This is a genomic window from Mesorhizobium sp. M4B.F.Ca.ET.058.02.1.1, assembly GCF_003952505.1.
Lineage (GTDB): Bacteria > Pseudomonadota > Alphaproteobacteria > Rhizobiales > Rhizobiaceae > Mesorhizobium.
Map to the genome: position 1 here is coordinate 5,807,950 of NZ_CP034450.1, position 111,539 is coordinate 5,919,488.

The 111,539-nt window shown below is 63.6% G+C and carries 113 protein-coding genes, 1 tRNA gene and 2 pseudogenes (2 of these 116 only partly in view); 79 read left to right on the plus strand and 37 right to left on the minus strand.

Going from position 1 to position 111,539, the window contains the following annotated elements; translation table 11 throughout:
• The 8 genes and pseudogenes from EJ073_RS28275 to EJ073_RS28310 all read left to right on the plus strand — a co-directional run.
• On the plus strand, nt 1-1,171 hold the 3' portion of the coding sequence (locus EJ073_RS28275; protein WP_126058507.1) for an amidohydrolase. Its footprint begins 509 nt before the window's first position; 1,171 of the gene's 1,680 nt are visible here — the last part of the coding sequence; the start codon falls outside the window, past its left edge; the stop codon is at nt 1,169-1,171.
• Nucleotides 1,172-1,289: 118 nt separating this feature from the next.
• Entirely contained in the window at nt 1,290-2,384 is a 1,095-nt protein-coding gene (locus tag EJ073_RS28280) for an ABC transporter ATP-binding protein (protein WP_126058508.1), read from the plus strand.
• Nucleotides 2,384-3,304 carry an ABC transporter permease gene (locus EJ073_RS28285; RefSeq protein ID WP_126058509.1) on the plus strand — a complete coding sequence of 307 codons (921 nt, stop codon included), beginning with the start codon at nt 2,384-2,386 and terminating at the stop codon, nt 3,302-3,304. The genes EJ073_RS28280 and EJ073_RS28285 overlap by 1 nt, the downstream gene beginning before the upstream one ends.
• Nucleotides 3,297-4,094, plus strand: a complete 798-nt coding sequence (locus EJ073_RS28290) for an ABC transporter permease (RefSeq protein WP_126058510.1) — start codon at nt 3,297-3,299, stop codon at nt 4,092-4,094. Before EJ073_RS28285 ends, EJ073_RS28290 begins: the two co-directional genes overlap by 8 nt.
• A gap of 23 nt (nt 4,095-4,117) precedes the next feature.
• Complete coding sequence (locus EJ073_RS28295; RefSeq protein WP_126058511.1) at nt 4,118-5,152, plus strand: extracellular solute-binding protein; 1,035 nt, start codon at nt 4,118-4,120, stop codon at nt 5,150-5,152.
• 66 nt (nt 5,153-5,218) lie between these two features.
• The gene (locus EJ073_RS28300; protein WP_126058512.1) at nt 5,219-6,415 is read left to right on the plus strand and encodes a serine hydrolase; all 1,197 of its coding nucleotides are present in this window, start codon (nt 5,219-5,221) and stop codon (nt 6,413-6,415) included.
• Nucleotides 6,416-6,448: 33 nt separating this feature from the next.
• Nucleotides 6,449-7,627, plus strand: coding sequence for a serine hydrolase (locus EJ073_RS28305; RefSeq protein ID WP_126058513.1), 1,179 nt, complete (start codon nt 6,449-6,451; stop codon nt 7,625-7,627).
• 124 nt (nt 7,628-7,751) lie between these two features.
• Nucleotides 7,752-10,072: pseudogene (locus EJ073_RS28310) on the plus strand (Tex family protein).
• Here EJ073_RS28310 and EJ073_RS28315 read toward each other — a convergent pair.
• On the minus strand, nt 10,073-10,984 hold the full coding sequence (locus EJ073_RS28315; RefSeq protein ID WP_126058514.1) for a LysR family transcriptional regulator: 912 nt from the start codon (nt 10,982-10,984) through the stop codon (nt 10,073-10,075). It abuts the pseudogene before it with no gap.
• A gap of 107 nt (nt 10,985-11,091) precedes the next feature.
• Here EJ073_RS28315 and EJ073_RS28320 point away from each other — a divergent pair, with 107 nt between their 5' ends.
• The 10 genes from EJ073_RS28320 (at nt 11,092) to EJ073_RS28365 (ending at nt 25,091) form a co-directional block, all read left to right on the plus strand.
• Nucleotides 11,092-12,282 (plus strand): acyl-CoA dehydrogenase, encoded by a 1,191-nt coding sequence (locus tag EJ073_RS28320; protein WP_126058515.1) that lies wholly within the window; start codon nt 11,092-11,094, stop codon nt 12,280-12,282.
• Between the two features lie 106 nt (nt 12,283-12,388).
• A complete protein-coding gene (locus tag EJ073_RS28325; protein ID WP_126058516.1) occupies nt 12,389-15,748 on the plus strand; it encodes a transglutaminase family protein in 3,360 nt (1,119 codons plus the stop codon).
• A 6-nt stretch (nt 15,749-15,754) separates the two neighbouring features.
• Nucleotides 15,755-18,166 (plus strand): circularly permuted type 2 ATP-grasp protein, encoded by a 2,412-nt coding sequence (locus EJ073_RS28330; protein ID WP_126058517.1) that lies wholly within the window; start codon nt 15,755-15,757, stop codon nt 18,164-18,166.
• A 3-nt stretch (nt 18,167-18,169) separates the two neighbouring features.
• Nucleotides 18,170-19,054, plus strand: coding sequence for a transglutaminase family protein (locus EJ073_RS28335; RefSeq protein ID WP_126058518.1), 885 nt, complete (start codon nt 18,170-18,172; stop codon nt 19,052-19,054).
• A gap of 136 nt (nt 19,055-19,190) precedes the next feature.
• Nucleotides 19,191-20,126: a glycosyltransferase family 2 protein gene (locus EJ073_RS28340; RefSeq protein ID WP_126058519.1), complete on the plus strand. Its 936-nt coding sequence runs from the start codon at nt 19,191-19,193 to the stop codon at nt 20,124-20,126.
• Entirely contained in the window at nt 20,126-20,476 is a 351-nt protein-coding gene (locus EJ073_RS28345; protein WP_126058520.1) for a glycosyltransferase, read from the plus strand. The genes EJ073_RS28340 and EJ073_RS28345 overlap by 1 nt, the downstream gene beginning before the upstream one ends.
• A gap of 72 nt (nt 20,477-20,548) precedes the next feature.
• Nucleotides 20,549-21,640 carry a DNA topoisomerase IB gene (locus EJ073_RS28350; RefSeq protein ID WP_126058521.1) on the plus strand — a complete coding sequence of 364 codons (1,092 nt, stop codon included), beginning with the start codon at nt 20,549-20,551 and terminating at the stop codon, nt 21,638-21,640.
• Nucleotides 21,641-21,751: 111 nt separating this feature from the next.
• Complete coding sequence (locus EJ073_RS28355; RefSeq protein ID WP_126058522.1) at nt 21,752-22,126, plus strand: YciI family protein; 375 nt, start codon at nt 21,752-21,754, stop codon at nt 22,124-22,126.
• Nucleotides 22,123-23,394, plus strand: a complete 1,272-nt coding sequence (locus EJ073_RS28360) for an RNA polymerase sigma factor (RefSeq protein WP_126058523.1) — start codon at nt 22,123-22,125, stop codon at nt 23,392-23,394. Before EJ073_RS28355 ends, EJ073_RS28360 begins: the two co-directional genes overlap by 4 nt.
• A gap of 182 nt (nt 23,395-23,576) precedes the next feature.
• The gene (locus EJ073_RS28365) at nt 23,577-25,091 is read left to right on the plus strand and encodes an aldehyde dehydrogenase family protein (RefSeq protein ID WP_126058524.1); all 1,515 of its coding nucleotides are present in this window, start codon (nt 23,577-23,579) and stop codon (nt 25,089-25,091) included.
• Nucleotides 25,092-25,230: 139 nt separating this feature from the next.
• On the opposite strand, the gene EJ073_RS28370 is transcribed toward EJ073_RS28365, so the two are convergent.
• Both EJ073_RS28370 and EJ073_RS28375 read right to left on the minus strand, forming a co-directional pair.
• Nucleotides 25,231-26,097 (minus strand): hypothetical protein, encoded by an 867-nt coding sequence (locus EJ073_RS28370; RefSeq protein WP_189362982.1) that lies wholly within the window; start codon nt 26,095-26,097, stop codon nt 25,231-25,233.
• Between the two features lie 312 nt (nt 26,098-26,409).
• Nucleotides 26,410-27,123, minus strand: a complete 714-nt coding sequence (locus EJ073_RS28375) for a GntR family transcriptional regulator (RefSeq protein ID WP_126058526.1) — start codon at nt 27,121-27,123, stop codon at nt 26,410-26,412.
• A gap of 261 nt (nt 27,124-27,384) precedes the next feature.
• Here EJ073_RS28375 and EJ073_RS28380 point away from each other — a divergent pair, with 261 nt between their 5' ends.
• The 7 genes and pseudogenes from EJ073_RS28380 (at nt 27,385) to EJ073_RS32610 (ending at nt 33,194) form a co-directional block, all read left to right on the plus strand.
• Nucleotides 27,385-28,473 carry an ABC transporter ATP-binding protein gene (locus tag EJ073_RS28380; protein WP_126058527.1) on the plus strand — a complete coding sequence of 363 codons (1,089 nt, stop codon included), beginning with the start codon at nt 27,385-27,387 and terminating at the stop codon, nt 28,471-28,473.
• A 33-nt stretch (nt 28,474-28,506) separates the two neighbouring features.
• A complete protein-coding gene (locus tag EJ073_RS28385; RefSeq protein WP_126058528.1) occupies nt 28,507-29,796 on the plus strand; it encodes a PotD/PotF family extracellular solute-binding protein in 1,290 nt (429 codons plus the stop codon).
• A gap of 146 nt (nt 29,797-29,942) precedes the next feature.
• Nucleotides 29,943-30,779: pseudogene (locus tag EJ073_RS28390) on the plus strand (ABC transporter permease); the annotation flags it as partial.
• A gap of 4 nt (nt 30,780-30,783) precedes the next feature.
• Nucleotides 30,784-31,602, plus strand: coding sequence for an ABC transporter permease (locus tag EJ073_RS28395; RefSeq protein ID WP_126058530.1), 819 nt, complete (start codon nt 30,784-30,786; stop codon nt 31,600-31,602).
• 11 nt (nt 31,603-31,613) lie between these two features.
• On the plus strand, nt 31,614-32,360 hold the full coding sequence (locus tag EJ073_RS28400; protein ID WP_126058531.1) for an aspartate/glutamate racemase family protein: 747 nt from the start codon (nt 31,614-31,616) through the stop codon (nt 32,358-32,360).
• Nucleotides 32,361-32,406: 46 nt separating this feature from the next.
• Entirely contained in the window at nt 32,407-32,901 is a 495-nt protein-coding gene (locus tag EJ073_RS32605) for a GNAT family N-acetyltransferase (protein WP_245455394.1), read from the plus strand.
• Nucleotides 32,868-33,194, plus strand: coding sequence for a hypothetical protein (locus EJ073_RS32610; protein WP_245455786.1), 327 nt, complete (start codon nt 32,868-32,870; stop codon nt 33,192-33,194). Before EJ073_RS32605 ends, EJ073_RS32610 begins: the two co-directional genes overlap by 34 nt.
• Before the next feature lie 13 nt (nt 33,195-33,207).
• On the opposite strand, the gene EJ073_RS28410 is transcribed toward EJ073_RS32610, so the two are convergent.
• A complete protein-coding gene (locus tag EJ073_RS28410; protein WP_126058532.1) occupies nt 33,208-34,140 on the minus strand; it encodes a GlxA family transcriptional regulator in 933 nt (310 codons plus the stop codon).
• A gap of 90 nt (nt 34,141-34,230) precedes the next feature.
• On the opposite strand from EJ073_RS28410, the gene EJ073_RS28415 reads away from it, so the two are divergent.
• Both EJ073_RS28415 and EJ073_RS28420 read left to right on the plus strand, forming a co-directional pair.
• Nucleotides 34,231-35,334 carry a DJ-1/PfpI family protein gene (locus tag EJ073_RS28415; RefSeq protein WP_126058533.1) on the plus strand — a complete coding sequence of 368 codons (1,104 nt, stop codon included), beginning with the start codon at nt 34,231-34,233 and terminating at the stop codon, nt 35,332-35,334.
• Between the two features lie 267 nt (nt 35,335-35,601).
• Complete coding sequence (locus EJ073_RS28420; RefSeq protein WP_245455396.1) at nt 35,602-36,480, plus strand: hypothetical protein; 879 nt, start codon at nt 35,602-35,604, stop codon at nt 36,478-36,480.
• Between the two features lie 66 nt (nt 36,481-36,546).
• Here EJ073_RS28420 and EJ073_RS28425 read toward each other — a convergent pair whose 3' ends face one another.
• From EJ073_RS28425 to EJ073_RS28435, 3 genes are read right to left on the minus strand one after another with little or no spacing between them, the layout of a single operon-like run.
• Nucleotides 36,547-38,076, minus strand: a complete 1,530-nt coding sequence (locus EJ073_RS28425; protein WP_126058534.1) for a hypothetical protein — start codon at nt 38,074-38,076, stop codon at nt 36,547-36,549.
• A gap of 60 nt (nt 38,077-38,136) precedes the next feature.
• Nucleotides 38,137-39,273 (minus strand): cellulase family glycosylhydrolase, encoded by a 1,137-nt coding sequence (locus EJ073_RS28430; RefSeq protein ID WP_126058535.1) that lies wholly within the window; start codon nt 39,271-39,273, stop codon nt 38,137-38,139.
• 3 nt (nt 39,274-39,276) lie between these two features.
• Nucleotides 39,277-41,580 (minus strand): GumC family protein, encoded by a 2,304-nt coding sequence (locus EJ073_RS28435; protein ID WP_245455398.1) that lies wholly within the window; start codon nt 41,578-41,580, stop codon nt 39,277-39,279.
• Nucleotides 41,581-41,670: 90 nt separating this feature from the next.
• On the opposite strand from EJ073_RS28435, the gene EJ073_RS28440 reads away from it, so the two are divergent.
• Nucleotides 41,671-43,080 (plus strand): lipopolysaccharide biosynthesis protein, encoded by a 1,410-nt coding sequence (locus EJ073_RS28440; protein WP_126058536.1) that lies wholly within the window; start codon nt 41,671-41,673, stop codon nt 43,078-43,080.
• Nucleotides 43,077-44,171, plus strand: a complete 1,095-nt coding sequence (locus tag EJ073_RS28445) for a glycosyltransferase family 4 protein (protein WP_126058537.1) — start codon at nt 43,077-43,079, stop codon at nt 44,169-44,171. Before EJ073_RS28440 ends, EJ073_RS28445 begins: the two co-directional genes overlap by 4 nt.
• Here the strand turns inward: EJ073_RS28445 and EJ073_RS28450 are convergent.
• Entirely contained in the window at nt 44,157-45,641 is a 1,485-nt protein-coding gene (locus EJ073_RS28450) for a hypothetical protein (RefSeq protein WP_126058538.1), read from the minus strand. The two genes, EJ073_RS28445 and EJ073_RS28450, sit on opposite strands and share 15 nt — an antisense overlap.
• Nucleotides 45,642-45,935: 294 nt before the next feature.
• On the opposite strand from EJ073_RS28450, the gene EJ073_RS28455 reads away from it, so the two are divergent.
• Entirely contained in the window at nt 45,936-47,069 is a 1,134-nt protein-coding gene (locus EJ073_RS28455; RefSeq protein WP_126058539.1) for a GNAT family N-acetyltransferase, read from the plus strand.
• Between the two features lie 103 nt (nt 47,070-47,172).
• Here the strand turns inward: EJ073_RS28455 and EJ073_RS28460 are convergent, their stop codons facing one another.
• The 3 genes from EJ073_RS28460 to EJ073_RS28470 form a co-directional block, all read right to left on the minus strand.
• Nucleotides 47,173-48,399 carry an NAD(P)/FAD-dependent oxidoreductase gene (locus EJ073_RS28460; protein ID WP_126058540.1) on the minus strand — a complete coding sequence of 409 codons (1,227 nt, stop codon included), beginning with the start codon at nt 48,397-48,399 and terminating at the stop codon, nt 47,173-47,175.
• Entirely contained in the window at nt 48,396-49,106 is a 711-nt protein-coding gene (locus EJ073_RS28465; protein WP_245455400.1) for a WecB/TagA/CpsF family glycosyltransferase, read from the minus strand. Before EJ073_RS28465 ends, EJ073_RS28460 begins: the two co-directional genes overlap by 4 nt.
• Nucleotides 49,107-49,538: 432 nt before the next feature.
• Nucleotides 49,539-50,345, minus strand: coding sequence for a MerR family transcriptional regulator (locus tag EJ073_RS28470; RefSeq protein WP_126058541.1), 807 nt, complete (start codon nt 50,343-50,345; stop codon nt 49,539-49,541).
• Between the two features lie 181 nt (nt 50,346-50,526).
• On the opposite strand from EJ073_RS28470, the gene EJ073_RS28475 reads away from it, so the two are divergent.
• Nucleotides 50,527-51,807 (plus strand): 4-aminobutyrate--2-oxoglutarate transaminase, encoded by a 1,281-nt coding sequence (locus EJ073_RS28475; protein ID WP_126058542.1) that lies wholly within the window; start codon nt 50,527-50,529, stop codon nt 51,805-51,807.
• A gap of 33 nt (nt 51,808-51,840) precedes the next feature.
• Complete coding sequence (locus EJ073_RS28480) at nt 51,841-53,322, plus strand: NAD-dependent succinate-semialdehyde dehydrogenase (RefSeq protein WP_126058543.1); 1,482 nt, start codon at nt 51,841-51,843, stop codon at nt 53,320-53,322.
• A gap of 48 nt (nt 53,323-53,370) precedes the next feature.
• Here the strand turns inward: EJ073_RS28480 and EJ073_RS32615 are convergent, their stop codons facing one another.
• From EJ073_RS32615 to EJ073_RS28485, 3 genes are all read right to left on the minus strand, one after another.
• Nucleotides 53,371-53,988, minus strand: coding sequence for a WD40 repeat domain-containing protein (locus tag EJ073_RS32615; RefSeq protein WP_245455787.1), 618 nt, complete (start codon nt 53,986-53,988; stop codon nt 53,371-53,373).
• A 68-nt stretch (nt 53,989-54,056) separates the two neighbouring features.
• A complete protein-coding gene (locus tag EJ073_RS32620) occupies nt 54,057-54,788 on the minus strand; it encodes a hypothetical protein (protein ID WP_245455401.1) in 732 nt (243 codons plus the stop codon).
• Nucleotides 54,743-58,189, minus strand: a complete 3,447-nt coding sequence (locus EJ073_RS28485; RefSeq protein WP_245455402.1) for a winged helix-turn-helix domain-containing protein — start codon at nt 58,187-58,189, stop codon at nt 54,743-54,745. The genes EJ073_RS32620 and EJ073_RS28485 overlap by 46 nt, the downstream gene beginning before the upstream one ends.
• Nucleotides 58,190-58,345: 156 nt before the next feature.
• Here EJ073_RS28485 and EJ073_RS28495 point away from each other — a divergent pair, with 156 nt between their 5' ends.
• Nucleotides 58,346-59,200 carry a DUF1194 domain-containing protein gene (locus tag EJ073_RS28495; RefSeq protein WP_126058544.1) on the plus strand — a complete coding sequence of 285 codons (855 nt, stop codon included), beginning with the start codon at nt 58,346-58,348 and terminating at the stop codon, nt 59,198-59,200.
• Between the two features lie 62 nt (nt 59,201-59,262).
• Here the strand turns inward: EJ073_RS28495 and EJ073_RS28500 are convergent, their stop codons facing one another.
• From EJ073_RS28500 to EJ073_RS28515, 4 genes are all read right to left on the minus strand, one after another.
• Nucleotides 59,263-60,108, minus strand: a complete 846-nt coding sequence (locus tag EJ073_RS28500; RefSeq protein ID WP_348627275.1) for a patatin-like phospholipase family protein — start codon at nt 60,106-60,108, stop codon at nt 59,263-59,265.
• Nucleotides 60,015-61,091, minus strand: coding sequence for a cyclic nucleotide-binding domain-containing protein (locus EJ073_RS28505; protein WP_190233813.1), 1,077 nt, complete (start codon nt 61,089-61,091; stop codon nt 60,015-60,017). The genes EJ073_RS28500 and EJ073_RS28505 overlap by 94 nt, the downstream gene beginning before the upstream one ends.
• A 414-nt stretch (nt 61,092-61,505) precedes the next feature.
• Complete coding sequence (locus EJ073_RS28510; RefSeq protein ID WP_126058547.1) at nt 61,506-62,738, minus strand: tyrosine-type recombinase/integrase; 1,233 nt, start codon at nt 62,736-62,738, stop codon at nt 61,506-61,508.
• Entirely contained in the window at nt 62,735-63,373 is a 639-nt protein-coding gene (locus EJ073_RS28515) for an Arc family DNA-binding protein (protein ID WP_189347442.1), read from the minus strand. Before EJ073_RS28515 ends, EJ073_RS28510 begins: the two co-directional genes overlap by 4 nt.
• Nucleotides 63,374-63,398: 25 nt before the next feature.
• Here EJ073_RS28515 and EJ073_RS28520 point away from each other — a divergent pair, with 25 nt between their 5' ends.
• The 10 genes from EJ073_RS28520 to EJ073_RS28570 all read left to right on the plus strand — a co-directional run bounded on the left by EJ073_RS28520 (nt 63,399) and on the right by EJ073_RS28570 (nt 68,247).
• Nucleotides 63,399-63,599 (plus strand): DNA-binding protein, encoded by a 201-nt coding sequence (locus EJ073_RS28520; RefSeq protein ID WP_348627222.1) that lies wholly within the window; start codon nt 63,399-63,401, stop codon nt 63,597-63,599.
• Nucleotides 63,596-63,883, plus strand: coding sequence for a transcriptional coactivator p15/PC4 family protein (locus EJ073_RS28525; RefSeq protein WP_126058548.1), 288 nt, complete (start codon nt 63,596-63,598; stop codon nt 63,881-63,883). Before EJ073_RS28520 ends, EJ073_RS28525 begins: the two co-directional genes overlap by 4 nt.
• Nucleotides 63,880-64,128: a hypothetical protein gene (locus EJ073_RS28530; RefSeq protein ID WP_126058549.1), complete on the plus strand. Its 249-nt coding sequence runs from the start codon at nt 63,880-63,882 to the stop codon at nt 64,126-64,128. Before EJ073_RS28525 ends, EJ073_RS28530 begins: the two co-directional genes overlap by 4 nt.
• Nucleotides 64,129-64,318: 190 nt before the next feature.
• Nucleotides 64,319-64,849, plus strand: a complete 531-nt coding sequence (locus EJ073_RS28540; RefSeq protein WP_126058551.1) for a hypothetical protein — start codon at nt 64,319-64,321, stop codon at nt 64,847-64,849.
• Nucleotides 64,846-65,157: a DUF6074 family protein gene (locus EJ073_RS28545; protein ID WP_126058552.1), complete on the plus strand. Its 312-nt coding sequence runs from the start codon at nt 64,846-64,848 to the stop codon at nt 65,155-65,157. Before EJ073_RS28540 ends, EJ073_RS28545 begins: the two co-directional genes overlap by 4 nt.
• Nucleotides 65,158-65,386: 229 nt before the next feature.
• A complete protein-coding gene (locus EJ073_RS28550; RefSeq protein ID WP_126058553.1) occupies nt 65,387-65,755 on the plus strand; it encodes a helix-turn-helix domain-containing protein in 369 nt (122 codons plus the stop codon).
• Between the two features lie 27 nt (nt 65,756-65,782).
• The gene (locus tag EJ073_RS28555) at nt 65,783-66,007 is read left to right on the plus strand and encodes a hypothetical protein (protein WP_126058554.1); all 225 of its coding nucleotides are present in this window, start codon (nt 65,783-65,785) and stop codon (nt 66,005-66,007) included.
• Nucleotides 66,004-66,393, plus strand: a complete 390-nt coding sequence (locus EJ073_RS28560) for a hypothetical protein (protein ID WP_126058555.1) — start codon at nt 66,004-66,006, stop codon at nt 66,391-66,393. The genes EJ073_RS28555 and EJ073_RS28560 overlap by 4 nt, the downstream gene beginning before the upstream one ends.
• Nucleotides 66,393-66,872: a DNA-packaging protein gene (locus tag EJ073_RS28565; RefSeq protein WP_126058556.1), complete on the plus strand. Its 480-nt coding sequence runs from the start codon at nt 66,393-66,395 to the stop codon at nt 66,870-66,872. The genes EJ073_RS28560 and EJ073_RS28565 overlap by 1 nt, the downstream gene beginning before the upstream one ends.
• Nucleotides 66,847-68,247, plus strand: a complete 1,401-nt coding sequence (locus EJ073_RS28570) for a hypothetical protein (RefSeq protein ID WP_245455404.1) — start codon at nt 66,847-66,849, stop codon at nt 68,245-68,247. The genes EJ073_RS28565 and EJ073_RS28570 overlap by 26 nt, the downstream gene beginning before the upstream one ends.
• Before the next feature lie 19 nt (nt 68,248-68,266).
• On the opposite strand, the gene EJ073_RS28575 is transcribed toward EJ073_RS28570, so the two are convergent.
• Nucleotides 68,267-68,605, minus strand: coding sequence for a hypothetical protein (locus EJ073_RS28575; RefSeq protein ID WP_126058557.1), 339 nt, complete (start codon nt 68,603-68,605; stop codon nt 68,267-68,269).
• A 121-nt stretch (nt 68,606-68,726) separates the two neighbouring features.
• On the opposite strand from EJ073_RS28575, the gene EJ073_RS28580 reads away from it, so the two are divergent.
• Nucleotides 68,727-69,722: a hypothetical protein gene (locus EJ073_RS28580; RefSeq protein WP_126058558.1), complete on the plus strand. Its 996-nt coding sequence runs from the start codon at nt 68,727-68,729 to the stop codon at nt 69,720-69,722.
• Here the strand turns inward: EJ073_RS28580 and EJ073_RS32835 are convergent.
• Nucleotides 69,715-70,290, minus strand: coding sequence for a CatB-related O-acetyltransferase (locus tag EJ073_RS32835; protein WP_126058559.1), 576 nt, complete (start codon nt 70,288-70,290; stop codon nt 69,715-69,717). The genes EJ073_RS28580 and EJ073_RS32835 overlap by 8 nt on opposite strands.
• A 115-nt stretch (nt 70,291-70,405) precedes the next feature.
• Between EJ073_RS32835 and EJ073_RS28590 the strand changes: the two genes are divergently transcribed.
• From EJ073_RS28590 to EJ073_RS28700, 23 genes are all read left to right on the plus strand, one after another.
• Nucleotides 70,406-71,068, plus strand: a complete 663-nt coding sequence (locus EJ073_RS28590; RefSeq protein WP_126058560.1) for a glycosyl hydrolase 108 family protein — start codon at nt 70,406-70,408, stop codon at nt 71,066-71,068.
• The gene (locus tag EJ073_RS28595; protein ID WP_126058561.1) at nt 71,065-71,268 is read left to right on the plus strand and encodes a hypothetical protein; all 204 of its coding nucleotides are present in this window, start codon (nt 71,065-71,067) and stop codon (nt 71,266-71,268) included. Before EJ073_RS28590 ends, EJ073_RS28595 begins: the two co-directional genes overlap by 4 nt.
• A 2-nt stretch (nt 71,269-71,270) precedes the next feature.
• Nucleotides 71,271-71,528 (plus strand): ABC transporter permease, encoded by a 258-nt coding sequence (locus EJ073_RS28600; RefSeq protein ID WP_126058562.1) that lies wholly within the window; start codon nt 71,271-71,273, stop codon nt 71,526-71,528.
• Nucleotides 71,507-71,695 carry a hypothetical protein gene (locus tag EJ073_RS28605; RefSeq protein WP_126058563.1) on the plus strand — a complete coding sequence of 63 codons (189 nt, stop codon included), beginning with the start codon at nt 71,507-71,509 and terminating at the stop codon, nt 71,693-71,695. The genes EJ073_RS28600 and EJ073_RS28605 overlap by 22 nt, the downstream gene beginning before the upstream one ends.
• Nucleotides 71,695-72,018: a hypothetical protein gene (locus tag EJ073_RS28610; protein WP_126059377.1), complete on the plus strand. Its 324-nt coding sequence runs from the start codon at nt 71,695-71,697 to the stop codon at nt 72,016-72,018. Before EJ073_RS28605 ends, EJ073_RS28610 begins: the two co-directional genes overlap by 1 nt.
• Nucleotides 72,019-72,046: 28 nt before the next feature.
• Complete coding sequence (locus EJ073_RS28615; protein ID WP_126058564.1) at nt 72,047-72,637, plus strand: hypothetical protein; 591 nt, start codon at nt 72,047-72,049, stop codon at nt 72,635-72,637.
• Between the two features lie 342 nt (nt 72,638-72,979).
• On the plus strand, nt 72,980-75,349 hold the full coding sequence (locus tag EJ073_RS28620) for a hypothetical protein (RefSeq protein WP_126058565.1): 2,370 nt from the start codon (nt 72,980-72,982) through the stop codon (nt 75,347-75,349).
• Nucleotides 75,346-76,116: a hypothetical protein gene (locus EJ073_RS28625; protein WP_126058566.1), complete on the plus strand. Its 771-nt coding sequence runs from the start codon at nt 75,346-75,348 to the stop codon at nt 76,114-76,116. The genes EJ073_RS28620 and EJ073_RS28625 overlap by 4 nt, the downstream gene beginning before the upstream one ends.
• Nucleotides 76,117-76,169: 53 nt before the next feature.
• Entirely contained in the window at nt 76,170-77,813 is a 1,644-nt protein-coding gene (locus EJ073_RS31900) for a hypothetical protein (RefSeq protein WP_210211264.1), read from the plus strand.
• A gap of 13 nt (nt 77,814-77,826) precedes the next feature.
• Nucleotides 77,827-78,183 (plus strand): hypothetical protein, encoded by a 357-nt coding sequence (locus EJ073_RS28635; protein WP_126058567.1) that lies wholly within the window; start codon nt 77,827-77,829, stop codon nt 78,181-78,183.
• 70 nt (nt 78,184-78,253) lie between these two features.
• A complete protein-coding gene (locus EJ073_RS28640; RefSeq protein WP_126058568.1) occupies nt 78,254-78,544 on the plus strand; it encodes a hypothetical protein in 291 nt (96 codons plus the stop codon).
• Nucleotides 78,531-79,037 (plus strand): HNH endonuclease, encoded by a 507-nt coding sequence (locus tag EJ073_RS28645; protein ID WP_126058569.1) that lies wholly within the window; start codon nt 78,531-78,533, stop codon nt 79,035-79,037. Before EJ073_RS28640 ends, EJ073_RS28645 begins: the two co-directional genes overlap by 14 nt.
• Nucleotides 79,034-80,176, plus strand: coding sequence for a hypothetical protein (locus tag EJ073_RS28650; protein WP_126058570.1), 1,143 nt, complete (start codon nt 79,034-79,036; stop codon nt 80,174-80,176). Before EJ073_RS28645 ends, EJ073_RS28650 begins: the two co-directional genes overlap by 4 nt.
• A gap of 2 nt (nt 80,177-80,178) precedes the next feature.
• Nucleotides 80,179-81,162 carry a phage major capsid protein gene (locus EJ073_RS28655; protein ID WP_126058571.1) on the plus strand — a complete coding sequence of 328 codons (984 nt, stop codon included), beginning with the start codon at nt 80,179-80,181 and terminating at the stop codon, nt 81,160-81,162.
• A gap of 12 nt (nt 81,163-81,174) precedes the next feature.
• A complete protein-coding gene (locus tag EJ073_RS28660; RefSeq protein ID WP_126058572.1) occupies nt 81,175-81,666 on the plus strand; it encodes a hypothetical protein in 492 nt (163 codons plus the stop codon).
• A 64-nt stretch (nt 81,667-81,730) separates the two neighbouring features.
• Complete coding sequence (locus EJ073_RS28665) at nt 81,731-81,937, plus strand: hypothetical protein (RefSeq protein WP_126058573.1); 207 nt, start codon at nt 81,731-81,733, stop codon at nt 81,935-81,937.
• Between the two features lie 40 nt (nt 81,938-81,977).
• Complete coding sequence (locus tag EJ073_RS28670) at nt 81,978-82,637, plus strand: hypothetical protein (protein ID WP_126058574.1); 660 nt, start codon at nt 81,978-81,980, stop codon at nt 82,635-82,637.
• Nucleotides 82,637-83,341 (plus strand): hypothetical protein, encoded by a 705-nt coding sequence (locus tag EJ073_RS28675; RefSeq protein WP_126058575.1) that lies wholly within the window; start codon nt 82,637-82,639, stop codon nt 83,339-83,341. Before EJ073_RS28670 ends, EJ073_RS28675 begins: the two co-directional genes overlap by 1 nt.
• 53 nt (nt 83,342-83,394) lie before the next feature.
• Entirely contained in the window at nt 83,395-84,834 is a 1,440-nt protein-coding gene (locus EJ073_RS28680) for a hypothetical protein (protein ID WP_190233814.1), read from the plus strand.
• Between the two features lie 348 nt (nt 84,835-85,182).
• Entirely contained in the window at nt 85,183-85,644 is a 462-nt protein-coding gene (locus EJ073_RS28685) for a GNAT family N-acetyltransferase (protein WP_126058576.1), read from the plus strand.
• 4 nt (nt 85,645-85,648) lie between these two features.
• Nucleotides 85,649-86,440 (plus strand): hypothetical protein, encoded by a 792-nt coding sequence (locus tag EJ073_RS28690; protein WP_189347660.1) that lies wholly within the window; start codon nt 85,649-85,651, stop codon nt 86,438-86,440.
• Between the two features lie 9 nt (nt 86,441-86,449).
• Complete coding sequence (locus tag EJ073_RS28695; protein WP_126058577.1) at nt 86,450-88,603, plus strand: phage tail tip lysozyme; 2,154 nt, start codon at nt 86,450-86,452, stop codon at nt 88,601-88,603.
• Nucleotides 88,603-90,723, plus strand: a complete 2,121-nt coding sequence (locus EJ073_RS28700; RefSeq protein WP_126058578.1) for a hypothetical protein — start codon at nt 88,603-88,605, stop codon at nt 90,721-90,723. Before EJ073_RS28695 ends, EJ073_RS28700 begins: the two co-directional genes overlap by 1 nt.
• Here EJ073_RS28700 and EJ073_RS28705 read toward each other — a convergent pair.
• The 3 genes from EJ073_RS28705 to EJ073_RS28715 all read right to left on the minus strand — a co-directional run bounded on the left by EJ073_RS28705 (nt 90,658) and on the right by EJ073_RS28715 (nt 92,399).
• The gene (locus EJ073_RS28705; RefSeq protein WP_126058579.1) at nt 90,658-90,903 is read right to left on the minus strand and encodes a hypothetical protein; all 246 of its coding nucleotides are present in this window, start codon (nt 90,901-90,903) and stop codon (nt 90,658-90,660) included. The two genes, EJ073_RS28700 and EJ073_RS28705, sit on opposite strands and share 66 nt — an antisense overlap.
• Before the next feature lie 358 nt (nt 90,904-91,261).
• Nucleotides 91,262-91,528, minus strand: coding sequence for a hypothetical protein (locus EJ073_RS31780; protein ID WP_127400508.1), 267 nt, complete (start codon nt 91,526-91,528; stop codon nt 91,262-91,264).
• A 676-nt stretch (nt 91,529-92,204) separates the two neighbouring features.
• The gene (locus tag EJ073_RS28715) at nt 92,205-92,399 is read right to left on the minus strand and encodes a DUF3606 domain-containing protein (protein ID WP_126058581.1); all 195 of its coding nucleotides are present in this window, start codon (nt 92,397-92,399) and stop codon (nt 92,205-92,207) included.
• A gap of 129 nt (nt 92,400-92,528) precedes the next feature.
• Between EJ073_RS28715 and EJ073_RS28720 the strand changes: the two genes are divergently transcribed.
• The 4 genes from EJ073_RS28720 (at nt 92,529) to EJ073_RS28740 (ending at nt 94,784) form a co-directional block, all read left to right on the plus strand.
• The gene (locus EJ073_RS28720; RefSeq protein ID WP_126058582.1) at nt 92,529-93,401 is read left to right on the plus strand and encodes an RNA ligase family protein; all 873 of its coding nucleotides are present in this window, start codon (nt 92,529-92,531) and stop codon (nt 93,399-93,401) included.
• Between the two features lie 40 nt (nt 93,402-93,441).
• Complete coding sequence (locus tag EJ073_RS28725; RefSeq protein ID WP_126058583.1) at nt 93,442-93,684, plus strand: hypothetical protein; 243 nt, start codon at nt 93,442-93,444, stop codon at nt 93,682-93,684.
• Nucleotides 93,685-94,025: 341 nt separating this feature from the next.
• Nucleotides 94,026-94,247 carry a DUF768 domain-containing protein gene (locus EJ073_RS28730; RefSeq protein WP_126059379.1) on the plus strand — a complete coding sequence of 74 codons (222 nt, stop codon included), beginning with the start codon at nt 94,026-94,028 and terminating at the stop codon, nt 94,245-94,247.
• 255 nt (nt 94,248-94,502) lie between these two features.
• Nucleotides 94,503-94,784 carry a hypothetical protein gene (locus EJ073_RS28740; protein ID WP_245455406.1) on the plus strand — a complete coding sequence of 94 codons (282 nt, stop codon included), beginning with the start codon at nt 94,503-94,505 and terminating at the stop codon, nt 94,782-94,784.
• A 29-nt stretch (nt 94,785-94,813) separates the two neighbouring features.
• Here EJ073_RS28740 and EJ073_RS28745 read toward each other — a convergent pair whose 3' ends face one another.
• The 3 genes from EJ073_RS28745 to EJ073_RS33010 form a co-directional block, all read right to left on the minus strand.
• Nucleotides 94,814-94,999, minus strand: coding sequence for a hypothetical protein (locus EJ073_RS28745; RefSeq protein ID WP_126058585.1), 186 nt, complete (start codon nt 94,997-94,999; stop codon nt 94,814-94,816).
• Nucleotides 95,000-95,337: 338 nt separating this feature from the next.
• Nucleotides 95,338-95,490 carry a hypothetical protein gene (locus tag EJ073_RS31785; RefSeq protein ID WP_190233816.1) on the minus strand — a complete coding sequence of 51 codons (153 nt, stop codon included), beginning with the start codon at nt 95,488-95,490 and terminating at the stop codon, nt 95,338-95,340.
• A 1,038-nt stretch (nt 95,491-96,528) separates the two neighbouring features.
• A complete protein-coding gene (locus EJ073_RS33010; protein WP_348627223.1) occupies nt 96,529-96,804 on the minus strand; it encodes a helix-turn-helix domain-containing protein in 276 nt (91 codons plus the stop codon).
• A gap of 101 nt (nt 96,805-96,905) precedes the next feature.
• Here EJ073_RS33010 and EJ073_RS28760 point away from each other — a divergent pair, with 101 nt between their 5' ends.
• Complete coding sequence (locus EJ073_RS28760) at nt 96,906-97,538, plus strand: hypothetical protein (protein ID WP_126058587.1); 633 nt, start codon at nt 96,906-96,908, stop codon at nt 97,536-97,538.
• A 260-nt stretch (nt 97,539-97,798) separates the two neighbouring features.
• Here EJ073_RS28760 and EJ073_RS28765 read toward each other — a convergent pair whose 3' ends face one another.
• Nucleotides 97,799-98,023 (minus strand): hypothetical protein, encoded by a 225-nt coding sequence (locus EJ073_RS28765; protein ID WP_126058588.1) that lies wholly within the window; start codon nt 98,021-98,023, stop codon nt 97,799-97,801.
• Nucleotides 98,024-98,194: 171 nt separating this feature from the next.
• Nucleotides 98,195-98,271 (minus strand) — tRNA-Met (locus EJ073_RS28770).
• A gap of 240 nt (nt 98,272-98,511) precedes the next feature.
• On the opposite strand from EJ073_RS28770, the gene EJ073_RS28775 reads away from it, so the two are divergent.
• Nucleotides 98,512-99,477, plus strand: coding sequence for a Gfo/Idh/MocA family oxidoreductase (locus EJ073_RS28775; protein ID WP_126058589.1), 966 nt, complete (start codon nt 98,512-98,514; stop codon nt 99,475-99,477).
• A 42-nt stretch (nt 99,478-99,519) separates the two neighbouring features.
• Here the strand turns inward: EJ073_RS28775 and mnmA are convergent, their stop codons facing one another.
• Nucleotides 99,520-100,710 (minus strand): tRNA 2-thiouridine(34) synthase MnmA, encoded by a 1,191-nt coding sequence (gene mnmA / locus EJ073_RS28780; RefSeq protein ID WP_126058590.1) that lies wholly within the window; start codon nt 100,708-100,710, stop codon nt 99,520-99,522.
• A gap of 261 nt (nt 100,711-100,971) precedes the next feature.
• Between mnmA and EJ073_RS28785 the strand changes: the two genes are divergently transcribed.
• Nucleotides 100,972-101,247, plus strand: coding sequence for a DUF1153 domain-containing protein (locus EJ073_RS28785; RefSeq protein ID WP_006203587.1), 276 nt, complete (start codon nt 100,972-100,974; stop codon nt 101,245-101,247).
• Between the two features lie 68 nt (nt 101,248-101,315).
• Here EJ073_RS28785 and EJ073_RS28790 read toward each other — a convergent pair whose 3' ends face one another.
• Entirely contained in the window at nt 101,316-102,242 is a 927-nt protein-coding gene (locus tag EJ073_RS28790) for an NADP-dependent oxidoreductase (RefSeq protein ID WP_126058591.1), read from the minus strand.
• Between the two features lie 164 nt (nt 102,243-102,406).
• Between EJ073_RS28790 and EJ073_RS28795 the strand changes: the two genes are divergently transcribed.
• The gene (locus tag EJ073_RS28795; protein ID WP_245455409.1) at nt 102,407-102,736 is read left to right on the plus strand and encodes a helix-turn-helix domain-containing protein; all 330 of its coding nucleotides are present in this window, start codon (nt 102,407-102,409) and stop codon (nt 102,734-102,736) included.
• A gap of 67 nt (nt 102,737-102,803) precedes the next feature.
• Here the strand turns inward: EJ073_RS28795 and EJ073_RS28800 are convergent, their stop codons facing one another.
• The gene (locus EJ073_RS28800; protein ID WP_126058593.1) at nt 102,804-103,181 is read right to left on the minus strand and encodes a flagellar export protein FliJ; all 378 of its coding nucleotides are present in this window, start codon (nt 103,179-103,181) and stop codon (nt 102,804-102,806) included.
• A 448-nt stretch (nt 103,182-103,629) separates the two neighbouring features.
• On the opposite strand from EJ073_RS28800, the gene ctrA reads away from it, so the two are divergent.
• Nucleotides 103,630-104,325, plus strand: coding sequence for a cell cycle two-component system response regulator CtrA (gene ctrA, locus EJ073_RS28805; RefSeq protein ID WP_006203583.1), 696 nt, complete (start codon nt 103,630-103,632; stop codon nt 104,323-104,325).
• Nucleotides 104,326-104,408: 83 nt separating this feature from the next.
• Here ctrA and EJ073_RS28810 read toward each other — a convergent pair whose 3' ends face one another.
• Both EJ073_RS28810 and EJ073_RS28815 read right to left on the minus strand, forming a co-directional pair.
• Nucleotides 104,409-104,777: a response regulator gene (locus EJ073_RS28810; protein ID WP_126058594.1), complete on the minus strand. Its 369-nt coding sequence runs from the start codon at nt 104,775-104,777 to the stop codon at nt 104,409-104,411.
• Between the two features lie 248 nt (nt 104,778-105,025).
• Entirely contained in the window at nt 105,026-105,655 is a 630-nt protein-coding gene (locus EJ073_RS28815) for a histidine phosphotransferase family protein (RefSeq protein ID WP_126058595.1), read from the minus strand.
• Nucleotides 105,656-106,017: 362 nt separating this feature from the next.
• Between EJ073_RS28815 and EJ073_RS28820 the strand changes: the two genes are divergently transcribed.
• The 3 genes from EJ073_RS28820 to EJ073_RS28830 all read left to right on the plus strand — a co-directional run bounded on the left by EJ073_RS28820 (nt 106,018) and on the right by EJ073_RS28830 (nt 108,282).
• Entirely contained in the window at nt 106,018-106,599 is a 582-nt protein-coding gene (locus EJ073_RS28820) for a DUF1134 domain-containing protein (RefSeq protein WP_126058596.1), read from the plus strand.
• 151 nt (nt 106,600-106,750) lie between these two features.
• Nucleotides 106,751-107,911 (plus strand): hypothetical protein, encoded by a 1,161-nt coding sequence (locus EJ073_RS28825; protein ID WP_126058597.1) that lies wholly within the window; start codon nt 106,751-106,753, stop codon nt 107,909-107,911.
• 41 nt (nt 107,912-107,952) lie between these two features.
• Nucleotides 107,953-108,282: a hypothetical protein gene (locus tag EJ073_RS28830; RefSeq protein WP_126058598.1), complete on the plus strand. Its 330-nt coding sequence runs from the start codon at nt 107,953-107,955 to the stop codon at nt 108,280-108,282.
• Here EJ073_RS28830 and EJ073_RS28835 read toward each other — a convergent pair.
• The 4 genes from EJ073_RS28835 to EJ073_RS28850 form a co-directional block, all read right to left on the minus strand.
• A complete protein-coding gene (locus tag EJ073_RS28835) occupies nt 108,230-109,027 on the minus strand; it encodes an RNA methyltransferase (protein WP_126058599.1) in 798 nt (265 codons plus the stop codon). The genes EJ073_RS28830 and EJ073_RS28835 overlap by 53 nt on opposite strands.
• Nucleotides 109,028-109,138: 111 nt before the next feature.
• Nucleotides 109,139-109,477 carry a metalloregulator ArsR/SmtB family transcription factor gene (locus EJ073_RS28840; RefSeq protein WP_126058600.1) on the minus strand — a complete coding sequence of 113 codons (339 nt, stop codon included), beginning with the start codon at nt 109,475-109,477 and terminating at the stop codon, nt 109,139-109,141.
• Nucleotides 109,478-109,636: 159 nt separating this feature from the next.
• Nucleotides 109,637-110,413: a HugZ family protein gene (locus EJ073_RS28845; protein WP_126058601.1), complete on the minus strand. Its 777-nt coding sequence runs from the start codon at nt 110,411-110,413 to the stop codon at nt 109,637-109,639.
• A 38-nt stretch (nt 110,414-110,451) separates the two neighbouring features.
• Nucleotides 110,452-111,539: the 3' portion of a CaiB/BaiF CoA-transferase family protein gene (locus EJ073_RS28850; protein ID WP_126058602.1), read on the minus strand. The gene runs 85 nt beyond the window's last position; the window shows 1,088 of its 1,173 coding nt (coding positions 86-1,173); its start codon lies beyond the right edge, outside the window — the gene reads right to left on this strand; its stop codon occupies nt 110,452-110,454.

Consider the following 111,539-nt stretch of genomic DNA (forward strand, 5'->3'; position numbering starts at 1 on the left):
CACGCTTGGTCCGGGCAACGAAATCGTCATGGGCGAGGATGGCCTGGCCGCGGGCGAGCTGCGCGAGGGCGAAGCGTTCGGTCCGGTGCTCGATCTTGCCGGCGAAGGCCGGGTGCGGCTCGGGCTGGCGACCGGCGGCGAGCCGGATCCGACGCCGACCGCCGCCGAGCGCGCCGCCGACCGCGACATCATGCGGCGCGGGCTCGCCTGGTGCGCGCGCCACGGCATCACCTCGATCCAGAACATGGACGGCAATCTCTACCAGCTCGAGCTGCTGGCCGAGATCGAGGCCGAGGAGGGCTTGTCCTGCCGTGCGCAGATACCGTTTCACTACAAGAATTTCATGACGCTCGACATCCTCGACAAGGCGTCCGTCATGGCCGAACGCTACAACACCGAGTGGTTGTCGTCGGGCATGGTCAAGGTGTTCTATGACGGTGTGCTCGATTCTTGGACGGCGGTGATGGTCGAACCCTATGCCGACCGGCCGAACTGGGTGGGCGAGCCGCTGTTTACGCCGCGCCAGTTCGCCGAGCTTGCGGTCGCCGTCGACAGGCGCGGGCTGCAGATGGCGGTGCATTCGATCGGCGACGGCGCGGTGCGTGCCGTCCTCGACGGCTACGAGGCGGCCGCGAAGGCCAATGGCAAGCGCGACAGCCGGCACCGGGTCGAGCACATCGAGGTCATCACCGACGCCGATGTGCCACGATTCGAAGATCTTGGCGTCATCGCCTCCATGCAGCCGCCGCATCCGCCCGGCGCGATGGATTTTCCCCTGGAACCGACGGTGTCGCGCATCGGGCAGGCCCGCTGGCCGCTAAGCTATGCATGGCGGACCCTGAAGAATGCCGGCGCGCGCGTCGTCTTCGCCTCCGACTGGCCGGTAGCGCCCATCGATCCGATCCTGGGCATCCAGGCGGCAGTGTTGCGCAAACCATGGGCAAGCACCGACCCCGACCAGAGATTCTCGCTGCACGAGGCGATTGCCGGCTATACGGTGGAAGGGGCCTATGCCGAGTTCATGGAGGACCGAAAGGGCCGCCTGAAGCCGGGCTATCTGGCCGACCTGGTGGTGCTCTCGGCCGATATCGAGGCGACCGCGCCGGAAGATCTGCACAAGGTGCGGCCGGTCACCACGGTTTGCGGCGGAAAGGTCACTTATCAAGCCTGACGGTGGCACGGGAATTGCTTTTTAGTCCAGTCCAAGCTCCGCAGTTGCCAAGCCGATTGGCTTATGGTGACAATCAAACAGGAACAAAACCTGCCGCAGCCATCTCAATGGGGTAATCGTGCCGGAACAACCGGATAAGAATGCGATCGAGGTTCGTGGCGTTCGCAAGGTATTTGGCAGCGGTGAAAACCAGGTCGCCGCTCTCGACACGGTTTCGGTGTCGATCCGCGAAAACGAGTTCTTCACGCTGCTGGGGCCTTCCGGCTGCGGCAAGACAACGCTTCTGAGGCTGATCGCCGGCTTCGACTTTCCAACCGCCGGCGAGATCCTGCTGCACGGCCAGGACATCGCGCCGCTGCCGCCATTCAAGCGGCCGGTCAACACCGTGTTCCAGTCCTACGCGCTGTTCCCGCACATGACGGTAGCCGAGAATATCGGCTTCGGCCTGGAAATGCTGGGCAAGCCCAAGGCCGAGATCAAGGCGCGCGTCGGCGAGATGCTGAAGCTGGTCAAGATGGAGGCGCTCGCCGGCCGTCGCACCAGCCAGATCTCCGGCGGCCAACAGCAGCGCGTGGCGCTCGCCCGCGCGCTGGCGCCGCAGCCGAAGGTGCTGCTGCTCGACGAGCCGCTGTCGGCGCTCGACTACAAGCTGCGCAAAGAGATGCAGATCGAGCTGAAGCGGCTGCAGCACGAGACCGGCATCACCTTCATCTTCGTCACCCACGACCAGGAAGAGGCGCTGACGATGTCGGACCGCATCGCGGTGATGTCGTCGGGCAAGATCCTGCAGGTCGGCACGCCCTGGGACATCTACGACAAGCCGGCGGAACGCTTCGTCGCCGACTTCATCGGCGAGACCAACTTTCTCACCGCCGCCATATCGGACATTGGCAACGGCAAGGCGCGCGCGACGCTCAAATCCGGCGCGACCATCGAGGCGACCGTGGCCGAGGGCTTCCAGCCGAAGGACAACGCCACCGTGGTGGTGCGGCCGGAGCACGCCAAGCTGAGCAACGCCAAGGGCGACCTGTCGGGAACGGTCGAAAACATCGTCTATTTCGGCACCGACACGCATATCCATGTCCAGCTGAACAGCGGCGAGGCCTTCACCGTGCGTCAGCAGAATACGCGCAGCGCCGGCTGCGGCTTCGAGCGCGGCGACAAGGTCGGCATCCTGATCGGCAACGACGCCGCGCAAGTGCTGAGGGACTGATGGCCACCGCGGAACAAGTCGCCAAGGAAGCGGAACGGCGCGACGTCCGCACGCGCTGGCTGCTGTCGGCGCCGGCGCTCATCATCATCTTTCTGGCGGCGACCGGCCCGCTGCTGATCGTGCTGGTCTATTCGCTGCTGACGCCCGGCGCGTACGGCGACGTGAAATGGCAATTCTCGCCGGAGGCCTGGCTGTCGGTGTTCATGGAGCGTGACATTTTCGACGACACGCTTTCGCTTGCCGCCGCTCACGTCACCATCTTCTGGCGCTCCATCAAGCTGGCGATCGTGACGACGATCGCCACCCTGGCGCTGGGTTTCCCGACCGCCTATTTCATGGCGACGCGCAGTGAAAAGACGCGCGACATCTGGCTGTTCCTGATCACCATCCCGTTCTGGACGAACCTGCTCATCCGCACCTTCGCGGTGCTGCAGATCATCCGCAACGAGGGCATCATCAACACCATCCTGATCAAGCTCGGCATCGTCTCGGCGCCTGTCCAAATACTGTTCACCGATACGGCGATCCTGATCGGCATGGCCTATGTCTACCTGCCGCTGATGGTGCTGCCGATCTATGCCAGCATGGAGAAACTCGACTTCCGGCTGGTCGAGGCCGGCTACGATCTCTATGCCAGCCGGTTCCAGGTGCTGCGGCGCATCATCTTCCCGCTGGTCAGGCCGGGCGTCATCGCCGGCTCGATCCTGGTCTTCATTCCGGCGATCGGCGCCTATGTCACGCCCAGCGTGCTCGGCGGCGGCAAGAACATGATGCTATCCAACCTGATCGAGTTGCAGTTCGGGCAGGGCCGCAACTGGCCGCTCGGCTCGGCGCTGTCGATCACGGTGATGATCATCGTTATGGTGGCGCTGCTGGCCTATGTGCGCAATGCCGGACGGCCGGAGGTGCGCCATGGCTAATTTCTCGATCAAGCACCAGCCGGGCTTCACCGCGATCGCGGCGACCTGCTTCGTCGTCCTCTATCTGCCGATCATCGTCCTGGTGTTCTACGCCTTCAACGCCGCGACATCGACCTCGGAGTGGGGCGGCTTCTCGCTGAAATGGTTCCAGTCGGCATGGCAGAACACGCAGGTCATCGATGCCACCCTGCGATCGTTCCAGATCGGTTCGGTTGCCGCGGTGCTGGCGACCATCGCCGCAACCATGGCGGCGCTGGCGACGACGCGCACGGCGCCCTATCCCGGACTGACCTTCAAATACGCGGCGATCAACCAGCCGCTGATGGTGCCGGAGATCGTCACCGGCGTGGCGCTGCTGATCTTCTTTTCGCGCATCAAGATTTTCACCGGCTATTCCGGCCTCGGCTATCTGATCGCCGCGCACACGGCATTCTGCATCCCCTTTGCCTACCTGCCGATCCGGGCGCGGTTGGAGAACATGGACCTGACACTGGAGCGCGCCGCCGCCGATCTCTACGCGACGCCGTGGCGGACGTTCCGCCGCATCACGCTGCCGCTGCTGTGGCCCGGCATCCTGGCCGGGCTGATGCTGGCCTTCGTGATCTCGCTCGATGACGTCGTCATCACCGAGTTCGTCAAGTCGGGCGGCCAGGACACGCTGCCGACCTACATGCTTGGCCAGATCCGTCGGGGGATAACACCCGAGATAAACGCGATATCGACCGTATTCCTGCTTTTGTCGGTCGCCATCGTGACGTTGTTTTTCTTCATCAGCAGGAAACGCGATTAGACATGAGAAATGGGAGCACAGCCATGAACTGGAAGATCACAGCGACCGCCATGGGGTTGGCGCTGCTCGCCTCGACAGGCGGCGCCTTCGCCGATGGCGAGCTGAACATCTACAATTGGGGTAACTACACCAGCCCGGACGTCATCAAGAAGTTCGAGCAGAAATACAACGTCAAGGTGACGATCACCGACTACGATTCGAACGACACTGCGCTGGCCAAGGTGCGTCAGGGCGGCACCGGCTTCGACATTGCGGTGCCGTCGCAGACCTACGTTCCGATCTGGATCAAGGAAGGTCTCCTGCTTGAGACCGATCCCGGAAAGATGGAGAACTTCAAGAATGTGGCGCCGGAATGGGCCAATCCCGAATTCGACCCCGGCCGCAAATATTCGGTGCCGTGGGCCTGGGGCACGATCGGAGTCGTTGTCAACACCGATGCCTACAAGGGACCGGCCGACAGTTGGGGCATTATCTTCAACACGCCGGATGAGCTCAAGGGCAAGGTCAATGTCGTACCCGAAATGAACGACGTCATGTTCGCGGCGACCAAATATCTCGGTGGCAAGCAATGCAGCACCGACAAGGAGCTGCTGAAGAAGGTGCGCGACACGCTTGTCGCGGCCAAGCCCAACTGGATCGCGATGGAATACAACACCATCGAGAAGATGGGCGCCGGCGACTTCAAGGCAACCAGCGACTGGAACGGTTCGGCGCTGCGCCAGCGGCTGGCGAATCCCGCCATCCATTACAATTATCCGAAGGAAGGCTTTGGCCTGTGGAGTGACAATGTGGTCGTTCTCAAGGAAGCCAAGAATGTCGAGAATGCCAAGCTGTTCCAGAACTTCATCATGGATCCGGAAAATGCCGCCGGGCTGTCGGCTTTCCATCGCTACGCCAATGCCATCACCGGTTCGGACAAATACATGCCGGCCGACATGAAGGATGCGCCCGAAGTGGTCATTCCGGCCGATGCCAAGCCGCAAGCCGAGCTGCAGCTGATGTGCCCGCCGGACGTCCAGGAACTCTACACCAAGATCTGGACCGAACTGCAGAAGTAGCCGCATCGTGACGGACCCGGCGGCAGGCGCCGCCGGGTCCGTTTTCATGTCGTCGGGACATTGATCATGGATTCCTACCGCAACTCGGATCCGCGGCCGCCGATCATGCAGGGCTCGCCGCCCAGGCTGGTGCCGCCGAAGCTCGACTGGGACCGGCCGCCGTGGAACCGATGGGCATTCCAGCATATCCGCGAGTTCCTGCCGACCGTCGAAGTCTGGCGTGGCCACGGCCATCGCCATCGTTTCGAACGGGCCGAGGTCGATCTCGACGCATTGCCGGTGGAGGACAGCACAGGTGCGCCGACGACGCTCGCCGGGCTGCTCGACGAGACCTACACGGACGGATTCCTGGTGCTCAAGGACGGCAGGATCGCCTATGAGCGCTATTTCAACGGGATGGACGAGCGCACGCTGCACCTGTCTCAGTCGATGGCGAAGTCTGTCACCGGCTCGGTATTCGGCATCCTCGTCGGGCGAGGACTGATCGATCCGGCAAAGCCGGTCACCAGCTACCTTCCGGAACTCGGCGCGACCGCCTGGACGGGCGCCAGCGTGCAGCATGTGCTCGACATGACGACGGGCGTGCGCTTTTCCGAGGAATACACAAATCCCTGCTCAGAGATCGCCCAGGTCGACGTCGCCACCGGCTGGAAGCCGGTGCCGCCCGGCAGCGACCCATCCTTCCAATGGCCGTCGCATCTGTTCGAGCTGATCCTGCGGCTTAAGGACAAGGTGCGACCGCATGGCGAGGCGTTCGAGTATCGCTCGATCGAGACCGATGTGCTGGCCTTCATCATGGAGCGGGTGACCGGCAAGCGGCTGGCGCAACTGGTTTCCGAGGAACTCTGGCAAAAGCTCGGCGCGGATGAAAGCGCCTGCTTCACCGTCGACAGCGCCGGCTATGCGCTCGCCGACGGCGGCTTCAACGCGACGCTGCGCGACTACGCCCGCTTCGGCAAGCTGATCCTGGACAATGGCGGCGGCGTGGTGCTGGCCGAGTGGATCGAGGCGACGCGCACCGGCAGGCACGGCCCGGGCTTCAATCCCAGCCTGCCCGAAGGCAGCTACCGCAACCAGTTCTGGATCGAGGATCCGCGCTCGCGCGCGCTAATGTGCCGGGGTGTGTTCGGGCAGCTTATCCACATCGGCTGGGACAACAGAATGGTCGTGGTGAAGCTTTCGACCTATCCGGATTTCACCAACACAGCCTATTCGGTGGCGACGCTGAAGGCCGTGCACGCCATAGCCGCCGCGCTGGCCTGACCCACAAGCAAGCAGAGGATCCCGGAGACCGTCATGACCGGCAGGACCGCGTTCGAGACAAGATATGGCTTTGCCCGCAACGCGGTGCTGCTCTCCAACTGGCGCGAAAGCCCGTTCAATCGCTGGTCGTTCCAGAATGTCGGCGAGCTGGTGCCGAGCGCGCCCTTCGCATCCGCCAGCGGCAGCGAGGCGCCCCCGCAGGCGCTTGGCGGGCTGCTCGACGAAAAGGTCGCCTCGGCAAATGCGCCGGAAACGGTCGCGGCATTTCTCCAGCGCTCGGATACCGATGCGCTGACCATTATGAAGGGCGGCAAATGGGTCGGCGACTGGTTGGCGCCGCATATGGAATTTGGCGCCCGCCACATCATCTTCTCGATCAGCAAGTCGTTCACCGCCATTCTCGCCGGCATACTGGAAGGCGAGGGGGTGTTCGACCCGGAAGCGCCCGTCGTCAACTACATCCCTGAGGCCAAAAGCTCTGCCTATGGCGATGCAAGCTGCCGGCACGTGCTCGACATGACCGTCAGCCTCGATTTCGAGGAGGCCTATCTCGATCCCGAGAGCGCATTTGCCCGCTATCGCCGCGCCACGCTGTGGAATCCGGGCGGCGGGTCCGAAAGCCTCAAGGCGTTTCTCCTGACGTTGCAGCGTCTCGGCGAGCCACACGGCCGGACCTATCGCTACCGCTCGCCCAATTCCGATTTGCTCGGCGCGCTGCTGGAGCGGGCGTCGGGCCAGCGCATCGCCGATCTTCTGCGAGATAAATTGTGGCTGCCGCTCGGCGCGACGAGCGAGGGCTCGATCGCCGTCGACATGGAAGGCACGGCGCGCACCGCCGGCGGTATTTCGGTGACGCCGCGCGACCTGGCGCGGGTCGGCGAGATGATGCGGCAGGGCGGCATGGCCAATGGCCGCCGCATCGTGCCGGATGCCTGGGTCCGTGACACGGTTTCAACCGGCGGCAGCTTCGAGGCCTGGCAGCGCGGCACGATGGCGTTTCTCTTTCCCAAGGGCCGCTACCGCAACAAATGGTACCAGACCGGTCACGACAGCGGCGCCTATTGCGGTATCGGCATCCACGGCCAGTGGCTCTATGTCAATCCGCGGGACGAGGTGGTGATCGCCAAGATGTCGTCGCAGCCGGAGCCTGTCGACGACCGGCTCGATGTCGAGCTGGTGGCGTTCTTCGAGGCGCTGAGCCGGATGGTCTAAGCCGTTCCAGGCGGCCCGCCTTCGCAACCCTTTTCTGTGGAACCTCGCTGCAGGGGCTGAACAGCGCGGTTGGCGAGGACGGCATCCCGGCCTATGGTCGCCGCTCTTTTCGACAGGGACCGGCATGGCATCCGACATCAAGCGCATTGCGGCAATCATAGCGTCCGAGATCGGCGCGCGGCCCGAGCAGGCGGCGGCGGCGATCGAGCTTTTGGACGAGGGCGCGACTGTTCCCTTTGTCGCGCGCTACCGCAAGGAAGTCACCGGCGGGCTCGACGACACGCAGTTGCGCGACCTTGCCGAGCGTCTGGCCTATCTGCGCGAGCTCGACGCGCGCCGCGAGACGATCCTCGGTTCGATCCGTGAGCAGGGCAAGTTGACCGCGGAGCTCGAGGCCAAGATCAATGCCGCGGCAACCAAGGCCGAGCTGGAAGACATCTACCTACCCTACAAGCCGAAGCGGCGCACCAAGGCGGAGATCGCCAGGGAGCGGGGGCTCGGGCCGCTGGCCGAGGCGATCCTCGCCGACCGCGCGGCGGTGCCCGCCGATCTCGCGCTCGCCTACATCACCGAAGAAGTGGCAGACGCAAAGGCCGCGCTCGAGGGCGCGCGCGACATTCTGTCGGAACAGTTCGCCGAGAATGCCGATCTGGTCGGCAAGCTGCGCGCCTATATGAAGGAGCGTGCCTTCCTGCGCGCCAGGGTCGTCGACGGCAAGCAGGAGGCGGGTGCGAAGTTCTCCGACTATTTCGACCATGTCGAGCGCTGGGCGAACGTGCCCAGCCATCGGGCGCTCGCCATGTTGCGCGGCCGCAACGAGGAGGTGCTGTCGCTCGACATCGAGGTCGATGCCGACGATGCCTCGCCGGTGAAGCCGGCCGAGCGCATGATCGCCAATGCCTATGCGATCGGCGGCAGCCTGCCGGGCGACCGCTGGCTGATGGAGGTCGCCGGCTGGACCTGGCGCATCAAGCTGTCCCTGCATCTGACGCTCGACCTGATGCGCGACCTGCGCGAGCGCGCCGAGGAAGAGGCGATCCACGTCTTCGCGCGCAACTTGAAGGACCTGCTGCTCGCGGCGCCCGCCGGTTCGCGGCCGACGATGGGGCTCGATCCCGGCATCCGCACCGGCGTCAAGGTGGCGGTGGTCGACGGCACCGGCAAGCTGGTGGCGACGACGACGGTTTATCCGTTCCCGCCCAGGAACGATGTGCGCGGCACGCAGGCCGAGCTCGCCGCGCTCATCCGCCAGCACAAGGTCGAGCTGATCTCGATCGGTAACGGCACCGGCAGCCGCGAGACCGAGAAGTTGGTCGCTGACATGCTGTCGGACCTGCCAGCCGGTTCCGGCCCGAAGCCGCTCAAGGTGATCGTCAGCGAGGCGGGCGCTTCGGTCTATTCGGCCTCGTCGACGGCAGCGGCGGAATTCCCCGGCCTCGACGTGTCACTGCGCGGCGCCGTGTCGATCGCTCGCCGCTTGCAGGATCCGCTTGCCGAACTGGTCAAGATCGAGCCGAAGTCGATCGGCGTCGGCCAATATCAGCACGATGTCGACCAGTACCGGCTCGGCCGCTCGCTGGAAGCGGTGGTCGAAGATGCGGTGAATGCCGTCGGCGTCGATCTCAACACGGCGTCGGCGCCGTTGCTGGCACGGGTTTCGGGGCTAGGCCCATCGCTGGCCGAAGCGATCGTTGCGCATCGCGATGCGACCGGGCCGTTTGCCAGCCGCAAGGACCTGCTCAAGGTGGCGCGGCTCGGACCACGTGCCTTCGAACAGTCCGCCGGCTTTTTGCGCATTGCCAATGGCGCCGAGCCGCTCGATGCTTCCTCGGTGCATCCCGAAGCCTATGGCGTGGCGAAGAAGATCGTCGCAGCCTGCGGCCGCGACGTGCGCGCGCTGATGGGGATAGTGCCGCGCTCAAGGCGCTCGACCCGCGTGTCTTCGTCGACGAGCGCTTTGGCCTGCCGACGGTGCGCGACATCCTGGCGGAGCTGGAAAAGCCCGGCCGCGATCCGCGCCCCGGCTTCAAGACGGCGACCTTTGCCGAGGGTGTCGACGATATCAAGGACCTGAAGCCAGGCATGCTGCTCGAAGGCACGGTGACCAATGTCGCCGCCTTCGGCGCTTTTGTCGACATCGGCGTGCATCAGGACGGGCTGGTCCATGTCTCGCAACTGGCTGACCGCTTCATCAAGGATGCGCATGAGGTGGTGAAGGCGGGCGATGTGGTGAAGGTGCGGGTCGTCGACGTCGACATCAAGCGCAACCGCATTGGTCTCACGATGCGCAAGGACGGCGACGGCGGTGCCCCGCGGAGCGGCTCGCGCGACAATGGTGGCGGCAGGCCGGCGCCGCGCACGCCGGCGCCGCCGCGCCAGCCGGAGCCGCCGGCCGCGCAGGGCGCGTTCGGCGCGGCGCTTGCCGAGGCCATGAAGCGGAAGTAGCTACCAAGCCAGAACAGCCGGCTCCTTGCCGAGTTGGCCTAGCAGCCAGTCGCGAAAACTGGCGACCGGCGGATGGCCGCGCTTGTCATGCGGGACAACGAGGTAATAGGCGCTGCGGCTCTGCATCGGTTGACCCGGCGCCGGCAGCAGTTGGCCGCGCTGCAATTCTGCGGCAATCAGGATTTCCGGCAGCAACGCCACGCCGAGCCCGGCCATGCAGGCCTGGGCGGCGGTGCCGAACTGCTCGAACTGCATACCGGGTCCGGTCGGCGCGCTGAGCCCCTGATGCTCAAACCATTCGGTCCAGGCGCCGGGGCGCGTCGCCATGTGCAGCAGTGGCAGGCGGCAGATGTCGGCCGGCGTGGCGATCCGTTGCCCTTTCACGAATTCGGGCGATGCCACCGGCGCCACCGTCTCGCGCACGAGCAGCGTGGAATCGGCATCCGGCCAGTCGGGCAGGCCGTAATGGATGGCGGCGTCGAGCCGTTCGCGGGCGAAGTCGAAGCGGCCGACTCGAGTGACGAAGTTGATGGTGATGTCGGGGTTGTTGGCGACGAAATCGGGGATCAGCGGCATCAGCCAGCGCGTGCCGAAGGTCGGCAAAATCGCCAGGTTAAGGATGCCCCCATGCCGATTGCTCATCAATCCAAGGGCTGCGTTGCGCAGTTGCCCGAGCGCTGATCGCACCGCCTCGGCATAGGCCTCGCCTGCCGTCGACAGCCGGACATTGCGGCTGTCGCGCTCGAACAGGCGGCGTCCGAACTGTTCTTCCAAAAGGCCAACTTGCCGGCTGATGGCGCCTTGGGTGAGATCGAGCTCACGGGCGGCGGCGGTGAAGGAGCCCAGACGCGCCACCGCCTCGAAGGCGGCAAGGGCGCTGGTGGTCGGCAAAAGGCGGCGCTGGACGTTCATGATCTATTACTAACGCTCATTGATTGGTGATGCAATTTCGTTTGATTTTTTCCAGGCGGGGGCCGATAAGCCCCGCACCTCAAGATTTTGCGCGGGAGAGACAGGCCATGGCCGCCGACAAGAACGCATTCGTCTGGGAAGATCCCTTCCTGATCGAGGACCAACTCTCCGAGGATGAGCGCATGGTGCGCGACGGTGCCGCCGCTTTCGCCGCCGACAAGCTCGCGCCTCGCATCGAGGAGGCCTATCTCGACGAGAAGACCGATCCCTCGATCTTCCGCGAGATGGGCGAGGCGGGCCTGCTCGGCATCACCATTCCCGAGGAATATGGCGGGCTCGGCGCCAACTACGTCACCTATGGGCTGGTGGCGCGGGAAGTCGAGCGCATCGATTCCGGCTACCGCTCGATGATGAGCGTGCAGTCGTCGCTGGTGATGTACCCGATCCATGCCTATGGTTCGGACGAGCAGCGCAAGAAGTACCTGCCGAAGCTCGCCTCCGGCGAATGGATCGGCTGCTTCGGCCTCACCGAGCCGGATGCCGGTTCCGACCCGGGCGGCATGAAGACGCGAGCCGAGAAGACGGCGGGCGGCTACAGGCTTTCCGGCTCGAAGATGTGGATCTCCAACGCCCCGATCGCCGACGTCTTCGTCGTCTGGGCGAAATCGGCGGCGCACGACAACCAGATCCGCGGTTTCGTGCTGGAGAAGGGAATGAAGGGGCTGTCGGCGCCGAAGATCGGTGGCAAGCTGTCGCTGCGCGCGTCAATCACCGGCGAGGTGGTGATGGATGGCGTCGAGGTCGGCGAAGACGCGCTGCTGCCCAATGTCTCGGGCCTCAAGGGGCCGTTCGGCTGTCTCAACCGGGCGCGCTACGGTATCTCCTGGGGCGCGATGGGCGCCGCTGAGGATTGCTGGCACCGGGCGCGGCAATACGGCCTGGACCGCAAGCAGTTCGGCAAGCCGCTCGCCGGCACGCAGCTCTTCCAAAAAAAGCTCGCCGACATGCAGACCGAGATCACGCTGGGCCTGCAGGGCTCGCTCAGGGTCGGGCGGCTCATGGACGAAGGCAAGATGGCGCCGGAGATGATCTCGATCGTCAAGCGCAACAATTGCGGCAAGGCGCTCGACATCGCCCGCCAGGCCCGCGACATGCACGGCGGCAACGGCATCCAGATCGGCTACCACGTCATGCGCCATGCGCAGAACCTGGAGACGGTCAACACCTATGAAGGCACGCATGACGTGCATGCGCTGATCCTCGGACGGGCGCAGACTGGTATCCAGGCGTTTTTCTAAGCCGGCAACGCTGCTTAAATTAGGTGCAGCGCAACATCTCTGCTTGGAGAATGGCCTGCATTTGTGTCAGGGTTCGGCGAAGTGAAACGCCGAACCCCGGGGCACCATGGCAATTCTGGCAGCTGTCCACCACCTGACCCACTACAAATACGACCGGCCGGTCGTGCTTGGGCCCCAGGTGATCAGGCTGCAGCCGGCGCCGCATTCGCGCACCAAGGTGCTAAGCCACTCGCTGAAGGTCGAACCGAAGAATCACTTCGTCAACCTGCAGCAGGACCCTTACGGCAACTTCCTCGCCCGCTTCGTCTTCCCTGAGCCGGTGAACGAGCTCAAGATCGAGGTCGATCTCGTCGCCGACATGACGGTCTACAATCCGTTCGATTTCTTCGTCGAGGAATCGGCCGAGAATTTTCCGTTCGAGTATCCGGAAGAAATCAGGGAAGACCTCGCCATCTACCGGACGCCGGAGCCGGCGGGGCCGCTGCTGTCGGCTTTCCTCGGAACGATCGACCGCAGCCCGAGGAACACCGTCAATTTCCTCGTCGACCTCAACGCGCGACTGCAACGCGAGATCGCCTACATCGTGCGCATGGAGACAGGTGTCTTTTCGCCGGAGGAGACGCTGGCCGCGGCCAAGGGCTCGTGCCGGGATACCAGCTGGCTCCTGGTGCAGATCCTGAGGAATCTCGGCATCGCCGCGCGCTTCGTCTCCGGCTACCTGATCCAGCTCAAGCCGGATCTCGTCTCGCTGGACGGGCCGCCCGGCACCGCTGTCGACTTCACCGACCTGCATGCCTGGTGCGAGGTCTATATTCCGGGCGCCGGCTGGATCGGCTTCGACCCGACCTCGGGCCTGCTCACCGGCGAGAGCCATGTGCCGCTGGCCGCCACTCCGCATTTCCGCAACGCCGCGCCGATTTCCGGCATGGCGAGCTTCGCTAATGTCGATTTCGGCTTCGACATGCGGGTCGACCGCATCGCCGAGCATCCACGCATCACCAAGCCGTTTTCGGACGAAAGCTGGCAGGCGCTCGACGCGCTGGGCAACAAGGTCGACGCGGCGCTCACCGCGGGCGACGTTCGCCTCACCATGGGCGGCGAGCCGACCTTCGTGTCGATCGACGATTTCGAGTCGGCGGAATGGAACACGGCGGCGGTTGGCCCGACCAAACGTGAGAAGGCTGATGCATTGATCCGCCGGCTGCGCGAACGCTTCGCGCCGGGCGGCTTCCTCCACTATGGCCAGGGCAAGTGGTATCCGGGCGAAAGCCTGCCGCGCTGGACCTTCTCGCTCTACTGGCGCACCGATGGCGAGCCGGTGTGGCGCGACCCGTCCCTGATCGCGCGCGAAAGGAGCGAGACGGACATCGGGCCGCAGCAGGCCGAAAGCCTGCTGACGGCGATCGCCGGCGAGCTCGGCATCGACAAGGCGATGGTCAGCGAGGCCTATGAGGATCCGGCCGAATGGCTGCTCAAGGAAGGCAAGCTGCCGGACAATGTCGATCCGTCCAATTCCAAGCTGGAGGACCCGGAAGAGCGCAGCCGCATGGCGCGGGTGTTCGAGCGCGGCCTGACCAAACCGTCGGGCTATGTGCTGCCGGTGCAGCGCTGGAACAGCCAGGCAGCGGGGCCGCGCTGGCGATCGGAGAAATGGAAGACCAGGCGTGGCCGGTTGTTCCTGGTTCCCGGCGATTCGCCGGTCGGCTATCGCTTGCCGCTTGGCACTCTGCCCTATGTGCCGCCGGCGCAATTCCCCTACATCGTGCCGGTCGACCCATCGGTTCCGCGTGGCCCGCTGCCGGAGCGCGCGGCCATTTTGCCGGTAGCGTCGCCGGCCGAACTGGAAGGCGCCGACGATATGGCGCGCCGCCAGCAGGCGGTGTCGTTCACCGCAGTGGTCGGCCAGCAGGACCGTGTCGAACAGCAGATCGCCGAGATCGGCGGCGCGGTGCGCACCGCGCTCACCGTCGAGCCGCGCGATGGCCGACTCTGCGTGTTCATGCCGCCGGTCGAGGCGCTGGAAGATTATCTCGAACTGGTCGCGGCGGCCGAGAACGCCGCGCGCTCGATCGGACTGCCGGTGCACATCGAGGGCTACGGCCCGCCGCACGATCCGCGTCTCAACGTCATCCGCGTTGCTCCCGATCCCGGCGTCATCGAGGTCAATATCCATCCCGCCGCCAACTGGCAGGAATGCGTTGCCACGACCACGGCAATCTACGAGGAGGCGCGGCAGTCGCGACTCGGCACCGACAAGTTCATGATCGACGGCCGCCATACCGGCACCGGCGGAGGCAACCATGTCGTGGTGGGCGGCGCGACGCCGAACGACAGCCCGTTCCTGCGCCGGCCCGACCTCTTGAAGAGCCTGGTGCTGCAATGGCAGCGCCACCCGTCGCTGTCCTACCTGTTCTCGGGCCTGTTCATCGGCCCGACCAGCCAGGCGCCGCGTTTCGACGAGGCGCGCCACGACTCGCTCTACGAACTCGAAATCGCGATGGCGCAGGTGCCGCATCCCGATAAGGGCGCGGCCCCGTTGCCATGGCTGGTCGATCGGCTGTTCCGCAATCTCTTGACCGACGTCACCGGCAACACGCACCGCTCCGAAATCTGCATCGACAAATTGTTCTCGCCCGACGGCCCGACCGGCCGGCTGGGCCTCGTCGAGTTCCGCGGTTTCGAGATGCCCCCCAATGCGCGCATGAGCCTGGCGCAGCAACTGTTGGTGCGCGCTATCATCGCCCGCGCGTGGAAGAACCCGCTCGATGGCCGCTTCGTGCGCTGGGGCACCTCGCTGCACGACCGCTTCATGCTGCCGCACCATGTCTGGGCGGATTTCCTCGACGTGCTGGAGGACCTGAAGCTCAACGGCTTCGAATTCCGTCCGGAATGGTTCGCCGCGCAGCTCGAATTCCGCTTTCCCTTCTGCGGCGAGGTCCAGCATGCCGGCGTCAAGCTGGAGCTCAGGCAGGCGCTGGAACCTTGGCACGTGATGGGCGAGCAAGGCGCGATCGGCGGCACCGTGCGCTTCGTCGATTCTTCCGTCGAGCGGCTCCAGGTGAAGACGGAGGGCCTCAATCCGGAGCGTCACGCCGTCGTCTGCAACGGCCGCGTCGTACCGATGAACGTGACGGACAACAGGGAGATTGCGGTGGCGGGCGTGCGCTTCAAGGCCTGGCAGCCAGCCTCGGGCCTGCATCCGGCGCTGCCGGTCAACACGCCGCTGGTCTTCGATATCTACGACCGCTGGTCGGGCCGGGCGGTGGGCGGCTGCGTCTACCATGTCGCGCATCCCGGCGGGCGCAATTACGACACCTTCCCGGTCAATGGCAACGAGGCGGAGGCGCGGCGGCTTGCCCGCTTCGAGCCACGCGGCCACACACCGGCGGGTTACGTGCTCCACAACGAAGAAGCTTCTGAAGATTTCCCGATGACCCTTGACCTCAGGCGGCCTCCAAGACTCTGATCGACGATGGCGAAGGGGAATCAGAAGAAGATAGGCGGCAAGCCGCTGAGCCACAGTCTGCTGGAGCACTACCAGCCGATCGACGGCGTCGTCGACGAGATGGTCGACGCCTCGGGCAATCCGCGCCCGGTCTGGCGCGCCTTCATCGAGGCGCTGGAGGACCTTGGCCCTGAAAAGCTCGCCCAGCGCTTCGCCCGCGCCGACCAGTATCTGCGCGACGCCGGCGTCTATTACCGCGTCTACGACAAGGCGGGCGCCAATGAGCGCGAGTGGCCCCTGGCGCATGTCCCGCTGCTGATCGAGGAAAAGGAATGGGCCGCGATCAGCGCCGGCCTCGTGCAGCGCGCCGACCTTTTCGAGGAGATTCTGGCCGACGTCTACGGTCCGAACCGGCTGATTCAAAAGGGCATCCTGCCGGCCAGCCTGATCGCCGCCAGCCCGGAATATTTGCGGCCCGTCGCCGGCACAAGGCCGGCCAGCGGCCATTTCCTCCACATGCTGGCCTTCGAGCTTGGCCGCGGTCCGGACGGCCGCTGGTGGGTGCTGGGCGACCGCACGCAGGCGCCGTCGGGCGCGGGCTTCGCGCTGGAGAACCGTGTCGCCACCACGCGCGCGCTGTCCGACATCTATGGCGAGATGCATGTCCATCGCCTCGCCGGCTTCTTCCGCCGTTTTCGCGACGCGCTGATCGGCATGGCCAAGGACACTGGCGGGCGCGTCGCCATCCTGACGCCGGGACCGCTCAATGAGACCTATTACGAGCACGCCTATATCGCGCGCTATCTCGGCATCATGCTGCTCGAAGGCGAGGACCTGACCGTCTCCAGCGGCAAGCTGATGGTGCGCACCGTCTCGGGGTTGAAGCCGATCGGCGTGCTGTGGCGGCGGCTCGATGCCGCCTTCGCCGATCCGCTGGAACTCAGGCCGGATTCTCAGATCGGCACGCCCGGCCTGGTCGAGGCGATCCGCAGCGGCACGGTCTCGGCCGTCAATGCGCTGGGCTCGGGCCTGATGGAGACGCGGGCGCTGCTATCCTTCCTGCCGAGGATTTCCAGGGAATTGCGCGGCGAAGAATTGCTGCTGCCGAGCGTCGCCACCTGGTGGTGCGGGCAGGACAACGAGCGCGACCATGTGCTTGCCAATTTCGACCGCATGGTGGTCGGACCGGCGCTGTCGACACGGCTTGCCTTCGAGGACGACGATGCGACCAGGCTGGGATCGATGCTCTCCGATGCCGAGCGGGCCGAACTGGTGGCGCGGATCAAGGGCAGCGGCGGCGACTTCGTCGGCCAGGAAGCAGTGACGCTTTCGACAACGCCCGTCTATGTCGGCGGCTGGCTGGAGCCGCGGCCGGCCAGCCTGCGCGTCTATCTGGCGCGCACGGCGGATGGCTGGACGGTGATGCCCGGCGGTTTTGCCCGGGTCGGCTTCTCGCAGGACACGACAGCCATAGCCATGCAGCGCGGCGGCCAGGCGGCGGATGTCTGGGTGGTCAGCGACCGGCCGGTCGAGCGCGAGACACTGCTGCCGCAGGAGCATGACAGCTTCACCCGCTCCATGCCTGGGAGTCTGCCCAGCCGCGCGGCGGAGAACCTGACATGGCTCGGCCGCTACATCGAGCGATCGGAAGACACGGCCCGCGTGCTGCGCGCCTATCATGTGCGGCTGGCTGAGACCTCCGATCCTGAAACGCCGCTGCTTGCCGATATCAGGGATTATCTCGAACCGTTCGGCATCGACGTCGAAACGGCGATCCCGCTTGGCCTGATCGGCACGCTAGACAGCGCCGTCTACAGCGCCGGGCAGATTCGCGACCGTTTTTCGCCGGATGGCTGGCTGGCGCTGAAGGACCTGTCGAAGACCATCCATCAGTTCGCCAGGACCGTGGCGCCAGGCGACGACGCGACCCGGGCGATGACGGTGATCCTGCGCAAGCTCGCCGGCTTCTCCGGCCTGCTGCACGAGAACATGTACCGCTTCACCGGCTGGCGCTTTCTCGAAATCGGCCGGCGGCTGGAGCGCGGCATCCAGATCGCCCGCATGCTTGCCCGGCTGACCAGGGCTGGCGCGCCCGACGGCGCGCTCGACATGATGCTGGAGATCGGCGACAGCGTCATGACTCATCGCCGGCAGTACCCGGTGCAGGCCGGCCGGCGCACGGTGATCGATCTCCTGGCGCTCGACCCGCTCAACCCGCGCTCCATCCTGTTTCAGCTCGAGCGGTTGAAGGCGGAGATCGGCATGCTGCCTTCGAGCGGCGGCGAAGGGCACATGTCGCCGGCGGCAAAGGAAATCCTTCAGCTCAACACGGCGATCGCCGTCATGGAACCCTCGGACATGACGGCGCAAGTCATCGACGATCTCGCCAATGAGATCGGCGGCCTCTACAACAGCCTCGCCAAGGCCTTTTTCGGATAGCGCATGCTCTACGACATCAGGCTTCATCTGAGCTACGACTATGATGCCGCGGCCGGTGGCGGCCGGCACCAGGTGCGCGTGCTGCCGCCGACGATTGTCGGCGTGCAGCGGGTAGTCGCGGCTTCGCTGTCCTTCGTGCCGGCTCCAGGCGAGCGCTCCGACTTTTCCGATTTCTTTGGCAACAACGTCACTTCGATCGCCTTTCGCGATGCACATGACGCGCTCGACATCCGGATGAGCGCGCGCGTGTCGGTGTCGCGCCCGGAACCGGGGCTGGACGTATCGCCCGACCTCCAGCGGCTGCGGGAAGAACTCGGCGGCGTGCGGTCGCTGTCGCCGGATTCCCCGCATCATTTTCTTGCCGCCAGCGATCATGCCGGCATCGATTCCGCGATCACCGCCTATGCGAAAGGCAGCATCGCCGGCTCGACCGTCGCCACGGTCCTGGACCTGTGCAACCGCATCCATCGCGATTTCACCTATGATGGCGAGGCCACCACCGTGCAGACCCGCGCCAGCGATGCCTTCGGCCTGAAGCGCGGCGTCTGCCAGGACTTCTCGCATATCATGATCGCCGGCCTGCGCGGCCTCGGCATTCCCGCTGGCTATGTCAGCGGCTTCCTGCGCACCATACCGCCAAAGGGCAAGCCCCGGCTCGAAGGTGCCGATGCCATGCATGCATGGGTCAAGGCCTGGTGCGGGCGTGACGCCGGATGGCAGGAATTCGATCCGACCAACGGCATGCGGGCGAGCAACGACCACATCACGGTCGGCTACGGGCGGGACTATTCCGATGTGGCGCCGATCGTCGGCGTGCTCAAGACGACCGGCGGCCAGGCGGCCGAGCAAGCGGTCGATGTCATTCCGGTCGTGCTCGAAAAGCTGTGAACACATCGGGGTCCAGGCCTGTGCCGTACGGGCGGAGCGAGCAAAGACTGCTTCTCAAATCCGGACGCTGTCGCTATCTTGCGCTTCGGGGCGGTACGGCCGGATGCATGGGTTTTGCGCCGGTGCGGAGTTGTCATTGAAAGCTGTCAGCGTCATCATTCCGGCACACAATGCAGCAGCGACCATAGTGAGGACGCTGGGATCGCTGCGTTCGGAAGCGGACGCCATCGGCGAGGTGCTGCTGGTCGACGATTTGTCCTCGGACGGCACGGCAGCGGTCGCCAGCGATGCTGCTTCACGGTTGGGCCTGCCGTTGCGCGTCATCCAGTCCAACTGCAGGGACGCCGGCGGAGCCCGCAATCTCGCCCTGTCGCAGGCGAACCATCCCTGGATCTACATGATCGATGCCGACGACCTGCATCTGGAGGGCGGGCTGCGGTCATTGCTGCTTCAGGCCAGCATGCAGGCAAGGGCCGACATGGTGGTCGGCGCCTATCGTCGGCGGACCGACGGCGTCGACCGGCAGATCAAGCTGCCTGCCGGCTATACGGCCGCGAGCATCGCCAATGCCTCGGCCTATATCGAAGGTCACATACGTTCGATTGCGGTGGGAAGCGCGCTGGTGTCCCGGCAGGCGATCGGGGAAACGCGGTTCCCAACCGGGCTCGCCTATGACGAGGACACGTTGTTCTGGGCAAGGGTGTTGAGCAAGGCCCGGCTTGCGATCATCACGCAACCGGTCATGACCTACTGTGTTTCGGCGGAACGCTCCGACGACCGCTTCATCGTGCTGCCGGCAAAGCGCTTCCTCGAATGGCGCAATGCGCTGCACGGGCTCGCCGATTGCGGGATTGCGAAGTCGACGCTGAAGACCAGGGAAGGGCTTGTCGCCCTGAAGATCGCGCGCGTCCACTATGCGCGCGGCGACCTGGATACGGCGGCCCGGTTCCTGGCCGTGGCCAAGGCCGCGCCGAAGGTGCCGTCGGACATCTGGCGTTGCATGCGCTATCAGTTCAAGCTTGCGGCGCGGCGCCGGTTTTCCATGCCGCGTGTCCAGTTGCAAAGCGCCTGATGGCCGAGAGGCCGGAACTCGCAGTCGTGGTGATTGGTTTGCGGGCGCCTGCCGAGTTGGTCGCAGCAGTAAGATCGGCGCTCGACCAGAATGCACCGTTCGAGGTCGTGGTCGTGAATTCCGGCGGCGGGGATGTCCAGGCACTGCTGGGTCGTGCCGGACTCGATGTCAGGGTCATCGAGGTCGGGCAGCGACTGTTCGCCGGCGCTGCGCGAAATATCGGCCTGCGGCGACACAAGCCCCGTTCGTCGCCTTCCTTGCCGCGGATTGCCTCGCCTGCCCGCGCTGGGCAGAGATCCGATGACGGCGGGCTCTGGATGGCGGACCTGTCGGCCGTCGCGCGAGCGTGAACCCTTAAGAGCAGCACGGAACCAGTCGCCGGCGATGCGGCTTATCTACGGACCAGTTCCGTGGGATGCATCATGCTGCAACGACCGCAATCCTCCCCTGACCGTTCAGCAGGAGAGGACGAAACCCGAAAGAACGGCGCGCAAGATTCGGCCGAGCGCGCGTCGCTCACCTATGTCAGCGATGCCGATCCCGGCATTCGCCGCAAGCGAAAAGGCAAGGGCTTTGCCTATCTCGGGCTCCAGGGCCGTTCGGTCTCAGCGGCCACGCTTGCGCGCATCAAGGCACTGGCCATTCCGCCGGCGTGGACCGATGTCTGGATTTCGCCTGATGCCCGCGGGCACATCCAGGCGACCGGCCGGGACCAGCGCGGGCGCAAGCAATACCGCTATCATGCGCTGTGGGCCGCCGAGCGCGACGGCGCCAAATATTCAAGCTTGGTCGCCTTTGCCAAAAGCCTGCCCGGACTGCGGCGCCGCATCGATGCGGATCTGCGCCGTCACGGTCTGCCGGCGGAGCGCGTCGTCGCGGCGACCGTCTGGCTGCTCGACAATACGATGATCCGCGTCGGCAATGCCGCCTATGCCCGCGACAACAAGAGTTTCGGCCTGACGACGTTGCGCGACCGTCATGTCGACATCGAGGGATCGCACTTGCGCTTTGCCTTCAAGGGCAAGTCCGGCAAGGAATGGAAGCTGAAGCTGGTCGACCGCCGGATCGCCAGGATCGTGCGCGGCGCGCAGGAACTTCCGGGCCAGAAGCTGCTTCAGTATCTTGACGAGGACGGCAACAGGCATCCGGTCGGTTCGGGCGACGTCAACCGCTATATCCGCGACGCGGCCGACGCGGATTTCAGCTCGAAGCATTTCCGAACCTGGGGCGGCACCATCCACGCCGCGTCGCTGTTTGCACAAGCCGAGCGTCCGGAAAGCCAGGCGCAGATGAAGCGGGTCATGAACGGGATCATCGACAGGGTCGCCGAGCGCCTCGGCAACACGCGTGCCATCTGCCGCAAATGCTACATCCACCCGCTGGTCTTCGAAGCATGGGCAAACGGCCGGCTGCTCAGCGAAATGGCGGAGGCAAGCAAGCGAAAACGCCTGATACCCGGTCTCGACGAAGAGGAGACGCTGGTGTTGCGATGGCTTGAGACGCGCGGCGCCTGACCAGTGGCACGGGTGGACGGGCAAGCCCGTGTGATCGCTCAATATTTTTTTATCGACGTTGTGTCGGGAAGGGCCCTACTGTCGCGTCCTTTGATACGGAAAGGATTTGCCATGCTCTACGCCATCCTCTGCTACGCCTCCGAAGACGTCGTCTGCTCCTGGAGCAAGGAACAGGACGACGAGGTCATGGCAAAGCTATTGGGCGTGCAGGAAAAATACGCCCAGGCCGGGCGGCTTGGGCCCGTCGCGCGTCTCTTGCCGACCACCGCCGCGACGACGTTGCGCACGGTCAAGGGCGAGCCGGTCGTCATCGACGGCCCGTTCGCCGAAACCAAGGAACAGTTCCTCGGCTTCTATACGCTCGAATGCGCCGACCTCGACGAGGCCGTCGACTTCGCGCGCGAGCTTTCCGAGGTCAATCCAAGCGGCGGCTCCTACGAGATACGCCCGGTTTCCCTCTTCAATCCGGCCAGAGTACCCGCATGACCGAGCTTGCCTGGATAAGCACCGCGATCAGCACCGCCCGTCCGCAGGCGATGGGTGCGCTGCTGCGCTACTTCCGCGATCTCGACGCCGCGGAAGAAGCTTTCCAGGATGCGTGCCTGAGGGCGCTGAAGAACTGGCCGAAGAACGGCCCGCCGCGCGATCCCGCCGCCTGGCTGATCTTCGTCGGCCGCAACAGCGGCATCGACGCGGTCCGCAAGCGGTCCAAGCAGGCGCCGCTGCCGGAAGAGGACCAGATCTCCGACCTGGAGGATACCGAAAGCGATATCGCCGAGCGTCTCGACGGCGCCCACTATCGCGACGACATCCTGCGGCTCCTGTTCATCTGCTGCCATCCGGACCTGCCGGCGACGCAGCAGATCGCGGTGGCATTGCGCATCGTCTCCGGCCTTACCGTCAAACAGATCGCGCGCGCCTTCCTGGTCGGCGAAAGCGCCATGGAGCAGCGCATCACCCGCGCCAAGGCGCGCATCGCGGATGCCGGCGTGCCTTTCGAGACGCCGGGCGCCGTCGAGCGCTCGGAACGGCTCGCGGCGGTGGCCGCCATGGTCTACCTGATCTTCAACGAGGGCTATTCGACCAACAGCGGCGAGGCGCCGGCGCGCGCGCCGCTCTGCGAGGAGGCGATCCGGCTGGCGCGGCTCTTGCTTCGGCTGTTCCAGACCGAGCCGGAGATCATGGGGCTGACGGCACTGCTCCTGCTGCAGCATGCGCGGGCGCCGGCACGCTTCGACGTCAGTGGCGAGATCGTCCTGCTGGAGGACCAGGACCGCAGTCTCTGGAGCCGCAAGATGATCGACGAGGGCCTGGCGCTGGTCGACAAGGCGCTGCGCCACCAGAAGCCCGGCCCCTACCAGGTGCAAGCGGCGATCGCCGCGCTGCATGCGCGGGCGGTGAAGCCCGAAGACACCGACTGGACCGAGATCGACCTGCTCTACAGCCTGCTCGAGCGCATGCAGCCGTCGCCGGTGGTGACGCTCAATCGCGCCGTAGCGGTGTCCAAGGTGCGCGGCCCCGAGGCGGCGCTCGCCATGATCGAGCCGCTGGAGGATAGGCTGTCCGGCTATTTCCACTTCTTCGGCCTCAAGGGCGGCCTGCTGATGCAACTCGACCGCGGCGATGAGGCGCGCGTTGCGTTCGACCGGGCGATCGCGCTTGCCAACACAGCCGCCGAGGCGGCCCATATCCGCATGCATATCGACCGCCTGATGAAGGAAGGCGCCGAGCGGGCCGCGCAAAAGGCGCGCTGAGCGGCCGTCTCGAAAGTCTGGCCCAACCCTGCGGTCCGGGCTTAGACCATGCCGGGGTGGCGGTTTTTCCCCGAAACGAGTAATGCCACGCCATGAAAGCGCTCCGACGGGCCCGACGGTACGGACAGGGTGGCGCATGGCTTTGCCCCGTTGCCTTGCGACGGGATCTGAAAGGGACAAAAATGACGATAGCGAAGGAAACGGCCGCACTTCTGGAGAAGCTCGGTGTCGCCAAGGACGCGCTTTCCGGCGGCGACCTGATCGTGCGTAGCCCGGTGACCGGCGAGCGGATCGCAGCGCTGAAGACGATCTTGCCGGGCGATGCGGCCAAAACCATCGACGCCGCCCACAAGGCGTTCCAGGCCTGGCGGCTGGTGCCGGGACCGAAGCGCGGCGAGTTGGTTCGCCTGCTTGGCGAGGAACTGCGCGCCCACAAGGCCGAGCTTGGCCGGCTGGTTTCGATCGAGGTCGGCAAGATCCCGTCCGAAGGGCTCGGCGAGGTGCAGGAGATGATCGACATCTGCGATTTCGCCGTCGGCCTTTCCAGGCAGTTGTATGGCCTGACCATCGCCACCGAACGCCCCGGCCACCGCATGATGGAGACCTGGCATCCGCTGGGCGTCGTCGGCGTCATTTCGGCCTTCAATTTTCCGGTCGCGGTATGGTCGTGGAATGCAGCCCTTGCGCTGGTCTGCGGCGACGCCGTTGTGTGGAAGCCGTCGGAAAAGACGCCGCTGACCGCGCTTGCCTGCGAGGCGATCTTCAAGCGCGCGGTCGAGCGCTTCGGCAATGATGCGCCCGCAGGGCTGGCGCCGGTGCTGATCGGCGACCGCGCCGTCGGCGAGATCCTGGTCGACCACCCGAAGGTGCCGCTGGTCTCGGCCACCGGCTCGACCCGCATGGGTCGCGACGTCGGTCCGCGGCTGGCCAAGCGCTTCGCGCGCGCGGTGCTGGAGCTCGGCGGCAACAATGCCGGCATTGTCTGCCCGACCGCCGATCTCGACATGGCGCTGCGGGCCATCGCGTTTGGCGCCATGGGCACGGCCGGCCAGCGCTGCACGACGCTGCGGCGCCTGTTCGTGCACGAGAGCGTCTACGACGCGCTGCTGCCGCGTCTCAAGAAGGCCTATCAGAGCGTCTCGGTCGGCAATCCGCTGGAAACGTCTTCGCTGGTCGGTCCGCTGATCGACAAGGCCGCCTTCGACAACATGCAGAAGGCGCTGCAGGAAGCCACCGCCCATGGCGGCAAGGTTACCGGCGGTTCGCGGGTCGAGAACGGCCATCCGGATGCCTATTACGTGCACCCGGCGCTGGTCGAGATGCCCAAGCAGGTCGCGCCGGTGACGGAAGAAACCTTCGCGCCGATCCTTTATGTGATGAAGTACTCCGACTTCGATGCCGTGCTCGACGAGCATAACGCGGTCGGCGCGGGACTGTCGTCGTCGATCTTCACCCGCGACCTGCAGGAGTCCGAGCGCTTCCTAGGCGTTGATGGTTCGGATTGCGGCATCGCCAATGTCAACATCGGCACCTCCGGCGCCGAGATCGGCGGCGCGTTCGGTGGCGAGAAGGAGACCGGCGGCGGCCGCGAGAGCGGCTCGGATGCCTGGAAGGCCTATATGCGGCGTGCCACCAACACGGTGAACTACTCCAAGGCGCTGCCGCTTGCCCAGGGCGTCTCGTTCGACATCGACTGAGGATCGCAGGCGCCGCTCATGGCGGCGCCTGTCCTGCACGATCAGGCCACGCAGGTCGACAGCGCGCATGGCGGCCGCGACGCCGGACACTTTCTGACGTTTGCCGGTGAGATCGCGGGTTGTGCGGAGGGCAGAACGTTCAGCCTCTTTCCGGTGCCGGAAAACAGACCTCGAAGGCCGCATCGACAACGGCGAGCTTGGCCGCCTGGACGGCCATGTATTCGTGGTAGAATTCCTTCGAAACCCACATCAGGGAATGGCCGCGCTGGCCGGCCCAGCCGATGCTGCCGAGTTCCTCGGCGTCATGCAGCTTGCGCGCGAGATGGGTGCGCGACAGCTTAAGCCATCGGGCGAACTCTGCGATCGAGACCACGCTTGTCGGGATCTTGTCCAGTCCGGCATTCTCTGGATCGATGCCGGACATCAGCCAGTCCATGACGATGCCGCCATTGTTGAGCCAGATGAACAGCGAGAAGGTCTGCTCGGGCTCACGCACCGGCGCTGAAGACAACAGACCGTCCGCGATAAGCGGCTGCAATCTGGCCAGCATTTCGGGCCGGTCGAGGAAGGTGGCCAGCCGGTTGCCGCCGTCGATCATATCCAGCGTCCTGAGATGGGCGAGGACCCAGCCCGTGAATGTCTTGATGGTGGCTGCCGTGGGCTGCATGGGATGGGCGCGCGCATCTTCGCTTGTCGGCAGATATTCGGCGATGTTGTAATGCAACATCTCCTTGATGAAGGCTTCCGCCGTGTTGCGGCTGGCTACCGAATTCTGGCGTATCACCTTGAGGAAGCGCGCCAAGGTCAGCGCGGTGTGATGGTCGTTCGGATTCCGCCTGAAATGCAGGGCAAGGCCGACATGGCCCATCAGCCAGCGTTGCTGCGTGGCGAAGATCGCGGCCAGCCGAGGGCTCGTTTCGTAGATCTGGATAAGCGCCCGTGACTGCTCCTGGACACCACGGTGCACAGCCGGATGGCCGGCAATGTCTTCGGCTTTCAGCGCCATCCTGCTCCTGCTCCGATTCAGCCCTCCGAACCGTGAAACATGAAGCACATTTCCAGCCTTCATCGTTGGTGTCCAGTATTGCGCTCCCCGTACCAAAGTAGGGCGGCCTGCATGCAGGCCGAGGCCATTTCCTCGCTAACTCTTTGCAAACGTTCGCAAAACTCCTCCCAACGATAGTCAGCCCGGCAGCCGCCGGCCGAATTGACGCACGCAAGGGGCAAGCACAGGCTTCGCGCCATCCGGGCCGGGGTGAGCGCGCGTTCCAGGCCAAGATTGAAACAAGCAACGGCATCGGCCGGCTCGCGCAGGTTGTCAGGACTCGAGGGCCTGCCGCAGCGCCGGACCGCTCCTGACGCGCAGGTCGAGATCAGCCTCGATATGGTCGATGTGGTGCAGCATCAGCGCGCTGGCGCGTTCGGCGTTGCCGTTCTCCAGCGCGTCCAGGATCTGCAGATGCTCGTTGTGGCCGCAGCTCGAAATGCCGGAGCGGCCATAGAGCGCGATCACCAGCGAGGAGCGCGCGACCAGCTCTTCCATAAAGCGCTGCAGGATGACATTGCCGGCCACGGAAGCCAACAGCAGATGGAAATCGCCGGAGGCCTTGATCTCGGAGCGCCTTGCGCTCGGCCCGCGCTCGGCGATAAAGCGGCCCTCTTCCTCGAGCTGTGCCTTGAAGGCGGCAACGTCAGCCGGTGTGATGCGCCCGGCGGCGGCGACCGCGATGCCGGGCTCGATCAGCCGGCGCGAGGCAAAGACCTGGCGCGCCTCTTCCGGCGAGGGATTGGCGACGAAGGCGCCGCGATTGCGCTCGGTGCGCACCAAGCCTTCGAAGGAGAGCATCTGCAGCGCCGCGCGTGCGACGGTGCGGCTGACATCGAATAGGGTGCCGACCTCGCCTTCGGACAGTTTGGTTCCGGGCGCAAGCCGGCGGTCGACGATGGCGTCCCGCAACTGGTCGCGGATCGCCTGGGCGCGATCCTCGTTGGCGTTGTCGACGGCTGGGAAGGTCTGGTCGGCGATGTTCATGGCGGCAAGGTCCTCAGCTCTTGTAGCCTGAATCGGGCCGCCTGCACGAGAGCCAAATTGAACGCAATAGTAGAAAAGATTGCATACGATTTCTGCTGACATCGCCGACAATCGCCCATAATTTGTGCATCGCACACGAGTGCTGCTTTGCTGGGCGCGAGGCCGGATCGACAATTTGCTCGAGGATTCAAACGCTTGAGGGTGGCGGCGGGCAACTGGCATGCATGATGCTTTGGTTAATCCGAGCCAAGAGGAGCCCGGATGTCCAAAGCCGCCGAAATCGACATCGTGTCCGTTTCGAAAGTCTATGGCGCGACCACCGCCGTCGAGGACATCAGCCTCAAGATTCCGGCCGGCACCTATTGCTGCCTGCTCGGTCCTTCCGGCTGCGGCAAGACCTCGACGCTGCGCATGATCGCCGGGCATGAGAGCATCTCGAGCGGCGACGTGCGGCTCGGCAACACCGTCGTCACCGACCTGCCGCCTGCCAAGCGCGGCACAGCCATGATGTTCCAGTCCTATGCGCTGTTTCCGCATCTCGACCTCGTCGACAATGTCGCCTTTAGCCTGAAGATGAAGGGTGTCGGCAAGGAGGAGCGCCGCTCCAAGGCGCTCGACATGCTGAAGCTGATGCAGATGGAAGCCTATGCAAGCCGCCGCCCGGCGCAGCTTTCAGGCGGGCAGCAGCAGCGCGTGGCGCTGGCCCGCGCATTGATCACCGATCCCGAGGCGCTGCTGCTCGACGAGCCGCTTTCGGCGCTCGATCCGTTCCTCAAGATACGCATGCGGGCGGAGCTGAAGAAGCTGCAGACCTCGCTCGCCATCACCTTCGTTCACGTCACCCACAGCCAGGAGGAGGCAATGGCGCTGGCCGACCTGATCGTGGTGATGAACAATGGCCGCATCGAGCAGGCGGCGCCGCCGCGCACCGTATTCGAACGGCCGGCGACCGCTTTCGTCGCCCGCTTCATGGGCGACCACAATGTCGTGTCCGGCCGCGTCAGCGGCAGCAGCGACGGCATGGTTCTCTTTGAGGTGCCGGGCGGCGTCTCGCTCGCCGCGAGCGGGCAGGGCCGCGAGCCCGGCGAGCCGATCGACATCGCCATCCGCACCGACCATGTGCGCATCGGCGAGGCGCCGGCGGCGGGGCTCGGCTTCAGCGGCATCGTTTCCAACATCGAGTATCGCGGCGCAACCGTGAAGCTCTCGGTCAACGGCGCTGGCATCGAGGAGTTCACAGTCATCCTCGACGACGAGGGCTTTTTTGCCAGGCCGGTCGCCGTCGGCGACGCGGTGCCGATCGCCTGGGACGCCGAGGATGCGATCATCCTCGGTCGTCTCGATTCCTGAACCATCACAACCAAACCAAAAGGGGAACTGACAATGACCAACACAACCGACAAGAAGACAGGCATTTCCCGCCGCTCGCTGCTCAAGACGGGCGCAGCGGCGGTCGGCCTTGCCGCCGGCTCCGGCGTCATCACCGGCTTCCCGACCATCTGGGCGCAGTCGAACATCACGCTGCGCCAGTTCGGTACCGGCGTGTCTAACCTCAATGCCATCGCCGAAAAGTGTAAGGCGGATCTCGGCATCACGCTGGAGATGACGGCGACCGATTCCGATGCCGCCGCGCAGCGCGCGGTGACACAGCCCGACAGCTACGACATCGCAGACATCGAATACTGGATCGCCAAGAAGGTATATCCGACCGGCGTCATGCAGCCGATGGACGTCAAGAAGCTGAAATATTACGACAAGATCGTGCCGCTGTTCATCACCGGCAAGCTGACGCCCGACAGCGTGATCGCGCAAGGCACGGCACCACACACGGTCGGCTTCGTGGAGGCGCAGGATTCCAAGGCCTTCGCCAAGGAACCGACCCAGTGGATGACGATGGTTCCGACCATCTACAATGCCGACACGCTGGGCATCCGCCCCGACCTCGTCGGCCGCGACATCACCACCTGGGCCGACATCATGGATCCGGCTTTCAAGGGCAAGGCCGCCATCCTCAACATCCCGTCGATCGGCATCATGGATGCGGCCATGATCATGGAAGCCATGGGCAACATCAAATATGCAGACAAGGGCAACATGACCAAGGAGGAGATCGACAAGACGATCGATTTCCTGATCAAGGCCAAGCAGGACGGTCAGTTCCGCGCCTTCTGGAAATCCTTCGACGAGAGCGTCAACCTGATGGCGTCCGGCGAAGTGGTGATCCAGTCGATGTGGTCGCCGGCGGTGGCAGCGGTGCGCTCCAAGGGCATCGCCTGCAAATATCAGCCGCTCAAGGAAGGCTATCGCTCGTGGGGCGGCGGCCTCGGCCTCGCGGCGCATCTCAAGGGCGCCGAGCTCGACGCGGCCTATGAATACATCAACTGGTACCTGTCCGGTTGGGTCGGCGCCTATCTCAACCGCCAGGGCTACTATTCCGCCGCCATGGACACGGCCAAGCAGTTCATGTCCGAGGATGAATGGGGCTTCTGGGTCGAGGGCAAGCCGGCAAAGGGCGACATCGTCGCGCCGGACGGCAAGGTGATGGAGAAGGCTGGCGCGGTGCGTGACGGCGGTTCCTTCGTCGAGCGCATGGGCAAGGTTGCCTGCTGGAACTCGGTGATGGACGAGGACCGCTACATGGTGAAGCGCTGGAACGAGTTCATCGCGGCGTGATGCACTGATCGCGGATGACGGCGGCGACGCCGCCGTCATCCGCAAACACAACCGCTCGTCGGATATCACGCATGACAGTCGCGCTCGAACGCCCTGCAATGGCCGCGGCCAAGCCCGCCAGGCGCCGCCGGTTCTCGATCGGCGTGATCGCGCCCTATCTGCAGGCGACGCCGCTCGCGCTGATCCTCGGCGCGTTCCTGCTGCTGCCGATCCTGATGATCGTCGTCGTCAGCTTCTGGGACTACGACTTCGCGGCGATGTATCCGGATTTCCTGACGACCAACTATTCCGACGTGCTCGGTTCCTGGGTCACCTGGAAGACCTATCTCAACACGCTGAAATACACTGCCATCGTCTGGGCGTTGACGCTCTTCATCGGCTTCTGGGTCGCCTATTTCCTCGCCTTCCACATCCGCACCACGGCCATGCAGATGGTGCTGTTCCTGGTCTGCACCGTGCCGTTCCTGACCTCCAACATCATCCGCATGATCTCGTGGATTCCGGTGCTCGGCCGCAACGGCCTGGTCAACTCGACGCTGGTGCATCTGGGGCTGGTACCGAGGCCGATCGAATGGCTGCTCTATTCCGAATTCGCCGTCGTGCTCGCCATGGTGCATCTCTACACGCTGTTCATGGTGACGCCGATCTTCAACACGCTGATGCGCATCGACCGCTCGCTGTTCGAGGCCGCGCGCGACGCCGGCGCTTCCGGCTGGCAGATCCTGTGGAATGTCGTCATCCCACTCGCGAAGCCCGGCATGGCGATCGGCACCATCTTTGTCGTCACGCTTGTGATGGCCGATTTTTCCACCGTGCAGGTGATGTCGGGCGGACAGAGCGCCTCCGTCGCGCTGATGATGAAGAACCAGATGTCGCTTCTGCAATATCCGGCCGCCGCCGCCAACGCGGTCGTGCTTCTGGTGCTGGTGCTCCTGATGGTCGCCGGCATCCTGCGCATCGTCGACATCCGCAAGGAGCTCTGAGGCGATGAACCGCGAGAAGCGCACTCTCGAATTCTACGGGCTGGCGGCCTTCTTCGCTCTGTTCGTGCTGTTCCTCTACGGGCCGCTGTCGGCGATCCTGATCCTGTCCTTCCAGGGTGAGAATGGCGGCCTGACCTTTCCGCTCAACGGCGTCTCGCTGCACTGGTTCGCCACCCTGTTCGAGAAGCAGGCGGTGGGCGATTTCGGCGGCAGCTTCAGGCGTTCGCTGGCGCTCGGCCTGATGGTGATGGCGGTGACCGTCATCGTCTCACTGCTCGCCGGGCTTGCCTTCCGCCGCAAGTTCCGCGGCGCCACGGCGCTGTTCTATCTCGCCGTCGCCAGCCTGGTCGTGCCGTCGATCATCATCAGCCTCGGCATCGGTGTCGTCTTCCAGCAGATCGGCTTTCGTCCGGCCTGGTACACCTCGGCCTTCGGCGCGCATCTGACCTGGACCTTGCCCTTCGGCGTGCTGATCATGTTCGCCGTCTTCAACCGGTTCTCGCCGGCCTATGAGGAGGCCGCTCGCGACCTTGGCGCCACCGCCTGGCAGACCTTCGCGCATGTGGTTCTGCCGATGATCGCGCCCAGCCTGATCGGCGTCGGCCTGTTTGGCTTCACACTCTCCTATGACGAGTTCGCCCGCACGCTGATGACGTCGGGCACCTTCAACACGCTGCCGCTCGAGATCTATGGCATGACGACGAATGTAACGACGCCGGTGCTCTATGCGCTTGGCACGGTGACGACCGTGTTCTCTTTCCTGGTGATCCTGCTGACGCTCGGCGCGATCGTCTATGTCGGCCGCCGCCGGGCGCGAGCCTGAACGGAGCCAACGTGCAGATTCTCGTGGTGAACCCGAACACGACCGCCAGCATGACCGAAACCGTCGCAGCGGCCGCCCGCTCCGTTGCCAGCGCCTCGACGGAGATCTTCGCCGTCACTTCGTCGATGGGGCCTGTGTCTATAGAGGGCTATTATGACGAGGCACTTGCGGTGCCCGGCCTGCTGGTCGAGATCGCCGCCGGCGAGCGCGCCGGCGCGCAGGCGGCGATCATCGCCTGTTTTGACGACACCGGACTGGACGCGGCGCGCGCCATGGCGAACATCCCGGTCATCGGCATCTGTGAGGCGGCGCTCAGCCTCGCCTCCTTCATTGCTCAGCGCTTCAGCGTGGTGACCACCACCGAACGCTCACGCGTGCCGGTCGAGGAGTTGGTGCGGCGCTACGGCATGGCCGCGCGGGCCCGCGTGCGCGCCGCCGACATTCCGGTCCTGGCGCTGGAAGACCCGGCATCAGGCGCCATCGTCAAGCTGCGTGACGAGATCGCGCGTGCGATCGAGCGGGATCGCGCCGAGGCGATCGTACTCGGTTGCGCCGGCATGGCCGACCTTGCGGCCGAGTTGCAGCGGGACTTCGGCCTGCCGGTCATCGACGGCGTCGGCGCCGCGATCAAGCAAGCCGAGGCGCTGATTGCGCTTGGCCTGTCAACATCCAAACGCGGCGCCTATGCAAACCCGCTGGCAAAGCCCTATCGTGGCGTTCTGAAATCCTTCGCCCCGGGTGACGTCGCCGCCGAGTGATACGATGCCGAGAACAATCCGCTTGCTCGCCTCACAAGAGGTGGAAATGCTTGTCGACTGGGCCGCGGGCGAAGGCTGGAATCCAGGCTTTGGCGATGCCGCCGTGTTCCAGGCGGCAGATCCCGAAGGTTTCATCGGCGCCTTCGTCGACGGCGAGATGGTGGCCGGCATCTCGGCGGTTGCCTATGGCGACCGCTTCGGCTTCATCGGCCTCTATATCTGCCGTCCCGACCGGCGCGGCGAGGGGCATGGCAGGGCGGTCTGGGACGCCGGCATGGCGCGGCTCGGCAATCGCACGATCGGCCTCGACGGTGTCGTCGAGCAGCAGCCCAACTACCGGCGCATGGGATTTCAGCCCGTCTACGAGACGCTCCGCTACAGCGGCCATGCCGTGGGTCTGCCCGGGGCGGCGACATCCGGCCACCGACGCCCGATCGGCTTGCCGACGTCCTCGCCTATGACCGCGGCTGTTTCCCGGCGCCACGGCCGGCTTTTCTCGAAGGATGGCTGCAGCCGCCGCGCGTTGCCTTGCTGGCCATGAAAGCCGGCCGGATTTGCGGCTACGGCGTGGCGCGTCAGTGCCGGGAAGGTTTCAAGGTCGGGCCGCTGTTCGCCGACGATACCGAGACCGCGCTGCGGCTGCTGGCTGCGCTGGCCGACATGATGAGGGGCACGCTGCACATCGACGTGCCGGTGGCCAATGCGGATTTCACCGCAGCGCTTCGGGCCGCCGGCCTGTCGCCCGGCTTCAGCACGACCCGGATGTATCGGGGAGGCGTGCCGGCAAACGCGCAAGCCAGGGTCTTCGGCATAACCACGCTCGAGCTGGGCTGACGCGGGGCGGCCGCTATCGCCGCGCCGAGCGCCGCAGCGCCTGGGGCGGCTGGCCGAAGCCGCGCATGAAGGCGCGGCGCATGCGGCCGGGATCGCCGAAACCGGTGGCGGCGGCGATGCGATCGAGAGAGGCGGAGCTGGTCTCCACCGCGGTTCGGGCGGTTTCCAGGCGCAGCCGCTCCACGGCCTTGGCAGGCGTAGTTCCCGTTTCTCCAGTGAAGGCACGGGCGAAGTGGCGCGGGCTCATGGCTGCGCGGTCGGCGAGAACCTCGACCGTCAGCGGCTCGGCGAGATGGTCCCGCATCCACTCAATCAAATCGGCGAAGCGGCCGGTGCGGCCGCCGAGCTCCACCAGCGAGGAAAACTGCGACTGGCCGGACCTGCGCTGGTGGACGACAAGCTGCTGCGCCGTGCGGCGCGCGACATCCTGGCCGAGATCGTCCTCGATGAGGGCGAGCGCGAGGTCGATGCCGGCGGAAATGCCGGCCGAGGTCCAGACATCGCCATCGTGAACGAAGATGCGGTCCGCATCGACGCTGATCCTCGGATAGCGGCGGGCGAAATCGTCCGTGCTTGCCCAATGCGTGGTGGCGCGGCGGCCGTTGAGCAGCCCCGCTTCCGCGAGCAGGTAGGCGCCCGAGCAGACGCTGGCGATCCGCCGCGCGCCGACGCGCTTCAGCCAGGCGGCGATCTGTTCGGCGGCAGCCAGGGAGCGCACGATCTCGCCGCCGGAAATGATGACCGTGTCGAAGCGCCCGTCGCGCAGAGGCGCCGTGGTGAGGCGGACGCCCGACGAGCTTTCGACCTCGCCGCCGCCCGGAGCCAGCATCGCCAGCTCGTAGCTTCCGGGGGCGAAACGCCCGGCGATCTCGAAGGCGGCCGTCGGCCCCGCGGCATCGAGCAACTGGAAGCCCGGGTGGATAACGATCGCGACTGTCCGTTGCATGGCAGTTTTCGCACGATTTATGTCATTTCGGCCAAAGCCTAGCGCCTTTACACTTTCGGTCAACCTCTTCGGTCGAGCAGAGGATCCACCATGCGCTTGCGGACTGTCTTGTGGGGCGGGCTGGGTATCTTTGTGCTTTTCCTGGCTCTCGGCGCGGGATGGCTGTTGTCGCTGCCGCCGACACCCGAAGCCATCGCCGCGCCGGCGATCGGCCGGCAAGAGGCGGACGCCACGATAGCGGCGCTGGGGCCGAAGCGGCAGCGGCCGCTGGTCGCCATCATCGGCATCAATGACGCCACCGAAACCACCGACTATCTGATGCCCTACGGCATCCTGAAGCGCGCCGATGTGGCCGATGTGATGACGGTGGAGCCGGACGCGACGGTGGCGGCGTTCGATGCGCGGCATCCGCAAGGCGCCGACTACGTCATCGTTCCGGCGATGAGCCGCGACGACGATCCTGCGGTGCTTGAATGGATAAGGCGCCAGTCGGCCAAGGGCGCCATCGTCATCGGCATCTGCGCCGGAGCCAAGGTCGTCGGCGCCAGCGGGTTGCTCGACGGCAAGCGGGCGACCACGCATTGGTACTCCGTGGGCGGGCTTCGCGATCGGCATCCCTCGATCCGCTATGTCGCCGACCGGCGCTTCGTGGTCGACCAGGGTGTGGCGACGACGACCGGGATCACTGCGTCGATGCCGATGATGCTGACCCTGATTGAGGCCATTGCCGGCAGGCAGAAGGCCGAAGCCGTCGCGACTGAGCTTGGACTGACCGGCTGGGATGCGCGCCATGCCAGCGCCGCCTTCAAGTTCACGCGCCCCTTCGCGTTGACGGCGATTCGCAGCACGCTTGCCTTCTGGGATCACGAGCAAATGGGTCTGGAACTGACGCCGGGCATGGACGAGGTGTCGCTCGCCCTTGTCGCGGATGCGTGGTCGCGCACCTACCGTTCGCGCGCCGTGACGGTTTCCGGGACGAATGAAGCCATCACGAGCCGCAACGGCATACGCTTCCTGCCCGACCAGGTGGCCGCCTCTTGGCCTTCGGAACGGCGGATCGCCAGCTTCGAGCATCAGCCACCGGTCGAGGCGCTGGACCAGACGCTGCGGAACATCGCCGACCGCTACGGCACCGGCACGAAGGATTTCGTCGCCATGCAGCTCGAATATCCGAAGCAGGGAGCTTCGCAATAAAGGCGCTGGCGCCATGGTCAAAGCCTCGGACTTCGAACAGCCGCCGGCGGCGACGCGGAAGGGCCGTGGCGCTTCGGCCTGGCAAGCCGTGGCCCGTACGGGATGCCGTGTCCTTGCGTGACCAAAAGCCGATGGTTGTGCAAGGTTGTATTTCAGAAACGACTACAGAATTACCTTTTAAGGCGCAGAGATTGTTAATTTTTGCCAAGTAGCATAAGTACGAACGTGATGCTATCCAGCTAGTTTGGTAGTATTCCCGAGTCGATTATGGATGGCGCACTTCCCTCCGATCTCAGCTGTCGACCAATTCGCGAGGGCGATTGGGATGGCGTGATCGGCTGCCTCCGCAGGGGCTTTCCGATGCGTCGCCGCAGGTACTGGGAACATGCGCTGACCCGTCTGTCGCAACGGCCCGCGATCGACGACTGTCCGCGATACGGTTTCGCCCTGGAGAGTTCCGGCCGGATCGTCGGGGTCGTGCTCACCCTCTATTCCCGCTACCCGGGCCGGGAGGGCGATGAAATCCGCTGCAACATCTCAAGCTGGTCGGTGGATAAGGCATTCCGCCCCTATGCCATGAAGCTGATCTGGCCGGTGCTCAGGCGACGGGATGTGACCTACACCAACATTTCGCCGGCGCCTTCGACGTTGAATGCCAACAAGGCGCTCGGCTTTCGCCTCTTCGCCAGCGGCCAGTTCGCCTTCCTGCCGGCCTTGAGTTCGGCGCAGCCGTCATGCCGCGTGCTCGAGGTCCGCTCCGACCTCGCCGAAATGGCGATGCTGTCGGACAGCGAGAGATCCATCCTCGAGGATCATGCCGCGCTGGGCTGCCTGTCATTCGTCTGCATTCGCGACGGGGCGGCATACCCGCTGGTGCTGATGCCGCGCCGCATCCTGCACGGCCTGATCCCGTGCGCCCAAATCGTTTATTGCCGTTCGCTCGCGGATCTGAGCCGCGGCGCCGGCGCGCTGGGACGCTTTCTCCTGCGACACGGAATCCTGCTCTGCCTAGCCGATGCGAACGGGCCGATCGCAGGCCTGTTCGGCCGCTACTTCGCGAACAAGGGGCTGAAATATTTCAAAGGGCCGAAACCGCCTTCGCCCGGTGACCTGACATTCACCGAACTGGTGATATTCGGCCCCTGAACCAGAGGGCGACGACAGGTCAGCAGCGCCGTCTTTCGTCGGCATTGCCTTTGTGCTCCCGAAAGTTCAGTCCTGCGGCCTGGCCCTTGCCGCCGCTACCTCGCGCCAGTGCGTTCCGAGCGAGACACCGACGAGCAGCAGGCAGAAGCTGAGCGCGAGCGGAGAGTAGAACGCCTCTTCCTGCAGCACGGCATTGGCCGAGATGGTGACGATGCCGACAAAGGCGAACAGGAAATCCGGGTCGCCGGTCTCGATCAGCTGCCGCCGGGCGGCCACGGCGAGCGCCGCCAGGAAGCCGAAGAAGATGAAGCTGCCCACGCCCATCTGGTAGAGCATGACGCCGACGGCGCTCTCGACGGGAACCGAGGCGACGCCCTCGGCCTGGGCGGTCGCCCAGCTGAGATTGAGGCTGGTGCTCGACAAATTGCCGCCAAATCCCAATCCTTGCCCAAGCGGGTTGGCCAGGAAGTCGCGCAAACCGGCGGTCAGGCCAAGCACGTGGTAGTCGCCATGCGTGGCGCCATAGGCGATCGCGGCCGTCGTCCAGGCTGCTGCCAGAGCCAGGGCGACCGCGAGCGTCAGGCGGGCGCGGGGAGGGCGGTAGATGATGCGCATGGCGAGTGCGATGAGCAAAAGGAACGTGGCGCCCTTGGAGCCGATGACCAGAAGCAGCGGTAGGGCGGCGATGGGCAGCAGCCAGCGGCCCCTGAACAGGAGCCAGGCCGAGATGATGCTGAGCGCGTAGGCGTAGCTGATCGAATGGAAATTCGGGCCGCCGATGCGGAAGACACTGGGCAGGATGTCGTTGAAGAACGGCGTGTTGAAGAAGGTCGTCGTCATCACGTCCTGCAGGCCACGGAAAACGAAGCCCGTTTCCTTGAGCGACTTCTCCCAGACGCCGGTCTCGATTTGCCGGGCGATGTTGCGCTGGATGTAGAGGTCGCCATGGAACAGGCTGAGGAAATCCATCGTGAAGGTCAGCTCCACATAGCCGTAGATGACGGCGCCGGCGCCGAGCCAGAACATGCTCTTGCGCAGGTCGACCGGATAGAGGCTGGCGGCGAGAACCGCGATGTGGAAGCAGGCGAGCGGCGTGATCGTGTTGCGGAAATAAACGACCGCATCCTTGGGCTGGCCGTGCACGATCCCCAAAGCAAGATAGAAACAGATCGTCCCGCACAGAACGATGCTCAGCAGCAGCCAGAAGCGCAATTCGGTCAGGGCGCGCACGCGCTGCTGGAACGACGCGGCAAGGAAGATGCAGAAGGCGGTCATCAGGATGACGAAGTTGGTGCCGCGCAGCGCGTCGAACGTATCGTTGTCGGGGATGTAAGGGGTGTACCAGGTCACCACGAGGTTCTGGTAGAGGAAGGCGCAGATGATCAGGACGGGGACGCCCGCGGGCATGGCGTTGGCCACGATCAGCGTCAGCAGGAAGGTCGCCGCGATGCCGAACGGCGTCCAGACGGCAAAGGCCGAAACCGTCAAGGCAACGAGGGTAAGCGACACGCAGACATGCAGCAGCGCGTCGCCGCGCGGCGCCTCAAAGCTCGACGCGTCCAGGCCGACCGGCGGATATGTCCCGGTGACGCTCATTGCCGGTCGGCCTTGACCGTCGCAGGCATCGGCGCCCGGATGTGCTGAGCCTTGTCCATGTCAGTCCTCGCCGTCGCTGCCCAGCAGGGCGGCGATCATCGAGCTGTCGAACCCTTCCGCGCTCTGCCTGTTGGCGATGAAGCCGAAGCCCTGGTCGAGCTCCCAATGGGACCAGCCGATCTGGTTGGCCTCGGCCGCCCTGCGCACGGCGCGAACCCAGCGCGCGCGGCTGTCGGCATCGACGCAGAAATTGAGCACGCCGAACTCGTTCAGCATGACCGGGCAGTGCTGGGCCGCCGACCAGCGGCCGAGCCCGGCGAAGTCCGACGCAATCCGCGCTTCGCCCCACGGCCTCGACAGTTCCTGCTCCAGAAGGGAGGCAGCCTCCTCGTCGCCCGCCGCCTGGAGTTTGGAGACAAGCGCCCGGACCGGCGGCGAGTCCTTCGTCGCAGGAAAGGGCAGGTTGGCGAGACGGGCGAGCGGCGATCGATCCCAGGTCTCGCATTGATGCGTGAAGGCCATAGGCGCGTAGTAGTGGATGGCGGCGATCTGCCTGTCGTCGGCCAGCGGCGGGGTGTCGCCGATCTCCCAAATGCCCTGGAAGCGCGCCGGCCCCCAGACCATCGCGTGCAGCGGACATTTGGCGCGCAAGGTTGCGGCAAGGTGTTCGCGCAGCGCGAGCCAGTCGCTCCGCTCCATCGGCGGTTCGTTGAGCAGCTCCGGATAGACCGAGTCCTCCGGCAGGTCGGCAATGACGACGCGGAGCGCCGTCCAGGCTTGAACCACGCGTTCGGCCGCGCTTGCCGGATCGCGCTCGAACGCGGCGCGCAGATCACCCGAAGGATGCATGTCCACCAGCACCGCGAAGCCCAGCCCGACAAGCTCGGCCACGCCACGCTGAATGGCGCGTAATGCCGCCCTGTTGCCATCCGCGACGAGATCGCCATTCACCGGCAACCGGATCGTTTCGAACCCAGTTTGACGAAGCTTCTCCAGAACGGCCGGGGTAGGGGCGCTCCCGCCTTCTCGTTCGAACCATCCGGGGAGGTTGAAGCCATGCGAGGGAACGGCGCGCTTGTTCGCCGCCGGCAGCGTGGCGGAGACGGAAAAAGGCAAGGCTGTAAGCAGTGCGCCGCCGGTCAGGGCAAGCGCACGCCGCCGCGACAGCGCCGGCAAAGCCTGCTCCGGCGCCCGCATGGATCAGGTCCTCGCAACGGCGCCGCGGCGCCAGTCGCCGGCCTTCGACGGGACGTCGTGCGGGGTCTTGCCGGGCTGGGCGCTGTCCTGCGCGATCACCAGCGTGGCGCTGCGTTCGACCTGGCCAGCGCCGAGATGCCGCTCGATCAGATCGGCGGCGTCGGATGCCCTTTCGGACCGGTTCAACGCGAACAGCGTGAGATCGGCCTTGGCAAAAAGCTCCGGGTCCCAACCTTCTTCGCCAAGCGATGGGGCGACCACGAGCACGAAATCGAAGGCGTTGCCGGCTTCGGCAAGAATGCTGCGCAAGCTGTTGCGATCGCGCGATTGCTGACCCTGTCCGGCCGCCCCACCGGCTGCAACCGTACGCAGGCCGCTGGCGCCGTCGATGAACAGGCCGGAGCCGTACCCGGCGCGATGCGGCAGGTCTCCGACTTCAACCACGAGCACATTCTGTTCGGCTCGCTGCAGGCCGATCCCGACCATCGCGCCGGCGAGCCGTGCCTCGGCGCTGCTTTGCATCGAGGACACCAGCAACACAAAGGGTTTGGGGTGGTCGCTCAGGCGTCCGAGGATCTGCCGCATCAGTCTCAGCACGGCCAGCGACAGTGTTTCGTTGCCGGTCTCGAACAGCGACTTCCTCATCGCCTTGATATTTGCAAGCGCCGCGCCCCCGGCGACCCCGGGCAAGCGGTATTCGCCGAAATCGGCCGGCACGGGCAACGATCGGGGCTTGGCCTGCGGGCCATCCTTGGCTGGATCGACCGCCTGCGGAGCGTCCCGCCATTGGCTCGACGGATCATCCTCCGGCCGACCGACCGGGCCCAGCATCAGCGCGAGGCCGCATCCGGCCATGAGGCCGAGAAAGACGCTCACCGGCAGCAGCAGGGCCGGCTTTGGCCAGGTCGGCTGCAGCGGCGGCGCGGCGGCACCGATGGTGCGTGCCTCGGACGTCTGGACGCCCTGCAACTGCGATGTTTCCTGCGCGCGTTTCAGGAAGTCGTCGAGCACGGTGCGGGCGGCCTGAGCTTTCGAATCGAGTTGCCTTAACTGCACCTGCGCCAGGCTCGAGTCCTGGGACTGCTGGCGCAGGGCTTCGAGCTTGTCCTGCAGCTTTCCGGCATTCTGGACGGCGAGATCGTAATTGGCCTTCAGCTGCTGCCTGATCCGCATCGCCTCACCGGCCATAAGCCGGTTGATGCGGTCCAGTTCGGACCTCAGCCGGCCGATCGCCGGATGGCGCGGCCCGTACATGGTTTCCAGATTTGCGAGCTCGGTGGCGCGCTGGTTGTAATCGTCGCGCAGATTGGCGGCCGCGTTGGAGGAGAGTATTTCCGACAGCTTGGCCAGGCCGGCAGCGGAGGTGCCAGCTGCCAAGGCCTGATTGTATCTGTCCTTGGCCTTGTCGGCATCGCCCTGCGCGGCAATCAGCTGCGTCGTCAGCTGGTCGAGCTGCGATTGCAGCGTGCCGCCATCGGTCGGGTCAACGATCCTGTGCTGCGATTTGAAATCCTCGACCGCGCGCTCGGCGTCGCTGACGTCCTTCTGCAGGCCTTTGATCCTGTCGTTGAGAAGGGAATTCACATCGTCATTGGCGGTTTCCCGCTCGCCGGCCAGGCTCGCCTTGTAACGGTCGACGATGGCGTTGGCGATGCGGGCCGCCTTCTCCGGCGACGGCGAGGTGAAGGAGACGTTGATGACATAGGTCAGCCCTTCGCGCTCGACCGATACCGCCTTCTGGAAACGCTTGAAGGCCGCGTCCTGCGGGGTACCTCCGCCGAACAGGGACATGACGCGCGATATCAGGCCGCGGGACGAGAATTCGGGATCGTTCCGGAGCTTCTGGCTGTCGAAGACGGTGCCCAGCAGGTCCTGCGATTCGATGACGAAGACCTGGCTCGCGATGGCTGCGCTGTCGGCCCCGATGCCCGGAAGGACGTTGTTGAAGTTGGTCGCGCGCGCGTCGCGCGGATCGATCAGGATCGAGGCGGTCGCGGTGTAGCTGGGACTGGTCACGGCAAGGTAGAGCACCGCCAGAAGCAGCGCCGCGCCGGTGAAGGCAAGCACCAGCAGTCGGCGCCCCCAAAGAATGGCCCACAACGGTCCGATATCGAACAATGGCGGAAGAGCGCGATCGTCGATCCTGGCTGGCTTCATTACCTTTCCCCTGCAGAGCCGGCGTACCGACGCCACTCTACACGGTCCAGTATTCAGGATTAACGTTAGCCTTTCGTTAAGGTTACTGAGGTGCTTACGCGATTCATTTCGCGGTAACAGTAACCATGCAGAGCGTTCGCGCTGGCGCAATTGCCGGCTTTTGCTCTATTCAGGGGCAGGTTTCAGCGTCGGCTCGCCTGCCGCGGGGGTTAGGCCAGTTGATTGCTACAGGGGCCGACGTTGAGTGAGAATCAAGCCGATCGCGACGCCGTGGCCGGGAGCGCCAGCCCCGGGGCCGGCATGCGCATGCCCATCGTGGCGCTCGCCAAGAGCGGCGCGGTGGCCGGCATCATCAAGCTTGCCAGCGCGGGCCTGTCCTTCCTGATGTTCGTGGCCGTCGCCATGGTGATGGACGGACGGCAGTTCGGCCTTTACAGCGCGACCTATGCCGGCGCCAGCCTGGTGTCCTTCTTCGCCTCGGTCGGACAGCAGAGCACCGTGCTCAGGTTCTGGCCGCAATATGTCGGGCTTGGCGATCTCAACTCCGCTCACGGCATGATGGCGCGCGCCATTCTCGTGGCGCTGGCGGGGCTTATAGGCTCCAGCCTGCTCATCCTCCTGGTCGGATTCCTGCCGTTCATCGGCAAGGGCACGCCGGAATGGTTCTCGCTGTGCCTGGCCGCCGCGGTCTTGTCCTTCTCGCTCGGCTGGTCGGAGTTCACCTCCGGCGCCTTCCGGGCCAAGAACGCGCTGATATCCGGCCTTTTGCCGCGCGATATCATCTGGCGCGCGGCGACGATCGGTATCCTTTTCGTCTGCCATTCCATGCGCGTCGAGATGAGCGCGGTCGAGGCGACCTGGCTGACCGCCCTGCTGCTCGTCCTTTCGGTCGTTCCGCAAACCGTGGCTCTGGTGCGCGACACGGCGCGCGCCGAACGTGGCCCCCTGAGCGAAGGACAGAAGCAGGAATTCAGGACGGTGACGCTTGGCCTGTGGGGCGTCACCTCGCTGCCGCCGGCGCTCGGGCAGGTCAGCACCCTGCTCGTGGCCATGATCCTCGGGCCCGAGGCCGCCGGCGCGATCTTCGTCGCCGACCGGACGACACGGTTCGTGGCGCTTGCGCTCAACGGCATCAACCAGGCGCTCGCGCCGCAGATCTCCAGCGCCTTCTACAGCGGCGACAGGGCGCATGTTCAGCGCATCACCAGCCTCGCCGCGCTTGGCAGCTTCGCGATCGCGCTGTGCGTGCTCGCGGCATTCTGGATCCTGGGCGGCTTCATCCTGTCGATGTTCAATCCGGCCTATGCCACGCCCGCCATGCGCGCCACGCTTGTCATCTTCGGCATCGGCGCGACGTTCGGCACGGCTTGCGGCCCGATCGAAGTCCTGCTGCAACTGACCGGCCTCCAGCATGCGCTGTTCAAGGTGCTGGTCATCGTCAACGCGCTGGGGCTCGGCGCGACCGCCGTGACGACCTACTTCTTCGGGCCGATCGGCGCGGCGGTCAGCATCGCTGGCACCGTCATCGCATGGACCGCCATTGCGGTGTCGATCGCCAAGCGTAGAATAGGCATCGACCCATCTATCTTCGGCTTTGCGATGGGGAGGGCGGCGCCCGCTCCCCGCGTGGCGCTGAAGGGGCGTATGTGAAGATCATCCAGGTTCAGACCCAGGCCGAGGCCGCGGGCGCGCAACGAATTTCCGACATGGTGGGTGAAGGCCTGCGGGTTCGCGGGCATGATGTGCGCACCGTCTTCATGTACCGGAAGACCGACGCTTTCGACGGCGATCCCTATGCGGATTTCATCCTTGCCGGGCGCCCGAAAGGATTGCCCGGACAGGTGCGCGCGGCCATCGGCCTTGCGGCCTATCTGCGCGCGGCGCGGCCGGACGCGGTGATCTCCTATCAGCACTACGGCAACATCTTCGGCACGATCGGCGCCCGGGTGGCCGGAGTCCGGCACATCGTTGCCAACCAGAGCGGCGCGCCGCAGACCAAAGGGGTCATGGGCCTGCTCTCGCAGATCGACAAGCTGATGGGCATGTCGGGGCTTTATCAGGCGAACGTCGTCAACTCGGCCTGGACGGAAGCGCAGTTCGATCGCTACCCGCAAGCCTACCGGCGGCGGATCCGGCGCATCGATCACGGCGTCCCCGCACCAGATGGAGACTTCAACAAGGTGGCCGCGCGCGCCGGCTTCGGCTTGCCCCGGGACGTATGGCTTGCTGTCTCGTCGGGGCGTCTGACGCAGATGAAGAACCAGATCGCGCTTGTCGGAGCGCTCGCGCACCTTCCCGATATCCATGTGGCGCTGGCCGGCGTCGGACCGGAGCGGGATGCCCTTGTCGATTTTGCCGCGAGCCGGGGCATCGCGGATCGGCTGCACTTGGTCGGCGAAGTGCCCACGGCGCGCATTTTCGAATTCCTCGCGGCCGGCGATGCCTATGCGTTTCCGTCGATGACCGAGACCTTTGGCCTTGCCTGCGTCGAAGCGGCGATTTCCGGTCTGCCGGTGGTGTCGAACGACCTTGCGGTGATGCGCGAGGTGCTGACGGCCGAGGATGGCGAAGCGGCGGCGATCTTCGTCAAGGCCGATGCCGACGGCATGGCCGGGGGCCTTGCCGAGATGATCGCCAGGCCGGAACTGATGGCCACGCTCTCCGCGGCGGGGCGGCGACTCGGACAGAAATATTCGCCGGCGAGGATGTGCGCGGGCTACGAGGCGCTACTGCTTTCCTGAGTGCTTTCGCACCGCCGCGATCCCGTCGATAACCTCCAGCATGCCGGCGCGGTTAAGCGTGTGGATCTTCGGGTAAGGCCAGTCGCCTTCCGGATCGACCGGCCGAGGCTGCGAAAGCCGAACCGCCTGCTGGTCGAGGTCCAGCAATTCCGACAGGCCAAGCCCGCCGCCATAGCCGAGCGTTCCGTCCTGAACCGGAAGCAGGATACGGCCCTCCCGGTTGCGAACGAAAGCTCCGCCTGGGCGTGCCATACGAAGGTCGATCAGGACAGGGTTCATGGGATGCGGGGTCCACGGGCCGGAGAGCGCCTGAGCGCTGAAAACCACCAGCGTGTCGGACGTGCTGCCGTAACCGTCGCGATCGGTCGCGAACAGCCAAAGTTGCCCGCCATGCTCGAGCAGCGTCGCGTCGGATATCTCGCCTTCGACCAGCACCGTCTCGGCGGCCCAGCGGTCCGGGAAGCCCGTGGCGCGATAGAGGGTGAGCCTGCCGCCGGCGCTGGCCTCGGGAAGCATCCAGACCGCGCCGTCACGCTCGAACACCTGCGGGTAGGAGAGGTGGTGCGGTTCCTCCAGCACGACCCTCGGCGTCTCGGGGGCGCCGCTGGCATCGAACGGCACGACGGAGATGACGGCCTTGCCGGTCGCATGAGGGTAATCCTCGACGAAGAGGAATGACCGGCCTTGCCACTGGAACGGAAAAGGGTCGGCGTAGAAATGGTCGCCCGGATCCGGCAAGACCGACCAGCCGCTCCCGAGCCGGCCTGTCTCAGCCACGCCGGGCGCATCGGTGAAGCGGTAGCCGACGCGCCAATGCGCATGGCGATAACCGACGCGCCGCATGGCCTCCCGGCCAAGCCGCGGCAGCGCCGAGCCGAGATAGGCGGAGGCGAAGGCAAACGCCGTTGCCTTGTTGAGGTGTCGGTCGTCAGGCGTTCCTTCGCCCTGAAAAGGCCGGCCTTCAGCGAACGCCCGCGCGATCGAAACGATCAGAGTCACGGCGCGGGCAAGCACATCCCCTGTGCCAAGCGCCGCCGATTCCCGCCTGTCCACCATCGGCAGAGCCCGGCCCACCACCGTCTCGCCGTTGAGAACGGCCTCGATCACTGGCAGCCTGCCGGCCGCGACCGCTATCGCCGCCGAGAGGTCAAAGCCCGAGCCGTCAAATCGAAGGCCGACTGTCGGGATATCCGACAGCGCCGCGTTGCCGGCAAGGTCCAGCCTCAACGCGACGGGCCGGCCGCCGGATCGTGCCTCGAGCCTGTCAAGCGGAGCGCCGAGGCCGGGCCCTTTCCGTCGAAACAGGCGCTGCTCGAAGGCAAAGGCGAGCTTTGCCGCAGCCGGCCAGGCGGCCGCTTCGGCCTGATGCAACACGGCCACGTCATGACCGTCGGCCCGAAGCCGCTCGATGACGAGCTCTTGCCATCGGCGAGGGGCAATTTGCGGAACAATCACGTCGATCGAGACCATGTCATTCCCGTTCGCGGTTATTTTGGTGCTCGGGCCGCAGACACTCGAAAACAGATGACTTGGCGGAAAAAGCTTACCTTGCGGTTACACTTGAAATCCGCAAGCGTGATTTGCGGGAAAATAAATCTCGACTGCCCCGGCCCGATCCTGCGGAACGTAGAATGCATGACAGATTTGCAACCGGCGTCCGAACTCTTGCATATACCAAGTTTCTAACTTTCCTGCGATTTGCCTTGACGCGGAACGCAAGACGTCGTCGATAGATCGGGCCGCTGTCTGCCGGTTCGGATTCTTATGTTTGAAGTCACTGCCGAGGATTCCTTCGACTTCCGCTCGACGGAATATGTCGAGCTGTTCGCCAGCTCGGCGGCGACGGCCTTTCAGCACCCCATATGGCTGGCGCAGCTCTATGAGCGGATCGTCCGGCAGAGCTCCGCCACCCCGCTGATCATCGTTGTGCGCGCCCGGCCGGGCGGCAAGCTCGCCATGGTCCTGCCACTCGTCAGGCGCCGATACACGTTGCTCAAGGTCGTGGAATTCGCCGACATGCGCGTTTCCGACTATGTGTCGCCGGTCACCACCGAGGAGACCTTGTCGCGCATCCTGGCGGATAGCCGCGCAGTCGCCGCGATCCGCAGGCATTTGCGGCCTTATGATCTCCTGCGCATCGGCAAGCTTGCGGATCGCTCGCTGGCCATGGAGCGCCTGTTTGGCATAGCCAAGCGCGAAAGCATGGGCATGAGCGCCTATTCCAGCAAGCTGGAGCCGACATTCGCCTCCTGGCGGGAACATCAGCTCAACCAGTCCTACCGCAAGGAACTCGACAAGAAATCCCGGCAGCTCGGTCGCATGGGGGAGGCGCGCTTCGAATGCGCCCAGAACATCGACACCATCCGCACAACATTCGACGCGCTCAAGATCTACCGCGGCAAGCGTTTCGACGGCAGCAACGGCCCTGCCGACCTGCTGCAGCAGCAATCCTATTTCGATTTCTATCTGGCCGTGGCCGCAGAAGGGTGCGACGGCTTCGCGCGCACCTATACGTTCTGGATGAATGACAGGGCGATCGCCGGCGCGCTTGGGCTTGCTCACAAAGGCTCTCTCCTCGTCATCCTCGGCGGCTTCGACGAGGCCGGTTACAGGAAGCAGTCGATCGGCAGCCTGCTGTTCGAACAGATCGCGCGCGACTGCATCGAGCGCGGCGACCATTCCCTCGACTTCACCATCGGCGACGAACCCTACAAGCGCATCTTCGGCGGCCGGCCGTCGCCGATGTGGCAGATCTTCCGGGCCGGGAGCCCGCTCGGCTACGCGGCGCATTTGACGGTAGAGAAACTGCCCGCGGCCAAGGCGCTTGCGCGGCGCGTGCTGCACGGCAAGAAGGCCTCCCCGATCGCGTGTCGCCGGTCCAAGCGGACGATGAATTGAGTCCCGAAGCTCGAAAGACCTGAAGCGCGTCGCGCTCGGCGGACTGTCTACAAAAGCGCCGGCTGGATGGTCGGGGTGGTTCGCGGTCTCGGATCGGCCCGCATCACGTCGCGGCTTCGAGTCTCGGCCTGCTCAGTCCGCGTAGCCTGGCGGCGAAACTGGGGCTCAGCCTGTTGATCCCGTGCATGATGCGGCGGCGGCTGAAGTGAAGCTGCCGCCATGCGCGCCAGCGTAGGTCGTTCTCGATCGTCAGCCTACGGCGGAAGTCCGCCAGATGAAGCCCGCGTGCATCCATCGCGCGCTTCGCAGGGTCGCCGTAGAAGCTCGCGATCTTCGCGGCCGCCATCCCTGGCGAGGCCATCCATTGCGGCACGTGCACCTTGCACAGGCGCTCGACGTCGGTGAGCAGACGGCTGACGCCCGTTCCGGCCGCGGGGCAGGATGTCTGATAGGCATCGCCGATCAGGACGACGCCATCTTTAACGCAATTCTCGGCGACGGTGATGTCGGTCAGCCAGCTCTCGACCTTGTCCATGACCTCGAAATCGCCGAATGCCTTGACGAGCCCCGGCAGGGTGTCGATCAGCGTTTCCCTGGGCCGCTCGCGCAGGGCCTTTACCCAGGGGTCACGATGATCCCTGAAGACAAACAGATTGGCGCGCGTGACATCGGCGGCCGGGAACAGGTTGAGATAGTCGATGCCGTCCGAGGTCCGTTCGCCATAGTAGGTGAGCGCCGGATGCCTGAAGGTGCTGTCCCCAGCCGGGCGAATGTTGAAGCCGAAGGTCAGCGACTGCCGCTGGTGGACGAACCGGCGCTCGATGCCAAGGTCGCGCTTGAGAATGTCGCCCATGCCCGTGGCGAGCACGAGCAGCCTGGCGGTGACGTCGCCTTGCCCCAGGATCGACACGCGCTGACGGTCCGCTCCCGCCTCCAGAGCGTTGACCCGGCCGGCGATGAAGCGCACGTTTTCGGGCAGTTCCGCCCGCATGGCGCCGACGAGGTCGTCGTAGAAGATGCCGAAGTGCCGGGCATGCGTGCGGTCGAGAAGACGCCCCTTACGGATGTTAACGATCTCATCGAACGCGACCGCCGCGCTGGCCAGCCTGTCCAGAAGGCCGATCCGGCGTAACTTTTCGATCTGGTCGCCGGCGATCTTCTCGACGCGGAATTCCCTGGGAAAGACGGGATAGCGGTCGACCAGCGTGACCTGAAAGCCGGCACGGCCGAGCACGTTCGCCGCAAGCGTGCCGGACAGGCCGCCGCCGACGATGACGATCTCCGTGTCGATCCCCGCTGGCAGCGAAGGGCGGGACTGATCGGCGGTCATTTGGAATACCTCAATATGGCGTAGATGGCCTGGGGGCTGGTGGTGAAATAGCGCCAGAAAAGCCGGCGCGGCTCCATCAGCACGCGCCACAGCCATTCGAAACCGGCTTTCTGGACCCAAAGCGGCGCCCTCGGCACCTTGCCGGCAAGATGGTCGAATAGCCCGCCCGAGGTCTTGATGACGCCGACATTCGAAAGTCGCGAGGCAAAGTCGCGGACGAAGATCTGCTCGCGCGGAACGCCGAGGCCCAGCCATAATATATCGGGCGCGAGTGCATTGATCTCGTGGAGCTTGCGTTCGAGTGTTTCGCCGGCAAGGTAGCCATGCGAATTGCCGACGATGCGCAGGCCGGGATATCTGGCCTTCATGCCGGCAACGGCGTTGCGGTTCTCGGCCTCCGTCGATCCCAGCAGGTAGAAGGTCGTGCCCTCGCGTTCGGCGAGCTTGGCCACATCGTGAAAGAGGTCGGTGGTGGCGACCCGCTCCGGCAGGTGCACGCCGCACAGCAGGCGTGAAGCGAAAACGAGCGGCTGACCGTCGGCGAAGATCTGGTCGGCCTCGCGAAAGAGCCCGGCCGTTTCCGCATTGGCGCGCGTCTGGGCGATGACGTCCCCATTGGCTGACGTGAAATAGTAGGGACGGCAGCCGGGCAGATGCCCGCGCGCCGCGGCGATCATCAGATGGGCCGCTTCCCGCCGATCGATCACCGTGATTGGCAGCCCGCCGATCAAAACGGTCGGGAAGGCGGAAAGCTTCTCGGGAAGAGGTGCTGATTCCTGGCGCGCGGCTGCCGCCCCATCCGCATTGGACGGGCGTCCAGATCCTTCAAAGTCTCTTTTCGGATTTTCCATTGCCCTGCGCATTCGAGAAGTATTCCACCCTCGAATATTCTAGGTAAAAGCAGCGGAAAGTTAAGCAATTCGTTAATCGTTAGTTAATTCATAGGATTTTACTAAAAATCTATGCAATCGTTCGATTCTCTACTTCAGCCGAGCCGTGTAGTGCGGTGGTGCGAAGGGCATGTCCGCCTCTGCTTTGGGCGCCAAGGGAGAGGATTCGTTCGTCCACTCGCCGTGACGACGCCGAAGCTTGCCTCCCTTTCGGCGGCCTTGCTGCCCGTGGGCAACGGCTCGTCCCAGTCAGAAGGTCGGCGGGGTGTTGATCCACAGCAGGACGGTTTCGCCGTCGTGGCGATTGCGCCAGGAATGGTAGCGGCGGCTTTCGAAATACAAGGAATCGCCGGGGCCTAGATCGAAGAACTGGTCGGAATCCAAGACCAGTTCCAGGCGTCCGGACAGCACATGCATGAACTCCTCGCCTTCGTGGCGGTAGGCGCCTTCGCTAGCGGCGCCAGGCGCCAGGACGAAACGGTGGCAGTCCATCATCGTGCGTCCCTCGGCGAGAAGCTGCACGGTCACGCCGGGGGTGGTTTCCGGCCAGGTGCGCCATGCCCCGGCACGCACGAGCGCCGGCACGTCGTCCCGCTCCTCGCCGGAAAGGCGCGAAACGGTGGTGCCGTAATACTGCGCCAGATCGTGCAGTGTCTTGAAGCTGACGCCCTGCGATGTCCGCTCCAGGGTGGACAGCGTGGAGGCGGCGATGCCGACATCGGCGGCAATCTGGTCCAGGGTCTTGCCGGCGCCATGGCGAAGGCTGCGCAGCCTGCGGCCGAGGTCGGACGTATCCGCGGTGTCGGCACTGTCGGACGGTGCCTCGCTTTCCAGCGCTTCGCGGATGGCCGCCGGGTTGAGGCCGCGCTCGGTCCTGTACCAGGCGATCTTCTTCAGCCGCGCCACATCCTCGGCGCTGTATTGCCGGTGGCCGGTATCCGACCGTCCCGGAACGACGAGCCCTTGGCTTTCCCAAAGGCGCAGGGTCGAGGCCGAGACGCCCGCGGATTTCGCCGCCTCCGCCACCTTGTAGCGTACCGGCGTGGCATTGCTCATGAGCGGAATATTCCCGGTTGGTTTGTCTCTCAGCCCTGTTCAGGACCATCGCCGAAAACGGCGGCGGTTTGAAGCCGAAAACACCGCTTGCATTCTTGCAGAAAAAATGTAGGAAGTTTGTATATGTCTTGCAGAAATTATGCAAGATATCAAATCCCACCCCAGAGCGCAGGAGCGCATGATGGCCGCGACCACCCTCACCGACCGCAAGAATGCAGCGATTTCCCGCGGCGTCGGCATGACCACGCAGATCTATGCCGAGCGTGCCGAGAACGCGGAAATCTGGGACAAGGAGGGCCGCCGCTACATCGATTTCGCCGCGGGCATCGCCGTGCTCAACACCGGCCATCGCCATCCGCGCGTGATCGCGGCGGTGAAGGATCAGCTCGATCATTTCACCCACACCTGCCACCAGGTCGTTCCCTATGAAAGCTACGTGCGGCTGGCCGAGCGGCTCAACGCGCTGACGCCGGGCGATTTCGCCAAGAAGACGATCTTCGTCACGACCGGCGCCGAAGCTGTCGAGAACGCCGTCAAGATCGCCCGCGCCGCGACCGGCCGCTCCGCCGTCATCGCCTTCGGCGGCGGCTTCCATGGCCGCACCTTCATGGGCATGGCTCTGACCGGCAAGGTCGTGCCCTACAAGGTCGGCTTCGGCGCCATGCCCGCTGACGTCTTCCACGTGCCGTTTCCGATCGATCTCCATGGCGTGACTTCTGAACAGTCGCTGGCGGCGCTGAAGAAGCTATTTGCCGCCGATGTCGATCCGCAGCGCGTCGCCGCGATCATCATCGAGCCGGTGCAGGGCGAGGGCGGCTTCTATCCGGCTCCGGCTTCGCTGATGAAAGCGCTGCGCGAACTCTGCGACCAGCATGGCATCTTGCTCATTGCCGATGAAGTACAGACGGGCTTTGCCCGCACCGGCAAGATGTTTGCGATGGATCATCATGCCGTGGCGCCCGATCTGGTGACGATGGCCAAGAGCCTCGCCGGCGGTTTCCCGCTTGCCGCCGTCACCGGCCGCGCGGAAATCATGGACGCGCCGGGACCGGGCGGGCTGGGCGGCACCTATGGCGGCAGCCCGATCGGCGTCGCGGCCGCCCATGCCGTGCTCGACGTCATCGAGGACGAGGATCTCTGCGGCCGCGCCAACCAGCTCGGCAACCGGCTCAAGCAGCGCCTGGAATCGCTGCGCGAGAAGGCGCCGCAGATCGTCGATATCCGCGGTCCGGGCTTCATGAACGCGGTCGAGTTCAACGACAGGACGACGAAGCTGCCGAGCGCCGAGTTCGCCAACAAGGTGCGGCTGATCGCGCTCGATAAGGGCCTGATCCTGCTGACCTGCGGCGTGCATGGCAACGTCATCCGCTTCCTCGCCCCGATCACCATCCAGGACAGCGTCTTCGGCGAGGCGCTCGACATTCTGGAGAGCGCGATCCTCGAAGCAAGCGCCGGCAACTAGCCGGAGCCCCGTCCATTTTCCGGAGCAAATGACATGGCCTTCACGACCGCGTTGACCAAGCATGTTTCCTTCTCGTCGCGCTTCCTGCGCGACACCGGCTACATCGACGGCGTCTGGACCGCGGGCGACGCGACCCGGACCTTCGACGTGCTGAACCCGGCAACCGGCGAGGTGCTGGCGTCGCTGTCCGATATGGGTGCCGCCGAGACGCGGGACGCCATCGCCGCCGCCCATGCCGCGCAGCCGGCCTGGGCGGCGCGCCCGGCCAAGGAGCGCGCCGCGATCCTGCGCAAGTGGCACGAGCTGATGGTCGCCAACGCCGACGAGCTGGCGGCCATCCTGACCGCCGAGATGGGCAAGCCCTTCGCCGAGGCCCGCGGCGAGATCCTCTACGCCGCAGCCTATGTCGAGTGGTACGCGGAGGAAGCCAAGCGCGTCTACGGCGAGACGATCCCGGCACCGTCGAACGACAAGCGCATGATCGTCATCAAGCAGCCTGTCGGCGTCGTCGGCACGATCACGCCATGGAATTTCCCCGCCGCGATGATCGCGCGCAAGGTCGCGCCTGCGCTCGCCGTCGGCTGCACGGTCGTCTCCAAGCCGGCCGAACAGACGCCGCTTTCGGCGCTGGCGCTGGCCGTCCTCGCCGAGCAGGCCGGCGTGCCTGCCGGCGTCTTCAACGTCATCGTCGGGGAAGATGGTCCGGCCATCGGCAAGGAACTGTGCGGCAACGACAAGGTGCGCAAGATCAGCTTCACCGGCTCGACCGAGGTCGGCCGCATCCTGATGCGCCAGTGCGCTGACCAGATCAAGAAGGTCAGCCTCGAGCTCGGCGGCAATGCGCCGTTCATCGTCTTCGACGATGCCGATCTCGACGCCGCGGTCGAAGGCGCGCTCGCCTCCAAGTACCGCAATGCCGGCCAGACCTGCGTCTGCGCCAACCGCCTCTACGTCCAGTCCGGCGTCTATGACGCCTTCGCCGCCAGGCTCGCGGCAAAGGTCGCCGCGATGCCGGTTGGCGACGGCTTCGAGGCTGGCGTGATGGTCGGGCCGTTGATCGACGACAAGGGGTTGGCGAAGGTCGAGAGCCATGTCGAGGATGCGGTGTCGAAAGGCGCCAAGGTGCTTACCGGCGGCAAGCGCATCGAAGGCGCCGGCACGTTCTTCTCGCCGACAGTGCTGACGGGTGTCACAAGCGGCATGCAGGTGGCGCGCGAGGAGACGTTCGGCCCGGTCGCGCCGCTTTTCCGCTTCGACACGGTCGAGGATGTGATCGCGCAGGCGAACGACACCGAATTCGGACTCGCGGCGTATTTCTTCGCCGGCGACTTGAAGAAGGTCTGGCGGGTAGCCGAGGCGCTGGAATACGGCATGGTCGGGATCAACACCGGCCTGATCTCCAGCGAAGCGGCGCCCTTCGGCGGCATCAAGCAGTCCGGCCTCGGCCGCGAGGGCTCCCGCCACGGCGCGGACGACTATCTGGAAATCAAATATCTCTGCATCGGCAATCTGTAGGCAGCTACCCTCCCGACTCAAGCGACAACATCCGACCGGTCGCCGGCGTCAGCCCGGACAGGTGCCGGTTGCAGGGTCCGCAGGCAGGAAGAAGCTTCGCCGCTCGCAAGCGGTGAGTTCGCGAGGCACGGTGCGCCGGGCGAAGTCGATGAGGTCCTTGGGCGCCTGGAAGACACGAACGATACGGACACTTTTTTCGCCGGCAACAATTGCGACGCGGGCGCCGTCGGAACTGAAAGCTGCGCGTGTAAAGCCCAGTAGAACGGTTGCTTCGTCGTGGCTGCCAAGGACGGCAATCTGGCGCCCCGATTGCGTCGCCCATAGCCGCACCGTGCGATCTTTGGAGGACGCGGTCACGACATACAAACCGTTAGGACTGAACTGGGCGCTGTCGACGGCGCCGTCGTGGCCCCTTAGAACGGCACTTTCCAGTCCGCCAGCGACGCTCCAGATGCGGACGGTTCCATCGCGCGAGCCGGTCAGCAGCGACTGACCGTCGGGGCTGAAGGCGAGGACCGTTAGCGCGCCGGTGTGTCCCACTAGCGTTCCGACGTTTGCTCCGTCCGTGGTCGACCAAATGCGAGCCGTGTGGTCGAGCGAGCCTGTGGCGACGAGTTGACCGTCCGGGCTGAAGGCCGCTGCCGTGATGCGATCCTGATGCCCCACAAGAACCCTGAGCTCGGCTCCGCCCGTCGTCAGCAGGTGGCCCGCATTGTCTTCCCTGGCCGAGAGGATCAGATTTCCGTCGGGGCTAAGAATGGCCTGGGGCAGATTGCTGCTTGTATTGATGACGGCCAGCTCGGTGCCGTTCGCAGCGTCCCACTGCTGCGCGGTGCCGTTGATCGATGCGACAAGAAGCGATTTGCCATCGCGACCAAACTGGATCTGGACCAAGCCGCCATGTGATCGGAACTGGGCGGTCTCCGAACCCGTGGCGACATCCCAAATACGGACCTGCCCCCAAGAGATGCCGTCGCGACCTGCTGTCCATCGGGACTGAACGTCGCGTTTTGAATGATCTCATGTGTATCGAACCGGATTGTCTCGCGCCCGCTCACGACATCCCAGAGGTGCGCCGCGCTGTCGCCGCCGCCGGTCAGCAGGTGGACATTGTCGGGACTGAAGACCGCGAAAGTCGGCCGGTATTCATGCGAGAGCGCGGTCGTCAGCGCGCCGTCGACATCCCACAGCCGAGCAGTGCCATCATGTGAAGCAGTGAGAAGAATGTTGCCGTCGACCGGGCTGAATTCCAGATGCTCGACCAAAGATTCATGGCCGGCGATCGTCGTCACCAACGAGGCGCGTTCAACGTCCCAGATGCGGATCGGCCCATTGACCGAGGCGGTCGCCAGGAAGCGGTCGTCCGGGGTGAAAGCACCGTTCATCTCCACATCACGTTCATCCGTGTCGATGTCTGCCTTCAATCCCGAAACCTCCTGGCCGAGCACATCATCCAGCGTTCCCAACACTCCATCCCAAATCCGGGCAGTGCCATCGAGGGATACAGTGGCGATTCGCTGACCCCGTGACCGAAGATCACGCCGTTCAATTGCGTGTCGCTCTTGCTGCCGGCCAACTTTGCGATCTCCGTTCCTTTCGACACATCGAAAAGGCTGGAAGTGTCGCGGTGTGAATGCCAACCCCACGGGCCGGCCAGCATCCGGCTCCCGTCCGGGCTGAACGCCAGGCTGTAGGGCCAGGAGGTCACTCGGATTGACCGCGTCAGCGCGCCGTCTGCGCTATTCCAGATCGAAACAAAATGCCTGCCTGCCGTCGCGAAGCTGCGGCCGTCTGAACTGAAAGCAGCACGCGTATATGCGTCGCTCCTTACACCTAGGACTTTCTTTCCGGTCCGAGCATCCCAGAGCGTTGCATCGCTGTTCTCCCCCGCCGTCAGCACCCGGGTGCCATCCGGGCTGAAGATTGCCGTCGGATAGTTGCTTACAGGCCGCAGGATGAAGAGCTGTTCTCCCGATGTGGCCTCCCAAAGGCGTGCAGTGCCATCCCTCGCGGCCGTCAGGATACGGCTCCCATCCGGGCTGAATTCAGCCCTCTCCAGGGCCTCTTCATGTCCTTTTAGAACTACGGTTTCGGCGCCGCTGGAGATGTCCCAGACGGCCGCAGTCTTGTCGTGGGATGCGGTGACGATGCGATCGCCGGCCGGATTGAATGCCGCATCCGTCACGCCGGCCCCATGCCGGAAGATTTTGATCTGTCGGTGCGCCAGCAGAGCCTTGTAGAGGGCTGTCTCAGCCTCAAAGAGATAGGGCCGCTTGGGCTGGTCTTTCGAGGACAGTGCTTCGAGCGCCAACAGGATCGCAGCCTCGGTGTTGCCTCTCGACGCGGACTGCTCCGAAAGAAACGAGAGCGAAAGAGACTGATTGCGCAGCGCCTGATCGCGTTGGCCCCTTGCCTCCTCCCGCGCTTTGAAGGCGACCAGCGCGCCTGCGCCCGCCATGAGAGCGAGCGCGATCGCCACGATCGCGGCATTGCGCGTACGTCGGGCGAGCCGGTTTGCTGCGACAGCCGCGAGGCTCCGGCGCTCGGCCTCGCGCTCCAGGCGCTCGCGTTTTGCCTCTTCGGCGGCCTCGATCAGCGCCAGCTCCGCGTGCCGATCCTTCTCCTCTTTCTGCCGATGGGCACGCAAGGACGCCTCGATGTATTCGAGGACGGCATCGTCGACCTCCTCGCGTCTTGACAGCATCAGCTCTTCGCCCTCCGCGAGACGTTTGCCGGACGGAAGGAGAAGCTCTCGATTCCTGTTCTCCAGCTGCCAACGGTGAGCGTCGGCCCTGAGGCGGTCGCGTGTCTCGAGGAAGTTCCGGTTTGCGTTCACAATGTCACCGGCGCGCGGCCAACGGCTCAACAGTGCTTCATGTGCTACGCGGACGACGACATGGCCCGCGGCGTCCTCATCGCTGACGAGGAGCCGGGCGTCGATCAGGGCCCTGACCAGGGCCGATCGCGCGGGAGTGCCTGCAACTTCGGTGAGCAGGGCAGGACGTGCCGTCACCGTTTCATCGCCCGGATTTGCCGTGGTGAGGGCGCCCAGCACCGCGGGCAAGGCCTCCTGGATGTTGGGCGCCAGCAGGTCTACGACTTCATCGGCGCGGCGCGCGATTGCGCCTTCGAGCCCGCCGAGCGCGCGATAATGCGCAAAGGTGAGGACCCGACGCTCGCGACCGGCCTCGTACAACGCGTCGAGCACAAACTCGAGAAGCGGCAATGATCCGGGATCGGCAGCGGCTGCCTCCTGCAGCACATCATCGAGCCGCCCCAGCTCGGCATTCTGCTCGAAGCGGAGCCCGGCAACGCCAGCGGGCTCGCGGATGATCTGCGCGATCTCCGGGCCGGTCGGCGGCAGGAGTTCGTAGCTGGCGAGACCGTCCTTGAGCGCCGAGAACCCCGGCACCTCGCCGCAGCGGTGAAAGAAGTCCGAACGGATCGCCGCGATCACCCAGACCAGTCCGCTCGCGGCCAGCACCGCCATGAGCCGCACAAGGGCCTCGCGCGTCGCCGGCTGCTTCTGCGTGGTGAAAAGCTCCTCGAGCTGATCGATGGCAACCAGCAATCTGATCTGCGAGCGGGCCGATCCGGCGGCCTTGCCAAGTGCCTGCCGGATCTTCGCCAGCGCCCGGTCCGGCGCGTTCCTGCAGAGCAGCGCCAGCTCCGCGGCTGTTACTTCGCGGGACAGTTCCGGCACAGCAGCTTCGCCAAGCAGTGCCGCAGCCAGCACAGCGAACGCATCCGGTCCTTCGGAGAGGCGGATCAGGCAGCGGCGCCACAGGGATATGCCCGCCACGGCTCCAGGCCGCGTCAATGACGCCATCAGCCCGGCGCGCAGGAGGGAAGATTTGCCGCAACCGCTCATCCCGTAGATGAGCAGGAATGCCGTGCCGCTGGCTGCCTGCTGCTCCAATCTTGCGGTGCAGGCAGCAATCGCCCGCGCCCGGCCGAAGAACAGGTTGGCATCTTCGAATTCGAAGGCATCGAGGCCGCGAAATGGCGACTTGACCGGTTCCTCCGAAGCAAGGGGTACGCGGTAGATGTGCAAGGCGCGCGCGACGCTCTTCAGCTTGTGCTCGCCGAGATCGACGAATTCCAGCGAGAGTCGGTCTTGCGCCTGGGCGTGGACCGCTTCGGTGACGCAAATCCCACCCGGTCGTGACAGAATTTGCAGATGCGCGGCGACCTCGGCGGCCTCGCCCGCGAGGTGGTCGCCCTCGGCGACGACATAGCCCAGGTGAACGCCGATGCGGAAGCGCAGGCGCTTTGTCTCGGGAACTTCGCAGTCCCGCCTGTCGACCTCATGCTGGATCTCGCTCGCACACCGCATCGCCTCGACAGGGCCGGCAAACTCGGCGACCAGACTCCCTTCGCCGTTCCAGAACGCGCGACCCGCATGTTGGACCAGCAGCCGATCGATGATCTGCCGGTACTCTCGGAGAGATGCGGCAGAAATCCGCTTGCCTGTCGGCCGGCTCTCGGAGGCCAATTCGGCTGCCAGGATGGTCGCCATCCTCGGTCCGGCATTTGCGGGAAGGACCAGCCTGTAGCCGCGCCTCGGCACTGTCTGCACGACGGTCTGCCGGCTGTCGTTGAGCGCCGCACGGATCTCGTGAATGCATTGCACCAGGCTGTCGTCGGTGACGGCTATCCCGTTCCAGACCGCCCTCATCAGGTCGTCCTTGGTGACCACGCGATCCGCGTTCGCCAGAAGGTGACGAAGCACCGCAAAGGTCTGCTGGCGAAGCGCGATCGTCCTGTTGGACTTGTCGCGCAAGGTCTCGCTGCTCACGTCGGCGGTAATGCCGTTGAGTACGAACGTCGTGGGCGGCGAGCTATCCAAGCCGGTTTCCTCACGCACGAAGCCGCAGTCCAATGCTTCGATATTAGCACGGACTGCGAAGCGTCATCACCATCCGGACGGGCGCGGAGCGCAGATTTCGGCGAATGATCGGAAGCTGTTCGTGACGCGCGGGACGCCTCGGACCGACAATTGCATGTCAGCGAGAGGCTCGCCATGGACGACCTGGTGCGGATTGCTCGATGTGCGGGTGCAAGACCGGTGCTGCGGCTCACGGCCGTCTGCCTGCTGCTCTTCGCGATGGCGTCGCAGGCTCACGCGACCGACCGTCCCGCTGACCACCTGGCCGAAGTCGATCTGCAATTGATCCTGGCCGTGGACGTTTCGCCCTCGATGAGCAACGTTGAGCAACGAGTGCAACGCGACGGCTACGTCAGTGCCTTCCGCCACGCGGACATCGCGACGGCCATCAAGTCGGGAGAGCGGGGCAGAATTGCAGTGCTTTATCTGGAGTGGGCAGGGCCACACCAGCAAACAGTCATCATGCCGTGGACAATTGTTGAAGGCCGCGAGGACGCTCTGATCTTGGCAGACAGGCTCGCGGCGCTGCCGTTGACCGAAGGTCGCGGAACGTCGATCTCCGGCGCATTGTGGGCGGCGCGTGATCTGTTCGCGAAGAGTGGCTTGCGCAGCCCGCGCAGGGTTGTTGACGTATCCGGCGATGGACCCAACAATGCCGGAGCGCCGCTTGATCCCGTCCGGCAGGTCCTTCTGGCGGAAGGCGTGACGATCAACGGGCTGCCGATCGCACTGCCCCGCATTGGCTGGGCCGGCGGGTTTGCGATCTACGACCGTTCCTACCTGCAATCCTATTTCGAACGCTGCGTCATTGGCGGACCAGACGCATTTGCGATCGGCGTCACCGAGGCCACCATGTTCGCCACCGCGGTCCGGCTAAAGCTGGTGCGTGAAATTTCCATGAACATGGGTCAGGTGATCCACGCCGCCTACACCACGCGTTCCGACCGCACAGCCGACTGCAACATGATCGCTCAGTCGCCGGGCCGGTAAGTTCGGCAATGGGACCGCGATGCAGGGCAGCAACGGAATGCGGAGAGTCTAGTGGTGATGCGCTAAGTAATATGTGCGTTACCGAGCACCGCCCGGAGCCCTGAGTCGTTCTGGCGGAGACGTTCCTCGATCCATTGCGCCGTGCGGTCGTGGGCGTCCGAAAACAGCTCGGAATGCCGACTCCAATCCATGAATGTGCTCGAAACCTGCGGACAGACCAAGACATCCTCGTCACCGACGGCAATGTCCTGCGGCCCGTGTGCCAGCATACTCGCGGCAATAACCTGAAGCATGCTCGGAACCTGCGGCAGGCGGGCACGGCCGAAAGGATTCAGCAGGGCGACCGCCAGTTCCGATCTTCCGGGGATGCGGTCGTAATCGACGTGGTATTTTTGCGGCCCACTGGACCCAAAGCTCACGATGACATTGGGGCCGGTCTTGAGTTCCCTCATCTGTTCCAGCGGCAAATTGTTCATGATGGCGCCGTCCACCAGCATATCGCCGTCAGCCGTAAAGAACGGCGGCAGGACACCCGGGAGCGAGCCGGATGCCCGAACGGCTTGCCAGAGTTTCCCACGAAGGTGGACGTGGGGCTGACGGCTGCTCAGATTGGTCGAAAGCGCAAAGAACGGAAGCCAAAGATCTTCGATCAGAACGTCGCCGTATTCCTCCCGAAGGGCTCGATCGAAGGCTTTGTGATCCAGAAGCGCGAAACGCGGCAAGGTGGGGCGCCGAAACGCCCTGCTCTTGACAAATACGTTGTGCGTGCCGCGGTCGATCTGCTCCGCGTCCAACCCTCTTGCGAAGCCGGCCATCATCGCGGCTCCGGAACTCGTCCCGCCGAGATAGTCGAAGCGCGCGCCCGCCTCGACGAAGGCCTTGTAGACGCCCAGATGGGCGCTGCCCAGGGACCCACCCCCGCCGCCACGAAGCCGCGTGCCTTGCAGGAAATAAATCGGACCAGGCGCTGGATATCAGACGCGTCCTCCAGCGCAACATGATGATGCTGGCCGACATGGGGACGCTCATCGAGCCACGCAGAGGTGCCGGAGACCGCAGCCGAGCGATTGTCGTGAATTAGGACAAGCCGACCGGTCGATGGTGGATGGACCGATAGCGCCAATTCCTCGGACGTGTTCAAGCGAGGCGAGGAGGACGCGTTCGCTACAAGCAGGACGGTATCGGCCTGGCGAATGCAGACTCGTGTCCATTCATTAGGTTCTTCATCGGCGACGTAGACAACGAATTCAGCTTGCGCCTCCAGTTCGTTCAACCAGTTAAGGACCGGCTGGTCGTCGATCGGACGACCCGCGAATTTCGCGTGGACGTCATGCCGGGAAACGAACTGAGCGCGCGTGAGCGCACCGAGCTCTTGCTGTAGGTGCCCGATGAAAACCGGTGAGATGCGACTTCCGCCGGCTGCGATGATGGCAAGCGTTCGGATCTTGGCAGGTTTCTGACGTGACAAAATAGGAGATTGGGTGGCGAACCGGCGCGCCAGAGATGTTGTGACCGCCTCTCTCAGGTTCGGCAGAGCCTCGGCCGCCTTCTCGAAATGATTGCGACTGATTTCAAGGACGATCGAATCGCGCGCTGCAAGGACAGTGGCCGTACGGGGCAGCCCTGCAAAGAAACCAATTTCGCCGACGAGTTCGCCCTGAGCGATCTCGGCGACCGAGCCAATCCCATCTCCTTTGTGTACCGTAAAGCGACCGGACAGCACGACGAAGAACCTGTCCGATGGATCGCCTTCGCGAACCAGGACCTCACCGCGCCTTAGGACCCGACGGTCGGATTCGGCAGCCAAAGCCTCGAGCGCCAGCAACGACGCACGATCGAACATCAATGTCGCCGACAATAGTCTCGCGGCGAGAGAATCGACGGAGGACATTTGAGCCATCCCGGGACGCATTCGCTCCGGTGATTGTATCCCCTACCGCTCGTGTTTGCAGCGTCGCAAGGCGCGATCCGAGCCGAACCGCAACGTTGGCGGCTGGAGCCCGTCTATGGATCAAAATTCTGATGTGCCGACCTTATGCCAAGCATTGGTTCCCTGTGGCGTCTGCGAGGCGCTCGATCCGTGGCAACTGGTGGGTAGCAGCGAGAGGCTTCGGAAGCCTAGGTGTTGTTAACGGGGTAGCGGAGGACCGTTCTCTCCGCTTTCAACAATCGGCACCGGCCCATCTGTCGGTGGGAGCGATGGTAGCGGGAGAGGGACTTGAACCCCCGACCCCAGGATTATGATGCTTGTACGGGCATTTGATTTTGCTGCGAAAATTGACGCCGTGTCGCGTTCATGTCGCGTTCACCCCAGAAGCGATCTCTCCGCAGCCGCCATTTCGTCCGCGTGGTCGCCGCGCGGGAACAGGTGCCCGTAGGTGTCCATCGTCATGGTGATAGAGCTGTGGCCTAGACGCTCCTGGACGACTTTCGCCGGCAGGCCCAAGCCTCCATCCTGTGCGCGATTGATCGACCACGATGCATAGAAGTGGCGCAAGGCATGCAGACCACCGTATTTCGCGGCGAGGACCGGCTGGCCGTCCTTGTCCTTTTCTCCGGTCGGAACCGTCACGCCGGCCGCGATTTGGGAAGGTAGAAAGCCGCGTTTGATGATGTTCGATCGGCTCTCGATATTGCCGCTGCCATTCGGGAAAACGTAGTGGAGTTCGGTCACAGTTTCACCGTTGGCGTCATTGATGCGGCGCCGGGGGCACGCGAGTTTCCACTCACGAAGCACGTTCACCACGATCGGCGGTACGGGGATGGTCCGCTCACCGGCTTCAGACTTCGGCGGGCCGATCTCTCCGTAGTCGTCGGCGCGCTGGCGTACGGCGATCTCGGCCTTGTCCAGGTCGACGTCCGACCAGCGCAAGCCCCGCAGCTCGGAGGATCTCATGCCGCTGAAGATCGCCGTTATCAGCAGCGGGCGCCAACGGCCGCGAACTGCGGCGACGATCGCCTTGATCTCTTCGCGGGTCGGAATGTCGACGCCGATCTTGAGCTTCCCCTTCTGTCGCTTGTCGGCCTGTCGCTCCTTGCCGCGGCGGCGCCGGCTGCGCATGTCCTTCACCGGATTGCGCGTGGCAAGCCCGCGCTCCTGGGCATCTGAGAGCAGCGAGCCGAGGGAGCCAAGCACCTTGCGGGTCATCGCTTGAGATCGGCCGTTCTTGCGGAGCTTGTCCTGGAATTCGCGTACGCCGGGCACCGTAAGCTGAGACAGCAGCGCCGATCCGAGGAAGGGCTTTATGTGGAGCTCGACGTGGCGCTTCCGCTGATCGATCGACGAGCGCTCGAGGCCTTCGTCCTCTCCGGTCGCGATCCAAAAGGCGCTCGCGGCCGCAACGGTCACGCTGTCGCTGTCGGCGACGTGTACACCCTCCCTGACCTCAACCTTGGCTGTCGCACCGAATTGATCGGCGTCCTTCTTCTTTGGAAAAGTCTTCAGCCGGCGGACGCCCTTTGCATCTACATAGTCGACGACCCAGGCTGTCTTCTCGACGCCCTTGGCGGTGGTCCAAGTGCGCTTGCGGATGCTCATTTGTCATCCTCATCAATGATAAAAAGGGGGAATTCTTCGTCAGGCGAGATGTCGGCAGGTGGCGATCCCTTCTTGGGTTGCGGGCCGACCGATCCGTCTTCATATACGAACTTCTCGGACTTGCCAGTCCGTTCGAGCGAAACCTCCTCGACGGCGTCGTACTCAGCAGCAGCCTTGTCCGACTGGCGTTCGAACTCGCGTTCCTGCCACTCTTGGTACCTGTTGCTGATGTCCCTTCTCGTATTTTGATCGAACCCCTGCACCCGGCCGCTATAAATACCCTCGATTGTGTCGTGGAGCTCTGACGCAAGCTTGGAGATGCCTTCGTTCGTTGCTTGGCCTGCCTGAATGACTCCGAGCATTTCAAGTAGCTCATCGATCCTTTCGCCCGCGACCCAGGGTTCAGGAAATTCGCGCTCAAGGATGCGAACGATTTCCTCGTTCATCGATCGCCCCTGGTAGGCTGCATAGGCTTTGATGCGATCACGAAGACCTTCCGGCAGACGCAACGCAAATTGGTCTGACCCTCGACCTGGTCGCGCGCGTGCCATGCTTTCCCCTTGAGTTGCATCCGGTGACATCACTGTAATTTCATTCCAATTGACGCGCAAGCAAATCACGGTAATATAAATCACTGTGATTTGATCCGTGGAGATGAGAATGGCAGAGGAGATATCCGTAGCGATCGACCTCGTTTGGGGTGCGGCCGACATCGGCAAAGAGATCAACCGCAAGCCGAGGCAGACCTTCCACATGCTCGAGCAAGGTCTTCTTCCAGCACGAAAGGTCGGCAATCAGTGGGTCGCCGAGCGCGGAAAGTTGCGGGCGTTTTTCCTCGGTGACGGGGAGAAAGCGGCATGACCGGCCTCACCGCCCAAGACTCCGAACGTACGGCTGCGATGGCAGCATCTCAATCCGATCTCGTCGCCGTCGTGCCGAAAAATAAGCGCGAAGAAATCCGCGTCTCGCTCGATCTCCTCAACGGCCACAGGCTGCTCAACATGCGCGTGTTCTTCGAAGGAGAGGACGGCTCGATGCACCCTGGCAAGGCTGGCATCGCATTCAAGGTCGACAAGCTGCAGGCCTTCGCCGAAGCCGTCGCCTTGGCGCTGGTGACAGCCGAGAAGAGGGGCTACGTCAAATGACCAGCCAATCCGAAACCCACAACCTCCTAGCGCGCCGGTTCGTTCGTGAAATAATTGGCCCGGCGATCAAAGACGGTGGGACCTATGCCGAGTTGATGGTCATCTTCGAAAGCGCCACGCTTTGCATCATGGAGGTGCTGAACCTTCACTATGAACTCTCACCCCAAGTCGCCACCGGCCTATGCGAAGCGAGCCTTCAGAACGCGATCGAGCGCTTTGCAGGCGGTCGGGCAGCCAAGCCATGAGCGCGGCGTGTCGCTGTCGCCGCGCTCCGGCTTCATCCCCGATCCTAGACGCTGCCCAATGGCTCGCCACCGGGAACCGCGACAAGAACCGCGCGGCAGTCCCGCAGTTGCGGGAGAAATTCGGTCTCAGCGCCGGCGAGGCGGTTGAGGCACTTCGCGAATCCCGCCTGATCCTTGCGAGGTCGCACTGATGATCGCGGCCCAGCAACCCGCCAACCTCAATGATCCAGCGGAAAGCTTCAACCCGGCAGCCCGGCATAGCGAAGTTCCGAAAAAGGCCCGCTCAGGCAAGCACCGCAAATTCAGTGCGAAGCCATCGCGCAATTGGCTTTGGCCGAAGACCCGGGAGGAGCAACGCAAGGCGTTTCGCGCCTGGCAGTTCATCGCCAAGCAGATCATTCACAAAGAGGCATACAGCTTCCAGGCAATCAGCACCTTCGATCAATTTCTGTTCTGGGGGAAGGGCGAGATCTACGCAAGCAACGAAGAGATGGCCGAGGCGGCGGGAAAGTGCTCCGCTCGGAAAATGTCACGCGAAATATCAGCCTATCGCGACATGGGCATAATCGCGGTGGAGATCGGCTGGCGTAAATCAGACGGGAAATTCAAGCGTACGAGAACCATCCGGCTAGCAGTCCCGCGCGACTTTGATCCCAACATCAGCATTGAGCCTGCCGAGAATCATCACGTCCACGGTGGACGCGGTGGAGGTGGCAAATGAGCGAGAATCATCACGTCCACGGTGGACGTATCACCATTGAAATCAAAGGCGCCCCTGCCGTCGCGGTCTTTCCGCTGGCCTTTCGGAGGAGCGAGGTGCGAGCCGCCGCTGCCGAGCTATTGCAGCGGAACCGTTATCTCGGCCGGCAGTGGTGGGCCGCTCACGTCAAAGCGCATCGCCGCGGGCTTCGAGAATTTGGCCTCGCCCCTGATGAAATCGATAGGGAAATCGAGCGCTACGCTTCCGCAGTCAGCCGGGCCCTGCATCTTCCAGAGCAATATCGCTCGACGCCAGAAGGTGCAGCATGAGCGCTGGAGCGCCTAGAGCCGGCCGCGCAGCGGTCGGCATGGGTCAAGGGACTCAGTCCCTTGTGGGGCGCAGGGGCGAAGCCCCGCATCGTAGGGCGCTAACTCCGCGCGCGCGAGGCACGCGCCGTGCTGCTCGTTTTGTACACACATCGGGGTTTGTCGGCCAATTTTGTCTGCACAGGCGTACATACACTCCAAGAGGCGCTCGGAAGAAGCGGAAGGCGGCATAATGGACGAGCGCGATCTAATTGCCCGCCTGAGGGCCGACAACGCGACGTTGCGCGAACAGGTTCGCCAGCTCGAGGAAACTCTTGCTCCGCCGTCAATCGCTGTGCCGGACGACTGGGGCCTGACGACAAAGGAGAGGCGCGTCTACGCCTGCCTAGCTTCTCGGAGGGAGGCAACGCGGGCCGCAATCAGGCAGGCTCTCCATAGCGACTGGCACAGCGATCCGCCGACTGAGAATGCGGTCCACGTCTATATCAGCAAGCTGCGCAAGAAGCTGACGCCATTCGGCATCGCGATCATCACCGTCTGGGCCGAAGGATACCGGCTCATCGAGCGGCGACGCACCAATCCAGAACAGTTGCCGGGATAAGATGGAAGCCACCACAGGAAGTCATGCATGATCCTCGATGTCGACCCAGTAGCAATCGAGCGCGCCAAGGCGATCGGCCGTGAATATGCGGAGAAGATCTACCCATCGACGCCTCTACCTGGTGCGCTGAACGCCGTCGTCCTCGGTGAGCTGCCGAGGCCGACGCCTGCTCATGTTCTGCATGAGCCCACGATGTGCTTCACAGCATCGGAGGCCTTCGTGTTCCGCTGGCGGGAGCTCGCCGCGAAATGAAGCTAACGCATCGCTCCGGAAACCGGGCGTCCCTCCCGTTCCACGCCTTCTCGAGCTTCAACAAGCCGGGAGGGCGAGTGCACCCACGGGTCGCCCGGACCCGAAACCGAATCCTCGACCTGTGGGAGGGGATGGCTTCGTACGCGACGATTGCCGACGAACTGAACATCAGCATTTCGACCGTCGTCGACTGCATCGCCAGGGCAAAACGGCTGAAGGATCCTCGAGCCAATCGACCCTTCAGGCACCGGAAAATTCAGATCGCCGAAAAGCGCCGGCGTGAGATCAGGCGCCTACACGCCGACGGGTATCGGCCGCGGGAAATCGCCAAGCAGCTAGGAATTTCCAAGCGTCTCGTCTTACTGCGGCTGCGAGAGGCAGGCTGATGGCGGCACCGAAAAGAAACCAGTTCTGGAAGGCGCGCAGCTCGCACGGCCGCAATCCGATCTTCTCGACGCCAGACCAGCTTTGGGAAGCGGCATGCGAGTATTTCGAGTGGGTAGGAGCCAATCCGCTGTGGGAGGCCAAGCCGTTTGCCTACAAGGGTAAGGTGAAGATCCAGAACGTCGCCAAAATGCGCGCGATGACGATCGACGGGCTGTGCATCTTCCTCGATATCGCTCGCCGGACCTGGGACGGCTACTGCCAGCGTAATGATTTCTTGCCAGTCACGACGCGGGTGGCGGAAATCATCTTCACCCAGAAGTTCGAAGGCGCCTCCGCGGACCTGCTGAACGCCAACATCATCGCCCGTGATTTGGGGCTTGCCGACAAGACCGAGCTGCAGGGCAAGGGCGGCGGTCCGCTGGTCGTGCAGGTGCTGAAACTCTCGGAAGCCGATGCCGACGATCCAGCTTCCAAATAATGGCTGGCGACCGCGCTGGTATCAGCGCAAGGCGTGGGACACATGGGAGCGCGGCTGCAAGCGCCAGCTCCTGTTCTGGCACCGCCGCGCCGGCAAGGACGAGATCAATTTGAACATGCACGCAGTGTCCGCTCATGAGCGGCCGGGAACCTACTGGCACATGCTGCCTGAGGCCGCACAGGCGCGGAAAGCGATCTGGAATGCCGTCAACCCTCACACCGGCAAGCGGCGCCTGTTCGAGGCGTTCCCGGAGCCGCTGATCGAGAACATGAACGACAATGAGATGTTCGTTCGGTTCAAGGTCGGGTCGACGTTTCAGGTGGTGGGTTCGGACAACTTCAACAGCCTGGTCGGCTCGCCGCCGGTCGGCATCACCTTTTCGGAATGGGCATTGGCCAATCCTGCGGCGTGGGCCTACCTGTCACCGATCCTGGCCGAAAATGGTGGGTGGGCATCCTTCATCACCACGCCGCGCGGCAACAACCACGCCAAGGGCATGCTCGACGCGGTGAAGGGCAACGTGTTCGACCCAGTGACAAACCCGCGCGGCTGGTTCAGCGAAGTGCTGCCGGCCTCGGCGACCGGAGCAATCGACGAAGTCACGATCGAGGAGCAGCGGGCGATCTATGTCGGCCTGTTCGGCAAAGAGACGGCCGACCTGCTCATTGACCAGGAATATTACTGCTCATTCGCGGGTGCGCTGATCGGCTCGTATTGGGGCGCTGAGATAGCGCGTGCGGAGCGCATGGGACGCATCGGCACCCCGTTCGACATCGATCCTCGGTATCCGGTGCACACCGCATGGGATCTCGGCAAGGCGGTCAACAACCCGATCTGGTGCTTCCAGGTCATCGACGGCGTGCCGCTGATCGTCGACTTCTACGTTCCCGACAGCGAAGACCTTGAAGATTGGTGCAAGTGGCTGGACGAGCAGGGCTACCACGGCGATGACTTCGTGCCGCATGACATCCTGCATCCCCAGTGGGGAACGAAGCGCACGCGGCTCGACACGCTCAGGGCACACGGTCGCAAGCCGAAGATGGTCGGCATGGTCAGCCTGGCCGAGGGCAACAACGCCGGCCTGCAGACGATCAAGGTGGCGCGCTTCAGGAACACCGACAGCGTCAACGACGGCGTCGAGGGGCTGAAGGCCTACCGGCGCGAGTACGACGACGAGAAGAAGACGTTCCGCGACATCCCGGTCAAGAATTGGGCCGAGCACTATGCGTCCGCGTTCCGCTATCTCGGGCTCGCGTGGCGTCAGGCCATCCTCGCGGCCGAGAAGCCAGCAGGGGACAAGGGGCCTATGTCGGCCAGGCGGACGGCTCGATACGCAGCCAGCAGACCGTCAAGGAAGCGGTGGACGCGATGGTGAGGCGGCGGCGGGCAGGTCGTTAGGCCGGATCGAACCGCCAACCGACCTCAGTGTTCCCCTTGTGCTGGGCGATCGTGAGCTCCAACGGGCCGTGCTTCCCAGAGCAATTCTCGCAGCTGAACTGAATGGCCATGCCGTGCCGCCTGCCGCTTGGATTTCCAGAAGTTCTGGCGTCCACTACCTCGGTGGAGACCTGAGGGCCGGAAACTGTGATTTTCACTTCGGCTTCAGCATCCTCTCGGCGGTCGTAGAAGACAGCGCCGAGGTGGTGCAGATAATCGCTGCCGCACCTGGGGCAGACCAGATCCTGCGTGAACTCAGCGGTAGGCTTCATCTGAATATGGCCAGTACGGATCATGGGGCGAATCTCTCTTTGTGGGGGCGGCCAGCAAAGCATTGCTCGGGCGTGGGTTTCAAGCGGCTTAGAATTTCGCGGCGCTCCCCCCGATCATCTGCCCAATCGCTAGATTGGAGCAGCCATGCCGCGCGCTGGTGGTGTCTATTCAGCCCCTCCGGGCACCAAGGGAACGCCGAACACAACGATCGAGAGCGCGAAGTACAATGCGCTCGTTGACGATCTGGTGGCGGACGCGAACGCCGCTCGGCCCGTCACGGCTGGTGGCTCGGGATCAAGCACGGCGGTAGGCGCGGCCGACAACTTCAACGCGGCCGGCGCGGACATGGCATCGGCAGCGACTGTCAACCTGGCAAACACTACAGGTACGCTGGTCAACATCACGGGCACGGTCACCATCACCGCGCTTGGCACGCTCGCTGCCGGCGCCGAACGGGATCTGGTGTTTGCCGCGTCGCTCACCCTCACACACAATGCCACCAGCCTGATCCTGCCAGGCGGCGGCAACATCACCACGGCGGCAGGCGACGTCGCACGCATGCGCTCACTTGGCGGCGGCAACTGGCGCTGCATGAGCTACCAGCGCGCGGCGATTGCCCCGCTGTCGAATAGCTTCAACTCGCCCACGATTGTTACGCCGACCCTGACGCTGAAGCAGAGCGCAGCGCCGACCCCGACTGCCGAGGGTGACGTTCAGTGGGATACGGATGACGATGTGCTTGTCATAGGCGATGGTGCCGCGCAGAAGATCTTTGCAGCGCTACCCTCCGGCACGGTGGCTGGCGATGTCCTCTACCTCACGAGCGCCAAAGCTCTGGCCAGGCTCGCAAAGGGGACAGCTTTGCAGCTGCTTCGGATGAACGCCGGGGCAACCGCGCCCGAGTGGTCACCGGCTTTGGACTATGCTGGTGGCGCCGCCGCACTCTCTACCGGCGCGGTCGGAACCTATGCATTTCTCAAAACCAACACCACTCTGAACCCTGGCGACACGATAGCTGGATCCAGCTGCCTCTACTCAAATTCGGGTGGCGTCACGGTGGCCGGAGCACCCGCTGGAACATGGCGATGCATGGGCTATTCGGTCAATCCACATGTCACCCTGTTCCTGAGGATCAGCTAAAGCGTCGCGCGAACTCTTCAGCCGGAAGGTCGAAGGCAGCACGTTCCTTCTTGATCCGGTCGATCGACCAATTCCACCATTCGATTTCGAGCAGTGCAGCAACCGTCTCGTCAGGGAACCGGCGCTTGATCAGCTTCGCCGGATTGCCGCCGACAAGGGCATAGGGTTCAACGTCCTTGGTGACGATGCTGCCAGCGGCGATGACCGCGCCATGTCCGATTTTCACGCCCGACAGGATGATGGCGCGAGAGCCTATCCAGACGTCATTGCCGACGACAATAGGGCCTTTAGAGGTCAGGTACTCGAGGTTCGTCTTGGTCTTGAAGGTGCGAGACTGGAACGGAAACGTCGACACGGTGTCTGTCCGGTGATCCCCCTGGCAAAGGAACAGCACTCCCGGCGCGATCGAGCAGAACGACCCAATTATGACAGGCGACTTCGCCGTAGCATTGTAGAAATTCCCGTCGCTGATCCCGTGGCAATCACGACCGACCGTCACATGAGCGGGCACCTTCAGCTTCGATCTGAGAATACTTTTCTCGCGCAGCCAGGCGGTAAGTTTCGACATGTTTGAAGCCCCGTGATTCCGTGCCAGCACTAGGTAAAACTCTGCCGTTATTCAAGCGGCTTAGAGTTTCGCCATGTGCGCGCACAGGATGGCGCCGTTGCGAACGGAGCCGCCGATGGACAGAAACTTTGCGCGTTCTCTTGCCCTTGTCCTGAAATCCGAAGGCGGCTGGTCGGACAATCCGGCCGATCCTGGCGGCGCTACTATGAAGGGCGTGACGCTGGCCAATTTCCGCCGTTACGTGAAGGCCAGCGCCACCAAGGCCGATCTGCGCAAGATTTCGGATGAGCAGGTCGCTACGGTGTACAGGCGTTTCTACTGGGATGCCGTGGCTGGCGCCGAGCTTCCCGCCGGCGTCGACTATGCCGTGTTCGACTTCGCGGTGAACAGCGGGCCGGGCAGGGCGGCGAAATACCTTCAGGCAATCGCTGGTGTCCCCCAGGATGGCCGGATCGGCCCGGCGACGCTCGGCGCCGCCAGGGCCCGGCCCGCCGGCGTTGTCATCGACACGCTCTGCGACGCACGACTGGCGTTCCTGAAGCGGCTGCCGACCTGGCCGACCTTCGGGAAGGGCTGGCAGAGCCGCGTGGTGGCGGTGCGCATCCAAGCCATGATGATGGCCGAACCTGTTTTCGTTCAGCCCGCGCCGACTTCCACGGTCTCCGGCGCGACGCCCCTGAGCGTGCCGCAAGCTCCTACGCCTGCCGTTGCCGCCAAGGAACGCAATCCATTCTGGGTCGCGCTGTTCGCAATCCTCTTCAGAAGGAAATCACCATGACCGCCGTCATTGTCCGCATTGCGCTGCGCTATGGGGCCGGCGTGCTTGTCGCGCGCGGATTGCTCGGCTCTGACGACGCTTCGGCCTTCTCGGCCGATCCCGACGTCCAGATGGCTCTGGAAACCGGCCTCGGGCTGGCGATCGGCGGCGCAACAGAAGCTTGGCACTGGATGGCCCGCAGATTCGGCTGGGAGCACTGACCATGGTCGAGGTCTTCACCGCGCTCCTCGAATCGTTCCTGCACAATCCAGTCGTCATCGCGATCGGCGCGGGCATCGTCATGGCGGTTGGAGCATGGATCAGGGGCCGGCTGTCCGGCGCCAAGGCCGAGCGCAACAAGCAGGCTGTAGAGCGGCTGGCAGCCCGAGACGAGGCAGACAAGATCGAGCAGGCCGTAGCCGGCATGTCTGACGCCGAGGTTCTGAAGGAGCAGGCCAAATGGTCGCGCCCAAAATCCTAGCCCTGGCCGCCTTCGTCGCCCTTGCCGCCTGCCAGCACGCGGGCGGTAGTTTTTGCGACGTCGAGAAGCCGAACCGCAATCCCGTCGAAGACATGACGCCGACCGAATCGCGGTCGGCACTCGCGCACAATCTCAAGGGCGCCAAGCTCTGTGGCTGGAGGCCATGATGCACGACTTCTTCGACTTCCTCGGCATCAAAGGCCCTGTAGTGGCTGCCGGCCTCGCTGGCGGCATCCTGCGAGCCCTGTCGCGCCATCGCTACAAGATCCGCGAGATGATCGCCTCGCCGATTTGTGGGGCGCTGGCGGCGGCCTACCTGACACTGCCGACCGTGGCCTACTCGCAGGCGATCGGCTTGCCTATCCCCGATGCCAAGGATGAAACCACCATCCTGGCAGCCGCTTTCCTGATCGGCGTCAGCGCAATGTGGATCTCGGATATCTTGTTCGAATTCATCGTCCGGAAATTCAAGCCAGCTTCAGGGGAATGATCTGCCCAAGACTGGCTCGCGTGACTATGTGACGGCCTATGTCTATATTATTGCCATGAGCGCCCCCTTTGCCGACACCACTGACTACTTCGGTGAGTTTCTACAACATGCGATGTGGAGACCTCGCGCAGCCGTGCGTGAACCGATGTCCGCGTTTGAAGACGGAATCCGTTTCAGGAGCGAGTCGCTTGCGCAGATCGCGGAACTCGACGCCGACCTAAATGCATGGATAGCGGAGGGTGCCAGGGTCAAGGCGCATCTGTGGGAGTCCTTCCGGCCCGGCGAGGAATCCGGTGTGGGTGCTGAATTCCTCACGGGCATGATCGACGCCTACGAAGCTAGCCGGCTGAAGGAGGCAATGGACTTGGCCCGCCTGAAGAAGGCCTTCAAGCGAGATCAGAAAGCAGCGACGCGCATCTCGTCCAATGCAGGCAGGATACTGAAGGAAGTCGACGACCGGCTCTTGGCCTATTTCGAGCGGGCTCTTGCAGCTAGGCTCGACTACGCGCTTTTCATGCGGGCTCATCGAGCGGAACTTGACCCGGACGCCCATGGCGGCCCGACTTTCGACAACCCGGAGGCTCTGGAAAAATATCTGCTCGGTGTGGTGGCTGAATAGCAGTGCGCATCACGGTTGAGCGGACATTTGAGCGAGCGGTCAAGCGTCTGCCTCCTGATCGGCAGCGCGGCGTGATAAGAGCTTTAGCGAAGTTCCAACAAGAGCCGGCCCTGCCCAGTCTCGACTTCCGGCCCCTTGCAGGGGCGCAAGGCTACTACATCATCGACCCTCACAAAGGGGACAGGATCATCCTGCGTAAGGACGCGGATGACTTGTTTGCAGCGGTCGATGTAGGGCCGCATGACAACATCTATCGGCGATGGAACCGGTAGCGGCTATTAGGACAGCCTTCGTTTTCAAGCGGCTTAGAGTTTCGCATTCGCCGCCGCCATCCTGCCCGCCATGGCCAAGGCGGACAAGCGCACCCCGGATCAGCAGAAGCAGGGCGAGACTCTTCGCAAAGAGGGGTCGAAGTGGCTTGCGCGCGTCGAGGCCGCCGGCAAGCTCGAAAAGCAATGGTTGGACGACGCCGAAAAGGCGGTAAAGGCCTACACCGGCGAAACCAAGTCGGACGACCTGAGCACATCCGCCACGCTCGGCAACACCTACGACTTCAACATTCTGTTCGCCAACGTCGAGACAATCGTTCCGGCGATCATCAACAGTCCGCCCGCGCCAGACATCCGCCGACGCTTCGCCGACGAGGATCCGGCCGCGAAGGACGTCGCCGAGCTGATCGAGCGCGCCATTCGAAAGCAGGTCGACGACTCCAAGCTCCAGGTCGAACTGGAGGGCGAGGCGCAAGACGGTTTCCTGGCTGGTCGAGGCATCATCCGGCTTCGCTTCAAGAGCGATATCGTAAAGGACGAGACATCCAATGCGGAACTTGAGCGAGCGAGCGAAGCCGCTGACGGTGGAGCAAGTCCTAGCGCTGCAACGGGTGGCGACGACGCTGAAGGTGGGGACGACTATTCAGCGCCATCTGACGCATCTGTTGCGGTCGGCTCGAGCGAGCGGCTTGCAAACGAGTGCATCGAGTTCGAGGCGGTAAGCTGGCGTGACTACCGGCACGGCCCGGCGAAGCGCTGGAAGGATCGGCCGTGGGATGCATTCCGCTTCGTCGTGCAGCGCGAAGATGAGGCCGCGGTCTTCGATGCCGGGCTGATCAGCATCCAGACTGACGACCAGGAGAAGAAGGCGCGCGGCGAAGGCGACAGCGACCTGTGCGGCTGGGAAATCTGGGACAAGGGCACTCGCAAGGTCATCTTCATCGACGACAATGGCGTTGTGCTGAAGAAGGTCGACGACCCGCTTGGTCTTAGCGACTTCTTCCCCATTCCGGCGCCCGTGCAGCCGATCGAACTGACCGGGCGGCTGATGCCGGTCAATCCGTTTTCGATCTATAGCAGACTCGCCGACGAGCTGGACCTGACCACCAAGCGCATCGGCGTCATCACCCGACACATGAAGGTCAAAGGCTGGTATTCCGGCGACGCTGGCGACATCGCCAACATGCTGGCGGCCGATGACACCGAATTCGTGCCGATCGGCAATGCGGACGTCTGGGCGGCCAATGGCGGCCTGTCCGGCGCGGTCGCGTTCTGGCCGGTCGAGAAGTTCATACTGGTGCTGCGGGAGCTCTACAGCGCCCGCGAACAGACCAAGCAGGCCATCTACGAAATCACCGGCATTTCCGACATCGTGCGCGGCGCTTCGCAAGCGAGCGAGACCGCCACGGCGCAGAACATCAAGACGCAATGGGGCTCGCTGCGCATCCAGAAGATGCAGCGCATGATGGAGCGCTGCGCGCGCGACATCTTTGTGATGATGGCCGAAATCATCCCGGCGAAGTTCTCCCATGAGACGCTGCAGCAGATGACCGGCGTGCAGATCATCCCGACGCAGCAGGATCTGACCCCCGTGCAGCCGCCGCCGGCACCACCGCCCGGTGCTCAGGTGCCGCCCGAGCAGCAGCAGCAGCTCCAACAGGCCATGCAGGCGGCCCAGCAGGCCGAACAGCAGCGGCAGGCGAAGCTCGCCAAGCTGCAGTCGATCCAGCAGCTTCTAACGCAGCGCCTGGCCTTGATGTACCGCATCGACGTCGAGAGCGATTCGACGGTCAAGGCAGACCTGACCCGGCAGAAGGCAGAGACGGCCGAGTTCATGCAGGCGGCCGGCGCCTATTGGGCTGCCGTCGGTCCGCTCATCCAGCAAGGTGAGATGTCGAAGGAAGTGGCGGTCGAAATCTTCGCCGCGAACTCGCGTCTCTTCAACCTCGGCAAGTCGGTCGAGGACGTTCTGGAAAAGATGGTGACCGATGCCAAGGCGCAAGCCGGCCAGCCTCCGCAGCCTAGCGCCGAACAACAAAAAGCTCAGGCGGACGCGAAGGCGCGAGAGGCGGAGCAGGCGCAAAAAGTCGCTGATGCAAAGATCAAGTCGGACGCCGCCACGCAAGACATGCAGTTCAAGCGCGAACAGCATGACATGACGATGACCGAGAAGCGCTTTGACCTTCAGTCGAAGCGCCAGGCCGCGCGGATCGACCAGAACCAGGTCCTGCTCGCCAACGGCGTCGTCCCGCCGCCAGACCCCGAGCAGATCGACGGCCAGGCGGTGCTGAAAGAGATGGCCGCGCAGCGCGACATGTTCGGGCAGGCGCTTGCCGCGCTCATTCAAGTGCTGTCGCAGCCGAAGCAGATCGTCAGGGACGCGCAAGGCCGCGCCGTGACGGCTGTCCCGATCCAGACCCCGACACAGCAGCCGATGCAATGACCCTTTCGCTTAAGCATAAATTCACGTCGGCCATCCCCGACGCTGGTGATCCGACGATTGTCCAGCCGTCGAACTGGAACGACGAGCACAATCTGATGCAGGCCACGGCGACCATCCTGGGCCGTGTGACGGCCGGAACCGGCGTGACGGAGGAATTGACCCCGACGCAGACGCGGACGCTGCTGAACGTCGCGGACGGCGCCACGGCGAACCAGACGGATGCTTTCCTCCTGGCTCGGGCCAATCATACCGGGACGCAGCTTGCCGCAACGATTTCGGATTTCTCGACGGCGGCCGATGCCAGGGTCAGCGCGGCAATTGGCGTGACCGTACAGGCCTATGACGCGGACCTGGCTTCATGGGCTGGTGTGACGCGGGCTTCCGGCTTTGACGCGTTCGCGGCTGCTCCATCGAGCGCCAATCTCCGGGCGCTGCTGACGGACGAGACAGGAACGGGCGCGGCTTATTTCCAGGGTGGGAACCTTGGAACGCCATCCGCTGGCGTTCTGACCAACGCCACAGGCCTGCCGCTCTCGACGGGCGTTACCGGGACGCTGGCGGTTGACAATGGCGGCACGCCGATCCCGATATATGCAACGACTGTCACGCTGGCTGCTGCAACGGTGCCGAACACCATAACAGCCGTCCAAGTCGCGGATTTCTCATCTCTCGGGATAGTGGCGGCCACAGGCGCAAGCGCGTCACGTCGCAACCGACTTGGGGGGGCATTCGCTCGACAGACCGCTTCCTGCCGAACGGCACGGTAGATGCCGCCAACGGCGGTTGGTGGGACGTTGACGAGGCCTATCCAAATGAACTGATGTTCGGTGGTGTGTCTAGCGCCAGCAATGCCGTTCAGACCGCCGCCATTCAGTCTATGCTGGACTATTGCGCCTCAGGGTTCGGCGGCAAGAAGGCGACAAATCTTCGCCTGCACACCATCACCACGACGATCAATGTCCCGGCCGGTGTGACGCTCGAATGGGGCGCCGGCTTCACGGCAAATCCTACGTTTGCCTGGTGGACCAAGGCTTTCAATGGAGCGATGATCACGGTTGGTGAGGGGTCCCGGATCATCCGCCCGCAGTTGACCGGCGATGGCGCGAACTTCACCGGCCCTGGCATTTCGATTGCGACGGGGAACAATCAGTACATCCATGATCCCTACATCGTGGACATGGCATCGGCGCCGATCGACTTCCCGACAGGTGGCGTCGGCGTGTCGTTCACCTGTTATGGTGGATACCTGAGCAACCACACCAACGGCGGCGATGGCGTCTCCTTCCCTGCAACCGAACTGACGACGACGGGCTATCGGTTCTTTACCAACACCAAGCTCGTCAACTCCATCTACAACCTCAAAAACGGCAACATGACGCAGATTGTTGGCGGCTACAGCGCCGGCATGGATTTTTCTGCGAACACGACTGGCCGCGTCCTTGTCTCTCTGCACCGCTGCGCGACAACCACGCTAACGATCTATGGGCGTGAACATCATATCGCAAACTGTTCGATCGGCGGCGACGTGGTGTTCGACGCATCATGTCAGTACGTTGATTTCGTCGGCAACCTGTGCGGCAACGTCACGCTAAGCGCCGCTGCGCACGACAACAGTGTCATTGTCACCACTCCCGGCGCAACGATCACCGACAATTCCGGCGTCACCTCGAACGTCATCATCCATAGCGCGATGGCCAAGCTCGGCCCGCTCACGGTTGCGGGCGCCGCGCTTCCGGCGACCGATGACGGCGGCGCGCTCGGCTCGACAACGAAGGAATGGTCAGACCTGTTCCTGGCATCTGGCGGCGTCATCAATTGGGCCAACGGCGACGTTACGGTCACACACTCGTCGAACCTTCTGGCCTTCGCAGGCGCTGCCAGCGGCTATCAGTTCGACGCTCTGCTCATTCCGTCCGCCAACGATGGCGCGCCGCTCGGCAGTACGACACGCCAATGGTCCGATCTATTCCTCGCAACCGGGGCGGTCATCAACTACAACAACGGGGCTACCACGCTCACCTATAGCGCAAACGTGTTGACGCTAGCGGGCTCGCCCGGCGCTTCCTTTGCGGTTTCCAATGGCTTTCTCGGCGCGGCCGGATTTGTGTTTTCGTCATCGGCAACAGCCGGCATGGGCTATTCGACGGGCGCAGGCGGCACAGTCACGCAAGCGACCAGCAAGGCAACCGGCGTGACGCTCAACAAGGCAACCGGCAAGATCACCACGGCGGCTGATGCCCTCGCAGCGAACACTGCGGTCAGCTTCACGCTCACGGACAGCGCCATCGCGGCCACGGACCTGCTCGAACTCAACCACCAGGGTGGCGGTACGTTCGGTGCCTACCTGCTACAGGCAAGGTGTGCGGCAGGTTCGGCAACAATCAGCATACGCAACCTAACTGCAGGTTCTTTGTCGGAAGCTCTCGATATTCGCTTCGCGGTCAAGAAGTCTGTGGACGCTTAAAGGCGCAGCAGAAATGGCGTTCACGGCTTTTCAAACCAATGCCTTCCAGAACAACGCCTTCCAGACCATCGAGCAGATCCCGTCTTATCGTGGCGACATTCTGCCTGGCGGCTACTACCGAAAACCAACCAAGTACGTTCGCGACGGCAAAGTCGTCGACCTCGAACCGTCGCCCGCGCCGATCGTCGAGCCGGTCGAGTGGCCAGCGCTCTCGCCCGAGATTCTCGCGGCCCTGCACGCCGGCTTCCAGGCGCCGCCGATCGCTGTGCCGGACGCGGCGGCATTGGAGCGCCGTCTGGGTCGCATGGTCATCGACAGGGAGATGGCCGCAATGATCGACGATGACGACGCGGTGTTGCTGCTGCTCTGAATTGCAAGCGGCTTAGAATTTCGCACCGACCGCTTGCATCCTGTACCTGCCCGAAAAGCAGGACAGGAAATTGGCCAGGTACGTTTTCCGCGATGGCATCTTCGTCGACCGGCAGACCGGCGTTCCGATGGAAAAGCCGTTCGCTGGCCAAATCGTCATGCCGAACGTCATTTCCGACATCCCGGATTACGCCTCGCCGATCGACGGACGAATGATCACGTCGCGCTCTGAGCGCCGCGATGATCTGAAGCGCAACAACTGCGTCGAATACGAGCCGTCCTTGTCGCCGACGAAGGGCAAATTTCGCAACCCCGATTTCTGCAAGAAGCGGGGATTGGAGGTGTCCGATGAATTTCGCTGAGCGCCTCCGCGCGAAGATTTCGTACGATCCCGCCACGTGCGTTTTCACATGGCGGGAGACCTGCGGCGGCAAGGTGGCGGGTTCGATTGCGGGTTCTGTCGATCCGGCAGACGGTTACATCCGTATCGGTTTCGAGGACAGCCTCTATCTCGGTCAACGCCTCGCCTGGGTGTACATGACCGGCGAGTGGCCTTCGTCCATTACGGACCATCGCAACGGGAATCGCGCCGACAACAGTTGGGAAAACCTTCGTGAGGCGACTTGGCTGGAGAACAGCCACAATCGCAAGAGGCCGAGCACGAACCGTTCGGGTCATCTTGGCGTCTGCTGGCATGCTCGCAGCGGCGCATGGCGCGCTCAGATCCAAGCGAAGGGCTGCAAAATCCATCTCGGGACGTTCCCGACCGCCGAAGAAGCGTCGGCCGCGTATCTCGCGGCGAAGCGCGAACTCCATCCCTTCCAGCCAGCACCGCGTCAGGACATTGCTGCATGAGCGCTCTTCTCGAAACCGTTTCCAACAACGCCCCACCGGCCGGCGCCGTCGCCGAGGCCGTGAACAACAATGCCGCGACGGCCCTGGCCGACGACGCGGCACTGGAAGCTATCTGGAACAAGCACGAGCGCGACAACGGCGCTGAGCGGGACGAAGGTAAGTTCTCAAGCCCGAATCCCGAGAAGAAGGCGGATGCGAAAGCCGACGCCGGCAAGGTATCGCCCGAGGGCGGTGGCGGAGAGGAACAGGCCGGCGGTGGTCTGACGCCTGACGCAGGGTCGGTTCCTCTCCCGGCCAACTGGCAGGGCATCAAGGGCGGCGTTGCCGAGAACGTCAAGCAGGCTTGGGAGAAAGCGCCGGCCGAGCTGCGCAAGTTCGTCGCCGAGCGCGAACAGGAGCTTCAGGGCCGTCTGTCCGATCACGGCCGACAGGTCTCGGTTTACAAGCCCATTCAGGAAATTCTCGACCGCAACGGCGGCTACTTCGACCCGAACACGGGCAAGAAGATGGCTGACGGCAAGGTCGTCACGCCAGCCCAGGCGATCGAATATCTTTTCAACGTCCAGCAGAGCATGGACAAGGCCCCCGTCGAAACGATCATGAGCATCATCGACGGCTATGGCATCCGCGACAAGATTGCGGGTGTCTTCGGCCAGACCGTCCAGCAGGGCGAAAGCGAATTGCGGCAGGAAATCGCCGGGCTGAAGCAGATGCTCGCATCTGTCCACAACTCCGCGAACATCGACGACCGCATAAACCAGAGGCTCCAGGAGCGCGACGCCACCACCGCCGCCAATGAAGAGTTGGGCCGCTTGTCAGCCGACAAGCCGCTTTACTCCGAAATCCCTGAGAAGCGGATGGTCACCTTCATCAACGATGCATGGGACCGGCTTGGAGCCACCGCCTCGAAAGAGGCCGTGTTCAACCTGGCCTATGACATGGCAGTCAACGCCGATCCCGATCTGCGGGCCAAGGCAGCCGCCGCGAAACCGGCCGCTCCCAAGGACACCGGAAAGGTCGACGCGGCCAAGCGCGCCAACTCCGTCAACATCCCCTCAACAGCGTCGGGCAAGGCTCGGGTTCTCACCGAAGATGAAGAACTGGCCGCTGTCTACGACCGGAACCACAAAGGACAATAGCGATGGCTGGACCGTCGACTACCTTCACGGAAATGGTGTCCACCACCCTTCGCAACAGCGCGACGGAAGTGGCGGACAACGTTTCGAAGAACAACGCCTTCCTCAACCGGCTGAAGAAGAAGAACAAGATCCGCAACCTTGACGGCGGCACCGAAATCCAGGTGCAGCTCGAATACGCGGAAAACAGCACCTATCAGCGTTACGCCGGCCTCGACACGCTGAACACCAACGGCTCGGACGTTGTCACCTCCGCCAAGTACGATTGGGCGCAGGTCGCGCTGCATGTCGTGTCGAGCGGCAAGGAGCTTCGGCAGAACTCCGGCAAGTTCGCGATGATCAACCTGGTGAAGACCAAGAAGAACAACGCGCTCAAGACGGCTGCCAACAACTTCTCCGTCGACCTCTACTCCGACGGTTCGCTATCGAACCAGATCGGCGGCCTGGCCAACATCCTGCAGACCAACGGCCAGGGCATCGTCGGCGGCATCGACGCCGCGACGTGGACGTTCTGGCGCAACAAGTTCCGCGAGGCCACCGGCACCAACCTTGCCGCGACCCCGAACGCGGCCAACGCTGCGACCTTCAAGGCCGACATGAACGCGATGTGGCTCACCCTGAACCGCGGCGCCGACAAGCCCGACCTGATCACGTTCAGCCATGACTTCTACTCGCTGTACGAGACCGGCGAGCAGCAGCTTCAGCGGTATATGGACGCCGACATGGCTCAGTCCGGGTTCATCGGCCTGAAGTACAAGACCGCCGACGTGATTTTCGACGACAACACGAATTTCACGACCACGGCCGAGAAGGGCTACTTCCTCAACTCCGACTACCTCTACGTCGACCAGCACAAGGAGGCGCAGTGGACACAGGACGACGAGAAGAAGCCCGTCAACCAGGATGCGGTTGTCATCCCGTTCTACTGGATGGGCAATCTCGTCTGCTCGAACCGCTCGCTTCAGGGCGTGATCTTCGACGCGGCATAAGGAGCAAGAACCATGACCTCTTTTGTTGGTATCGACGTCACCCAGACGTACAGCGCCGCGCAGCTCACCGGGGCGAATTCCGGCAAGGCTCCCAAGGTCGGCGACCTTTACGAATCGTACGACAGCAAGACGTACCGCTTCGTGAAGTACAACCAGGGCGCTGGCGCGATTGCCGCCGTCGCCGGCAACGCCGTTGGCTTCTACGCGCCGGGCGGCACCTCGACCGGCGTCACGAACGAAGTGACGTCCGACGTGTCTGACACCGCCGCGAACGGCGCTGGCGTTCTGGCCGGCGCTCCGGGCAACGGCGAATACGGCTGGATCCAGGTCAAGGGTGTCGCCACGCTGACCACGGCACTGGTGTCCGGTGCTTCAGGCCAGGCGCTCGTCCTTTCGGCCACCACCGACGGTACGCTGAAGGTCGCCGCCGCTGTCACTGATACGGTCTGCGCCTACGCGATCCTCGCCGCGTCGAAGATCATCATGTGCGCCTTCCCGCACTGATCAGTCGAGCGGGCTGTGCAAGCGCGGCCCGCTCTTTCCTCTCAACAGCGAAGGAGTGCCAGAGATGGCCGACAAGTCCGACAAGAACGAAATCGCCGAGCCCGTCGTGGTCGATACTCAGGCCGGCATCTTCCCGAAATTCCGCCAGCTTTGGAACGGCGGCGAGCGCCGCAACGCGGTCAACCTCGCCAATGCCGAAAAGGTGTCTGAGGCCGAGTGGGCGGCGCTGCTCGCCGAGTTCCCCAGCATCGTCGAAGTGATCAACCAGTAGGGCGCCGCTGGCGCCCACAACTTTTCAGGAGCTGAACAAAATGAGCGAAGCGCAGCCCCTTATCCGGGTGATCGGGTTCAAGCAGAGCTACGAGAAGCTGCCGGTCAAGGGCGATCCGGTGAAGGAGAAGTGCGACCACAAAGGCTACAAGCTCGACGCCAGCGGCCGGCGCATCCTTGAGCTTCAGCCCGAGGACTGGGTGACGTATTCGCCCTCGCATTCGCCGCTGAACACGCGCACGACCGAGCGCATCCGGCATCTGATCCCCGACCCCTCGCTGATGGGCGAGGACCAGGACGGCGAGAAGCTGCGTTTCATGACGGCCCGCTGGAACCAGATCGAGCCGGCCTATGTCGCATTCAAAAGCGGGCAGGAAATCCCGCTCAACGGGACCGCGCTCGCCGCCTGGTCTGGCGTCACGCCCGAACAGGCCGAAGTGCTGCGCACCGCCGGCATTCGCACGGTCGAGGAAGTCCGCGACCTCACCGACGGGCAGCTTGACCGCGTGCGTCTTCCGAACATGCGTGATCTGCGCAAGCAGGCGGCGCTCTTCCTCGAGAACAGCGACGCAGCCAAGGCCGCCGAGCGCGAGGCCGCGAAGGATGCCCAGATCGCCGAGCTGGTCGAGCGTCAGGCCGCGATGGAAGCCATGATCGAGGAGCTGACCAAGCCGAAGAGCAAGGGCAAGGAAGCTGCCTGATGTCCATCCTCGACGTGGTCAAAGGCGCCGCGACAGTGCTCGGCATGGAAGTGCCGACGCTGGTCTATGGCGCGACCGGTCGAGAGATGGTCGAGATGCAGGAACTGGCCAATGTCATGGCGTCCGAAATCGCGGATGCCCACGACTGGCAAAAGCTGCTGATCCTGAAGACGCTCACCGGCGACGGCGTGACAGATGCGTTCGACTTGCCGACCGATTTCCGGCGGATGCAGAAAACATCGTCGCTCTGGTCGTCGCGCTGGCAGTGGTCCACCGAACACCTCACCAGCCCGGATCAGTGGCTTGAACTTCAGGTGACGCCTATCGCCACGGTGAACGGCTACTGGATCATCTTCGCCGATCAGTTCCACCAGTGGCCGGTGATGGCGAGCACCGAAACCGTCAAATTCTTCTACGTGTCGAACGATCTGGTCATGGCAAGCGACACCTCGAAGAAGACGATGTTTACCGAAGATGCGGACAGCTTCCGGCTTTCCGAGGAACTGCTGAAAAAGGCGATCATCTATCGCTGGAAGCAGAACAAGGGGCAGGCCTACGAGCAGGATCTGGACGACTACCAGGACCTGCTGTTGCGCCGGATCGATACGGACGGCGGTTCCAAGCCGGTCGTGTCCGGTCAGCCGCCTGTCAGTTGGCGCGGCCGGCGCGTCGCGTGGCCTGGCACGGTCACAGGTGCAGCGTGAGGTACGAGCGATTTCCCGGTCGCCGGAAAGCCGTTCCGGCCCCGGCGCGCGCCATGGCGCAGCCCTTCACGTTCGGCGCGCCGGTCGCCGGATGGGTGACCAACCAGAGCCTGGTCAAGTCCAAGCCGTTCTCGGCTCAGACGCTTGAAAACTGGCTTCCGACCTCGACCGGCATCGTGATGCGCGGCGGCTCGGTCAAGCGCGCCACGATCGGCAGCGACCCGGTCGAAAGCTTCATCACCTACAACGCCGGCGGCACCAAGAAGATTTGGGCCTGCGACGAGACCACGGTTCGCGACGTCACCGCGCCCGCAGACGCTGTCACGCCGCCGGCCGCCTCGGTCACCGGCCAGACCTCGGGCTACTACTCCTATGTCAATTTCACGACCTCAGGTGGCTCGTTCGTCGTGGCGGTCAACGGCACCGACTTCCTGCAGATCTACTCCACGACGTTCGACTGGACGGCGGTCAACGGCCTTGCCACCTATCGCCTGAACTTCGACGCGCAGACGGTGAATTTCACCAGCGGCGGCACCGTGACAGGCGGCACCAGCGGCGCGGTCGGGACCATCGTCAAGAACGTCGATAACGGCGCGACCGGCTCGCTGATGATCCAGTCGATTACCGGCACCTTCGTCGACAACGAAATCATCACGGGTGGGGCTGGCGGCTCAGCCACGGCGAACATCCCTGGCGGCGTGGTACAGGTTTCGGCCGCCATTACCGGTGTTGCGACCAGCGCGCTGTCTCATGTGTGGCTCTATCGAAACCGCCTGTTCTTCATCCAGGGCGGCACGATGAAAGCCAGCTATTTGCCGGTCGATTCCGTCACCGGCGCGCTGGGCACGCTGAACCTGTCCGGAGTTTTCCAGCGCGGCGGCTCGCTGCTGTTCGGCGGAACGTGGTCGCTCGATGCTGGTGACGGGATCGACGACAAATGCGTGTTCGTCACGACCGAGGGCGAGGCGGCGATTTTCGAAGGCAGCAATCCGGCCGGTGCGACCGCTGCCGAGTGGAACCTTGTTGGCCGCTATGACCTCACTACGCCGATGGGCAAGCGTGCCACGATGCGCGCCGGTGGCGATCTGATCGTGGCGACGAAGGAAGGCATGGTTCCTATCTCGGCCGCGATCAACAAGGATGCCGCCGCGCTGTCCCTTGCCGCCGTCTCACGCAACATCGAGCCGGATTGGAAGCATGAAGCGGCCCGGCGCCTGTCGCTACCTTGGGAGGTAATCAAGTGGCCGGACATGAACTATGCCATCGTCTCGCTGCCGATCACGGCCGAGGGCAGGAGGCCTGGTCGTTCGTCGTCAATCTTGAAACCGGCGCCTGGTGCAAGTTCGTCGGATGGGCGACCCGCTGCATCGAATTGCACGACAGCCGCCTGTTCTTCGGCACCAATGACGGCAAGGTCTTCGAAGGCGAGATCAACGGCAATGATGACAGCGGGCCAATCTATTACACCTACGTCGGCAATCCCGATCACATGAAGACGCTTGGCCGGCTGAAGACCGTGCACCAGGCCCGCCCGACGTTCCTCGCCTCGACGCCATTTAACCCGAAAATCTCGTTTTCGGTCAACTACACGGTGACCCTGCCGACGGCGCCGGACGCGGCCGATGGTGGCACGGCTGACCTGTGGGACTCCGGCCTGTGGGACGTTGCCCTGTGGGACCAGGCCGCGCCGGTGGCGACTGTCAGCGGTGGCCAATGGATCTCGATCGGCAAGACCGGATACGTGATGCAGCCGCAGGTGCAGGTTACCGGCTTTCTCAACCGCCGACCTGACGTCGAGTTCGTGCAACTCGACGTGACCTTTGAAAATGGCGGGTGGTCGTATGAGCTACGACATCGCCATCGAGAACTTCAACCAGGCTTGGCCGGAACTCGAGCCGCTTTGCCACCGGCACTACGGCGAGATGCAGGCGCGCATGGCGGCCGAGGGCATGACGATCGGCGACTTCAAGCCGCGGCTGAACGTCTACGGCTCCGCCAGCCATCTGCTCTGCTTCGTGGTCAGGAAGGAAGATGAGGCTGTCGGCTACGCCTTCATCTGGATCACGCAGGACATGCACAACAGTGAACCAATCGCCATGGAGGACACGATCTATATGCGGCCGGATCACCGGAACGGCATCGGACGCCGTTTCACCAAGCACATCCTGGCCGAACTCAAAGCGCGCGGCTGCGTCAGGGCGCACGTGACCATCGCCACCGATCTGCGTGTTGCCAAGATGTGCGAGCGCGTGGGCTTCAAGCGGTCGGCAATCGCAATGACGTATTTCCTTCAGGAGGCCTGACAAGATGTGCGCGCCCGACCCGCCGGCCCCGCCGGATCCCAAAGAGACCTCTGCGGCGTCGACCTCGACGAACGTCGGCACTGCTGTCGCCAACGCGAACCTTGGCAACGTCAACCAAGTAACGCCTGACGGCAATCTCACCTACAGCCAGTCCGGCACCTATAAGTGGAACGACCCCTATACGGGCAAGTCCTACGACATCCCAACCTACACGGCGACGCAGACGCTTTCGCAGACCGGGCAGGCCATCAAGGATCAAACCGACCAGGCCAAGCTCAACCTCGGCGAGCTGGCCGCTGGTCAGTCTTCCTTTCTGAAGGATTGGTTGTCGAAGCCGGTCGACCTGTCGAACGACGCGACCGAAGCCCGGTTGATGGACCTCGGCATGAAGCGTCTTCAGCCGGCGCTGGACGCCCGCCGCGCGGCGAATGAGGCTGATCTGATCAACCGCGGCATCCGACCGGGCTCCGACAACTACGCCCAGGCGCAGAACATCCAGAACCAAGGCGAGAACGACGCTTACGACCAATTGCTTCTCACCGGGCGCGGCCAGGCCGTGCAGGAAGCGCTGGCCCAGAACTCGGCGCCGATCAACAACCTGACAGCTCTCTTGTCCGGTTCGCAGGTCAGCCAGCCGAATTTCGTAAATGCGAATATGCCGACCATCCCGACGACCGACGTCGCTGGCCTGATCAACACCAACTACAACCAGAAGCTCCAAAACTGGCAGCAGAGCCAGGCGAACACCCAGAACCTTCTGGGCGGCCTTTTCTCTCTCGGCGCGTCGTTCATCTAGGAGGGGATCATGGGTTTCATCTTCGGTCCCGGCCAGCAGTATCAGACCCCTGAGGAACTGGCGAAGGCTCGCGCTGTTGCCGAGGCCCTGCTCAACCAGCAGCCGATCGCGCACAATATCGGCGAAGGCCTTGCCGTGGTAGGACAGGCGATCAGGGGCAGGCGGGACTTGAACCGCATCATCAAGGCGCAAGGCGACATGCGTGCCGGCGCCGACGGTGTGTTTTCGGCGCTCTTCGGCGCTGGCGCGCCGGCAGCCACGTCGACGGCCGCGCCGAGTGGCGGCGGTGCGGTTGCCTCGGCTCTTGGTGGCGGCTCGATGGGCAGCGCTCCGGACCTCTCCGGCAATGACGTCTACAACGGCTTCATGGACACGGTGAAAAGCAAGGTCACCAATCCTTACGGCCTCGCTGCCGTCGCCGCGACCGCCAACGCCGAAAGCCGCTTCAGCCCGAAGAACGCTTTCGGTTCCTGGTCGGACCCGAGCGAAAGCGGCCAGGCAGGCACCGCTGGCGGCATCCTTTCGTGGCGCGGTCCACGCTTTGAAGCGATGCGGACCTTCGCCGGCAGCAATGGCGGCGATGCAAATGCCCCGTCGCCCCAGCTTCAGGCGCAGTATTTTCTCCGGGAAGACCCCGGCCTGATCGATTCGCTGAACGCTGCGAAGTCGCCGGAAGAGGCGCAGCGCCTGATGAACAACGCCTGGAAATTCGCCGGGTACAACCGCCCCGGTGGCGAGGCCGCGCGCCGCATTTCCATGGCCAATTCCTTCGCATCGCGCTTTGCGGGTTCCGATGCCGCGCCGGTTAACGTGGCGAGTCTCGAACTGGGCGCGGGCGTGTCGGCGGCGCTGAACAAGCGTCCGGCGCCGGACGGCCCGGCGGCGGTCGCACAGCCTGTCCAGTCGCCGCGCGCGGCAGAACCGCCTCCGGTGGCTGCAAAGCCCGCAGCGGCGGCGCAGACGGTCGCACAGGCCAGCCCCGCCTCCGGTGGCCCGAGCGTTCAGCAACTTCTGCAGGCCTCACAGGATCCTCGCTTGTCCGAGCAACAGCGCGGCGTCGTAAACCTGATGCTGAAGCAGAAGCTCGACGAGGCCAACCCGGCCAACCAGCTCGAACTGGAAAAGAACCGGCTGGAGGTCGAGAAGCTCCGCAACCCGCAGATCGAGCCGGGCGACAAGGCGCGCCTCGATTTCGACCGGGAGAAGTTCGCGGCCGAGCAAAGCAAGCCGATCGAGGTGGGTGGCGTCCTGGTCGATCCCAAGACGCACGAGCCCGTTTACACCGGCCAGCAGACCGATTGGGAAAAGCTCGACGAGCGCACGTTGTACAACAAGCGCACCGGCGAGACGCGGGCTGTCAGCATCGGCGGAGCCAACGCCGGCCAATTCAGGTTCACGGGCAATTCCGTCGAGGCTCAGGCGCTCAATGGCCTGATGGACGGTGGCGGCCTCACGGTCGAACAGGCGCAGCAGCTCGCCGCCGGCAAGACAATCAGCGGCCCGAATGGCGAACTGCTGTTCCTGACGCCGCAGGGCGTGTTCGGCCAGGCATCCGCTGGCGGCCCCGCGATGCCCGTGACGCCCAAGGCCGCACCGGCTCCTGCACCGGCGCCGGAAGCTCCGGCCGCGCCGGAGAGCCCGACGCCGACGAGCCCGCGCGCGGCCAATCCGCCGCCGAGCGAGAACGCCGGCATCCTACCGCTCACCGGCGCGAAGCAAAAGCCTCTGAACGAGCAGCAGCAGCGCGACAACAAGCTGTACTCTGTCGTCGCGCCCGAGCTTCAGATCGTCGAAAAGAACTTCTCGGCCCTGTCCAATCCGTCGGATCAGGCCCTGTCGGCTATCCCGCGCGGATCCGACTTTGGCGCCGAGTACCTGAAATCGCCCGAGTATCAGCGAGCGTCGAACTCGCTGCGCACCATCATCGCATCCTACCTTTACAGCGTGTCCGGCGCGACGGCGGCGCCGGCCGAAGTCGAGAACCAGGCGGCCATCCTGACGCCCAAGCCAGGCGAGGCGAAGGCATCCCTCGACGACAAGCTGGCGCGTATCCGGCAGATGGTCGACGCAATCAAGAGCGGTGGCGGTTCCGCGCCGGCTGGCAACGCGGGCACCGGTGGCGGCACGACCAGCAACGGCTTGAAGTGGAGCATTGAACCCTGATGCCTACGCTCAACATCCAAGGCCGCAAGGTTCAGGTCGACGACGCGTTTTTGTCGATGACGCCGGAGCAGCAGAATGCGGCGGTCGAAGAGATTGCCAAGTCTCTGCCGTCACCAAACGCTGATGTTGCCGCGGCTGATGCCCGCGCGAAAGCCGGCATGGCCGCTGCTCAAAAGATCATGGATGCTGGCGGCCCGGAGCCGGGGAGCGGTCACGACGCCCCCGGTCTTGCCTCTCCACGAGCTATGGGCGCATCGGGAACGTTCCTCAATGCGATCGGCGAAGGCATTCCGATTGCCGGTCCCTATGTCGACAAGGGCCTGACTGCCACGGCTGCCGGCATCGGCTCGCTGCTGACCGGGGAGCCTGCTTCCAAGGTCAACCAGGAGATGACCGACATCCAGCAGGAAAGCCGCGCCGCGCACCCGATCGCGCGCACGGCTGGCAATGTGACGGGCGCCGTGGCTGGCACGCTACCGGCGATGGCCGCAGCGCCTGAATTGTTCGGCATCGGCGTCGCGAGCGCACCGCTACGCTATGGCGCCAGCGCGCTCAGCGGCGCGGCGATCAATGGCGGAGATGCAGCCGTGCGGTCGGGCGGAGATTTGAAGAAGTCCGGGATTGGAGCTGGTGTTGGTTTCGCCACGGGCCTGGCAGCCCCGTTTGTCGCCCCGCTAATTGGCAAAGGCGTCAAGGCTGTCGCCGACAAGGTACAACTGAGCGCCATTGCCAAGGCGCTCGGCCTCGACAAGAGCGCCGCCAAGGTGCTGGCGAGTGCTGTCCGGCAGGACGCGGTAGAACCGGGCGCGCTCTCGCAGTTCGGCAACGACGCTATGTTGATGGATCTCGGCCCGAACCTCCGTCACACGGCGGGCGCCATCGCCGCGACGCCTGGTGAAGGCAAGGCCATCGTGCGCGGTGCGATTGGTGCTCGCGATGCCAATGCCAACTGGCGCATCCGATCCAGCCTCAACGAGACGCTTGGCGAGGCTCCTACGCCATCGCGCATCATCGACCGCGCGACCCGAAACCAGCAATACCTGCAGCCAGAATATCGGGAAGCCTTGCGGGAGGCTTCACCAGTCGATTCCGCGCCGATCGCCCGCTATCTCGACGCCGAGGCCCAGAAGCTGCGCGGCGAGGCGCAGAAGGGCGTTCAGCGCGTTCGGAACATGCTCAACTATGCGCCCACGCCCGACGAAATAGCCCGCGCGCGCGCCGGTGGTCAGCCGCTATCCGAGCCGGGGCTGATCAGCGACGCCGAGACGTTGCTGAACACGCGGCACGCGGTCGACGACTTGCTGGAAACCACACAGGGCAGTAACACGCTGAATGCTCTACAGACCGCTCGTCAAGCGATCGATGACGAGCTTCGTGCCACGGTGCCCGGCATCAAGGAGGTCGATGCGAAATTCGCCGAGCTGGCTCGCCAGAAGGACGCCGTCCAGCGGGGCCAGACGGTACTTTCCAGCGGTCGGGAGGCGCCGCGGCCCGACGAACTCGCCGACGAGTTCAGGCAAGGCGCGCTGCCGCAAGGCTTGCAGGTCGGCCCGTCGGCGGTTCCGCTTCGCCTTCGTGAGGGCGCCCGCGCCGAGATTGAGCGCATTGTAGGCACCAACGCGAATGACCGCGTCGCGCTTCAGCGCCTGATCAAGGGGGAAGGGGACTGGAATCGGGCGCGCCTCTCGACCTTGTTCGGCTCAGACAAGGCCAAGGCCATCATCGATCTGCTCGACCGGGAAAGGCTGTTCAACGAGACGTCAAATATCGTCACGCGCAATTCCGAGACGGCGGCACGCATTGCAGCCAGGGATGCCATCGACGGCAGTGGCAGCAGCGGTTTCGGCGTGCGTGAAGGCTTCATCGCTGGCGGTGCGCGTGGCGCGGCCCGTGCAGCTGGAACGCGCGCTGTGGAAAGCGTTATCGATGCTCTGCGCAACGGCGGGAACGACAAGGCAATTGCCGATATGGCTCGCAGCCTGGCAGGCGGCCCGAAACAGAGCGCCGTGCTCGATGCGCTTATGAAAGCAGGCCAGGGTTCTCGGCTTCAGCAGTCACAGGTCGATCGTGTGGCGCGCGCCTTGCTGCTCAGCGGACCGACTGCCGTCAACCGCCCTTGAACGCGCTTGGCGGTCTTCGTAAATCCAGATAAGCAGCACGGCGGCGGCGCCGACCATGAAGCCAACAGCAAATTTCACACCGAGCAAATTGAACATCCAGTCGGCGCCCTGATGGATCACGGCCAGGACGGCAATGGTGATCACCGCTGCAATTAGCTGAAGGACCGTGGTGCGCGACATAGGCGCGGAACATAATGCGAAACTAGCTCAAGGAAAAGGGAGCGCCGCTAAGCTGGCGGCCGACGCATACTGTTGGGGGTGTTGGGGTACGTGAAAGCGTCGACCGTCAGCTTTTGGGCGGGGCGCGCCTCTTCGGCGCACAGTCAGGTTAGGCGCGATTGGAACGCCTTCAATCACCTTGCCCGCTTATGGTGAACAAGCGGTTACTTTCCACAGGTTCGACATTTTGTGGCCATCGGTCAGCCTAACATTTGTTAGCGCGGGATACCTGCCTGCCGCATTGTTGCGGCTCGACCCTCGCGGCTCTGGGGTCGTGACCATCTCCTTGCCCGCTGGCCAAAGCCAGCGGGGTTTTTGCTCAGCTGGCCTTTTGCTGTAAAGGGCTCGGCGCACCAATGCTCGACTTAAAGCTCGGCGAAGGCGGCTTCATTCTGGCATCCTCCCGCCACTGCTTGAAGCGAACAAAGGCTTCTGCTGCGGCATCGCATTGGATACGCGATGGACCATTTGAGTGCAGGATCACCTGCGCAGCGCGCCTGGAGAGGCCGTGCTTTTCCATGAACACATCGAGGTCGTACGGGCAGTTGTCGGAGACTGGATCGCTGCTGGCCTGATATTTGCCCACTCGTTCCTCCTATTCCCTCACGGCAAATCAACGGCTTTGCGACTCGCGTCGATAGCGCCGACGGCAAGATAACCGTTCGGATTGATGGCGGCGGCTTGGTCACAGTCGACCTCGATTCCATCGCCGACTGCTCGCCGACTTTCGCGCGTTGTTCACCGGCCCTGGCCTTCGGTGTGTCGATCGCAAGCGGAAAGTTGTAAGTCGGGATGCTCACGCTCGAAACACCATCCTCCATCACCTTCAGGATGGTGGCTGTCAAAGTGATCTCGTCACCAACTCGCGGACCTCGCGCCATCGTCTCCACCGCTTTGAGCCGGGTAGTTATTTAAACATTCAAGTTAGCTAAAATGTTCCGGAACCGATCGGGGTTTGGTGCCTTGAATCGGGCCCTCTCGAGTTCGGTGGTGCGGAGGTTCTGTTCAAGCCTGATGGAATAAGCAACGGCCTGAGCAGTGGGAACATTGCGGGCCAAACTGAACCCGCCAATTGGGACGAGAGACGAGCGCGGGTTCACCTTCCCCAAAGGCATACCTTGCGGCCTGCCAAGACAGGGCGCACTGTAACCGGGCTCCGGCACCTCCTCGATGTCGGTGCATGGCCCGGCCTGCAGAATCCTGTGTCACCTCGATTTAAGCAGACCGGGCTATCGCACGACCCTGATTGACCGGAAAACTGGTCAATTTTGTTGCTGACCCAGCTTCTTCGCCTCGCGCTCAAGCGTCTCGCGGTCATTGCCGTGTTTGGCAATCAATTCGCGGACCTCTGGGATCGTGAGTTGGAACTTGCTCGCAAGATAGCCAATTTCATATTCCTCGTCTCCCGACACCCGGTCGCGGTCTCGAAAATCGGTCTTGCTTTTGTCGTCTGCCATGGCTGTTCCTCCTAGTTGAAAGAGAACAGCAACCGTGCCGGAATGTTCCGAGGGCCTTCAGCAAACGCTAACGGAACTGAAACGGCCATGCGATATTGAATCAAATTCGAATGTTGCGTTGGAGTTCGTATGCGTAACGCCGACGAGCGGCTAAGATTCATCAAGCCGTTGGAGCCAGTGCAAGTCGAGACGCCGCCTGTGAGCGACGACTGGCTCCATGAAATCAAGCTCGACGGCTTCCGGACACAGGTGATACTCGACTGGGCCGGCGCCCGCGCTTTCTCCAGAAACGGCCACGACTGGTCGAAGCGGTATTGGCCGACCGTCGCCGCGGCGGAGAAGCTTCCGGCGAAGTCATTCATCCTCGACGGCGAGATGATCGCGCCCGAGCCCGACGGCCGGCCCAACTTTCATAGGATGCACTCGCGGATGACGCGGAACGCCGAACAGCTTGCTTTCGTCGCGTTCGATATCCTGCACCTCGACGGCCAGGATCTCCGTTCACTCCCGGCGATCGAGCGCAAGGCGAAGCTTTGGGATCTGGTGAAGCCGGCGAAGGGGATCATTCAATACAGCGAGCATGTCGAGGGCGGCGGCGCTGCCTTCTTCGAAGCCGTCGAGAAGATGGGCCTCGAAGGCATGGTCTCGAAGCGAAGGGAAAGTCCCTACAAGAGCGGCAAGATCGATGCCTGGGTGAAGACAAAATGCTGGGAGCTTGGCGAATTCGAGTTGCTGGGCATCAGGCGCGAGCCCGGCAAGGCGCCACAGGGCATCATGGCACGCGGCGGGAAATATGCCGGCTCGGCCACGGTCGCGCTCACCATGGAGATGCGGGAGCGTCTATGGCGACGAGTGCGCAAAGGGCGTTCGCCACCGCCAGGACTGCCGAAAGCCATTTCAAAGGCGGAATGGCTCGAGCCCGGCATCACTGCCCGTGTCAGGTATTTGCGCGGCGAACCGAAGCTACGCCATGCCACGGTGGAGGATGTCCGGGAAGAGTAGCCCGGCTGGCCTCGGCCAATCCATATGCTAAATTCCCACGATGGACCAACGAACCATTGATAGAGCGCTCTTCCTGCTCAGGCAGTATCGCGACACTCTTGTGATGAGCCACGCGCCAATGGGGCCTGATGGCGTGCCAGAGCTACGCACCGCAGCGCAGACCGCCGATCCGCTCGAAATAGCGGCGCTGGAGGATATCGCGCAGCTTGATGCGGTCATCAAAGAGATGTCGACGGCGGCTTCGTCAAGCGGATGCTCATATATTCGAATTGTCGGCAAATAATTCGGAACCGAATTGCCGCGTCGCTCTTATAGGACAGTGGCAAACCCCTTCACTCTCCGGGGTCCCATCCACAAGCAGGAGCGGCCCGTCGCCGTGTGGAAGATGACGACGGGCCGCCCTACGTCGCGAAGCGATCGATCTAAGGTAGTGTAGCCGCTATATGGCACCATCAAAGCCCGTCGCTCATCCTCCCAGCGACGGGCTTTCCCTTGCCTAAATAGATCGATCCTTCCTCTTTGATCGCGCCAGCATGCAGCGGGCCAGAGGCATGCGCCAGAGCGCCGGACGCAGCTCTGGTGAGGCTCTTGGAACCTAATGCCCGACTTTGACTTATGTCGGCCATGAGCACCCGTGGGACTGACTTTTTGTACAAGTGGATAGGCGCCAACGTTCCCGAGACGGTGGGTGCCGATATCATCTCGGTTGCCGAGTTGACCCAAAAGCTGTTCGCCGACGCGAAGTCGGTAGGCATCAGCAGCACCGAGATTGAGGAAGACACCGGCAGCGTCTATGAGGTCATCCTCGACGCAATCGTCCATCACGACGCCGGTATTGCAGATTGATGAGAGCAGAACGTGCCGCCCAAACGAACATACCGTCTACAGATCATGCTCAATGCCGAGGAACTGGCCGTGCTGGATGCTTGGCGTTTTGAGAGAAGAATGCCGACTCGATCTGACGCCGTTCGGGAGCTGTTTCGTCGTGGCCTCACCGCGGCGGATGACGATGCAGAGACGGGAGGCGGGCGTTCGGCAGACTTTAGGGTGCTGCCCACTCGGAACTAGCGTGCGCAGAAACGCGGGCTGGCGGGCCTCCCTGTGGCGCGCTATATCGGCCTCATGGCGGGCAAGGGCTGGACGTTTCAATCCCTGATCGACGCGAAGATGACCGTGACGGCGTTTTGCCACTGGTCACCCTGCAACCATAGCCAAAAGCTCAATCTCGCCCAGCTCCGGGACCGCTACGGCCCTGACGCGCCGGCAATGGCCGATGACCTCATTCCCAAGCTGAAATGCCACAGGTGCGGCGGCACGGATGTCGGCGTGATCTACACACCCGACACCAGCCCCAACGCCTACGGCAGGGCCAAGGGCGGATGATGATCGCCTTTTAGGTCCGGCGGGCCTTCCTAATTCTCCGCATGACTGAAGACGACTGCGCCACTGTCCTTGCGAACTTCAACCGACACAATCCCATCGTCGCCCTTTCGGGTCTGGAACATGGAGATTGCATGGTCTCTGGCGGTCTTCTCGGCGTCGAAAGTCGCCTTGTCGACAACACCCTGTCTTCCATACCAGATGACGGTGTAGGCCATCGTTGTCAGTTTCGACCGGTTGGTCTGGCTCTAGGTGGCAAGCTTTCACATGGATTTGCGGCCAGTCTGGCGGATCGCCTCTCTCTTAGCCACACGGACTTTTTTCTTGCCAGTTTCTCATCGCGAACGTCATCAACGGCCGATCGGCCACACTTCGCAATCACATAATCGGCTCTGTTCGTTCGAAAGTCTTCTTTTTGAACAGACAACATCGTTCCTCCCGGTTCGAGGCCTCCCTCCCTTTTTTGGCTGACTGGAGACACTAGCTGCCGATGTATCGCGCGAGTCTACCAATTGGGGATTGAGTAAAACGATGCACTCTGCATCGCGCTGCCACGTCAATCGGGCAGCAGTAGCACCACGAATCCTAGCACGACCATCAGCAGGGATCCGGACATGCCGATCATGTCGCGCTGCCGGTAGCGCCAGATCGCGCCGGCAAGCATCGAGGCGGTGATGGCGGCGATGTAGAGCGGGGCGAAGTTCTCCACAGCAATTCCATTGCACAGCGGGGTTAGCGGTGATTGTTCACCGACTGGTCTAGCGCTCAGGGCGAAGTGCCCGCAACCGTTGGCCATGGATATTGCAAGAGCGGCATGGTTGACACGTATAAGGCAGGCGGCGCGCCGACATGTGCAAAAGACCGGCGTCAACGTACGTGGATACCCGCTTTGGCGGCAAGAGGACGATGATGTCTGCCGCTCGCTTTATCCGGATTACAAGGCCCTGTCGGCCGCATTGCCCGACAGATCCCGGAAGGCTCTGGAATTCCGGTGCTGGCGTCTGAAAATCACGAGACGCAACAGGATTCTCACCGAGGAGGAGGAGCGGCGCTTTCGGAAAATATATCGCTCGGGCACTCAGAAAGATCTGTACGAAGGATTCCCCGATTTAACGGCCGCCCAGCTTTATGATTTCGGACGTCGGCGAGGCCTAAAGCGCCCTCGCCTCCAATGGGTCCGCACCGGAGACAAACTGCTCGACGATCTCAGGGACGAGTGTTGGCGGCTCGGAATAACCATGGCCGACCTCGACGAGTTTACGCGAACTTCGAATCGCTACTTCGCGCAACATAGATGGTGCCGGTCGCCTGTTAGACACGACTTCGTGCTCAGGGCGATCCGAGAGATGGGTGGAAAGCTGATATCCGGCCAGGTCGAGTGGCCTAGCTGAGCGCAGCACCGAGAACCGGACGAGCGTCGACCTTGACGTAGCGACGCCACTTCCAATCGTACCGTGAGCCGGCCGGGGTTTGAAAACCTCGCGCCGGATTTTCTTTTTTGGCCCCAGCCTTATGGTTGGCCTTCGCGATTCGAGGAGGGTCCTCCTCGGCCGTCTCCTTCAGCGCACAGGCGGCATGCGCTGGGCCGTCAGTTGCTGTTGAGCCCGGGCAGCCCGGGCGCGCCGCGATCTGGTCGTTGTGACGGCTCGCAGCGATGCAGCAGGTGCGATGTTGTGGCCGGTTCAGTTCTCCGAAAAGATGTGATGTCGGCGTTTCGGCGACATCGAACGGCGCGGCGTTGGTTCAATCATGGTTTTCGAACCATCCTGACGCCTATGCCATCGGTCGAAGCCTGGCTGTCTTCCAGGAAGACCACGCCGACGTCAGCCAAGGCAGCATAGATATTGTTCATCGTGTCGAGCCGACCACGTACGATCTGATCGTTCCACTTCTCGAAATTCCTGATGGTGTTGATGCCGACGCCAGCGGCATCCGCAAGCTGCTTCTGATCCATCCCGGCTAGCGCGCGAGCGGCTTTTATCTGGTTTCCAGTCACTGGCATTTGGTGCCCCCATATCGCCATTTGGTTTTTATACACAAATAGGTGTTGACACAAGAAGCAAACGCTCTCATGGTTAAATTACCTCGCAAATGGGGTATTAAACCCAACTAGGAGATAGAGCAATGCCGAACAACCGTGTTCGGGCTGCCGCCGAAGGTTTGCCCACAATCAACCGCCGGGCCGCTCTCGTCATGAGCGGATCGGGCCTCGCTGCTACGCTGCTCGGCGTCAGCATCTCTGCTGCCAATGCCTCGCCCGCGCCGGCGGTCGGCAAGCTTTCAGGCCTGGAAGCGACCTTCTTTGTCGAATGGACCAAGCTTCGGGCCATTGAGCCCGAGCACGCTGCCGCGGAGCGCCAGTACTTTGAAGAGCGGGCCAAACTGGTCAAGCCGGTCAGGCGTGAGCTTACAGCAACCGAGGTAGAAGCCTTTCGGAAGATGACCGTCGCCGAACTTAGTGACTGGCGTCATCCTGGGCGCATCGAATTTGATGAGCCCATCCGGGCTTACAACAAAGCCGAATGGGCGATCCGCCGACAGACGGGTTTCACCAAGATTGATCGCGCCTATCAGCGCCAGCACAGCCGCGTTTCGGTGGCAGCTGGTCGGGTGATCCGCTACCCCGCGCAAACTTTCGAGGACATCGCCACGAAAGCGCGGGTGCACAAGGCGTGGGGGTTCGACTGCAGCGATCTCGAATGCGTCATGAAAGATATCGCCCGCATTGCCCGCGGGGGAGGGTTGTCTGTCGGTTAGTCAGGCCATTTTACGGAACCGGCCCGCTGCCTCACGGTGGCGGGCTATTTTGTTTTCACCCCAGCACTCTCAAGACCTTTTCGCACCCCCACTAAGAACGGCGTGAAATTCGCTGGTGTGGCTGGTTGCGCCGGTAATGCAGGGAGTGCCGCATTCATCCCTCTCACTGTTCGAAATCCAGCCTCGAAGCCTGCCGCGTAGTCATTGTGCGGAATCGACAAATCAATCTCCTCTTGCTCGGGCTCTCTCAGCGACCCGCGTTATGGCCAATCTCGCGGATCTCCCCATGCGCTCTTTTGTGCGTCGTAAGGAATTACCACATCTGCTTTTGGTGGTGTCAGTCCTGGCCAACGAACGAGAACATGAATGTTGCGAGTGTCGTCGACGCCTCGCGCATGCTCTAGCGCAAGCTTCTTGGCGGACTCGATATTGCCGATCGGAACTTTGTTCTGAGTTTTACCATCCACGATGACAAAACATTCCATGGCTGTGCTTCCTCCTTATTCATGTCGCATACCATGTCGCGTGGACCTGCCGATAGTCGCAGGAAACACTTGGAAATCAACGGAAGCTGATTGCAACATGGCGCGACACAAAATCGGCGCGACCGCCCTTGCGGGCAAGCGCCAACGCCTTGATTTCATTAAGGAAGTGGATGGTAGCGGGAGAGGGACTTGAACCCCCGACCCCAGGATTATGATTCCCGTGCTCTAACCAACTGAGCTACCCCGCCAGGGCGGTGAAAGGCCCGAAATCTGCCTCAAACCGCAAGGCATGTCGGGGCGTTCACCAAGGTCGGCGCGGATATAAGGTTGGCAGGGCAAGCCTGTCAAGCTTCGATACGATCAGTCGCCCGGCATATTCGCGCAACCCCAAAAGCTTTGCCGGACAGGCATCTGATCTGGGCTACCGGGGTTGAGTTCGACCGGGCACGTCGCTATGTCTCGGCCACGAAATTCTAGAGTTTGAACGAATGAAGCCGCGCATTGCAGTCCTCGGTTGCGGATACTGGGGCAGCAACCATATCCGCACCCTCAAGGCGCTCGGCGCCTTGCACGCGGTTTCGGATCTCAATCGCGCCCGCGCGGAAGGCTTTGCCAGCGAGCAGGACTGCCTGGCGATCGAACCGGAGCAATTGTTCACCCGCGACGACGTCGACGCCATCATCATGGCGCTGCCGCCGCAGTTCCATGCCGACATGGCGGTGCGCGCCGTCGAGGGTGGCAAGGACGTGCTGGTGGAGAAGCCGATCGCGCTGACGGTGGCCGACGCCGAGCGCTCGGTCAAGGCGGCCAAGGATAATGGCCGCGTCTTCATGGTCGGCCATGTCCTGCGCTTCCACCCCGCCTTCGAGACGCTCAAGGGTCTGATCGACAATGGCGAGCTCGGCGAGGTGCGCTACATCCATTCGCATCGCCTCGGCCTCGGCAAGTTCCATACCGAGAACGACGCGCTGTGGGACCTCGCGCCGCACGATCTGTCGATGATCCTGGCGATCACCGGCACGGAACCGATCGAGGTCAGGGGCGAGGGCGCGGCGCTGCTCGACAATCTCAGCGACTTCGCGCATCTGCACATGCGCTTTCCCAACGGCCTGCGCAGCCATCTGTTCGCATCGCGGCTCAATCCCTATCGCGAGCGGCGGCTGACGGTTGTCGGCACCAAGGCTATGGCGGTGTTCGACGATGTCGAACCTTGGGAGCGCAAGCTTGCCGTCTATCGCCATGCGGTCTGGCAGGACAGCGGCCAGTGGGCCTTCACTACCAACGAGCCGTCCTATGTGGCGGTCGGTGAAGGCATGCCGCTGACGCGCGAACTCGCGCATTTCATGCAATGCATCGAAACCCGGGCCGAACCCCGCACCAGCGGCGAGGAAGCGATCAGGGTGCTGCGCATCCTGACGGCGGGTACAGTCACCCACACCGGATCTTCATCCTGAGCCTGGCCTAAACCGTCCAGAGGATCGTGGCGATGTGCCGCGCTATTCGGCGGGGATCTGCGCCGGGCGGGCGGCAAGCCGCGTCAGCATGGCCTCGGCCTCGGCGCCGCGCTCCGAGCGTTCGATGAAGCCGCCGCCGAACACGCGCGCCTCGTTGCCGTCGTCGGAATAGAGCACGCAGGCCTGGCCGGGCGCGATGCCCGACTCGCCGTCGACCAGTTCCACCGAGGTGACGCCATCGCGGTGATGCAGCACCGCCGGACGCGGCGGGCGCGTCGAGCGGACCTTGGCGAACAGCTCCAGCCCGCCGGCCGGCACGTCGGCGAGCGGCCCGTCGCCCAGCCAGTTCATGTTGCGCAGATAGATCTTGTGCGTCTCCAGCGCCTCGCGCGGGCCGACGATGACGCGGGCGCGGTCGGCGTCCAGATGGACGACATAGAGCGGCTCGCCGGAGGCGATGCCGATGCCGCGGCGCTGGCCGATCGTATAGCGCAGGATGCCTTCATGGCGGCCGAGCACGCGGCCGTCGATGTGGACGATGTCACCGGGATTGGCGGCGGCCGGCTTCAGCTTGGCGATGATGTCGGAATATTTGCCCTGCGGCACGAAGCAGATGTCCTGGCTGTCCTGCTTGGTGGCGACCGTTAGCCCCATCTCCTCGGCGATGGCGCGAACCTGCGGCTTCGACAGGCCACCCAGCGGAAAGCGCAGATAGTCGATCTGCGCCTGCGTGGTGGCGAACAGGAAATAGCTCTGGTCGCGGTCGGCATCGACCGGGCGGTAGAGCGCGCGATGGGCGCCGTTGGCGCCGGAGCGGATGTAGTGGCCGGTGGCCAAAGCATCGGCTCCAAGGTCCTGCGCGGTTGCCAGGAGGTCGGCAAACTTCACCGTCTGGTTGCACGAAACACAGGGTATCGGCGTTTCTCCGGCGACATAGGAATCGGCGAAGGGATCGATGACCGCCTTGCGGAAGCGCTCCTCGTAGTCGAGCACGTAATGCGGGATGCCGAGTGTCTCGGAGACACGGCGGGCATCGTCGATGTCCTGGCCGGCGCAGCACGAGCCGGCGCGATGTGTCGCCGCGCCATGGTCATAGAGCTGCAGCGTGACGCCGACGACGTCATAGCCTTCGCGCTTCAGGATGCCGGCGACGACAGAGGAATCGACGCCGCCCGACATGGCGACGACGACGCGGGTGTTTTCGGGGCGTCCGGGAAGGTCGAGGCTGTTCATTGTACTTTCGTTCTGCGTGGCGTCTGAATGCCAATGGCCGGAATATAGGTCAAGCACCCGCGTGGCGCCAGCGTCTCCCGGACGGGTCGATTTTTTGCCTGCAAAATCAATGCCCGGCGGCGCATCTCTCAAATGCCGAGGAAAACGCTAACGCGACGTTCACGATCCTTACCTAGTCATTAGGGTTCGCTTAGGCAATTTTTAAAGCTGTGGCGGTACTGTGGCGGGGATTGGGTCTTTGAGTTTTTTGTAGAGAGTACGATGACCGATCTGGTTAGACCGCGAGTCAAGTATGTTATCGGGCCTGACGGCAGCCCTCTTACGATTGCCGATCTGCCGCCGACCAATACACGGCGCTGGGTTATCCGGCGCAAGGCGGAAGTGGTGGCCGCGGTGCGTGGCGGCCTGCTCAGCCTCGAAGAGGCTTGCCAGCGCTACAAGCTCACCACCGAGGAATTCCTGTCCTGGCAAGCGTCGATCGACGAATACGGCCTTGCCGGGCTGCGCACGACGCGCATCCAACAATACCGGCATTGAGGCCTGTTCAGGCTAAACGAAGGGCGCGGTAAACCGCGCCCTTCGTTTTTTGTCGGATCGTCCCGCGCTCAGACTGCCAGCACCACCTTGCCGATCGGCCTGGCGGCGAGGAAGGCATGGGCGTCGCCGGCCCGCGCCAGCGGAAAGCTTTCCGCCACATGCACGGCAAGCTTTCTCGCATCGACCAATTTCCCGAGTTCAATGAGACCGTCGCGATCCGGCACCACCGACATGCGCTCGACGCGGATGCCGCGGGCGCCGGCCGTTGCCCTGGTGGCGTCGTGAACGTTAAGCAGCGACACCAGCATGCCGCCGTCACGCACGACTTTCAGCGACTGGTCGGCATGATCGCCGCCGATTGCGTCCAGCACCAGATCGACATCGCCGACCTTTTCGGTGAAATCACCTGCGGTGTAGTCGACGACCTCGTCGGCGCCGATCGAGCGCACGAAGTCGAGCTTGTCCGGACTGGCGGTCGCTATGACATGGGCGCCGTGCGCCTTGGCGATCTGCACCGCCAAATGGCCGACGCCGCCGGCCGCCGCGTGCACCAGCACGCGCTGACCCTTTCTCAGGCCGCCGTGGCGGACGAGGCCTTGCCAGGCTGTCAGGCCGGCCAGGGGCAGCGCCGCGGCGTGGATGTGATCGATGCTTTCGGGCTTTGGCGCAATCTCATCGGCGGGGGCCACGGCCAGTTCGGCGTAGGCCGCCGCCTGCTTCGGAAAGTGCGGCATGCCGAACACCTGATCGCCAACCTTGAGGCCGGTAACATCGGGGCCAAGCGCCTCGATGGTTCCGGAAATGTCCCAGCCGAGGATGAAGGGCGGCTCGCCGAGCAGCGGATAGTTGCCGCCGCGCACCGCGCCGTCGACAGGGTTGATGCCGGCGGCGCTGACGCGGACCAGCACTTCGCCGGCCTTCGGCGCCGGGTCCGGCCGGTCGGCGATGACAAGGACGTCGGGACCGCCGACGGTATTCTGGGTAACGGCACGCATGAGAGGCTCCTCGATGTTGGTGTGCCGCTATCATTTGGATAGTAATATTCTCTTGTCTAGTATGTACCTTATCTATATATAGGCAGCTCATGGATAGTGATTGCGGCGCCCCCTTCGGCTATGATGCATTCCGGCGGACGTGCCCTTCGCACACCGTGCTCGAAATGCTGGCCAGCAAATGGGTCTACCTGACCGTCTGCGCGCTGCGCCGCGGGCGGATGCGCAATGGCGAGCTGGCCCGCAAGCTCGAAGGCATCACGCCGAAAATGCTGACTCAGACGCTGCGTGTGCTCGAGCGCGACGGGCTGGTGCGGCGGGAGATCTTTCCGGTGATCCCGCCAAGGGTCGAATATGAGCTGACCGATCTCGGCCGGAACCTGGCGGGACTGCTCAATCAGATACAGTCCTGGTCGGAAGAGCACGCGCCCGACATCAAGGCGGCCCGCACCCGGGCATCGATGGACCGTCAAGCGGATCTTGCGACGCTGGACTGAGCGGCCGCCAGGCTCCTGGCCGGCGGTTCGCCGGCTTGCGTCGCGCGGATAGCGCTCGTCGGCGGCTTTACCCGATCATTGCGCTGCGGCCGCCGAGTTCGGCGTCGCGAATCTTGGTGTCGCGTGATTCCAGCATCTCTGCCTTGGAAAGCTCCGCTTCAGCTTCGCCGAGTAATGATTCGGCAGTGCTTCGCTGCTGGGCGAGGTCGCTTTGCGAATTTCTCAGGTTGTCGCGGCGCAGGCGCGCCGCCTTGGCGAAGGTCGGATAGGCAAAATGATTGATGTCGGTGATGCCGGCCTTCTTCTCCTCGGCGGCGATCTGCACCTCCAGTTCGACGGCCATGCGTTCGAACTCGGCGATCATCATGTCGAGCTGCAGCAGCTGCCGCCGCTTCTCATTCACCTGAAACTGTTTCAGCCGAACGAGGTTTTCACGTGACTTCATGATTCGGTACTCCCGGAAACGCACACCCGCACATATCGTCCAATCCGCTCGGAAAGGCCCAAGCGCTGCCCGTATCCCCTGGCTTTCCCCCCACTATGGGAAACAAACTCCTAAAGTTTTTTGCCGTTGGTAACCATTCGTTTACGGGCATTGTTAATCATACGGGCGAGGACTTAAGGCCGGGTAAAAATTCCGGCTTTCGACGGGAAGCCGACCAGCGAGTCCCTGGAGTCACTTAGGCTGGCTTATTAATGTGGTGCATTAGCGGTTTTGGTCTGTGATTCGTTATTAGATTCAAGAGGGTGTAGAAAGGGGTTAAAAATCTGGTATCGTCCTCGGCACGAAATTAGGTTTTGTTAACCATTCGATGGCACCTTCTGTTCAGGCAATCACTGCTCCGGTCCCGGACGGGTCGTGACATGGTCCGGCAGCAGAAAAGGGGAATGAAATGCGTGTTCTGCTGATAGAAGATGACAGTGCAACCGCACAAAGCATCGAATTGATGCTGAAATCGGAAAGCTTCAATGTCTATACGACCGATCTCGGCGAAGAGGGTGTCGATCTCGGAAAGCTCTACGACTACGACATCATCCTTCTCGACCTCAATCTGCCGGACATGTCGGGCTATGAAGTCTTGAGAACGCTTCGCCTGTCCAAGGTGAAGACGCCTATATTGATCCTGTCCGGCATGGCCGGCATCGAGGACAAGGTGCGCGGCCTCGGCTTCGGCGCCGACGACTACATGACCAAGCCATTCCACAAGGACGAGTTGGTGGCGCGCATTCACGCCATCGTGCGGCGTTCCAAGGGCCATGCCCAGTCGGTTATCACCACCGGCGACCTGGTGGTCAACCTCGACGCCAAGACCGTCGAAGTCGGCGGCCAGCGCGTCCACCTGACCGGCAAGGAATACCAGATGCTGGAGCTGCTCTCGCTGCGCAAGGGCACCACGCTGACCAAGGAAATGTTCCTCAACCACCTCTATGGCGGCATGGACGAGCCGGAACTGAAGATCATCGACGTCTTCATCTGCAAGCTGCGCAAGAAGCTCGACGCGGCCTCCGGCGGCCAGAACTACATCGAGACCGTTTGGGGCCGCGGCTACGTGCTGCGCGAGCCGGAAGACATCCGCGTCAGCGCCTGACCCATTCTTTCGATTGCTCTTCAGCACAAAAAACCCGGCTTCAGCCGGGTTTTTTGTGTTGAATGGCCAATCCTGGCCTGCCGTCAGGCGGCGATCTTCAGGACGCGGAATCGTTCCAGCAATTGCGGCCGGTTGAATGGTTTCAAGAGGTAGCCCTGGGCGCCGGCCCGCTTTGCCCGCATGATCGATGCGACATCGACCTCGACCAGAGAGACCAGGATCTGCGGCTTGACCGCGCTTTCCATTGCGCGCACCCGGCGAATGAAGTCCACCGCCTGCATGTCCGGCAGTCCGCCGTCGACAACGATGACGTCCGGCATGTCGGCGGCGCACACCTCAATGGCATCAAGCCCGCTGGCCGCTTCGATCACGGTGAAGTCGGAGCCACCGAGGATGCGCTTTGCGACCTTCCTGATGACGCTCGAATCGTCGACGAACAGGCAGCGTTTCATTTCCGGGTCCTCTTTGCCATTCCGGCGAACCGGCAACGTGCGGGTAACCGTGGCCACCATAGTTCAATCTGGTAAAGAAGCGGAAAAGCCGTTAGGTAAAGTTTTTGCAAAGATGCGCCTTGTTCGCTTTTGCGTCACGAACTCAGCCTGGACTGGCCGGAAAAACTTGCTTCGCCTGAATTTCAGGCTCCATCACAAATATTATCTGGAATAAATACTTTATCTGTTCTTGCCGGCGGATACAGCGCTCAGACGACCGACAGCACGATTTCCTCGGCTGTCGCATGGATCGATATCGTCATGTTGGCCTCGCGCGCCAGGAGCAGCGTGTAGTAGGGCTGGACGGAATGGGCGTCGATCGGCTCCTCGGGCTTATGACCGGAATGCAGTTCGAGGAATTTCGGCGGCACGCGCAGCATCGGACCGCTGGCCGACAGCGCAAAGCGCGGCTCGGCGTCGAGATTCTCGAGTGTGACGACAAGCTTGCCGCCGCGCGGGATGGCGGCGTTGGCGACGAGAATGAGGTTGAGCAGCAGCTTGACCTTGTTCTTGGGCAGGAGCGCGCGGGTTCCGTTCCACACCAGCTCCGGCTTCTCGTTCTTCAGGAAGGCGATGGCGACAGCCTCGGCGTCGCCGGTGTCGATCATCATGCCGGCGGAACCGGCGGCGCCGAAGGCAATGCGGGCAAATTGCAGCCGGGCCGAAGCGTTCTTGGCACTCTGGCGGATCAGTTTCATGGCGTCTTCGTCGGCGCCGCCCTCATCGAGCAATTCAAGGCCGTTGTTGATCGCGCCGACCGGCGAGATGATGTCGTGGCAGACCCGGCTGCACAGGAGCGCGGCAAGGTCGGGTGCGGAAAGGGTGAAAAGCTCGGCCATAGGCGAAGTCCCTGCTAAAGTTCACGTATTCACGGCCGAGCGATCAGTCGTTGCGCCCCGCCAACACGAATCACGCGCTCTCCCTGGGCACTCTGAATACACAGCGCCTGTGCGTGCAGCAACAAATCCAAAATTGTCGGCGGCGAAAATGGTGCTTTCGCGCAGAAATGCCGGGCCGGCGCAGCGACTCGTGGCCGGAGGCGGGGCTTCCCGGCCTTCGAACCGCCATCTTCATGTGAGAGTTTAATGGTTGAAAAAGGATTACGGCATAGTTTGCCCGTGAAAGTCACCTCAAGCGGCCGCCAAGAGCCGGAGGGGGTGCGAGGCGTCGGCGAAAGTGCTCCCTGACGGAGATTGGAAGCATGTTTTCCCGATACTACGACCGGAATCTTTTCCGCGTCATTTCCATGGCGATTGCCTTCTTCAGCGTTCTCGCCTTCTCAACCTCCGCGCTGCGGGCCCAGGAATATACCGCTCAGGAGATCGTCGATTCCGGCCACAAGTTCTTCGGCGCGACCTCTGGCGGCCTGGCCACGGTCGTCGAGAAGATTTTTGCGTCCTACGGCCTACCGAACGGTTACCTGCTCGGCGAGGAAGGGTCCGGCGCGCTGATCGGCGGCCTGACCTATGGCGAGGGCACCCTCTACACCAAGAATGCCGGCGACCATAAGGTGTTCTGGCAAGGCCCTTCGCTCGGCTGGGACTTCGGCGGCGAGGGGTCGCGCGTCATGATGCTTGTCTACAACCTCGACGACATAGGCAATCTCTATAACCGGTTCGGCGGCGTTGCCGGCTCCGCCTATGTCGTGGCGGGCGTCGGCTTCAACGTGCTGCAGAACAACAGGGTCCTGCTCGTTCCGATCCGGACCGGCGTCGGCGCCAGGCTCGGCGTCAATCTCGGCTATCTGAAACTTACGCAGCGGCCGACCTGGAACCCGTTCTGACAAGCTCATGGCCGCGCCAATCCGACATCAGTGCTTCGGCCTGTTGCAGGTCTTGCCGCGGCATGCTCTTGCCGCGGCGCTGGATTTCCGTCATGCCAAGGTGGCAAAGTCGAGCTTTGGCGGTTGCCGCCATCCATAGCGGATAGTCACCTTGGTCCAGTCGATCCTGTTTTTCGCCCTCGGCTTTCTTTGCGCCGGCTTCCTGGCGCTGCTTGTCGCTCCGGCCATCTGGCGCCGGGCGGTCGCGCTGACGCGCCGGCGGCTCGAGGCTTCGATGCCGCTGACGCTGGCCGAAATCCAGGCAGACAAGGATCAGGTCAGGGCCGAGTTCGCGATGTCGACGCGACGGCTGGAGATGATGGTCAAGGCCCTGCAGGAAAAAGCCGCCGAGCAGTTGGTCGAGATCGGCCGCGGCCGCGAGGCGCTTAAGGGGTTGGCGGTCGAGCGGAAGGACAAGAACCAGGCGCTTTCCGACCTCGAGGCGAGGACCGGGGAACTGCACCAGCGCGAGCAGCAGTTGCACCAACTGTCCGAGAAACTGGCGCATATGGAGCGCATGCTGGAGAAGCGCGCGCTCGAGCTGGAAAAGCTGGAGCACATGTACGACGATGCCAGCTTCGCCTCGAGCAACCGCCAGATCGAGCTGGTGGCACGCGAATCCGAGCTGGACAAGCTCGCCAACGACATCGCCATGCTGCGCGCCCAGCGCAAGGAAGCGGACAGGCGCAACCAGGAGACGACGGCCGAAAGCAAGGCCGCGCGCGAGGCCCTGAAGGCGGAAAAGAAGAGAACCGGCGAACTGGACAAGAAGGTCGAGCGGCTGCTCGCCACGCTTGCCGATCGCGAGGAGAAGCTCGACCGCCGCGAGAAGGAACTGCTACGGCATCGCGAGCGGGCGAAGGGCGAGGCCGCAGGGCCTGCTGCCGCGGCGTTGACGGTCGACGTTACCGGCAACGACATCGACAAGGCGATCGCCAGGCTTGATGGCGATCGCGAGCGGCTGGAGGCGCGGCTGACGACACTGGCGCGCGAGAACAAGCGGCTCAAGACTGACCTTGCCGCCCGGGAAACATCGAAGTCCGGTGCGGGCAATGATGCACGCAACGCAAGTGCTGCCTTGCGCGACCAGATGAACGAACTGGCCGCCGAGGTCGTCAACCTGACGATGAAGCTGGATGGACCGGATTCGCCGATCGCCAAGGCGCTCGCCTCTCCGCCGCGTGAAGGCCGACCGGCGAATGGGGAACGCGTCACCAGCCTTGCCGATCGTGTGCGGGCGCTGCAAAAGGCGCATTCGCCGAACGGAAGGTAGCGCGCACCGCCACCTGCTTGCACCCAGGGCCGGGCATCACCATGTCTGATGCCATGATCCTCCGTGCGGTCGCCGCGGTTTTCCTGCTCGCTCTCTGGCTCTTTTATCCGCTGCTTTCTGCGCTGTTGGATGTCGCGACGTCGCTGTGGGGTATCACCGAAATGGCCTGCGATGCGCGATCGAGGGCAACCGGCGCTCCAGTGCCGCTGGCAGACGACATGGAGGTCTTCAGGATCGAGGCCGCCCCGAGTGAGATCGGCACGACGCGCATCGTTCCGAAACCAGATCAGTCTTCGACCACGTCTCTCATAGGCGATGTCAGCCGCGCGAAAAATGATGCAGCGCGATTGCCGATGCGGCCGCGACATTGAGGCTGTCGAAGCCTTGCGCCATAGCGATCCGCACCGTGCGCAATTGGGAGAGCAAGCCCTCGGGCAGGCCTTCGCCTTCGGTGCCGAGATAGAGCGCCAGCCGCTTCGACCTCTGCGCATCGCGGATATCTGTCTCGCCGCTTGGCGACAGCGCGAACTGGCCAAAGCCCGACTGATCGAGCAGGGCGGTGAAAGCGGCGGTGTCGTCAAAGGATGCGAAGGGGACTTTCAGCGCCGCGCCGACCGACACGCGAATGGCTTTTCGGTACAACGGATCGCAGCAGGTCGCGTCCATAAAGACCGCATCGGCGCCGAAGGCGGCGGCGTTGCGGAAGATCGCGCCCATATTGTCGTGGTTGGCAATGCCGACGAGAACGACGATAAGCGCGCCGCCGGGCAAGGTGTCGAGCAAGGCCTCGGCGGACTGCGCCGGACCCCTGCTGCCGATCGCCAATATGCCGCGATGCATGTGGAACCCGGCGATCCCGTCGATGATCTCGCTGGTGGCGATATAGACCGGAAGGTCAGCCGGAGCCTTGCGCAAGGTGGTGTCGAGGCCCGCCAGCCGATTTTCGAGGACCAGCACCGATTCGGCGGCAAAGCGGCCGGCCGAGAAGAGCACGTCGAGCACCACCTTGCCCTCGGCGACGAAACGGCCGTGACGGCCAACGAGATCGCGCTCGCGGATATCGAGATAGGCGGCGACGCGCGGGTCACCTGGATCGTCGATGCGGATAAGGTCCATGCGCTGCCCAGCCGAGGATTCAAAGTGCCGGAGCGTGGCTCGTGGGTCCGTCTGGACCCAAGCCACGCTCTGGCGATCGTCAGCGAGGTAAGGAGCGATCGGGCCTGCCGGTCAAGCCCCGGCGCGCCGCAGCCGATGGGCCATCTGGGACAGATCGCCGTCGCCGAAGATGCCGTCCAACATGCGAAGCAGCTCGCGCGCGGCGTCGGACTTGCAGGAATAGTAGATCATCTGCCGGTCGCGGCGGGTCTCGACGAGGTCAAGCCCCCGCAACTTCGCCAGATGCTGAGACAGGGCGGACTGGCTCAGCTGGACTTTTTCGGCGATGGCGCCGACCGACATTTCACCGTCGACCAGATAGCTCATGATCAACAGCCGTTTCTCATTGCCCATGAGCGTCAGAAACGTGGCTGCCGATTCGGCGTTGGCGATTAGCTTGCTCGAGATCATCGATGCCCCATGTTTTTCAGCTCATCCAGACGCTATGGGGGCAATAGCGTCTGATTCCATGAATTCACCTGTGGATGCCCGCTGCTGAATCAGCGACACACCAAAGGGTAGAACATTTCTTCCAAATCTCAAGACTTGCTTTTGATTCAAGACAATTAACTACCGCTCTTGTGAATAGCCGGCTGCGCGGCCGGCCTTTGCCATGTCGACCAGGACGGGCCGCAACTCACGCGCGGCTTTCAGGGGCTCAGGAAAGAAGACCCGGCATAGGGCATCGCCAGCCGCCAGGTCCATGCCTTCGGCATCGAAACCAGTGGCGACCCAGCCGTCTCCCTCGGCCTTGGCGAAATGGCGCGCATAGACGGCAATCGCGTCGAGATGGTTGGCATTCATGTGGTCGAGCGCCGATTGCTCGCCTTCGGCCAGTTCCTCGACGATAGGTCCGGCGATGACGAGGTCGGCGCGGTCGAGCAGGTAGGCCTTGCCGAAACCGCCATTGAGGCTGGCGCGTTCCGGTTCGAGGCGGAAAATAGAGAAGTCGCCGAGTCCGACGTAAAGCTTCGCCTTGGGGTTGCGGTTGAGGTAGCGCCGCTCGGCGCGCATATGTTCGGCCGAACCGCGCTCCAGCCGCCTTGCGCGACAGACAAGGGTTGTCCGTGGGTGCGCCAGCGGATCGCCCTTGCCGGGCTCGCCGACGAGCAACGAGCAACGCGGGTCGGCAAGCAGCGCGCCGGTGTGCGCCGACAGCATCGAGACCAGGATCAGCGGGGCGCCGTCGCTGTCGGTGGCGACGCCGACCCGGCTCGCCAGCGGCGCTGCGGTCTCAGGGTCGATCACAGCCAGGGCGCCGAAACGGGCGCCGCGGATCAGCGTCTTAGCCAGCCTGACCGCTGCGGCGTCGGTCTCGCGGATGACGTCTTTTTTCCGATCGACCAAAAGCGCTCCCCGTTAAGCTGATCTTTCTGCTCCGCTTATCATCCGATCACACCGGATTTGACAAGGGCGGCAATCTCGCTTTCAGCCATGCCGTAGCGCGCCAGAACCATCTCCGGCTTAAGATCACGATCGGTCGGCGCGGTGGCCAGCGCTGACGGCGTTTGCGAGAAGCGCGGCGCCGGGGCAGGGCGATCGAGATTGCCTGATTGCACAAAGGCGCCGCGGGCGCGACTGTGCGGATGATCCCTTGCCTCCAGCAAGGACAACACCGGGGCGACGCAGGCATCGCTTGCGGCGAAAAGCGCTTCCCAGTCGTTGCGGGTCTTTTGTTTCATCCGCGCGGCGATTTCGGCGCGCATGGCCGGCCATGTCGTCCTGTCGTATTGACCATGCGCGAAGCGCGGGTCGAGCGGGAGCAGCCTGGCGAATTCGGCGAAGAAGCGGGGCTCGAGGCAGCCGACCGCGACATGGCGCGCGTCCGCCGTCTCGTAAGTATCGTAGAAGGGCGCGCCGGAATCGAGCAGGTTCTCGCCGCGTGCGTCGCTCCAGAGGCCGGCCGCCATGAAGGCGTGTATCGGCGTTGCCAGCATGGAAGCGCCTTCAACCATGGCGGCATCGATCACCTGGCCCTTGCCGGAACGCGAGCGCTGGAACAAAGCAGCGAGCACGCCAGCAACCAACATCATGGCGCCACCGCCATAGTCGGCGACGAGGTTGAGCGGCGGGACCGGCGGGCTTCCCTGCCTGCCGATGGCGTGCAGCAGGCCGGAATAGCCGAGATAGGTGATGTCGTGGCCGGCGCGGTCCGAAAGCGGCCCGCCCTGGCCGAAGCCGGTCAGGCGGCCGTAGATCAGCGCCGGATTGCGCGCCAGCACCGTGTCAGGCCCGAGACCAAGCCGCTCCATGACGCCAGGGCGATAGCCCTCGATCAGCATGTCGGCCCTTTCGGCGAGGCCGAGCAGCAGGTCGGCGCCTTCGCCGCGCTTCAGATCGACACGCAGGATGGAGCGGCCGTGACGGTCGAGATCGTATTCGCCCGGCAGGTCCAGCAAAGGCTGACTGGGGCCGGCGCGCTCGATGCGCAAGACCTCGGCGCCCATTTCCGACAGCATCAGCCCGACCAGCG

Bases quoted from the DNA above. Each gene is read 5' to 3' on its own strand.
- EJ073_RS28285 (WP_126058509.1), top strand. From the start codon at position 2,384: ATGGCCACCGCGGAACAAGTCGCCAAGGAAGCGGAACGGCGCGACGTC.
- EJ073_RS28290 (WP_126058510.1), top strand. From the start codon at position 3,297: ATGGCTAATTTCTCGATCAAGCACCAGCCGGGCTTCACCGCGATCGCG.
- EJ073_RS28295 (WP_126058511.1), top strand. From the start codon at position 4,118: ATGAACTGGAAGATCACAGCGACCGCCATGGGGTTGGCGCTGCTCGCC.
- EJ073_RS28300 (WP_126058512.1), top strand. From the start codon at position 5,219: ATGGATTCCTACCGCAACTCGGATCCGCGGCCGCCGATCATGCAGGGC.
- EJ073_RS28305 (WP_126058513.1), top strand. From the start codon at position 6,449: ATGACCGGCAGGACCGCGTTCGAGACAAGATATGGCTTTGCCCGCAAC.
- EJ073_RS28315 (WP_126058514.1), bottom strand. From the start codon at position 10,984: ATGAACGTCCAGCGCCGCCTTTTGCCGACCACCAGCGCCCTTGCCGCC.
- EJ073_RS28320 (WP_126058515.1), top strand. From the start codon at position 11,092: ATGGCCGCCGACAAGAACGCATTCGTCTGGGAAGATCCCTTCCTGATC.
- EJ073_RS28325 (WP_126058516.1), top strand. From the start codon at position 12,389: ATGGCAATTCTGGCAGCTGTCCACCACCTGACCCACTACAAATACGAC.
- EJ073_RS28330 (WP_126058517.1), top strand. From the start codon at position 15,755: ATGGCGAAGGGGAATCAGAAGAAGATAGGCGGCAAGCCGCTGAGCCAC.
- EJ073_RS28335 (WP_126058518.1), top strand. From the start codon at position 18,170: ATGCTCTACGACATCAGGCTTCATCTGAGCTACGACTATGATGCCGCG.
- EJ073_RS28345 (WP_126058520.1), top strand. From the start codon at position 20,126: ATGGCCGAGAGGCCGGAACTCGCAGTCGTGGTGATTGGTTTGCGGGCG.
- EJ073_RS28350 (WP_126058521.1), top strand. From the start codon at position 20,549: ATGCTGCAACGACCGCAATCCTCCCCTGACCGTTCAGCAGGAGAGGAC.
- EJ073_RS28355 (WP_126058522.1), top strand. From the start codon at position 21,752: ATGCTCTACGCCATCCTCTGCTACGCCTCCGAAGACGTCGTCTGCTCC.
- EJ073_RS28360 (WP_126058523.1), top strand. From the start codon at position 22,123: ATGACCGAGCTTGCCTGGATAAGCACCGCGATCAGCACCGCCCGTCCG.
- EJ073_RS28365 (WP_126058524.1), top strand. From the start codon at position 23,577: ATGACGATAGCGAAGGAAACGGCCGCACTTCTGGAGAAGCTCGGTGTC.
- EJ073_RS28370 (WP_189362982.1), bottom strand. From the start codon at position 26,097: ATGGCGCTGAAAGCCGAAGACATTGCCGGCCATCCGGCTGTGCACCGT.
- EJ073_RS28375 (WP_126058526.1), bottom strand. From the start codon at position 27,123: ATGAACATCGCCGACCAGACCTTCCCAGCCGTCGACAACGCCAACGAG.
- EJ073_RS28380 (WP_126058527.1), top strand. From the start codon at position 27,385: ATGTCCAAAGCCGCCGAAATCGACATCGTGTCCGTTTCGAAAGTCTAT.
- EJ073_RS28385 (WP_126058528.1), top strand. From the start codon at position 28,507: ATGACCAACACAACCGACAAGAAGACAGGCATTTCCCGCCGCTCGCTG.
- EJ073_RS28395 (WP_126058530.1), top strand. From the start codon at position 30,784: ATGAACCGCGAGAAGCGCACTCTCGAATTCTACGGGCTGGCGGCCTTC.
- EJ073_RS32605 (WP_245455394.1), top strand. From the start codon at position 32,407: ATGCTTGTCGACTGGGCCGCGGGCGAAGGCTGGAATCCAGGCTTTGGC.
- EJ073_RS28410 (WP_126058532.1), bottom strand. From the start codon at position 34,140: ATGCAACGGACAGTCGCGATCGTTATCCACCCGGGCTTCCAGTTGCTC.
- EJ073_RS28415 (WP_126058533.1), top strand. From the start codon at position 34,231: ATGCGCTTGCGGACTGTCTTGTGGGGCGGGCTGGGTATCTTTGTGCTT.
- EJ073_RS28420 (WP_245455396.1), top strand. From the start codon at position 35,602: ATGGATGGCGCACTTCCCTCCGATCTCAGCTGTCGACCAATTCGCGAG.
- EJ073_RS28425 (WP_126058534.1), bottom strand. From the start codon at position 38,076: ATGAGCGTCACCGGGACATATCCGCCGGTCGGCCTGGACGCGTCGAGC.
- EJ073_RS28430 (WP_126058535.1), bottom strand. From the start codon at position 39,273: ATGCGGGCGCCGGAGCAGGCTTTGCCGGCGCTGTCGCGGCGGCGTGCG.
- EJ073_RS28450 (WP_126058538.1), bottom strand. From the start codon at position 45,641: ATGGTCTCGATCGACGTGATTGTTCCGCAAATTGCCCCTCGCCGATGG.
- EJ073_RS28455 (WP_126058539.1), top strand. From the start codon at position 45,936: ATGTTTGAAGTCACTGCCGAGGATTCCTTCGACTTCCGCTCGACGGAA.
- EJ073_RS28460 (WP_126058540.1), bottom strand. From the start codon at position 48,399: ATGACCGCCGATCAGTCCCGCCCTTCGCTGCCAGCGGGGATCGACACG.
- EJ073_RS28470 (WP_126058541.1), bottom strand. From the start codon at position 50,345: ATGAGCAATGCCACGCCGGTACGCTACAAGGTGGCGGAGGCGGCGAAA.
- EJ073_RS28475 (WP_126058542.1), top strand. From the start codon at position 50,527: ATGGCCGCGACCACCCTCACCGACCGCAAGAATGCAGCGATTTCCCGC.
- EJ073_RS28480 (WP_126058543.1), top strand. From the start codon at position 51,841: ATGGCCTTCACGACCGCGTTGACCAAGCATGTTTCCTTCTCGTCGCGC.
- EJ073_RS28495 (WP_126058544.1), top strand. From the start codon at position 58,346: ATGGACGACCTGGTGCGGATTGCTCGATGTGCGGGTGCAAGACCGGTG.
- EJ073_RS28505 (WP_190233813.1), bottom strand. From the start codon at position 61,091: ATGTCCTCCGTCGATTCTCTCGCCGCGAGACTATTGTCGGCGACATTG.
- EJ073_RS28510 (WP_126058547.1), bottom strand. From the start codon at position 62,738: ATGAGCATCCGCAAGCGCACTTGGACCACCGCCAAGGGCGTCGAGAAG.
- EJ073_RS28520 (WP_348627222.1), top strand. From the start codon at position 63,399: ATGGCAGAGGAGATATCCGTAGCGATCGACCTCGTTTGGGGTGCGGCC.
- EJ073_RS28525 (WP_126058548.1), top strand. From the start codon at position 63,596: ATGACCGGCCTCACCGCCCAAGACTCCGAACGTACGGCTGCGATGGCA.
- EJ073_RS28530 (WP_126058549.1), top strand. From the start codon at position 63,880: ATGACCAGCCAATCCGAAACCCACAACCTCCTAGCGCGCCGGTTCGTT.
- EJ073_RS28540 (WP_126058551.1), top strand. From the start codon at position 64,319: ATGATCGCGGCCCAGCAACCCGCCAACCTCAATGATCCAGCGGAAAGC.
- EJ073_RS28545 (WP_126058552.1), top strand. From the start codon at position 64,846: ATGAGCGAGAATCATCACGTCCACGGTGGACGTATCACCATTGAAATC.
- EJ073_RS28550 (WP_126058553.1), top strand. From the start codon at position 65,387: ATGGACGAGCGCGATCTAATTGCCCGCCTGAGGGCCGACAACGCGACG.
- EJ073_RS28555 (WP_126058554.1), top strand. From the start codon at position 65,783: ATGATCCTCGATGTCGACCCAGTAGCAATCGAGCGCGCCAAGGCGATC.
- EJ073_RS28560 (WP_126058555.1), top strand. From the start codon at position 66,004: ATGAAGCTAACGCATCGCTCCGGAAACCGGGCGTCCCTCCCGTTCCAC.
- EJ073_RS28565 (WP_126058556.1), top strand. From the start codon at position 66,393: ATGGCGGCACCGAAAAGAAACCAGTTCTGGAAGGCGCGCAGCTCGCAC.
- EJ073_RS28570 (WP_245455404.1), top strand. From the start codon at position 66,847: ATGCCGACGATCCAGCTTCCAAATAATGGCTGGCGACCGCGCTGGTAT.
- EJ073_RS28575 (WP_126058557.1), bottom strand. From the start codon at position 68,605: ATGATCCGTACTGGCCATATTCAGATGAAGCCTACCGCTGAGTTCACG.
- EJ073_RS28580 (WP_126058558.1), top strand. From the start codon at position 68,727: ATGCCGCGCGCTGGTGGTGTCTATTCAGCCCCTCCGGGCACCAAGGGA.
- EJ073_RS32835 (WP_126058559.1), bottom strand. From the start codon at position 70,290: ATGTCGAAACTTACCGCCTGGCTGCGCGAGAAAAGTATTCTCAGATCG.
- EJ073_RS28590 (WP_126058560.1), top strand. From the start codon at position 70,406: ATGGACAGAAACTTTGCGCGTTCTCTTGCCCTTGTCCTGAAATCCGAA.
- EJ073_RS28595 (WP_126058561.1), top strand. From the start codon at position 71,065: ATGACCGCCGTCATTGTCCGCATTGCGCTGCGCTATGGGGCCGGCGTG.
- EJ073_RS28600 (WP_126058562.1), top strand. From the start codon at position 71,271: ATGGTCGAGGTCTTCACCGCGCTCCTCGAATCGTTCCTGCACAATCCA.
- EJ073_RS28605 (WP_126058563.1), top strand. From the start codon at position 71,507: ATGGTCGCGCCCAAAATCCTAGCCCTGGCCGCCTTCGTCGCCCTTGCC.
- EJ073_RS28610 (WP_126059377.1), top strand. From the start codon at position 71,695: ATGCACGACTTCTTCGACTTCCTCGGCATCAAAGGCCCTGTAGTGGCT.
- EJ073_RS28620 (WP_126058565.1), top strand. From the start codon at position 72,980: ATGGCCAAGGCGGACAAGCGCACCCCGGATCAGCAGAAGCAGGGCGAG.
- EJ073_RS28625 (WP_126058566.1), top strand. From the start codon at position 75,346: ATGACCCTTTCGCTTAAGCATAAATTCACGTCGGCCATCCCCGACGCT.
- EJ073_RS31900 (WP_210211264.1), top strand. From the start codon at position 76,170: ATGTTCGGTGGTGTGTCTAGCGCCAGCAATGCCGTTCAGACCGCCGCC.
- EJ073_RS28635 (WP_126058567.1), top strand. From the start codon at position 77,827: ATGGCGTTCACGGCTTTTCAAACCAATGCCTTCCAGAACAACGCCTTC.
- EJ073_RS28645 (WP_126058569.1), top strand. From the start codon at position 78,531: ATGAATTTCGCTGAGCGCCTCCGCGCGAAGATTTCGTACGATCCCGCC.
- EJ073_RS28650 (WP_126058570.1), top strand. From the start codon at position 79,034: ATGAGCGCTCTTCTCGAAACCGTTTCCAACAACGCCCCACCGGCCGGC.
- EJ073_RS28655 (WP_126058571.1), top strand. From the start codon at position 80,179: ATGGCTGGACCGTCGACTACCTTCACGGAAATGGTGTCCACCACCCTT.
- EJ073_RS28660 (WP_126058572.1), top strand. From the start codon at position 81,175: ATGACCTCTTTTGTTGGTATCGACGTCACCCAGACGTACAGCGCCGCG.
- EJ073_RS28665 (WP_126058573.1), top strand. From the start codon at position 81,731: ATGGCCGACAAGTCCGACAAGAACGAAATCGCCGAGCCCGTCGTGGTC.
- EJ073_RS28670 (WP_126058574.1), top strand. From the start codon at position 81,978: ATGAGCGAAGCGCAGCCCCTTATCCGGGTGATCGGGTTCAAGCAGAGC.
- EJ073_RS28675 (WP_126058575.1), top strand. From the start codon at position 82,637: ATGTCCATCCTCGACGTGGTCAAAGGCGCCGCGACAGTGCTCGGCATG.
- EJ073_RS28680 (WP_190233814.1), top strand. From the start codon at position 83,395: ATGGCGCAGCCCTTCACGTTCGGCGCGCCGGTCGCCGGATGGGTGACC.
- EJ073_RS28685 (WP_126058576.1), top strand. From the start codon at position 85,183: ATGAGCTACGACATCGCCATCGAGAACTTCAACCAGGCTTGGCCGGAA.
- EJ073_RS28690 (WP_189347660.1), top strand. From the start codon at position 85,649: ATGTGCGCGCCCGACCCGCCGGCCCCGCCGGATCCCAAAGAGACCTCT.
- EJ073_RS28695 (WP_126058577.1), top strand. From the start codon at position 86,450: ATGGGTTTCATCTTCGGTCCCGGCCAGCAGTATCAGACCCCTGAGGAA.
- EJ073_RS28700 (WP_126058578.1), top strand. From the start codon at position 88,603: ATGCCTACGCTCAACATCCAAGGCCGCAAGGTTCAGGTCGACGACGCG.
- EJ073_RS28705 (WP_126058579.1), bottom strand. From the start codon at position 90,903: ATGTCGCGCACCACGGTCCTTCAGCTAATTGCAGCGGTGATCACCATT.
- EJ073_RS28715 (WP_126058581.1), bottom strand. From the start codon at position 92,399: ATGGCAGACGACAAAAGCAAGACCGATTTTCGAGACCGCGACCGGGTG.
- EJ073_RS28720 (WP_126058582.1), top strand. From the start codon at position 92,529: ATGCGTAACGCCGACGAGCGGCTAAGATTCATCAAGCCGTTGGAGCCA.
- EJ073_RS28725 (WP_126058583.1), top strand. From the start codon at position 93,442: ATGGACCAACGAACCATTGATAGAGCGCTCTTCCTGCTCAGGCAGTAT.
- EJ073_RS28730 (WP_126059379.1), top strand. From the start codon at position 94,026: ATGAGCACCCGTGGGACTGACTTTTTGTACAAGTGGATAGGCGCCAAC.
- EJ073_RS28745 (WP_126058585.1), bottom strand. From the start codon at position 94,999: ATGGCCTACACCGTCATCTGGTATGGAAGACAGGGTGTTGTCGACAAG.
- EJ073_RS33010 (WP_348627223.1), bottom strand. From the start codon at position 96,804: ATGGCGATATGGGGGCACCAAATGCCAGTGACTGGAAACCAGATAAAA.
- EJ073_RS28760 (WP_126058587.1), top strand. From the start codon at position 96,906: ATGCCGAACAACCGTGTTCGGGCTGCCGCCGAAGGTTTGCCCACAATC.
- EJ073_RS28765 (WP_126058588.1), bottom strand. From the start codon at position 98,023: ATGGAATGTTTTGTCATCGTGGATGGTAAAACTCAGAACAAAGTTCCG.
- EJ073_RS28775 (WP_126058589.1), top strand. From the start codon at position 98,512: ATGAAGCCGCGCATTGCAGTCCTCGGTTGCGGATACTGGGGCAGCAAC.
- mnmA (WP_126058590.1), bottom strand. From the start codon at position 100,710: ATGAACAGCCTCGACCTTCCCGGACGCCCCGAAAACACCCGCGTCGTC.
- EJ073_RS28785 (WP_006203587.1), top strand. From the start codon at position 100,972: ATGACCGATCTGGTTAGACCGCGAGTCAAGTATGTTATCGGGCCTGAC.
- EJ073_RS28790 (WP_126058591.1), bottom strand. From the start codon at position 102,242: ATGCGTGCCGTTACCCAGAATACCGTCGGCGGTCCCGACGTCCTTGTC.
- EJ073_RS28795 (WP_245455409.1), top strand. From the start codon at position 102,407: ATGCTGGCCAGCAAATGGGTCTACCTGACCGTCTGCGCGCTGCGCCGC.
- EJ073_RS28800 (WP_126058593.1), bottom strand. From the start codon at position 103,181: ATGAAGTCACGTGAAAACCTCGTTCGGCTGAAACAGTTTCAGGTGAAT.
- ctrA (WP_006203583.1), top strand. From the start codon at position 103,630: ATGCGTGTTCTGCTGATAGAAGATGACAGTGCAACCGCACAAAGCATC.
- EJ073_RS28810 (WP_126058594.1), bottom strand. From the start codon at position 104,777: ATGAAACGCTGCCTGTTCGTCGACGATTCGAGCGTCATCAGGAAGGTC.
- EJ073_RS28815 (WP_126058595.1), bottom strand. From the start codon at position 105,655: ATGGCCGAGCTTTTCACCCTTTCCGCACCCGACCTTGCCGCGCTCCTG.
- EJ073_RS28820 (WP_126058596.1), top strand. From the start codon at position 106,018: ATGTTTTCCCGATACTACGACCGGAATCTTTTCCGCGTCATTTCCATG.
- EJ073_RS28830 (WP_126058598.1), top strand. From the start codon at position 107,953: ATGTCTGATGCCATGATCCTCCGTGCGGTCGCCGCGGTTTTCCTGCTC.
- EJ073_RS28835 (WP_126058599.1), bottom strand. From the start codon at position 109,027: ATGGACCTTATCCGCATCGACGATCCAGGTGACCCGCGCGTCGCCGCC.
- EJ073_RS28840 (WP_126058600.1), bottom strand. From the start codon at position 109,477: ATGATCTCGAGCAAGCTAATCGCCAACGCCGAATCGGCAGCCACGTTT.